Source organism: Blastocatellia bacterium (assembly GCA_016713405.1).
GTDB lineage: Bacteria > Acidobacteriota > Blastocatellia > Chloracidobacteriales > JADJPF01 > JADJPF01.
In genome coordinates, this window is record JADJPF010000001.1 from 576,712 (window position 1) to 692,054 (window position 115,343).

The 115,343-nt window shown below is 33.6% G+C and carries 100 protein-coding genes, 1 tRNA gene and 4 pseudogenes (2 of these 105 only partly in view); 64 read left to right on the top strand and 41 right to left on the bottom strand.

What is annotated here, in order from left to right; genetic code table 11:
• The 23 genes and pseudogenes from tssM to IPK14_02575 all read left to right on the top strand — a co-directional run.
• A protein-coding gene (gene tssM / locus IPK14_02465; protein ID MBK7992300.1) for a type VI secretion system membrane subunit TssM crosses the window boundary here: on the top strand, positions 1 to 3,343 show its 3' portion. The gene continues 74 nt to the left of window position 1, outside the view; only the last 3,343 of its 3,417 coding nucleotides appear in the window; the start codon falls outside the window, past its left edge; its stop codon occupies positions 3,341 to 3,343.
• A gap of 11 nt (positions 3,344 to 3,354) precedes the next feature.
• Positions 3,355 to 4,173 carry a hypothetical protein gene (locus IPK14_02470; GenBank protein ID MBK7992301.1) on the top strand — a complete coding sequence of 273 codons (819 nt, stop codon included), beginning with the start codon at positions 3,355 to 3,357 and terminating at the stop codon, positions 4,171 to 4,173.
• A gap of 17 nt (positions 4,174 to 4,190) precedes the next feature.
• Positions 4,191 to 4,964 (top strand): type VI secretion system protein TssA, encoded by a 774-nt coding sequence (gene tssA, locus IPK14_02475; protein ID MBK7992302.1) that lies wholly within the window; start codon positions 4,191 to 4,193, stop codon positions 4,962 to 4,964.
• A 74-nt stretch (positions 4,965 to 5,038) separates the two neighbouring features.
• The gene (locus IPK14_02480; GenBank protein MBK7992303.1) at positions 5,039 to 5,323 is read left to right on the top strand and encodes a hypothetical protein; all 285 of its coding nucleotides are present in this window, start codon (positions 5,039 to 5,041) and stop codon (positions 5,321 to 5,323) included.
• A gap of 149 nt (positions 5,324 to 5,472) precedes the next feature.
• The gene (tssB, locus tag IPK14_02485) at positions 5,473 to 5,991 is read left to right on the top strand and encodes a type VI secretion system contractile sheath small subunit (GenBank protein MBK7992304.1); all 519 of its coding nucleotides are present in this window, start codon (positions 5,473 to 5,475) and stop codon (positions 5,989 to 5,991) included.
• 12 nt (positions 5,992 to 6,003) lie between these two features.
• A pseudogene (gene tssC, locus IPK14_02490) lies at positions 6,004 to 7,498 on the top strand (type VI secretion system contractile sheath large subunit).
• Between the two features lie 77 nt (positions 7,499 to 7,575).
• Positions 7,576 to 8,187, top strand: coding sequence for a type VI secretion system tube protein Hcp (locus IPK14_02495; protein ID MBK7992305.1), 612 nt, complete (start codon positions 7,576 to 7,578; stop codon positions 8,185 to 8,187).
• 30 nt (positions 8,188 to 8,217) lie between these two features.
• A complete protein-coding gene (locus IPK14_02500; GenBank protein ID MBK7992306.1) occupies positions 8,218 to 8,706 on the top strand; it encodes a type VI secretion system tube protein Hcp in 489 nt (162 codons plus the stop codon).
• A 4-nt stretch (positions 8,707 to 8,710) separates the two neighbouring features.
• Entirely contained in the window at positions 8,711 to 9,193 is a 483-nt protein-coding gene (tssE, locus tag IPK14_02505; GenBank protein MBK7992307.1) for a type VI secretion system baseplate subunit TssE, read from the top strand.
• Positions 9,193 to 11,052 carry a type VI secretion system baseplate subunit TssF gene (gene tssF / locus IPK14_02510; protein ID MBK7992308.1) on the top strand — a complete coding sequence of 620 codons (1,860 nt, stop codon included), beginning with the start codon at positions 9,193 to 9,195 and terminating at the stop codon, positions 11,050 to 11,052. Before tssE ends, tssF begins: the two co-directional genes overlap by 1 nt.
• On the top strand, positions 11,016 to 11,936 hold the full coding sequence (gene tssG / locus IPK14_02515) for a type VI secretion system baseplate subunit TssG (protein MBK7992309.1): 921 nt from the start codon (positions 11,016 to 11,018) through the stop codon (positions 11,934 to 11,936). Before tssF ends, tssG begins: the two co-directional genes overlap by 37 nt.
• Positions 11,937 to 12,078: 142 nt before the next feature.
• Positions 12,079 to 14,732 (top strand): annotated as a pseudogene (gene tssH / locus IPK14_02520) (type VI secretion system ATPase TssH).
• A 32-nt stretch (positions 14,733 to 14,764) separates the two neighbouring features.
• Positions 14,765 to 15,784 (top strand): hypothetical protein, encoded by a 1,020-nt coding sequence (locus IPK14_02525; protein ID MBK7992310.1) that lies wholly within the window; start codon positions 14,765 to 14,767, stop codon positions 15,782 to 15,784.
• 25 nt (positions 15,785 to 15,809) lie between these two features.
• Positions 15,810 to 17,888, top strand: a complete 2,079-nt coding sequence (locus tag IPK14_02530; protein ID MBK7992311.1) for a type VI secretion system tip protein VgrG — start codon at positions 15,810 to 15,812, stop codon at positions 17,886 to 17,888.
• 8 nt (positions 17,889 to 17,896) lie between these two features.
• Positions 17,897 to 18,430, top strand: coding sequence for a DUF4123 domain-containing protein (locus IPK14_02535; GenBank protein ID MBK7992312.1), 534 nt, complete (start codon positions 17,897 to 17,899; stop codon positions 18,428 to 18,430).
• Between the two features lie 46 nt (positions 18,431 to 18,476).
• Entirely contained in the window at positions 18,477 to 19,028 is a 552-nt protein-coding gene (locus tag IPK14_02540) for an SMI1/KNR4 family protein (GenBank protein ID MBK7992313.1), read from the top strand.
• A 92-nt stretch (positions 19,029 to 19,120) separates the two neighbouring features.
• Positions 19,121 to 19,378 carry a PAAR domain-containing protein gene (locus tag IPK14_02545; protein ID MBK7992314.1) on the top strand — a complete coding sequence of 86 codons (258 nt, stop codon included), beginning with the start codon at positions 19,121 to 19,123 and terminating at the stop codon, positions 19,376 to 19,378.
• A 27-nt stretch (positions 19,379 to 19,405) separates the two neighbouring features.
• The gene (locus IPK14_02550; GenBank protein MBK7992315.1) at positions 19,406 to 19,837 is read left to right on the top strand and encodes a hypothetical protein; all 432 of its coding nucleotides are present in this window, start codon (positions 19,406 to 19,408) and stop codon (positions 19,835 to 19,837) included.
• The gene (locus IPK14_02555) at positions 19,834 to 20,466 is read left to right on the top strand and encodes a hypothetical protein (protein MBK7992316.1); all 633 of its coding nucleotides are present in this window, start codon (positions 19,834 to 19,836) and stop codon (positions 20,464 to 20,466) included. Before IPK14_02550 ends, IPK14_02555 begins: the two co-directional genes overlap by 4 nt.
• An 85-nt stretch (positions 20,467 to 20,551) precedes the next feature.
• Complete coding sequence (locus IPK14_02560; GenBank protein MBK7992317.1) at positions 20,552 to 21,496, top strand: hypothetical protein; 945 nt, start codon at positions 20,552 to 20,554, stop codon at positions 21,494 to 21,496.
• A gap of 274 nt (positions 21,497 to 21,770) precedes the next feature.
• The gene (locus IPK14_02565) at positions 21,771 to 23,996 is read left to right on the top strand and encodes an HYR domain-containing protein (protein MBK7992318.1); all 2,226 of its coding nucleotides are present in this window, start codon (positions 21,771 to 21,773) and stop codon (positions 23,994 to 23,996) included.
• Positions 23,997 to 24,040: 44 nt separating this feature from the next.
• Positions 24,041 to 25,027: a hypothetical protein gene (locus IPK14_02570; GenBank protein ID MBK7992319.1), complete on the top strand. Its 987-nt coding sequence runs from the start codon at positions 24,041 to 24,043 to the stop codon at positions 25,025 to 25,027.
• A 65-nt stretch (positions 25,028 to 25,092) separates the two neighbouring features.
• Entirely contained in the window at positions 25,093 to 27,471 is a 2,379-nt protein-coding gene (locus tag IPK14_02575) for a caspase family protein (protein MBK7992320.1), read from the top strand.
• Positions 27,472 to 27,739: 268 nt separating this feature from the next.
• On the opposite strand, the gene IPK14_02580 is transcribed toward IPK14_02575, so the two are convergent.
• From IPK14_02580 to IPK14_02630, 11 genes are all read right to left on the bottom strand, one after another.
• The gene (locus tag IPK14_02580) at positions 27,740 to 27,916 is read right to left on the bottom strand and encodes a hypothetical protein (GenBank protein MBK7992321.1); all 177 of its coding nucleotides are present in this window, start codon (positions 27,914 to 27,916) and stop codon (positions 27,740 to 27,742) included.
• A 66-nt stretch (positions 27,917 to 27,982) separates the two neighbouring features.
• Positions 27,983 to 29,935: a HAMP domain-containing protein gene (locus IPK14_02585; GenBank protein MBK7992322.1), complete on the bottom strand. Its 1,953-nt coding sequence runs from the start codon at positions 29,933 to 29,935 to the stop codon at positions 27,983 to 27,985.
• 328 nt (positions 29,936 to 30,263) lie between these two features.
• Entirely contained in the window at positions 30,264 to 33,053 is a 2,790-nt protein-coding gene (locus IPK14_02590) for an ankyrin repeat domain-containing protein (GenBank protein ID MBK7992323.1), read from the bottom strand.
• Positions 33,054 to 33,087: 34 nt separating this feature from the next.
• Complete coding sequence (locus IPK14_02595) at positions 33,088 to 34,245, bottom strand: hypothetical protein (protein ID MBK7992324.1); 1,158 nt, start codon at positions 34,243 to 34,245, stop codon at positions 33,088 to 33,090.
• Between the two features lie 20 nt (positions 34,246 to 34,265).
• Positions 34,266 to 34,367 (bottom strand): hypothetical protein, encoded by a 102-nt coding sequence (locus IPK14_02600; protein MBK7992325.1) that lies wholly within the window; start codon positions 34,365 to 34,367, stop codon positions 34,266 to 34,268.
• Positions 34,368 to 34,619: 252 nt separating this feature from the next.
• The gene (locus IPK14_02605; protein MBK7992326.1) at positions 34,620 to 35,015 is read right to left on the bottom strand and encodes a hypothetical protein; all 396 of its coding nucleotides are present in this window, start codon (positions 35,013 to 35,015) and stop codon (positions 34,620 to 34,622) included.
• A gap of 126 nt (positions 35,016 to 35,141) precedes the next feature.
• Positions 35,142 to 35,570 carry a DUF1801 domain-containing protein gene (locus IPK14_02610; protein ID MBK7992327.1) on the bottom strand — a complete coding sequence of 143 codons (429 nt, stop codon included), beginning with the start codon at positions 35,568 to 35,570 and terminating at the stop codon, positions 35,142 to 35,144.
• Positions 35,571 to 35,648: 78 nt separating this feature from the next.
• Positions 35,649 to 35,993: a hypothetical protein gene (locus IPK14_02615; GenBank protein MBK7992328.1), complete on the bottom strand. Its 345-nt coding sequence runs from the start codon at positions 35,991 to 35,993 to the stop codon at positions 35,649 to 35,651.
• 36 nt (positions 35,994 to 36,029) lie between these two features.
• Positions 36,030 to 37,169, bottom strand: a complete 1,140-nt coding sequence (locus IPK14_02620) for a patatin-like phospholipase family protein (protein ID MBK7992329.1) — start codon at positions 37,167 to 37,169, stop codon at positions 36,030 to 36,032.
• Positions 37,170 to 37,313: 144 nt separating this feature from the next.
• The gene (gene ettA, locus IPK14_02625; protein ID MBK7992330.1) at positions 37,314 to 38,999 is read right to left on the bottom strand and encodes an energy-dependent translational throttle protein EttA; all 1,686 of its coding nucleotides are present in this window, start codon (positions 38,997 to 38,999) and stop codon (positions 37,314 to 37,316) included.
• Between the two features lie 42 nt (positions 39,000 to 39,041).
• Positions 39,042 to 39,569 carry a hypothetical protein gene (locus tag IPK14_02630; protein ID MBK7992331.1) on the bottom strand — a complete coding sequence of 176 codons (528 nt, stop codon included), beginning with the start codon at positions 39,567 to 39,569 and terminating at the stop codon, positions 39,042 to 39,044.
• A 104-nt stretch (positions 39,570 to 39,673) separates the two neighbouring features.
• On the opposite strand from IPK14_02630, the gene IPK14_02635 reads away from it, so the two are divergent.
• Together IPK14_02635 and IPK14_02640 are read left to right on the top strand one after the other, a co-directional pair.
• A complete protein-coding gene (locus IPK14_02635; protein ID MBK7992332.1) occupies positions 39,674 to 40,330 on the top strand; it encodes a metallophosphoesterase family protein in 657 nt (218 codons plus the stop codon).
• Positions 40,330 to 40,884 (top strand): TlpA family protein disulfide reductase, encoded by a 555-nt coding sequence (locus tag IPK14_02640; protein MBK7992333.1) that lies wholly within the window; start codon positions 40,330 to 40,332, stop codon positions 40,882 to 40,884. The genes IPK14_02635 and IPK14_02640 overlap by 1 nt, the downstream gene beginning before the upstream one ends.
• On the opposite strand, the gene IPK14_02645 is transcribed toward IPK14_02640, so the two are convergent.
• Together IPK14_02645 and IPK14_02650 are read right to left on the bottom strand one after the other, a co-directional pair.
• Complete coding sequence (locus IPK14_02645; protein ID MBK7992334.1) at positions 40,867 to 41,286, bottom strand: DUF3995 domain-containing protein; 420 nt, start codon at positions 41,284 to 41,286, stop codon at positions 40,867 to 40,869. The two genes, IPK14_02640 and IPK14_02645, sit on opposite strands and share 18 nt — an antisense overlap.
• Before the next feature lie 11 nt (positions 41,287 to 41,297).
• Complete coding sequence (locus IPK14_02650) at positions 41,298 to 42,347, bottom strand: guanosine monophosphate reductase (protein ID MBK7992335.1); 1,050 nt, start codon at positions 42,345 to 42,347, stop codon at positions 41,298 to 41,300.
• 175 nt (positions 42,348 to 42,522) lie between these two features.
• On the opposite strand from IPK14_02650, the gene IPK14_02655 reads away from it, so the two are divergent.
• Together IPK14_02655 and IPK14_02660 are read left to right on the top strand one after the other, a co-directional pair.
• Positions 42,523 to 43,122 (top strand): TetR/AcrR family transcriptional regulator, encoded by a 600-nt coding sequence (locus tag IPK14_02655; GenBank protein ID MBK7992336.1) that lies wholly within the window; start codon positions 42,523 to 42,525, stop codon positions 43,120 to 43,122.
• Positions 43,123 to 43,219: 97 nt separating this feature from the next.
• Entirely contained in the window at positions 43,220 to 43,783 is a 564-nt protein-coding gene (locus IPK14_02660) for a sterol desaturase family protein (GenBank protein MBK7992337.1), read from the top strand.
• Positions 43,784 to 43,863: 80 nt separating this feature from the next.
• Here the strand turns inward: IPK14_02660 and IPK14_02665 are convergent, their stop codons facing one another.
• The 7 genes and pseudogenes from IPK14_02665 to IPK14_02695 all read right to left on the bottom strand — a co-directional run bounded on the left by IPK14_02665 (position 43,864) and on the right by IPK14_02695 (position 49,833).
• Positions 43,864 to 45,330 carry an MFS transporter gene (locus tag IPK14_02665; protein ID MBK7992338.1) on the bottom strand — a complete coding sequence of 489 codons (1,467 nt, stop codon included), beginning with the start codon at positions 45,328 to 45,330 and terminating at the stop codon, positions 43,864 to 43,866.
• Between the two features lie 11 nt (positions 45,331 to 45,341).
• Positions 45,342 to 45,677: a hypothetical protein gene (locus tag IPK14_02670; protein ID MBK7992339.1), complete on the bottom strand. Its 336-nt coding sequence runs from the start codon at positions 45,675 to 45,677 to the stop codon at positions 45,342 to 45,344.
• A gap of 41 nt (positions 45,678 to 45,718) precedes the next feature.
• Entirely contained in the window at positions 45,719 to 46,021 is a 303-nt protein-coding gene (locus IPK14_02675; GenBank protein ID MBK7992340.1) for a hypothetical protein, read from the bottom strand.
• Between the two features lie 6 nt (positions 46,022 to 46,027).
• Complete coding sequence (locus tag IPK14_02680) at positions 46,028 to 46,540, bottom strand: protein kinase (protein MBK7992341.1); 513 nt, start codon at positions 46,538 to 46,540, stop codon at positions 46,028 to 46,030.
• 193 nt (positions 46,541 to 46,733) lie between these two features.
• Positions 46,734 to 48,240, bottom strand: a pseudogene (locus tag IPK14_02685) (amino acid adenylation domain-containing protein).
• Between the two features lie 208 nt (positions 48,241 to 48,448).
• Positions 48,449 to 49,210, bottom strand: coding sequence for a 3-oxoacyl-ACP reductase FabG (locus IPK14_02690; GenBank protein ID MBK7992342.1), 762 nt, complete (start codon positions 49,208 to 49,210; stop codon positions 48,449 to 48,451).
• A 2-nt stretch (positions 49,211 to 49,212) separates the two neighbouring features.
• Positions 49,213 to 49,833, bottom strand: coding sequence for an enoyl-CoA hydratase/isomerase family protein (locus IPK14_02695; protein ID MBK7992343.1), 621 nt, complete (start codon positions 49,831 to 49,833; stop codon positions 49,213 to 49,215).
• Positions 49,834 to 49,890: 57 nt separating this feature from the next.
• On the opposite strand from IPK14_02695, the gene IPK14_02700 reads away from it, so the two are divergent.
• Positions 49,891 to 50,154 (top strand): hypothetical protein, encoded by a 264-nt coding sequence (locus IPK14_02700; GenBank protein MBK7992344.1) that lies wholly within the window; start codon positions 49,891 to 49,893, stop codon positions 50,152 to 50,154.
• 109 nt (positions 50,155 to 50,263) lie between these two features.
• On the opposite strand, the gene IPK14_02705 is transcribed toward IPK14_02700, so the two are convergent.
• The 6 genes from IPK14_02705 to IPK14_02730 all read right to left on the bottom strand — a co-directional run bounded on the left by IPK14_02705 (position 50,264) and on the right by IPK14_02730 (position 57,540).
• The gene (locus tag IPK14_02705; protein MBK7992345.1) at positions 50,264 to 50,857 is read right to left on the bottom strand and encodes a hypothetical protein; all 594 of its coding nucleotides are present in this window, start codon (positions 50,855 to 50,857) and stop codon (positions 50,264 to 50,266) included.
• Positions 50,802 to 51,449: an aldehyde dehydrogenase family protein gene (locus IPK14_02710; GenBank protein ID MBK7992346.1), complete on the bottom strand. Its 648-nt coding sequence runs from the start codon at positions 51,447 to 51,449 to the stop codon at positions 50,802 to 50,804. Before IPK14_02710 ends, IPK14_02705 begins: the two co-directional genes overlap by 56 nt.
• Positions 51,450 to 51,708: 259 nt before the next feature.
• Positions 51,709 to 52,770 carry a hypothetical protein gene (locus tag IPK14_02715; GenBank protein MBK7992347.1) on the bottom strand — a complete coding sequence of 354 codons (1,062 nt, stop codon included), beginning with the start codon at positions 52,768 to 52,770 and terminating at the stop codon, positions 51,709 to 51,711.
• Between the two features lie 150 nt (positions 52,771 to 52,920).
• Positions 52,921 to 54,447: an NAD(P)/FAD-dependent oxidoreductase gene (locus IPK14_02720; GenBank protein MBK7992348.1), complete on the bottom strand. Its 1,527-nt coding sequence runs from the start codon at positions 54,445 to 54,447 to the stop codon at positions 52,921 to 52,923.
• Between the two features lie 192 nt (positions 54,448 to 54,639).
• Positions 54,640 to 55,731, bottom strand: coding sequence for an alpha/beta fold hydrolase (locus tag IPK14_02725; GenBank protein MBK7992349.1), 1,092 nt, complete (start codon positions 55,729 to 55,731; stop codon positions 54,640 to 54,642).
• A 531-nt stretch (positions 55,732 to 56,262) separates the two neighbouring features.
• Complete coding sequence (locus IPK14_02730; GenBank protein ID MBK7992350.1) at positions 56,263 to 57,540, bottom strand: NAD(P)/FAD-dependent oxidoreductase; 1,278 nt, start codon at positions 57,538 to 57,540, stop codon at positions 56,263 to 56,265.
• A gap of 506 nt (positions 57,541 to 58,046) precedes the next feature.
• On the opposite strand from IPK14_02730, the gene IPK14_02735 reads away from it, so the two are divergent.
• Positions 58,047 to 58,220 carry a hypothetical protein gene (locus IPK14_02735; protein ID MBK7992351.1) on the top strand — a complete coding sequence of 58 codons (174 nt, stop codon included), beginning with the start codon at positions 58,047 to 58,049 and terminating at the stop codon, positions 58,218 to 58,220.
• A 483-nt stretch (positions 58,221 to 58,703) separates the two neighbouring features.
• Here the strand turns inward: IPK14_02735 and IPK14_02740 are convergent, their stop codons facing one another.
• Positions 58,704 to 59,207, bottom strand: coding sequence for a hypothetical protein (locus IPK14_02740; protein MBK7992352.1), 504 nt, complete (start codon positions 59,205 to 59,207; stop codon positions 58,704 to 58,706).
• A 708-nt stretch (positions 59,208 to 59,915) separates the two neighbouring features.
• On the opposite strand from IPK14_02740, the gene IPK14_02745 reads away from it, so the two are divergent.
• The 4 genes from IPK14_02745 (at position 59,916) to IPK14_02760 (ending at position 65,859) form a co-directional block, all read left to right on the top strand.
• The gene (locus IPK14_02745) at positions 59,916 to 61,175 is read left to right on the top strand and encodes a carboxypeptidase regulatory-like domain-containing protein (protein ID MBK7992353.1); all 1,260 of its coding nucleotides are present in this window, start codon (positions 59,916 to 59,918) and stop codon (positions 61,173 to 61,175) included.
• Positions 61,147 to 62,982 carry a TonB-dependent receptor gene (locus IPK14_02750; GenBank protein ID MBK7992354.1) on the top strand — a complete coding sequence of 612 codons (1,836 nt, stop codon included), beginning with the start codon at positions 61,147 to 61,149 and terminating at the stop codon, positions 62,980 to 62,982. Before IPK14_02745 ends, IPK14_02750 begins: the two co-directional genes overlap by 29 nt.
• 69 nt (positions 62,983 to 63,051) lie before the next feature.
• A complete protein-coding gene (locus tag IPK14_02755) occupies positions 63,052 to 64,200 on the top strand; it encodes an acyl-CoA dehydrogenase family protein (protein ID MBK7992355.1) in 1,149 nt (382 codons plus the stop codon).
• A 234-nt stretch (positions 64,201 to 64,434) separates the two neighbouring features.
• Positions 64,435 to 65,859, top strand: a complete 1,425-nt coding sequence (locus IPK14_02760) for an FAD-dependent oxidoreductase (protein ID MBK7992356.1) — start codon at positions 64,435 to 64,437, stop codon at positions 65,857 to 65,859.
• A 431-nt stretch (positions 65,860 to 66,290) separates the two neighbouring features.
• Here IPK14_02760 and IPK14_02765 read toward each other — a convergent pair whose 3' ends face one another.
• A complete protein-coding gene (locus IPK14_02765) occupies positions 66,291 to 66,806 on the bottom strand; it encodes a hypothetical protein (protein MBK7992357.1) in 516 nt (171 codons plus the stop codon).
• Between the two features lie 957 nt (positions 66,807 to 67,763).
• Here IPK14_02765 and IPK14_02770 point away from each other — a divergent pair.
• The 6 genes from IPK14_02770 (at position 67,764) to IPK14_02795 (ending at position 77,602) form a co-directional block, all read left to right on the top strand.
• Positions 67,764 to 68,681: a TonB-dependent receptor gene (locus IPK14_02770; protein ID MBK7992358.1), complete on the top strand. Its 918-nt coding sequence runs from the start codon at positions 67,764 to 67,766 to the stop codon at positions 68,679 to 68,681.
• Between the two features lie 74 nt (positions 68,682 to 68,755).
• Positions 68,756 to 70,795, top strand: a complete 2,040-nt coding sequence (locus IPK14_02775) for a TonB-dependent receptor (GenBank protein ID MBK7992359.1) — start codon at positions 68,756 to 68,758, stop codon at positions 70,793 to 70,795.
• Between the two features lie 123 nt (positions 70,796 to 70,918).
• Positions 70,919 to 71,362, top strand: coding sequence for an ester cyclase (locus IPK14_02780; protein MBK7992360.1), 444 nt, complete (start codon positions 70,919 to 70,921; stop codon positions 71,360 to 71,362).
• Between the two features lie 139 nt (positions 71,363 to 71,501).
• Positions 71,502 to 72,896: an aldehyde dehydrogenase gene (locus IPK14_02785; GenBank protein MBK7992361.1), complete on the top strand. Its 1,395-nt coding sequence runs from the start codon at positions 71,502 to 71,504 to the stop codon at positions 72,894 to 72,896.
• 30 nt (positions 72,897 to 72,926) lie between these two features.
• Complete coding sequence (locus tag IPK14_02790; protein ID MBK7992362.1) at positions 72,927 to 76,037, top strand: acyltransferase domain-containing protein; 3,111 nt, start codon at positions 72,927 to 72,929, stop codon at positions 76,035 to 76,037.
• A gap of 29 nt (positions 76,038 to 76,066) precedes the next feature.
• On the top strand, positions 76,067 to 77,602 hold the full coding sequence (locus tag IPK14_02795) for a hypothetical protein (GenBank protein ID MBK7992363.1): 1,536 nt from the start codon (positions 76,067 to 76,069) through the stop codon (positions 77,600 to 77,602).
• 300 nt (positions 77,603 to 77,902) lie between these two features.
• Here IPK14_02795 and IPK14_02800 read toward each other — a convergent pair whose 3' ends face one another.
• Both IPK14_02800 and IPK14_02805 read right to left on the bottom strand, forming a co-directional pair.
• Complete coding sequence (locus IPK14_02800) at positions 77,903 to 78,067, bottom strand: transposase (protein ID MBK7992364.1); 165 nt, start codon at positions 78,065 to 78,067, stop codon at positions 77,903 to 77,905.
• Complete coding sequence (locus tag IPK14_02805) at positions 78,048 to 78,266, bottom strand: hypothetical protein (GenBank protein MBK7992365.1); 219 nt, start codon at positions 78,264 to 78,266, stop codon at positions 78,048 to 78,050. Before IPK14_02805 ends, IPK14_02800 begins: the two co-directional genes overlap by 20 nt.
• Before the next feature lie 263 nt (positions 78,267 to 78,529).
• On the opposite strand from IPK14_02805, the gene IPK14_02810 reads away from it, so the two are divergent.
• Positions 78,530 to 79,507, top strand: coding sequence for a hypothetical protein (locus IPK14_02810; protein MBK7992366.1), 978 nt, complete (start codon positions 78,530 to 78,532; stop codon positions 79,505 to 79,507).
• Positions 79,508 to 79,704: 197 nt separating this feature from the next.
• Here the strand turns inward: IPK14_02810 and IPK14_02815 are convergent, their stop codons facing one another.
• The 3 genes from IPK14_02815 to IPK14_02825 form a co-directional block, all read right to left on the bottom strand.
• The gene (locus IPK14_02815) at positions 79,705 to 80,022 is read right to left on the bottom strand and encodes a PilZ domain-containing protein (GenBank protein ID MBK7992367.1); all 318 of its coding nucleotides are present in this window, start codon (positions 80,020 to 80,022) and stop codon (positions 79,705 to 79,707) included.
• A 67-nt stretch (positions 80,023 to 80,089) separates the two neighbouring features.
• On the bottom strand, positions 80,090 to 80,272 hold the full coding sequence (locus IPK14_02820) for a hypothetical protein (GenBank protein MBK7992368.1): 183 nt from the start codon (positions 80,270 to 80,272) through the stop codon (positions 80,090 to 80,092).
• Positions 80,272 to 80,514 (bottom strand): response regulator, encoded by a 243-nt coding sequence (locus IPK14_02825; protein ID MBK7992369.1) that lies wholly within the window; start codon positions 80,512 to 80,514, stop codon positions 80,272 to 80,274. Before IPK14_02825 ends, IPK14_02820 begins: the two co-directional genes overlap by 1 nt.
• Positions 80,515 to 81,027: 513 nt before the next feature.
• Between IPK14_02825 and IPK14_02830 the strand changes: the two genes are divergently transcribed.
• From IPK14_02830 to IPK14_02890, 13 genes and pseudogenes are all read left to right on the top strand, one after another.
• Entirely contained in the window at positions 81,028 to 81,309 is a 282-nt protein-coding gene (locus IPK14_02830; GenBank protein ID MBK7992370.1) for a PAS domain S-box protein, read from the top strand.
• Between the two features lie 2,050 nt (positions 81,310 to 83,359).
• A complete protein-coding gene (locus tag IPK14_02835) occupies positions 83,360 to 83,536 on the top strand; it encodes a hypothetical protein (protein MBK7992371.1) in 177 nt (58 codons plus the stop codon).
• Positions 83,537 to 83,632: 96 nt separating this feature from the next.
• On the top strand, positions 83,633 to 83,818 hold the full coding sequence (locus IPK14_02840) for a hypothetical protein (GenBank protein ID MBK7992372.1): 186 nt from the start codon (positions 83,633 to 83,635) through the stop codon (positions 83,816 to 83,818).
• A 148-nt stretch (positions 83,819 to 83,966) separates the two neighbouring features.
• The gene (locus IPK14_02845; GenBank protein ID MBK7992373.1) at positions 83,967 to 84,542 is read left to right on the top strand and encodes a sigma-54-dependent Fis family transcriptional regulator; all 576 of its coding nucleotides are present in this window, start codon (positions 83,967 to 83,969) and stop codon (positions 84,540 to 84,542) included.
• The gene (locus tag IPK14_02850; GenBank protein ID MBK7992374.1) at positions 84,494 to 85,213 is read left to right on the top strand and encodes a sigma-54-dependent Fis family transcriptional regulator; all 720 of its coding nucleotides are present in this window, start codon (positions 84,494 to 84,496) and stop codon (positions 85,211 to 85,213) included. Before IPK14_02845 ends, IPK14_02850 begins: the two co-directional genes overlap by 49 nt.
• A gap of 11 nt (positions 85,214 to 85,224) precedes the next feature.
• On the top strand, positions 85,225 to 85,350 hold the full coding sequence (locus IPK14_02855; GenBank protein ID MBK7992375.1) for a hypothetical protein: 126 nt from the start codon (positions 85,225 to 85,227) through the stop codon (positions 85,348 to 85,350).
• A gap of 129 nt (positions 85,351 to 85,479) precedes the next feature.
• A tRNA-His gene (locus IPK14_02860) sits at positions 85,480 to 85,552 on the top strand.
• A gap of 155 nt (positions 85,553 to 85,707) precedes the next feature.
• Positions 85,708 to 85,881, top strand: a complete 174-nt coding sequence (locus IPK14_02865; GenBank protein ID MBK7992376.1) for a hypothetical protein — start codon at positions 85,708 to 85,710, stop codon at positions 85,879 to 85,881.
• A 250-nt stretch (positions 85,882 to 86,131) separates the two neighbouring features.
• A complete protein-coding gene (locus IPK14_02870; protein MBK7992377.1) occupies positions 86,132 to 86,377 on the top strand; it encodes a hypothetical protein in 246 nt (81 codons plus the stop codon).
• 442 nt (positions 86,378 to 86,819) lie between these two features.
• Positions 86,820 to 87,404: a hypothetical protein gene (locus tag IPK14_02875; protein MBK7992378.1), complete on the top strand. Its 585-nt coding sequence runs from the start codon at positions 86,820 to 86,822 to the stop codon at positions 87,402 to 87,404.
• Between the two features lie 245 nt (positions 87,405 to 87,649).
• Positions 87,650 to 88,543: an aldo/keto reductase gene (locus tag IPK14_02880; GenBank protein ID MBK7992379.1), complete on the top strand. Its 894-nt coding sequence runs from the start codon at positions 87,650 to 87,652 to the stop codon at positions 88,541 to 88,543.
• Between the two features lie 118 nt (positions 88,544 to 88,661).
• A pseudogene (locus IPK14_02885) lies at positions 88,662 to 90,378 on the top strand (glutamine--tRNA ligase/YqeY domain fusion protein).
• Positions 90,379 to 90,474: 96 nt separating this feature from the next.
• A complete protein-coding gene (locus tag IPK14_02890; GenBank protein MBK7992380.1) occupies positions 90,475 to 91,314 on the top strand; it encodes a GNAT family N-acetyltransferase in 840 nt (279 codons plus the stop codon).
• Between the two features lie 12 nt (positions 91,315 to 91,326).
• Here IPK14_02890 and bcp read toward each other — a convergent pair whose 3' ends face one another.
• Positions 91,327 to 91,797, bottom strand: a complete 471-nt coding sequence (gene bcp, locus IPK14_02895; protein ID MBK7992381.1) for a thioredoxin-dependent thiol peroxidase — start codon at positions 91,795 to 91,797, stop codon at positions 91,327 to 91,329.
• 25 nt (positions 91,798 to 91,822) lie between these two features.
• On the bottom strand, positions 91,823 to 92,566 hold the full coding sequence (locus tag IPK14_02900) for a Uma2 family endonuclease (GenBank protein ID MBK7992382.1): 744 nt from the start codon (positions 92,564 to 92,566) through the stop codon (positions 91,823 to 91,825).
• A 240-nt stretch (positions 92,567 to 92,806) separates the two neighbouring features.
• Between IPK14_02900 and lptC the strand changes: the two genes are divergently transcribed.
• The 7 genes from lptC (at position 92,807) to IPK14_02935 (ending at position 100,338) form a co-directional block, all read left to right on the top strand.
• Positions 92,807 to 95,272 (top strand): LPS export ABC transporter periplasmic protein LptC, encoded by a 2,466-nt coding sequence (gene lptC, locus IPK14_02905; GenBank protein MBK7992383.1) that lies wholly within the window; start codon positions 92,807 to 92,809, stop codon positions 95,270 to 95,272.
• A gap of 15 nt (positions 95,273 to 95,287) precedes the next feature.
• Positions 95,288 to 96,202, top strand: a complete 915-nt coding sequence (lptB, locus tag IPK14_02910; GenBank protein MBK7992384.1) for an LPS export ABC transporter ATP-binding protein — start codon at positions 95,288 to 95,290, stop codon at positions 96,200 to 96,202.
• A 75-nt stretch (positions 96,203 to 96,277) separates the two neighbouring features.
• Positions 96,278 to 97,822, top strand: coding sequence for an RNA polymerase factor sigma-54 (rpoN, locus tag IPK14_02915; protein ID MBK7992385.1), 1,545 nt, complete (start codon positions 96,278 to 96,280; stop codon positions 97,820 to 97,822).
• 72 nt (positions 97,823 to 97,894) lie between these two features.
• The gene (gene raiA, locus IPK14_02920) at positions 97,895 to 98,437 is read left to right on the top strand and encodes a ribosome-associated translation inhibitor RaiA (protein MBK7992386.1); all 543 of its coding nucleotides are present in this window, start codon (positions 97,895 to 97,897) and stop codon (positions 98,435 to 98,437) included.
• 63 nt (positions 98,438 to 98,500) lie between these two features.
• Positions 98,501 to 99,466, top strand: coding sequence for an HPr(Ser) kinase/phosphatase (gene hprK, locus IPK14_02925; GenBank protein ID MBK7992387.1), 966 nt, complete (start codon positions 98,501 to 98,503; stop codon positions 99,464 to 99,466).
• Positions 99,467 to 99,469: 3 nt separating this feature from the next.
• A complete protein-coding gene (locus tag IPK14_02930) occupies positions 99,470 to 100,015 on the top strand; it encodes a hypothetical protein (protein ID MBK7992388.1) in 546 nt (181 codons plus the stop codon).
• The gene (locus IPK14_02935; GenBank protein MBK7992389.1) at positions 100,006 to 100,338 is read left to right on the top strand and encodes a hypothetical protein; all 333 of its coding nucleotides are present in this window, start codon (positions 100,006 to 100,008) and stop codon (positions 100,336 to 100,338) included. The genes IPK14_02930 and IPK14_02935 overlap by 10 nt, the downstream gene beginning before the upstream one ends.
• A gap of 157 nt (positions 100,339 to 100,495) precedes the next feature.
• Here IPK14_02935 and IPK14_02940 read toward each other — a convergent pair whose 3' ends face one another.
• Positions 100,496 to 101,632, bottom strand: a complete 1,137-nt coding sequence (locus IPK14_02940; GenBank protein MBK7992390.1) for a hypothetical protein — start codon at positions 101,630 to 101,632, stop codon at positions 100,496 to 100,498.
• A gap of 264 nt (positions 101,633 to 101,896) precedes the next feature.
• Between IPK14_02940 and IPK14_02945 the strand changes: the two genes are divergently transcribed.
• The 4 genes from IPK14_02945 to IPK14_02960 all read left to right on the top strand — a co-directional run bounded on the left by IPK14_02945 (position 101,897) and on the right by IPK14_02960 (position 106,332).
• The gene (locus IPK14_02945) at positions 101,897 to 102,406 is read left to right on the top strand and encodes a DinB family protein (protein ID MBK7992391.1); all 510 of its coding nucleotides are present in this window, start codon (positions 101,897 to 101,899) and stop codon (positions 102,404 to 102,406) included.
• A gap of 127 nt (positions 102,407 to 102,533) precedes the next feature.
• A complete protein-coding gene (locus IPK14_02950) occupies positions 102,534 to 103,334 on the top strand; it encodes a metallophosphoesterase (protein MBK7992392.1) in 801 nt (266 codons plus the stop codon).
• 129 nt (positions 103,335 to 103,463) lie between these two features.
• Positions 103,464 to 104,072 (top strand): hypothetical protein, encoded by a 609-nt coding sequence (locus IPK14_02955; GenBank protein MBK7992393.1) that lies wholly within the window; start codon positions 103,464 to 103,466, stop codon positions 104,070 to 104,072.
• 172 nt (positions 104,073 to 104,244) lie between these two features.
• Entirely contained in the window at positions 104,245 to 106,332 is a 2,088-nt protein-coding gene (locus tag IPK14_02960; GenBank protein ID MBK7992394.1) for a patatin-like phospholipase family protein, read from the top strand.
• Between the two features lie 85 nt (positions 106,333 to 106,417).
• Here IPK14_02960 and IPK14_02965 read toward each other — a convergent pair whose 3' ends face one another.
• The 5 genes from IPK14_02965 to IPK14_02985 all read right to left on the bottom strand — a co-directional run.
• The gene (locus IPK14_02965) at positions 106,418 to 108,793 is read right to left on the bottom strand and encodes a S9 family peptidase (protein MBK7992395.1); all 2,376 of its coding nucleotides are present in this window, start codon (positions 108,791 to 108,793) and stop codon (positions 106,418 to 106,420) included.
• A 153-nt stretch (positions 108,794 to 108,946) separates the two neighbouring features.
• Entirely contained in the window at positions 108,947 to 109,267 is a 321-nt protein-coding gene (locus IPK14_02970) for an RS21-C6 protein (protein MBK7992396.1), read from the bottom strand.
• 15 nt (positions 109,268 to 109,282) lie between these two features.
• Positions 109,283 to 110,158, bottom strand: coding sequence for an RNA polymerase sigma-70 factor (locus IPK14_02975; GenBank protein ID MBK7992397.1), 876 nt, complete (start codon positions 110,156 to 110,158; stop codon positions 109,283 to 109,285).
• Positions 110,159 to 110,161: 3 nt separating this feature from the next.
• Entirely contained in the window at positions 110,162 to 111,352 is a 1,191-nt protein-coding gene (locus tag IPK14_02980) for an FAD-dependent oxidoreductase (GenBank protein ID MBK7992398.1), read from the bottom strand.
• Positions 111,353 to 111,468: 116 nt separating this feature from the next.
• On the bottom strand, positions 111,469 to 115,343 hold the 3' end of the coding sequence (locus IPK14_02985; protein MBK7992399.1) for an amino acid adenylation domain-containing protein. 5,917 nt of this gene lie beyond the right edge of the window; the window shows 3,875 of its 9,792 coding nt (coding positions 5,918-9,792); the start codon falls outside the window, past its right edge; it ends in the stop codon at positions 111,469 to 111,471.

Sequence of the window (115,343 nt, forward strand, 5' to 3'; positions counted from 1 at the left end):
TTTAACAAGTGTCTTAGGCTGGTCGGTAATAGGCAATTTAGGTTTTGGTTTTAATAGTCAGGTTTTGTTAGTAATTTTAATTTTGTCAACTTTTCCTATTGTCTTACTTATTAAGCATTACTTCAAAAAGACAGAAAATCAAATTCCATTGTCAACTAATAATTCTTTTGTTGGTAAGGATTATCCAGATTTAACAAATCGTGCTGAAGAAGTAGTTCAATGGTTAAAAAATACAAAACTTGCTTCAAAATCTGCTGAAAAAGTTATTTATCAATTACCCTGGTTTTTTGTTTTAGGTGCTACATCAAGTGGGAAAACTTCTTTAATCTTAAATTCTGGTTTAGATATTCAAGCCTTACCTAGTCAACAAAATTTAGGCCAAAATCTATTTCGTCCAACTAACAGTTGTGAATGGTATGTTAGCAATTCAGCAATTTTTATTGACACAGCAGGACGTTATCTTAATGAAGGAACTGATCATGAAGAATGGTTATCTTTACTTAATACAATAAAAAGATACCGTCCAGAACGCCCAATAGATGGGTTAATCCTTACAGTTGAAACAACAAATATTACTAAAGCTACTGATAATGAAATTGAACAACAAGCAAAACAGCTAAGAACACGTATTGATGAGCTAAAAGTAGAATTTAATAGTCCTTTCCCTATTTATTTAGTTTTTACACATGCAGATGTTATTAGTGGTTTTGAAATCTTTTTTAGTAATTTTGATAAGAAAAACCGTAGCCAAATTTGGGGTGCAACTATACCTTTAGAACAACATGAACGAGCCTACACATTTGTTGATGAAGAGTTTAACTATCTTTGTGAAGCTTTAATGAGCAACCGTCTAATACAATTAGCATCATCAAATTTATCAAAAGAACAATTAGAAATTTTTGATTTTCCACTTCATTTTGCTTCTATTGGAAATAAAATTTCTCTTTTTATTTCTGCGTTATTTAGACCTAGCCCATTTACTGATAACCCTTGGTTAAGAGGCTTTTATTTTGCTGCAAGCTCAGTAGTAAAGAAACAAGCTTCTGAAAAACTCTTGATGACCACGCAGGAATATAAAGAAAAATATTTCCTGGATGACTTGATCCAAGAACAATTGCTTAATGATGCTAATTTAGCTGCATCAATGATGAAGAAAAAAGATACTCCTGGGCTAAAACGTAAAATCCTAGTTGGAGCCATAAGTTTAATTTCTGTTTTGCTAATTCTAGGTTTAACTGTTTCATTAGTTAGAAACCGAAGTTTAATTAATGAAAGTTTAGAAAAAGGGTTAAGAGTAGATGAAATTAGTCGGTTAGAGCTTAGAAAAAATGCTGACACTCAAGACACTGCTGCATTACGTGTAGAGCTAGAAGCAATGGAACAACTAAGACAGCAACTTGTAACTTTAGAAAATTACAAAAATTCTCGCCCATTGTCTTATAGCTATGGGCTATATTCAGGTAATGATATAAATCCTAATTTGCGGGCTATTTATTTTGATTTGCTTAATCAAAGGTTTTTTCAACAAACAGCAGAAAATTTGGAAGATGATTTAAGAAAATTCGCTGATAGCAAAGATAAATTTTCAGAAGAAGAATTAGGTCGATATTATGATTTATTGAAAACCTACTTAATGCTTTCAGACCCAAGCAAAAGCGAACCAACTTTTCTAGCTAATCGACTTAATGACTATTGGAGAAAATCTTATCCTCTGGAATTAGAACTTTTAGCACAACAACAACTTGATTTTTATGCTAAACAAGCTATTTATGATGATGCTCCTCATTTGAGAGCAGATGATAATATTGTTGCCGCATCACGTCAGCACCTTACTAATTATCCAGCCGTAAACCGCTTTTTTAAGAGAATAACTTCAGAAATTGACTTAAAAGTAAATCCTGTGACAGTTGAATCAATTACCCAAGGTCGCAACAAAGGTTGGTTAATAGGAAAATATAATGTTTCAGGTAGTTTTACTATAGAAGGTTATCAAAGCTATATGAAAGCTGCTTTAGCTTCAGCAGAAGCAGAAATGAGCAAAGAAGATTGGGTAATGGGAGCATCTAGCCTAACAACAAAAGATTTAAGCAGTGATGTTGGGAAGCTAGAAAGCATTTATTTTCATGAATATAGCAAACAATGGCAAAACTTCTTAAAAGCTTTAAGTGTTCCTGCCTTTAAGACAAAAGAAGATGCTATTGAAGCATTAAAAGTTTTATCTGCTAGCGATTCTCCACTAGCTTTAACATTAACTGAAGTAGCAAGACAAACTAATTTTACAGGTGCTAAAGAAAAACTTAGTTGGTGGAAAAAACTATTTTCTGACAATAAGATAACTGCTAGCCCACAAATTATTGAATTAGAAAAAGAATTTCTTGCCTTAAAACAATTTTTATCTCAACAAGAAGAAAGTTCTCCTATTTCGCAATATCGTGGTTCTTTACGTATAGTTCTTGATAACTTAGAAACTGTTACTGCTGATCAATTATCACAAACTACAAAAATGTTGCTTACTGGTAAAGATGATATTGGTTTACAAAAAGCAGAATTAACAATTAATAAGCTACTAGAAAATTTTACTAGCTCAGTAACTAGAGATGCTGCATCCGCTTGTAGACAGCCTTTAGGAAATTTAAGAGCCATGCTTTATGGTAGTAGTTATGCACAGCTTGAACAAAATTGGCAAGAGCAAATCTATACAAAAGCTCGCAACATAGAACAAGGGTTTCCTTTTACAGAAACAGGAAGCGCGTCTATAACAGACCTAACACGATATCTTAATCCAGTTAATGGAGTATTAGCACAATTTTTTAATGATAGATTAGCTTCTTCTTTTGAAGAGGTAGGAGGCAAATTACAGCTAAAAGAAAGTGGTGCTTTTAAGTTTTCTCAAGAATTTATTGACTATCTAAATAGTAGTAAACAGTTGCGTGAAGCTCTTTTTGCTCAAGGTGGTCAACAAATGGAAGTTAGTTATGAACTTTTATTACAGCCTGTTACAAATAGCGATATTGTAATAGAAATTGATGGAACTAGAGTAGAAACACGTGGAACAACTCCACAGTCAGCAAAATTTACTTGGCCTGCAAAATCTGGAGCATCTGGAGCAAAAATTACTGTAATACAAGGCAGCAAAATATCTGAAAAGGCGTTTCCTGGTGAATGGGGACTTTTCAAAATGGTGGCTGGAGCAACAACAACCCCAGAAGCAAACTTGCTTATATTAAGTTGGAATATAGAAGGAATTCCTGTCCGCGTAACATTAAGACCATCTAGCACTAACAATCCTTTTTCACGTCGTCTTTTTACACAATGGCATGCTCCAAGAAATTTACAAAAATAAAGGAGGGATTTATGTCTTCAACACAAGTTACTTTAAGCTCAAAAGCAAAAGTTTTATATCAAAATGGTCAGCTTATAGAAGCTATTAAAGAGTTAATTCAAGAAGTCAGAAATGACCCAAATAATAACTGGTTACGTACATTTCTTTTTGAATTACTTTGTTTTAATGGTGAATGGGAGCGTGCAGAACGCCAACTTAAAGGTTTATCAATAATAGGAGCAAAAGCTGAAATTGGTTTATTAGTTTATGGAAATAATATAAAAGCTGAAATCCAAAGAGATAAAGTTTTTTCTAATGCTATGACACCAAATTTTCTATTTACTCCACCAAATTATATTTCTTTACAATTAGCCGCAGTCAAAAAACTACAAGAGCAAAACTATCTTGAAACTCGTAGTTTGCTAGATGAGTTAGCTTTAAATCAACCAACTCTAAAAGGCAAACTAAATGGAAAGAAATTTAGTAATTTTGTAGATTACAATGACTTTTTAGCTAATTGCTTAGAGGTGTTTTTAGAGGATAAATATTATTGGCTACCATTTGAAAATATCCAACGTTTGCAAGTTCAACCACCAAAACTATTACGTGATTTGGTTTGGGCAAAAGCAATTGTTCAATTAACTAATGACACGTTAGTAGAAGTTTTCTTACCAACGCTTTATCCAAATTCCTATAAACATGAAAATGAGTTAGTACGTCTAGGCCGTATGACAGATTGGAAAGCTTTGCCTAATGAAATTTATCTTGGCTATGGATTACGCACATTTTTTAGTGATAAAAGGGAAAAAACTATTTTTGAAATTAGTGAGTTAGCCTTTGATCACTCTTAGAAAAAGGAGAAAAACTAATGTCAAGCATATCAACAGAAATAATAGAACCTTGTATTAGTTTTGAACAACTTTTAAGACCAATTGAAGGAGAAAATCCTTCAGGAGAAAATCTTCAATATACTGGGCTTTATGATGATATTCGTGAAGCTCGGCGTAGTGAAGATGTTGAAGAGTTAGGAGAATGGAAGCGAGAAATAAAAACTTCTGATTGGAATAAAGTAATAACTCTTTCAACTGATGCACTAGAGACAAAAACAAAAGATCTTCAAATAGCAGTTTGGTTTTCAGAAGCACTAGTAAAGCATTATGGTTTTTTAGGTTTACGTGATAGCTTACAACTTCTAAAAGGATTGTTAGAAAATTTTTGGGAATCAATTTATCCTGAAAATGAAGATGGGGATTTAGAAGCTCGCGCTAATGCTTTTTCTTGGTTTGACCGGCAAATTTCTATATCTATAAAACAAATTCCTCTTACCTCTTCTACGCTAACAGATAATTGCTCTTATTTGCAGTATGAAGAGTCTAAACTTTTTGATATTCCAGAAAAAATAGATGATTTAAGCTCTGAAGAAAAACGAAAAATAGAAGAATTAAAAGAACAAGCAGAAAAAGAGAAGAAAACCACATCAGAAAAATGGCGTAAAGCACAAAATACTTCACCACTTAGTTTTTATCAATCAACATTTAATCTACTTGATGAGTGTTGGAAGGCTTTTTTAGAACTTGATAAGTTAATGGATGAAAAATTTTTATCTCAAACACCTGGTTTAGGAACACTAAAAAATCTCTAGAAGATATCCATAACTTAGTAAGCAAAATTTACAAAGAAAAACAACCTGCAAAAACTGTCTCTGAAGCAGAACTATTGCCAAAAAGCGAAGGTATGGAAAAATCCTCAATAGTTGAGCAACCATCCACGAAAAGCTTTCCAATAAATACAGGAGTAATTAGTTGTCGAGAAGATGCCTTACATAGACTAAAAGATGTAGCAGAATATTTTCGTAAAACAGAACCTCATAGCCCAGTAGCTTTTCTTGTTCAACGAGCTATTAAATGGGGGGAAATGCCATTAGATCAATGGTTAGAAGAAGTTATCAAAAACAATGAAGCCCTAGACCAAGTGAGGGAAACCTTAGGCATAAAAAGCTAAGTTTGGCAGTAAATTTGCAAAAGAATATTGTAGATAATTTAAGCCTTTGTTATTTGAGAGTATTTTTTAAGAGTGAATTTTTACTAACTCGTAGTGATTGAATGTGGATTTAGCTAGTAATTAACGCTCTCTAAGAAAGGATAAAATTTATGCCTAAAAAAGAAAGTCTTCAGCATAAACTAGATCGAGTGCGTTCACCAAGAGTGCATATCACTTATGATGTTGAAATTGGTGGCGCAATTGAAATGAAAGAACTTCCTTTTGTTATTGGTGTTTTGGGTGATTTTTCAGGCAAGCCAGCACAAGCACTTCCAAAGTTAAAAGACCGCAAATTTGTTGAAATTGATCGAGATAACTTTAATCAAGTAATGTCTGGTATGAAACCACGAGTAGCTTTTTCTGTAGAAAATAAACTAACAGATGATGACTCTAAAATGAATGTAGAGTTGAACTTTAGAGAAATGGAAGACTTTAGTCCAGATAAAGTAGTTCAACAAGTTGCACCATTGAAAAAAATGATTGAAGCTCGACGTAAGCTTTCTGATTTGCTTTCTCAAATGGATGGAAATGATAAATTAGGTGAACTACTGCAAGATATTGTTCAAAACACTGATAAACAAGAGCAATTAAGCAAAGATCTTGGTTTGCAAATGAAAGATAATGTGTAAAGGAGACAAACCATGACTAAAGCAATAGAAAGCCAACAATCTTTACCAATTAGCTCTGAACAACAAACTGAAGTTAGTTTGTTGGATCAGATTATTTCTGAAGGTCATTTAGCTCGTAATGAATCACAAAAAGAAATAGCTAAAGATTTAGTTTCTGAATTTGTCCAACAAGTAATGCAAGGGGAAATGGTTTATTCTAAAGATGTTGAAGCTTATGATTAATAATCGTATTGCTCAATTTGATAAGTTAATTTCACTGCAAATGAATGAAATTATGCATGCAGAGGATTTCCAAAAACTAGAAGCATCATGGCGAGGATTGCATCACTTAGTATTTGAGAGCGAAACTAGCACTATGCTAAAGATCCGAGTTATGAATGTATCAAAGAAGGATTTAGTACGCGATTTAGAACGGGCTGTAGAATTTGATCAATCAGCACTTTTTAAGAAACTTTATGAAGAAGAATATGGAACATTTGGCGGCGCACCCTATGGTGCATTAATTGGTGATTATGAGTTTAGTAATCACCCACAAGATTTATTTTTGTTGGAAAAAATTTCAAATGTTGCTGCTGCTGCACATGCACAGTTTGTTGCTGCTGCTTCTGCTCAACTTTTTGGTTGGGATGATTTTACCCAATTAGCTGAAGTCAGAGATTTGGCTAAAATTTTTGACCGTGTTGAGTATGTAAAATGGCGATCATTTCGTGAATCTGAAGACTCGCGTTATGTTGGTCTTTGTTTACCTCATACTTTAATGCGCTTACCTTATGGAGCAGATACTGTTCCAACAGAAACTTTTAATTTTACAGAAACTGTTGATGGGACAGAGCATAAAAAATATCTTTGGGGGAATGCAGCTTATTCTTTTGGTACACGCCTTACAGAGGCTTTTGCTAAGTATTATTGGACTGTAGCAATTCGTGGTGTAGAAGGAGGCGGACTTGTCCAAGGACTTCCAACACATACTTTTCGTACAGATGAAGGCGAAGTAGCATTAAAATGCCCAACAGAAATTTCTATTACTGATAGACGTGAAAAAGAGTTTGCTGATCTAGGATTTATCCCATTAGTACACTGTAAAAATACAGACTATGCTGCTTTCTTTAGCGCACAATCTACAAATAAAGCAAAGAAATATGATACTGATGCTGCTAATGCTAATGCTCGTTTGTCAGCACAATTACAGTATATTTTTGCAGTATCAAGATTTGCTCATTACCTAAAATCAATGATGCGAGACAAAATAGGATCTTTTATGTCGCGCAAAAATTGTGAAGATTTTCTTAATCGCTGGGTTAGTAACTATGTATTACTTGATGACACTGCTGGACAAGAATTAAAGGCTCAATATCCACTTCGTGAAGCACATATTGATGTTGTAGAAGTAGCTGGAAAACCAGGAGTTTATAAAGCAGTTGCTTTCTTAAAACCACATTTCCAATTAGAAGAATTAACTGTTTCTCTAAGGCTTGTAGCTGAACTGCCCCAACCAGCACAAAAATAAGTAGTTTTTAATTGTGGCAGAAAGTCACAAGATAATTTCTGCCACAATTAAATAAGTTTATTGAAAAGGATAATCTTATGGCAGAGCTTAATCTTCCTAAACAAGCACCAACAAATGTAGGTAAATCGGACATAGGCGAATTGTTAAATCTTATCCGAACATTAATTTCTGGCCCGCCAAAAATGGAAGAGTACCGAGGTACAGCTTTTCTTTCTATTAATGGAATTAAAGGTGAAAGTACGCATGATAAACATGAAGGAGAAATAGAAGTTCTTGATTTTCATTGGAGTGTAGCCCAACCTCATGCTGGTGCAGCTAGTGGTGGTGGGGCAATGAGAGCAGAAAGAGCGCATTTTGGAGATCTTTCTATTTATAAAGCTATTGATACCTCATCACCAGCTTTAGCACATGCTTGCGCTAGTGGGCTGCATTTAAGTAACGCTGTATTGCAACTTTGTCGCGCTGGGGGTGAGGCACAAGTTTATATGAAATATAGTTTATCTGATGTTGTTATTACTAGTGTTAGAACAGGTGGTCGCGGTTATGGAGAAAAAATTCCACTAGAAGAAATTTCTTTAAGTTATAGCCAAATTGAATGGGAATATTTTCCTACAAAAGTTTCTTCTGGTCGTGTTGAAGGACGTAAGGTTAAGAATTGGAATTTAAAAACTAACCGTGAAAGCAGTTAATAATTTGCAAATTTACTAAGGAGTAAGGTTATGGACGCATTTCTAAAAATTGATGGAATTGAAGGTGAAAGTATGGATGATAAACATAAAGGTGAAATCGAAGTGCTTTCATTTAGTTGGGGTGTAATGCAAGCCGCAGCAGGAGTTGCTAGTACAGCCGGATCGCTTTCTGCTGGACGGGCCCAATTTCAAGATCTAAGCATAGTAAAACTTCTTGATAAAGCTTCTCCAAAACTAGCTTTAGCTTGTGCAACAGGGGAACACCTAAAATCTGCTTGTTTATCATTACATCGTGCTGGTGGAGAAAAAGAACTTTATATGGAATATAAGCTCACAGATGTATTGATAACTTCTGTTCGCCCTGGTGGTAGTAGCCAAGGAGAATCTATTCCAATGGAAGAAATTACTATGAATTATGGAAAAATAGAACTTAAGTATGTTCCAACAAAAGTTGAAGGGGGCAAAGGTTCAGGCAGTGTTGTAGCAGGCTGGGATCTAAAATTAAATAAGAAGGTGTAAGAGGATGAGTAGATTTGATAGCGAAATACATATTACTCCATCAGTGATAGATCGGTTGCTTGACGATGAGCCAGAGTTAACACAAGAAGCTCTGGCTTCACGTTCCCGCAGTTTGCAGCAGTTTAAGCAAGCTGTAAAACGTGATTTAGAATGGTTACTTAATACACGTCAAACATTGAAAATATCTGATGAATTAAAAGAGTTAAGTCATTCTATTGCTAATTATGGATTGCCTGATCTTTCTAATGTAAATGTTAAAAGTGTTAATGAACAACACAAATTAGAACAATTGTTGGAAAAAATAATTAAAATATTTGAGCCTAGGTTAGAAGATACTTTAGTAAAACTTGAACCTGTATTAGAAAATGAGCCAGCTTTACATTTTCGTATCGATGCAAAACTTAAAGTTGAACCTGCTCCAGAACTGGTAAGTTTTGATACTGTCCTACGCCTTGATAGTGGTCGTTATCTTGTTAAGGAGGGGTGATGAGAGATGAACTGTTAGGATATTATGAAAAAGAGTTAGCTTTTTTAAGACAAATGGGAGCAGAGTTTGCAGAAAAATATCCTAAAGTTGCTGGAAGACTAGTTTTAGAAAAAGATAAATGTGAAGATCCCCATGTAGAACGTCTTATTGAAGCTTTTTCCTTTCTAGCTGGACGTATACGGCTAAAATTAGATGATGAATTTCCTGAAGTAACAGAATCTTTACTTAACATCCTTTATCCTCATTACTTAAACCCTATACCATCAATGTCTATTGCTAAGTTTGCTCTTGACCCTGAACAAGGAAAACTAACTACAAGTTATCAAATTAATAAAGGCATTACACTTTATTCCAAACCAATTCATGGAACACCTTGTAGGTTTCGCACTTGTTACCCAACTACACTGTGGCCCATAGAAGTAACATCTGCTGAACTAAGTTCTAATGCCCCTGCTGACTCTTATGGTAGATATAGTCAAGCTTTTATTAAACTTTCTTTGCATTGTCTAAATAACACCCAACTATCTGAGCTAAAACAAAGTGAAGGTAAAGAACCAATTGACCGATTACGCTTTTTTCTTAATGGAGAATCACAACTTGTTTATCCTCTCTATGAACTTATTTTTAATAATGTTACCAAGATAGAACTGCGTTCTATTAAAGGAAAAAGAATTTTAGGTAGCACTCCAAATGTAGTTTCATTGCCAAAAGATAATATTCAAGCTGTAGGTTTTGGTGAAGATGAAGGATTACTACCATATACTACACGCTCATTTATTGGATATCGTTTATTAACAGAATATTTTGCTTTTCCAGAAAAATACCTTTTCTTTGATTTATTGGGCATTGATTTAGCTGCTAAAGCTGGATTTGGAGAAGAGTTTGAAATTTTTATTTATCTAAAAGATGTTAAACCTCCAACTGCTCGTATAGAATCTTCCACTTTTCAACTAGGCTGTACACCTATTATTAATCTTTTTCATAAAACTGCTGAACCTATTCAGCTTACACATCAACAATATGAATATCATGTTATAGCTGATATTCATCGCCAAATGGCAACAGAAATTTATTCTGTAGATGATGTGATAACTACAGACCCTTATTTACAGCAAGCACAGCATTATCAGCCTTTTTATTCTTTAAGACATAGTTATAAACAAGAGCAAATCAAAACATTTTGGTATACAACTAGGCGTGCCTCACAACGTAAAGACGACCCAGGAACAGAAATTTATATTTCATTAGTAGATCTTAATTTTAATCCTAATGTTCCAGCAGTAGAAACTTTAACTGTATCTGTAACTTGTACAAATCGAGATTTACCAGCCAAACTACCTTTTGGAGGTCAAGAAGGAGACTTTCAAATTGAGGGTAATGCACCTATTTCACAGATTGTTTGTTTAAAAAAACCTACTAATACTTTACGTCCACCGATGCGACGTTCAGCACATTGGCGACTGATTTCACATTTAAGCTTAAATTATTTATCAATTGTTGAGAGTAAAGAAAACTCTGCTGAAGCTTTACGAGAGATTTTGCTTCTTTATGATTTTGTGGATTCTCCAGCAACAAGAAAGCAAATTTATGGAATTGAAAAAGTAAGTAGTCGTCGAGTAGTTCGCCAAATTGGGCCACGTATTGGAACAGGTTTTGTTCGAGGAACTGAATGTTCTATAGAATTTGATGAAGATCAATTTGTTGGCAGTGGTGTTTTTCTTTTTGCTTGTGTGCTAGAACGTTTTTTAGCACTTTATACTTCTCTTAATTCTTTTAGCCAATTGAAAATCAGCACTAAACAACGGGAAGGATGGGTAAAAACATGGCTACCTCGTTTAGGCGATCAAATCCTTCTTTAAAACAACACCTGGCCCAAGAACCATATTGTTTTAATTTCTTTCAAGCAGTAAGGCTTTTAGAAAGAAGTTTTCCTAATCGCCTTGGTGTTGGTCGTGATAGTAGCCCTAAACAAGAAGTAACACGTTTTCATAACCATATTTCACTTAATTTTCCACCTAGTGAAATAAATAAAATTATATTTTCTCCAGAAGACTTATCAATAGAACATCCAAGTAAAATGTTTGTAAGATTTATGGGGATGGCTGGGATAAATGGGGTATTACCATTACCTTATACAGAACTTTTAATTGAACGCCGCCGCTACAAGGATCAAACCTTAGCAGATTTTTTAGATATCTTTAATCATCGAATGATTTCTTTATTTTATCGAGCATGGGAAAAATATAGATTTCCTGTAATTTATGAAAAAAATCATGATGATTACTTTACAAATTATCTTTTTGACACAATTGGAATGGGTACAAAAGGCTTACAAAAAAGACTTAGTTTTTCTGATAAAGCCTTACTTCTTTATGGAGGTCTTATTGGTCAAAAACCGCATTCTATAAGTGCAATAACTGCTATTTTAAGAGATTTTTTTCAAGTACCTGCTAAAGTAGAATCACTTACTGGACAATGGCTAAAACTTGATTCTGAAAGCATAACTCAGCTTGGAAAAGCTAATAGTACACTAGGACAAAGTACTATAGTAGGAAATAGAGTTTGGGATCAACAATCTAAATTTTGTTTAATTTTTGGGCCACTAAGATTTCAAGAATTTAAGGAATTTTTGCCTATTGGATCAGCTTATCAATCTGTTATTGATTTAACACGGTTTTTAGTTGGACAAGAGCTTGATTTTGATGAGCAGTTAGTTCTTAAGAAAACAGAAGTTCCTGCTTGAAAACTAACAAATAATCAACAACAAGGCATGCTATTAGGGTTGGACTACATGGCTTAAAACTAAAGAATTTAATCAGGATGATAGACAAGTAATGCTTAGAACGGATGGTTATTTTCTAATGTAGTCTGGAAAGGTGGTGGTTATGAATACTAGCCTTAAGTCACTAATTGAGAAACTAAATAATACTTGTCGAAATGCTTTAGAAACAGCAGCAGGACTATGTTTGTCAAAAACTAATTTTGATGTTGATTTAGAGCATTTTTTGATAAAACTTTTAGAACTTCAAAATACAGATTTTTTACGAATTATCCAACATTTTGAGATTAATATCTCACGGCTTAATCGGGATTTAACTGCTGCACTAGAAAGCTTAAAGACTGGTAATAACCGTAATCCAGCATTGTCTTCTAATATACCAAGATTATTAGAAAATGCTTGGTTGATTGCTTCAATTGATTTTGGTGAAGTACAAATTAGATCTGGTCATATTTTATTAGCAATGCTTACAGATGAACGCTTGCTAAAAATTGCTCGTGAAATTTCTAAAGAATTTGAATTAATTGTTCCAGATACTTTGAAAAAAAGATTTATAGAAATTGTCGCAGGATCAATAGAAGAAATTAAATCTTTTGGCAAATCTGCTTCAGAAGCAGCATCTAGCGGAGCAGTAAATCTTGCAGGAAAAACTCGTGCATTAGATCAATTTACTATTGACCTAACAGAACGAGCGCGTAAGGGAGATATTGACCCTGTTCTAGGACGGGATTTTGAAGTACGACAAATTATAGATATTCTAATTCGTCGCCGCCAAAATAATCCAATTCTTACAGGGGAAGCAGGAGTAGGTAAAACGGCAGTAGTAGAAGGTTTCGCGCTTCGTGTTGTTCAAGGTGAAGTTCCAGCACCACTAAAAAATGTTGCTATTCGTACACTTGATCTTGGTTTATTACAAGCTGGTGCAGGGATTAAAGGCGAATTTGAAAACCGCTTAAAATCAGTAATTGAAGAAGTAAAATCTTCGCCACAGCCAATAATTTTATTTATTGATGAAGCTCACACAATGATTGGAGCAGGTGGACAAGCAGGTCAAAGCGATGCTGCTAATTTGCTTAAACCAGCTTTAGCTCGTGGAGAGTTAAGAACAATTGCTGCTACTACTTGGGCGGAGTATAAAAAGTATTTTGAAAAGATGCTGCATTAGCTAGACGCTTTCAAGTTGTTAAAATTGAAGAACCAAACGAAGAACAAGCTATTGCTATGATGAGAGGTTTAGTTATTAAATTACAAAATCATCATAATGTACGTATTTTGGATGAAGCTGTTATTGGTGCTGTAAAACTTTCACATCGCTATATTACTGGTCGTCAATTGCCTGATAAATGTGTTAGCGTACTTGATACAGCTTGCGCCCGTGTAGCAATTAGCCAAGTAGCTATTCCATCCTCAGTAGAAGCCACACAACACAAGCTAGATCAACTCAATACAGAATTAGACAGCTTAAAACGAGAAACTTTAACAGGTACAAATCATCAAAAACGTATTAGTAAAATCTCTGAAGAACAATCTAATCTTGAAACTCGGTTAATACAGTTAAAAGCTCAATGGGAGACAGAGCTTAGGCTAATTAATCAAATTCGTACAATAAGATTAGAGTTAGAAAATCAAGCTACAACGCAAGCCAAAGATAACGAGCCAAAAGAACCTTTAGATAAATTACAAAACCAATTGACAAAGTTAAATCAAGAACTAGCCAACATTCAAGGCGAAACCCCATTAATGCAAGCGTGTGTAGATGCTCAAGCAGTAGCAGAAGTTATTTCTGGTTGGACAGGTATTCCTATTGGCAAAATGCTTACAGATGAGATTAATTTAATTCTCACAATGAAAGAAAGATTAGAACAACGTATCATTGGTCAATCACATGCACTAGAGGCTATCAGCCGTCGTATTCGCACTTCGCGGGCTACTCTTACAGATCCACGCCGTCCTATTGGAGTTTTTCTTTTAGTTGGCCCTAGTGGTGTAGGTAAAACTGAAACAGGTTTAGCATTAGCAGAATTACTATATGGTGGAGAACGTAATCTTATCTCTATTAATATGAGCGAATACCAAGAGGCTTATACTGTATCTTCCTTAAAAGGTTCGCCTCCTGGATATGTTGGTTATGGAGAAGGAGGCGTTTTAACAGAAGCCGTAAGACGTAAACCTTATTCTGTAATTCTTTTAGATGAGGTTGAGAAAGCTCATCCAGATGTAATGGAACTCTTTTATCAAGTCTTTGATAAAGGAATATTAGAAGATGCAGAAGGTCGAGAAATTGACTTTAAGAATACTGTAATTTTGCTTACTTCTAATGTAGGTACAGACATAATTATGAAGTTATGTGCTGATCCTGATACTACACCATTACCTGATAAATTAGTTGAAACTCTAAGACCAGAACTGATAAAAGCCTTCAAACCTGCTTTACTAGGACGTATGATCGTTATTCCTTATTTTCCTATCTCTGATCAAGTGATGAAATTAATTATCAAACTACAACTAGGCAGGATAGCTAAACAAATGAGAGAAAACCATAATGCTAGTTTTAGTTATGATGAGTCTGTTATTAATGAAATAGCTAGTCGTTGTAAAGAAGTAGAAAGCGGCGCACGTAATGTTGATCATATTTTGACAGGAACCTTACTTCCAGAAATTGCAGGAGAATTTTTATCTCGAATGGCAGCAAAACAAGCTGTGTCCCAAGTGATGGTTAAAGTAGGAACAGACAGTAATTTCATTTATGAAATTATTTAGCTAGTGAAAACTAATATGATAGTGAGGTAGAAATGAATAATAAAGTTTTTCCTCACCCTTTAGGATATGAAAATAATCCTCGCCTAATATCAATGGGTAAGCAGGCGGCAGAAATGGTAGCAAATTTTTTGCCTACTGCCCAACCAACTTTAGTAACAAGCAATTATGGTTTAGTAGAATTATCGCCTGGGTCAATTTGGCCAGGCGATAATCTATTAGTTTATGCTTCTCCTCAAGAAGTATTCTTTACTACTGGAGATATATTACATTCTTTATCAGCACAGAAATTTCTTGAAGAGCATTGGCCCAGTGCTAGCTTGCCAATTAACCAAGAAAATAGCCAAATCGTCTTAGCACAAGACGAAAGGGAAATTTTACAAAGTATATTTGTTCCCTGGTATATTACATTAGGCTTAAGTCCAGCAAAGATAGCATTATTTTATAGTCGTAATCGTGACACATTAGAACGCTCACTTTATCTTGCACCAGCATTATTGCAAATCTTAAACACGTGTCGTTATCGTTATCACAAGCTTTTTATGCCAATTCCATCATCAACTGATGCAGGCTTTGCAATAAATCATTTACCTCTAAAATGTAGTAGGGAAGATGTAGCCTATTTTATTGCTCGGTTATTAAAAAGGCGAACACTACCACCAAATAAAACTTTAGGTGCTGTAGAACATATTGTTTCTAATACTATTGTTATAGTCCTAAAAACTATTGATGCTTTGGAAAAACTTTTTTATATGGTTGTGTCTTATAATGTGACTAAGATTATTCTATCTTTATTTCCACCTGCTGGCGCGTTAATGCCCTGGGTTGATTATGATGAAGTAAAAGAAATAGCTATATCAGAATATTCTGAATATCTTGCTGCTAGAATGGGAGAAGAAGGTTATTTTTTATCTCAATCAGAAGCAACAGAGATTTTAAGAGAATTAGTTAATGATCCAGGAACAATCTTAAAACTAAGAGATTTAGAAACCTTGATAAGACGCTTTATACCTGTTATTAAACAGTTGCATATAGCACTTTATCAAAGCAGTTAATTTAGTAAAAGAAAGGGAACGACCTTTGGGAGAATACAAACAGCAAAACCGAAAATTCCAGTTATTTACACCTTTAGGAGAAGATGTTCTTTTATTGCAAGGTTTTACTGGACAAGAAGCTATTTCAAGAATGTTTCATTTTGATTTAAGGCTGCATTCAGAAGACCGTGCTATTACATTTGATTCTATTGTTGGTAAACAAGCGACTATTAAAATTATTTTGGCTGATAATAAAACAGAACAATATATAAATGGATTAATTAGTTCATTTTCTCAAGGTGGCTCATCTTCAACTTTTGCTTACTACCACGCTACATTAGTTCCTTGGGTTTGGATGCTAACACGAACTAGCAATTGTCGAATTTTTCAAAATATGACTGTCCCTGATATTATCCAGCAAATTTTAGATGAGCATATAAAAAGGATTTCACATAATGAATATGCTGATTTTAAGTTGCGGCTTCATCGTAAGTTTGAAGCTAGAGAATATTGTGTTCAATACCGAGAAACAGACTTTAATTTTATTTCTCGGCTGATGGAGGAAGAAGGGATTTTTTATTTTTTTGAGCATGAAGCAAAAAAACATACTTTAGTTTTAGCTGACCATTACAATGAATTTAAGGTATGTAAAAATCAGCCTACTATTAGATATGAACTATCTAGCGGTGAACGTCGAGCAGAAGAAGTTATTACTGAATGGAGTATTAGACAAGAAATTCGTCCAGGCCAATATGAAATAAATGATTTTGACTTTAAACAACCTGCATTAGACCTTACAGCTAATATAATTGGTAAGGATGAGAGAAAATTTGAGATTTATGACTACCCTGGTAAATATTATAAAAAAAGTGAAGGCGAAGAGCGCGTTAACATTCGCATGGAAGAAGAAGATGCTGCTCGAATTGTTGCTATTGGTTCAAGCACTAGTAAAGGGTTTTTTTCAGGTTCTCGTTTTAAGCTAGTAGAGCATTACCGAAAAGATCTTAATAATGATTATATTCTTACATCAATACATCATATTGCAGACCAAGGTAGCAATTATCGTAGCTCAGAAGCTAATGCTATAGAAAGTTTTGATTATAGAAACCATTTCCAAGCCATACCTTATCCTTCATCCTATCGACCTCCTAGAGTAACACCTACACCTATAATTTATGGTTCTCAAACAGCAATAGTAGTAGGGCCAAAAGGGGAAGAAATTCACGTTGATAATTATGGTAGAGTAAAAGTTCAATTTCATTGGGATCGTGAAGGAAAATATAATGAAAATAGTTCTTGTTGGGTACGTGTCTCACAAAATTGGGCTGGAAAACGTTGGGGAGCAATATTTTTACCTAGAATAGGACAAGAAGTAATAGTAGATTTTTTAGAAGGTGATCCAGATCGTCCAATTATTACAGGACGTGTTTATAATGGTAGTTCTATGCCACCTTATGAACTTCCAGCAGAGAAAACTAAAAGCACCACTAAAAGCTATTCTTCAAAAGGTGGAGAAGGTTTTAATGAAGTACGGTTTGAAGATAAAAAAGGACAGGAGCAAATTTTTATTCATGCACAAAGAAATAAAGATATCCGAATAAAAAATGATTTATTTGAGACTGTTGGCAGCAGTAGCCATCTAATTGTTGGCGGGGATCAATTAGAATCTATTGGTAATGATAAACACCTTACAATCAAAAATAACCATAATGAGAAAGAAGGAGGCTCATTTTCTCGCAGTGCTGGTGGGGATATTTGCCAAAAAGCTGGAGAAAATATCTTTTTAGAAGCAGGTAATGAAATAGACATTAAATCAGGAACATATATCGCGCTTAAAAGTGGAAGTATTAGTTTAGTAGGAGATGGAGGTTTTATTACTATAGATAGTAGTGGTATTTATATTAATGGTACAATGGTTTATATAAATAGTGGTGGAATGGCAATTCCTGCAATGGATGCTAAACCAACAACACCAAAGAAACCAAAAGAGGCAGATACTGCAATAGCTGGAGAAATGGCAGAATTACCATTGCCAAAACGAGCCAGAAAAGTTAGTAGTTATAGCCCAGGAGCTTTAGCAATGAAAAAAGCTGCTATTGATGGTGTGCCTTTTGTCGAAATTTAGGATTAATTATGCTAACAGAAAACATGTTAAATGAATTAGCTCAAAAACTATTTTCTAACGAAGATATACAAGCTTATGCTGTTCTTGATGGTGCATCAATTCCCAATCTTTTAGAAAAATTAGATGAACATCAAGTAGAATGTGAATGTCTTTTTGCTGGTGAGTTAGAAGATGATATGGCTGAAGTAGCACCATATTTAGTAAAATTAACTGCTGATTCAACATTTGCAGAATGGCTTTTATTAGAAGGTTGGGGAAAACATTGGGGTATTTTTGTTTTAACTAAAATGGAAAACTCTGCTTTACTCAACCATTTATGTAAATTTATAAGAGTGCGCAATGAAGAAGGTAAAGTGTTATATTTTCGTTTTTATGACCCTAGGGTATTAGCTAAATTTCTCCCAACTTGCACAACCAAAGAATTAACAAATTTTTTTGGTAAAATTGAAAACTTTATAATAGAAACAGAAAATAAAGAAATAGCTAGTTGTTTTTCTTTGAGTAATTCAAACTTACAAGAAGATAAGATTTCTTTAGTATAAACTCAAAATATTGACTTTATGTTTATAAATAACACTGGAGAATAAAATGAAGAAAGTTTGGAAAAAGATAGAGGAATGGTTAGAAAATAACGCAAAGCATGTTCTTGATAGCTTACAACCAGGAGCAACAGATGAAGAAATTGCTGAAACTGAAAGATATTTAGGTGTTAAATTCCCTGAAGAAGTAAAAAAATCATATAAAATTCATAATGGACAATATCCAAGTAAAATGATTGGGTTTATAGAAGGAAGAGATTTCTTATCTTTAGAAGAAATAAAATCGCAATGGACAATATGGAAAGAATTAGTAGAAGGTGGGGATTTTGAAGGAAATGAGGGAGAGCCAGAAGGCCCTGTAAAACCAGATTGGTATAACCTTAAATGGATACCAATTACGCATAATGGAGGTGGAGATCATCATTGTATAGATTTAGACCCAGCAGAAGAAGGTAATATAGGTCAGATAATAGAAATGTGGCATGATGATGGAGCAAGAACAGTTGTTGCTAAAAGTTTAAAAGATTGGTTAAAAGAATTTGCAAATGCTCTAGAAGAAGGCGAGTATATAGTTAATGATGAATATGGGCTGGAAAATTAAAGTAAAATATTATATAAATAATAAAATATATTTATATAAACAAGTATATTTTGGATAATACATTAAATTGCTATTAAAATAAGGAAAAATTTATGTTATCTGCACGTATTGGTGATTCTGAAATTTGTCCAATAACAGGCACGGCTGCAATTATTACGGGTATGCCAACAGTGATTGTTGGTTATATGCCTGCTGCTAGGGTTACAGATTCACTTAATTGTAGTGCAACTATAATAACAGGCTCATTTACTGTACAAATAGGCTTTCAACCAGCAGCACGAATTACTAGCACTACTTCGCACGCAGGAGTAATTTCAACAGGCTGTCCAACAGTAATAATTGGTGGGTAAAACTTTTTTCTAAAAATCTATAAAATTATGCTAAAAATTCGTAACCAACAAATACAAGCATTTCAGTCAGTAGCAGAAACAGCATTTTTACGTAAATTAGTTGAATATCTTTATGAAAACCACCCACAAATAGCTGTACAAATAGGAGAAAATCTAAGCGTAATTTGCCAAATTCCAGAAAAAGAACTAAAAATTTTAGTAGCAGGCGCAATAAATCATGCTCGCACTTATGGAATAACTAGCGAAAGCTCACTTGCTGCATTTGTGGTATTAATGTTTGTTACTGCACCAAACTTTGATGATCATCCATTACTTAAACGCTTACTTGAAGATGAAAAAATTGCTCCTAATGATCGTATTGATAGTTTTTGGCAACAAACTACAGAACAGAATTGGCAAGTGGTAAAACAAAACTATGATCCTAAAGCTTGGCAAAATCTTAAAAAGGAAAATAAATGAAAAACACTTCAATTAAACGTAATGCAAGAAATGCTGTTACTTCGGTAAAAAATTATTTTTCCTTCTACCCACCATCACCAATAATTTATTCTATTGCAGCAAAAAAAGTATTGGAATTAAACTTATTAGTTGTAAATAATAGTTATTGGCAAACTGCTGATTATAAAGAGCTATTAGCTTCTTATTTAGAAACAACTGAACGTATTTTGAATATAAAAATTAAAATTATTGAAGAAAAAATTTGTGATATAAATGATAAAATTTTTAATATAGGTAATTGGGATGGACTAAGAAACTACACAAAAGAAATAGTTGATATAATAAACAAATATGGGTCAAAAGATAGATTAACACTTTTACTTTGTAATGAAATTGAAAATGCTCAAGCTTTAGCAGTTCTAAAGAGTTGGTCAGGAGAAAAAGACGGTTTAGAAAAAGAAGCTATTATTTTATCTTCAAAATCAACAGACAATGCTCTTAGCCAACTTTTAGCTAGAATCTTTAGTAGTAAAATACCTTTTCCTACTAGCGATGATCCTAATAATTTGCTTTGCTTATTAAATAATGGCGGGGAAGAATACTTAGAAGTAGAACGCAAAATAGCACAAAATAGTAATTACTTAAAATAATTTTTAATAAATTTTTAGCTACTTGAAAAATATGAACTCTGATAATTATGAAAAACTATCGCACTTAGTAAATAAGCTGCATAGTATGGCAAGCAATAAACAATTTTATAATCCACAACTAACTAGAACTAAAATTTGTTGTTTAGTAGATGATAATTTGTCTATACACGCTTTACGATGTGGCAAAAATTCTCTTGAAGACCCTTTAGAAATGCAGACAATTGAATATGTTTGTTTTAACTCAGAAACTCAAACTTCACTTCAATGGCAAGCTTTAGCTCCAACAATATTTCATCCTGCTTTTCCTACATTAATATTAAGTAAAGATCAGATTTTTGCTTTAGTAGTGGGCTTATCAAAGAATGATAAAGATAGTGATCGTTATTCCCGCTATTATGCTCATTTTTGGTCAATTGGTAATGACTTCTTAGACACCTATCCACAACCGCTAAACGGCGCGATAAAAGCAGCCGTAACTAAAAGTGGAAAACTTTTATTAGTTTCAACTAGTTGGGTGCCGCCCGTAGCAATAAGTTTATCTCGACCATTAATTTTAGCTAGTTATGAAAATAATCAATTTTCTATACTTGCTAGTCCTCTTTTAGCAACAGATGTAGCCGGCAGTCTTCCATCTTTGATTGCTATTTATGCAACTAAAAAAGATGAAATACATTTAGTTTATGATGGTTATTATCAATCATTAAAAGAAGATGGTTTACATCTTTGGCATGTTAAACTTGATGATGATGGTAAAACTTTAGTTACAGAGGATCTTGGACTAGCACCAAAGTTTCCTCTACTTAGTGAAATACTAACGGCTCCTGATGGGTCAATTTACCTATTAATAGTTTATTTTGATGAATTTACTCGACAAACTTTAGAACACAAACTAATAAAAATTTCAGGCCAAGACATAGAAAATAGTAAAACTGAGCATTACTTTATTGATAACTGGCTCCAAATACATAGCGTTTGGTTTGATGACAATCAAATTTATTATTATGGCCCTGACAAAATTCCTTTTTCCTAATCTTCCTTAAAATAATTTGTTAAATTTTTCAGTAGACTGCTAATTTATTCGCAGTTTATTTTATTAAAATTCCTTGTCACTTAGGGCTATAAACTTAATACAGTAAATTCAAGATTTACTGTATTAACTATTATGCTAACCTATTTATTTTAGTAGGTTTATAATCACTTATAATAAAGTAAAATTCCCGGCAATTTATTTTTTTAGCTGCTTTATAAGGCATAGATATTGCGTCATTTAATAATGTTCCATTCTTGTACTTAAAGGAGGGGCTATGACGCAAATAAATTTTTTACCTAACTCTATTAATCAGAAGTCATCAAACATCATTCATTTTATTATAGGGTTAGTTTTATTATTGTTGCTGTTACTAGTTTTCTTTGCAAAAACCACTAATGGAGCAATAATACAACAACCTCAATGTCTTACTTGTCCAGAAAATATTAGTGTTGTGGTAGATCCTACTATGTGTGGTGCAAATGTTACTTTTCCACCTCCTAATATTAATGGGTGTCCTACAAGCGCAACTTTAACTTTTTCTCATCCTTCAGGAGGATTTTTTCCTGTAGGGCGAACAACTGTAACTGTTACAGCCTCTTTATCAGGGCAAACAGTTGGACAATGTAGCTTTACTATTACAGTAGTTGATAATGAAGCTCCTAGGATCAATTGCCCTACAGATATTACTGTTAATAATTCTCATGGCCAAGCTAGTGCGTTAGTAAATTTTCCTAGCCCAAGAATTACTGATAATTGTGGTATAGATAGGGTTGTTTTTGATCCTCCAACAGGTTCACTCTTTCCTATTGGTACTACAACAGTTTCATTAACAGCTTTTGATATTTCGGGAAATAGAGCAACTTGTTTTTTTAGAGTTATAGTTCTTGACCAAGAACCACCTAGAATAATTTGTCCAGCTAATTTTACAGTAAATACTTCACCGGGAAATTGTTTTGCTACAGTAGTTTATCCACCTGTACAAGTTACTGATAATTCACAATTTACCAGCATAACTTATTTACCACCATCAGGTTCCCTTTTACCATTAGGCACAACAGTAGTTCAAGTTATTGCAACTGATAGATCTGGTAATACGGCTACTTGTAGTTTTAATGTTACCGTAGGAAGTGGCGAGCCACTAAAAATTAATTGTCCAACAGATATATTGGTTACAGCTACTAATGGTCAATGTGGTATGGTGGTTAATTATCCAACACCAACAGTAAATAATTCCTGTGAAGGTGTAAAGGTGGTTAGTTCTCCTGCCTCAGGAACATTTTTCTCGTTAGGTACAACTTTAGTTACAGTTACTGCTACTGACCCAACAGGAGCAACTGCAAATTGTAGTTTTAATATAAGGGTTAATAGCTCTCAACCTCCACAACTAGCTTGTCCAGAAGATATAAAAGTTAATACCTTTGGAGAAGATTGTGCAATTAGAGTTGATTATCCTTCTGCAATACTTGTTAATAATTGTCCAGATACAAAAATTGAGTATTCCATCCCATCAGGTTCATTATTTGCAGTTGGTAAAACTCCTGTAACTGTTACTGCAACAGATCGTGCAGGAAATAAAACTACTTGTAGTTTTAATGTAGAAGTGGTTGGTATACCTATTTTAAGGTTAAGAGTAGAAAATGATAACTTACCACTTATTTTTGGCCCAACTTCTGCTCGCCGTAAACCTAAGAACCTACCATTATTTAGAATGTTTGAATTAGAAAATGTTGGTTGTGGTCAAGCACCAATGATCTTTGCTTCAATGTTACGTTTTGGAGATGATGTTGATAGCCAAAGAATTATTAACCCTGATGACCAAAGTCTTTTTCTTGTTCAAGCTGACCGTCCAGATCGCAGTGGGCAAAGAATAAATATGGGAAGTAATATATTGTTGGGAGCAAAAGAAAAAAGAACATTTTTTATTTTGTTTCAACCTTTAATTCCACCTGTTAGTAACTCAACAGAAAACTTAAGTGCTAGAGAAGTTTTACCACAAGCACTTATTTCACGTTTTACCATTACACAAGAAGCTAAAAATCCAATTGAAATTCCTTTAATTGGGAAAGTTTCAACAGAAGTAAAACTTATTGATCCTGTAGATACTAGACGCACTCCTAGAGTTTCATTTTCTCGTAATGGAAATGTCTTTACAGTTGAATTTTCTGTTTATGACTCAAATCTTGATGTTAATCGAGCAACTTTCCAGTTTTTCAATGCTAATGGTCAAGCTGTTGATCAAGCTATTACTGTTAACCTAATACAAGCTTTACAAGAAAATCGTCTTTTACGAGGTCAAAGTTTTACTGTAGAACAAAAATTTACTGGAGCTAATGACCATCCAGAATATAGCAAAGTACAAGTTACGGTTTTTGATAGCAGCACCAGTGCTACAACTCAATCTAATGGTTTGACCAGTATAACTTTAGCTAACCCATTAGTTAACTCTAGTGAAAATAAAATTATTTTGCCAGTAATTAATCTTGTAATACCTAATTACTAATGTAGTGATGAGCTAATTAAATTAACTGATGGAAAGGAGCTAGTATGATAAAAAATAAACTAACTTTAATGGTTTTGTTTCTAATTATCTCACTGTTAATAACCATTATCCCATCTCCTATTTATGCTACAGATAAAGAAGAGGTAAATAAATATTTGCCAAACCGCTTTCAAAAAAGTTATTTGCTAGGAAATATAGGTACTATAGAGGCTTTTGGCAAAATATCTATTAATGGACAAATAGTTAATCAAAAGAGTTTTTTTAATTCTGGTGATTACTTACAAACAGGAAGCGATGCTACTGCAACACTTTTTATTAATAGCTCAGGAAAAGTTATATTAGGCCAAAACACTTCTGTTTATTTTGCTGTTAGTAAAGTAGTTGAAGGTAATGGGGTAGAAAAATCTATATTGATTGCTGATTTAGTTGGAGGCTCATTAAGTGTAAAACTTAATGATAAATCACAGGCTTATGTAGAATCTGGAGGTTTAATTTTTACTGCTAATGCTGGATCTAGTTTTCGTGCTTCTAATTGTAATGGTCAGTTAGAAGTATTAGGAGATGTCATTTTTCAAAATAGCCGGCAGTATATTGTTAGACCGGTTGAAGTAGGAGCAACACTGAGTGTAAAAGCTCGTAGTACACGCCAAATTCAAATTCAAGTTACAGATGAAAATGACCGTCCTGTACCTGACTTACCAATTATTTTTACTTTAGGCAGCCAGTTAGGAAAATTTGGTGCTACTAATGCTATTGCTACTACAAATAGCCAAGGTATAGCTTCTATTAACTTTACGGCAGGCAATACATCTGGTACTACATCCATTACAGCTACAGTAAAAGATACAAATTACTCTTGGACTGGTGAAATATCTGTTTTCAAAGTTGGCTTCTGGTCAACACGAAATAAAATTTTAGTCACCACAGCAGCAATAGCAGCAGGTACTGTGACAGGTATTGTAATTAGTCAATCTGGTAATGATGTAAGACCTAATGTAGTAGCACAACCACCTATCATTACACCTAGATAACAATAAAAACAGTGACAACTAAAATTGTCACTGTTTTTATTTTATTTATAAGAAGGTAAAAGATTATGCTAAAACTTAATAAAATATATCAGTACTTCTTCTTTATCTTCTTTTTTATACTTGTAATAACTTTAACTATTAATGTTAGCGGTCAAGAAAAACGCACTAGAGGAATTAATGTCAAAGTTGGTGCAACAAGTGCTGAGGTAAAAGCAGGTAAAGAAGTAAATCTATGGGCAATAATAATTGGTATCTCGCATTATAAAAATGGTGATAAAAATCTAGATGGTTATCAAATCTCTAATCTAAAAAATGCTGCTGATGATGCTCAAGCCATTTATGACTTTTTACGTAGCGATGAAGGCGGAAACTTTCGTGATATAAGCGAAGGTGGGAAAATGATTCTGCTCAAGGATGAACAAGGAACTAAAGCTAATGTAGAAAAGGCATTAAGCCTCATTAAAGATGCTAAAACAGATGATTATTTTGTTGTTTATATTGCTGTTCATGGAGCTTTGATTCCTCAACGAATTGATAACCGCACAATAGATGTACCTTATTTTGTTCTCTATGATACAGATTTGCGAGATATGCCAAATACAGCACTAAAAATGGAAGAATTCCGCAATGCAGTTAGTAAAGTGTCTGCTCGAAAAGGACTAGTGCTTTCTGATACTTGTCATAGTGCTGGAGTTCAAATGGCTGGACGCGATCCATCTTCTAGTTCACTAAGGGCTAATATTCGTTATTTAGAAGAAATGCAACGTGTTAGTAGTGGTATTGGTTTTATTTCTGCTTCAGATCAATTAGAACAATCCTATGAATTAGATGAGTTAGGACATGGCGCATTTACTTATAGTTTTTTAGAAGCTCTTCGTGGTAATGCAGATGAAGACCAAAATGGAGTAGTAACATTTAATGAATTAGTAAAATATTTACGTGAAGAAGTACCACGCTTAACAGACCAAAAACAACATCCTCACTATAACACAACCTCAATAGAGGCTAATTATTTGCCTCTTTCAGTAGTTAATTATGCTGATACTAACTCAACTAATAATAGCAATTATGGAACTTTAGTAATTCGTACACCTGATATCGATGGTGTAGAAGTTGCCATAGATGGTGTATCATTAGGTAAAATTTCTGATAATGGAGAAAAGACTGTAAAAGTACAAACAGGAGAACGGTTAATTACTTTCTCTAAGAATGAATTAAAACAAAAACTATCAGAGACCGTTTTAGCTGGTCATTCAAAACTTATTGAAGTAAATCTTTCATTTTCTGAAAGTGATGAGGAAGCAATTGTGCAACCTACTAAAAGACAGCTAAATGTTTATTTACAAGAAGATAAACAACCTAATAAAGAGGCTAAAGAGCTTTTCTTAAAAGGTGTTGAATCCTTTAATCAGCAAAAATTTGAGGAAGCTCTAAAATTACTCAACCAAGCAGTAAAAAGCAATAATGGTGCTTATGTTGATGCTTTAGTTTATCGTGGGCGTACAGAACAATCTCTTAAACGCTTTGAAGCGGCTGTAAATAGCTTTTCTAGTGCTTTGTCAATAAGACCTTCAGATTTTGAAACACGTGTACTTTTAGCTGAAGCAAAATTTAATGCTAGTTATAATGTCAACGAAATTACCAACGACCTTCAAAAAATAATTAAAAACCATCCTAATTTTGATTATGCACGAGTTGTTTTAGGTGACATACTTTTGTGGCGACGAGATATAATTGGAGCAGAACGTCAATTGCGCCGTGCTATTTTGATAAATCCTCTATCACCTCCAGCACACCTAATCTTAGCTGATGTGTTAACTTATCAAAACAGTAACTTAAAACAAAAAGAAGCTATAAAAGAAGCTGAAACGGCATTAAATCTGTTTGAGGAAGTTTCTAAAAAACAAGTTTCTGCTTTAAGAGGAATAAAAAAACTTTCTATCTCTCATATAATTTTTGGTGGAGGCCGATACGTTAATCAATCAGTAATGGCAGAAGCACATCATATTTTAGCTAAAACGATAAATCGTTTTGTAGAAAGAGATGAAACAATTACTAACCAAACAGAACTCTTAGCACGCGCTCGTAATCATATTGAACAAGCAATGAAATATGCTCAAGCAAGTAATGATAAACATCGTTTGGCTTTATTATATGACCTTAGCGCACAAAATTACTTACTTAAAGCTGATCCAACGACTGCTATTAATGAAGCAGAAAAAGCACTTAAACTTAGTGAAAATATAGTAGATCTTAAAGATTTTCCAGATGCTCACTATACACTTTATTCAGCTTATAATAGCAAACAAAAATTTAAAAAAGCCTCTGAACATTTGGAAAAATTTATTCAAAGTTATGGTAATCAATTAAGTGCTGAAGAACGTAGTAATTTTGAGGCAGAATTAAATAAATTAAAACGTGCAGCCACAGCAAATCGCCAATAATTGCGATTTGAATCTATCCTGAGCTTGACAGTTGAAATCTGGTTAGTAGACAGATTTTTGAGGACGCTTTTTTTGAGGCAAGCGTGAACCTATGGAACCCAAAATCTACAAAAACATGGTAACTAGGAAGAAAGAGAAGAAGTTTTTAATGATAATTTGGTCGTGTTATATTCATACTGATAATCCTTTCTTTTTTCTCTCAATTTTGATTATCAGTATGAACCTCTACTTTTTCAATCTTTTACCTCGGCCCAGATTAATTGTAGAGCTACCTTTTTGCTATTTGCTCTTTCAAATATCGGTTTTCTTCTTCCAAATCCGTTACACGTTTCTTTAATTTTTCCAATTCATTGGTCAAATATCCCAATACCTGCTTTACGCTCTCTGGCGTTCTTGCCCATTCCTCTTCTGTTATTTTTGGTATTTTTTGCACCTCTTGGTTCATCTCTGCTTTATTAACATGCTATTCTGTTTTTTCAAAGATAACTTACCCCTCTGAACGCTTACGTTATTAGATTGTTTTATCAAACTTAAAAGCACTAATAGTAAACTCTAGTTCTTGTAATTGAGATAGCATTTTTTGACCGCTAGTAGAAAGATGTTCGGAAAGTTTAGCATTACGTTTAGCTGTAAAGTTAATGCGCTCAATAGTTCTGACAATTTCATTTGTTGAAATGGCTTGTTCTTGTGTGGCTGCTTGTATTTCTTGAGTAGTAAACATTAAGGCTTCTGTTGCTTGTGAAATTTGATTAGCTCCAACAGCATATTCTAAAATTACATTGTCAATTTCTTGTATAGTATTAACTACATTGCTAACTACATTATCAATATGATTAAAAGCTTCTACCACGCTAATAAATTGTTTAGAGCCTTCTTTTACTAAAGTGGTTGAGTTTTCCATATTTTTAATTACTTGGTTTACATCTTTTTGAATATCAATAACTAATTTTGTAATGTCACTAGCAGATTGAAATGAACGTTCTGAAAGTTTGCGGACTTCTTGAGCAACTACACTAAAACTAAGACCATAAGAACCAGCCCTTGCTGCTTCAATAGCTGCATTTAAGGCTAGTAAATTTGTTTGATCAGAAATACCATTTATTACTTCAATAATTTTCTCAATAGCTATTGCTTGTTCACCAAGTTTTGTAAGTGTGTAGGCAGTTTTATTAATAGAAATATCAATTTCCTGTATACCTTTAGATGCTTTTTCTCCAGCTATTTGACCATTTTTTACTATTTGTTGGGCATTTAAGGAAACATCAATTAAATTTTTTGTGTTTGTTGTGATGTTATTTATTTGCTTAGCCATTTGCTCTATAGATTGATGTGTTTGTGTCACACTAGCGGCTTGTGATTCTACATTCTTTGCAACAGCCTGAACATTTTTGGAAAGTTCTTCTACTACTGTTGCAGTATTTTCTACATCACCTGCTAGGCTTTCGCTATCAATTTCAAGCTGTTTTCCAGCCTTAACTAAGTTTATTGTGTTATTAATACTTTTAACTTGTTGAGAACTGCCATGTACTTTTTTTACAATAGTTTGTAAGGAAATCACCATTTTCTTAAGCGAATGACCAAAAATATCTTGTTCTGATCTAGGCTTAACTACTAGGGTTAAAACACCATTAGCTATAGAATCTGTAATGCCTGCCGTTTCTTTTAGGTAAAATACCATATTATTTATAGCAAAGGCTAATTTGCCTATTTCATCGTTACGATTATTTAATGTAATGCTCTCTAAACTACCTTTAGATATATTATTTACCAGGTTAACTAGTTGTTGAATAGGTAAAGTAATATTACGAATTAATAAAATAGCTATTACTAAACTAATAAAAAAATTAAATAGAAAGAATACCAAAGAAGTTTTTACAATATAATCATTAAATTGTAATGTTTTAGCCATAACATTTTTAATTTTGCTTCGTTGATTGACTTCTAAGACATAAAGGTTTTTTGTTAAACGTGAAAAAGCTTGATCCATAAACGCCATTTCTTTACTTGCTTGTTGGGCAGCTTGAATTGCACTCTTATTATCACCTGTTTTTTCAGCTATTTCTTTGTTTTTTACTTGTTCAAAAATTTTGCTGGCTTGTTCTAACATATCTTTTAATTCCAGTTCTGCTTTAGCATATGAGTCCAACATTTCTTTATCATTACTTATCATTGTTATTAATTTGTTTGTTTCCTGGTTAAATTCAGATGTGTAATTTTCTAGATTATTTTTTTCTATTTTGTAATCCCAGGTAGCTAAAACATCATTACCAGGAGCATTTAATTTTTGAGCAAGTTTTAATGTGTTGTTGATTTCTTGGGATATTTCTAACTCTTTAGCAATTTGTAAGTTATTGTTTTTATTATTGATAGTCATCCAATAAGTAGCAAGCCATAAAGTAAATAACAGTGTTATTGATAGCATTGCCCAAAGAAGTAATTTGGTTTTTATAGATATATTTTGCATATAGTAAATGTTTTTAAGGACTTAAAAAAGCCTGTTTAAAACTCATAAAATACTAAATATTTTACGAGTTTTAAGTTAAATAAATAAAATATTAATAAGGTTAAATAAAGAAGAAAATTCGTCTAAGGATAAATACTATTTATAGTAATATCAATAATATAGAGTAAATAATTTTAATTTTGATTGTTAAAATATTAGCTGATTTAATATAAAAAAAATATTGGAATTAGTTTGTAGTAAATAATACTTTTTAAACAAAAAACAAATATATTTAATTAGATTAAAAATTGTGGAAAATAAAAATGTAGCTTACAGGCAAGTAGATTTATTATTCTGGATTAGTTAATAAGTTGATAATTTCTTGGTCTTTTGCATAATCTAAAGCAATCTTATCATAATTATCTTTAGTTTCAAGCTTTGCATTTGCTTCAAGTAATTCTTTAATAGCTTCTTTTTGGCTGTTAATAGCAGCAAGAATTAAAGGCGTTTGTCCAACTTTATTTTGGTGATCAATAAAAGCATTTTTTTTAATCAACAACTTAACAATATAACTATCACCTCCTTGTGCTGCTAAACTTAAAGCGGTATTTCCTTGATCATCAGTAATATTAACTTGATCACAGTGATCTAAAAGTTTTTTTGTTATATAAGCATTTCCTGTTTCAATACTAATATGTAACGCTGTTTTTCCATTCTCAGTTAACATATTTGCATCAGCATTATTATTAAGTAAATATTTAACTATAGCTAAATTACTTTGTTTAATTGCCCACATTAACGGTGTCCAACCTTGATTAGTTGTAACATTAACATCAGCACCATGACTTATTAATACTTGTAATGTTTCAAAATCATCTTTTATTACCGCTTCCATTATCGGAGTCCAGCCATAATCATTAGCTGTATTGACATTAGCACCATTTTTTAGAAGCGTTGCTACTAACTCTTTTTGTTGCTTGGCATTAGAAACAGCATGAATTAATGGGGTTGTTGTAAACTCTCCATCAAAGTCAAAAAGAGAAGTGCTTATTTTAGCATTGGCATTAGCTCCAACTAAAATTAATGCTTCTACTACGCTAGTAAATCCTCCTGTTGTTGCTAATGTCAAAGCAATATTTTTAACCGATAACCAACTTATGAAGGTAAGGATTAAAATTAAAACTAATAAAGAAGAACGTTTTTCCCTTGCGTAATTCCTAGTATTAAGCTCTAAGTTATTAGCTTGATCTAATTGTGTTTCTTGATTTGGATTTTCTCCTAAAATTATCCTAGTTTTGAAATAAAACAAAACAAATGCAATGGCAACAACAGGATAAACAAGTATTAGTAATATTGCTGGAAGTAATATAAATCCGCTTGGAATAAAAATAAATGCAGCTAAAGATCCTTTTTCTAGTAATAATTTAGATTTTTCTTCATTAATAATAAAAAATATTAAATTTATGAATACAAAGGAAATAGGAGCTATTAGAAGTGAAAAAATAGATAAAAACAGACTACGTATTTCTAGTGCAGTTAAGGTTGGTTTTAAGAAGTTAACTAAAAAACTTGATCTTGCTAAAGCTTCTTTACTAGATTTTTGTTCTAGTAAGATTACTGGCACACATAGAGCGTAATTAAATAAAAGCTGGACATTAGCAAGTAAAGCGGTAGTAATAATTTTTGTAAAATTGGAAAAATAAATTCTTAAAAAAGGTAATAAAAAAATAGGTTTTTGAGGAAATTTTTGTACTTCTTTAACTACTAGGGCAAATATGCCTAAGCTAGTAGCATTAGCAAATAATAATATTAAAATAGCTATTAACCAATAACTATTGTTTAATAAATAAATTAAATAACTAAAATCACTTGGCAATGATTTTGCTACTGCAATAAGTAGAAAATAAAATACTAAATAAGGTAGATAAACAAAAAGAGAAGTCTTAAAAAAGGTATTAAAATTTCTGCGATATAGTGATAAGGCTTCGCGTAGTATTGGTAATTCTCCTTCACTACTTGCTTTTAACTCAGCAGCAAAAGCAATAGCACTAACTGGGCGTTTAACAGGATCTTTATCCAAAGCACTCATAATAATTTTGGCAATGCTTGATGGAATATTGTGATCTTTTTTGGTTAATAGAGGTGGTTGGTTTTGGATATGTTGAACTAATAATTGATTTAAGTTTCCCTGAAATGGAGTTTTACCTGCTAGCATTTGATAAACAACTATTCCTAAGCTATATATATCAGTACGAAAATCTAGTGTTTCTCCTTGGCATTGTTCTGGAGACATATAAAGTGGTGTTCCAACAATTGCCCCAATTTGAGTAATTTTTTCCATTTCTAAAGCAAGTGGACTTGTAGTTTTAGCTTTATTAGTATTTGGATTTAAATTAATAAGAGTTACTGCTTCTTCTTTATTTACTATTGTATTTATTTCTAATAAGTTAGCTTGATTTACTGCCTGAGATTGAGTTTCCTCTTTTATAAATGTATTTGCTTCTAAAGATTTATGAGACTTATTTGCAGCTTGTGTTTTTGCTTCTAAATCTATTGTAGGTATGGAATTAGTTGTCTCATTACCTAAAGAAACTATTAATTGTTGTGGTTTAACTACTAAGTCATGTATTTGTGCTAGACCAAAATCTAACACTTTTACATTATAGCCCCCACGTCCATTTGGTTCTAACCAAATATTATCAGGTTTTAAGTCTCGGTGAACAATTCCTAATTTATGGGCTTCACTAACAGCTAGACAAGTTTGTTCTAATATATCAATAGTTACATTTAGAGATAATTTTTTTTGTTTTCTTAACATATCTCCTAATGTAAAACCATTAAGATATTCCATTACAAGGTAAGCAATTTGTTCTAAATTTACTTGAGCAAAACCAAAATCAGTAACATTAACTACATTAGGATGTCGGAGCCGTCCTGCTGCTTTTGCTTCTAACTTAAAACGTTCAATAAAACGTTTTTCTTGCATAAACTCTGGCATTATAACTTTTAATGCTACAGGTCGTTCTGTTCCTAAATGAGTTGCTTTATAGACTGCGCCCATTCCACCTTGACCCAATTGATGATCAATTTGGTATTTTTGATCTAAGGTTTCTCCTACAAGATTTGCTAACTTGGACATATTTTTTAATGTGGGTTTGAAAGGGTAATTAAAATTAAGGTTGTTTCCAACCAATTTCAATTGCAGTTTTTTCTCCAACTCGGCTTAAATCTAAGTTTTCAGCATCTTTTTCTTTGCCTGGAGATAGAGGAAAAGCTAAAGACATAATTTCAGCAAATTCTTGAGGATAGCGTTTTGTTGGCTCAAAATAGCCATCAGGAAACAGGGTAAAATGATTTTCATCATATTTATCACTTGCTCCAACAGTATGCAAAATTTCATGTGCAATTAAACATAATGTGCGACCTGTTGATTGTTTACCAACAGGCAAAAAAACTACTCCAAAACGCCCTCTAGTTGTTCCTACAGAATGTTGTTTTTCATAATCTTCTCTTTTATCAGCAGGGTAAATATAAAGATAAAGTTTAATGTCATAATCATCAGGGTTAGAGCCAGTTTCAAGTAACTGATTATTAAAGTAGTTAATAAAAGTAGAAGTTTGTTTATATTTTGTCCAAATATTATCGTCTGTTAAAGGGAGTTCAGGAGCTAATTCTTGGCTAAAAACTGGCCCAAGTAACTTAAAACGAAAGGGTTTAATATTACTGTTATAAACTCTTTTTGCTTCTGATTCAAACCATTTTTCTAAGCTATGTTGTAGTAAATCTCTACCTGATATAGATAATGCTCGTGTTTTATCTTTTTTAGAATCATAAACTACTTCTACTAATGCAACATTATAAGTGCGATCCCAATCCAGTTTCCGATGATCAGTGTAATAAATCCTAGCTGATACTAACAGAACTACTAGTAAAATACCAAAAGCAGCTATTTGCCGGTAACGAGTCCAACGGCGTTTATTTTGTTGTTTAAGAAAGCATTTAGTGCAAAGATTTTTATTTTCTTGCTGGCAACGATTACAAGTAGTATCGCCACACTTAACACAACTTGAAGAAATAACTTGTTCTATATGTTGGGAGCAAAATTTTGTTGATGGCGAGTTTATTTGTATTTCCACACTTAATGCTATTAGCTCATTGGCAATAACATCTATTTTCTTTTTATCTTCTGATTGAAAAATAACACTTGGTAGATTATTTAGTATTGTTTGAGCATCTGTTTGGTTAAATACAAGTTTTTCTACTAAATGCTTTTTAACAAAATATTCTGTTCGTTTGTCTTTAATTGATAGTATTAAAAGTTGATATTGCATAAGTGATAGAACTTAAGATTTTAAGATTGCTTATGTTTTTTATTAAATCCATAAGGGCAATGACGACACCCCGATTCACAACAATAACCACGTTTAAGCAAATATTTATCAGTTAATACCATATAGCGACCTTCCCAATAAAAATCCTCCCCCTCAACTAATTTTGGAGGGTATGAGGCGGGTTTTTCTTGAGGTTTAACTATTGGTTTTAAGCTTTCTACCTTAACTTCTACTACTTCATCCCCTGGACTAACCACTTTACGTAATTTTTCGTAGAAATCGTCTAACAATTTACCCACAAAAATAAAACTCCAGTTTGGTTAAAAATTAACTTTTGCCAATAGTTTAGTGTATTTTTGAGAACATTAACTAGTTTATCTAGGATAATTTTTAATCCAACCATGAATTACTGCTTCAAAGTAACCAGAAAGTATAAAAGTAACTATTCCAATAAGTATTTGGAAAATAAGTTTTAAAAGTAAACTTGAATTATATTTCCACCAAAATAAAAAAATTGCTAAAGCTTGGCTAAATAAAATTATTGCCAGTGGAATCATCATCCCAAGTTTACCATCATCACACCAAGGACAAGTATGTTGTATGCAGACCATATCCATTGCTCCAATACACTTTTCTGCTGCCCCTGCCCATAACCAAGTACAGCCACAATGAAAAATTAGTCCACAAAATGGTGTAAGGAAAATCCAAGCAAATGCCCAAGCAAATGCTATAGTCACTAAAAGAATAAAGATTGATTTTTTATTCCACATATGTTGCAAACATTATTTATGTTGCAAAAGTAAATACATTGTAAACTCAGTAATCTGATATTTTATCTCTTAAAGCCCCAACGGGGCGGCATAGTTGTAGCGTAGGGTTTCAACCCTACGTATGATTTAATCTACTCGCTTATCAGCCATTGCTTCTACAGATTTATAGATAAGTTCTTTTAATACATCAAGATCTATGTTAGCTAGCTTTTTTATATATAAACAGGATCTTCCAGTCTTATATTTACCTAATTTTTTCATTAAGTCAGCAATAGCTTCAAAACCATACATTCCAGGCACTAGATAAAGAGTTAAATCATTTTTTCTAGGAGAAAAACCTATTATAGGCCATTCTCCTCCATTACCTGTTTTGTAAAGATAACGATAACGTCCAAATCCAACAATACTATCTCCCCACATTACTGGTTCTACTCCGCTAGCTTCTTTCATTAAACCAAGAATAGTAAGACAATCTTTATGTCTTTCTGGATCTGTAACCTTACTTAAAAAGTCTAAGACATTTATATCTGTTGGTTTAGTTTTTAATTCAGCCATAATTCCTCTTATATTTTGTTTATTGGTTAGAATTTGGCTATAATATCCCTATATTTTACTTTAGTCAATATTTCTACCTTAACTAGAGCAAAAACCACTGTTTATTTGGCTATTGGCATTTGCTAACAATCCTTCCATATGTTGTTTAGCCTTCCATGCTCCTGTTTGATTAGCTACTTCAATTCCTTTTTGCCAAATATCTCGTGCTTCAACTAGCTTTCCTTGATTTATTAGTGCTGAACCTAGCATTTGATAAGCTGCTGTATAGCTAGAGTTAAGCTTAATTACTTTTTCTAGTGCATCAGTTGCCGCAGTCCAATCAGATAATTTAGTATATTCACTAGCTAATCCATACCAGATCATTACATCATCAGGCTGTGTTTTTAATAATTCTTGAAAAACTTCAATCCTAGATTGTGTCATTTACTTACTCCAATAATTAACTACAAAGATTCTGTCTTACGCTAAAGCATCAAGATATTCTTTCATAGCCTGACGGCCACCATTAATTAATGCCTGCATTCTCTCTTTGCTCATATTAAATTCTGTTGTTCCATAACCTTTAGCAGGCAAGTGGCAAATCAATTTTTCATGGGCTTTAATTTCTGCCTTGTCACTTGCACTAGTTAAAGTGTCCACTAAATTGCTGATTCGTTGTAAGACTTTGATATTTGCTAATCGGCTAGCACCTTGATTAGAAATCTCAATTGGGCTTGTTTGACCAGCATTACTAACAGCTATTTTTTCATCAATTAATAGCCCTAAAGTACCTGCTTCATTAGCCTTAAAATCTCCCATTATATTTTCATGCCCAGTATCAACAATTAAACTAATAGGAAAATTTGAAAGCACACCTCCATCAACAATAGCATTTCCTGTTAAATCTCTTCCCTGATATAAACCCCAACTTTTTTGCCATATTACTTCTTGCCAAACAAAAGGTAAGCTAATGGACATTCTCACCGCATAAACAACAGGACAATCAGGCGCAGTTCTATGATTTAACACTAACATTTCGTTAGCAGTAATATCTGAAGCAACAACAGAAAGATCTTTTCCTGTAGATTTATAAAATTCTGATAAAGTAGCAGTTGCCCAACTTGGGTTTTTAGCTGTTAGCTTTTTTGCTAACCATTCTATAAATTTCTTACCTGAATATAACCCACCTTTTTCTAGTAAAGAAAAAATTTCTCGGTATCCAGATAACTTCATCAACTCATAAGTTACAGACTGATGAATGCGGTTTTCAACTATTTTAGGCAATAATGGAATATCTATTTCTGACAGCAATAAACAAAGTAAGCTAGTGTTAATGTCATTTTCAGAAAAGTCTGTTTTTTCTGGGGTATCTAAAAAAGAAAGAAAGATTGGTTTTTCTAGCCCTGTTTTTGGATCTATAAATTTTTCATTTACAGCTTCAAAAAGTTCTTGGGCATTATATCCAGCCGCTAATAAAACAGCAGTAATACTACCAGCAGATGTTCCAACATAACGACGAATATTTAATTTTCTAGCTTCAATTTCTTGAAATGCTCCAACAAAAACAATACCTTTTGCCCCGCCACCTTCCAAAACAATATCATAAGTATCTTGCATCATTACTCCTAACTAATTTATATGTATAGTTTAATGGTATTTTGTAATTTATTGGGGCAAGCTTTAGAGATAAATAATTAGTTTGTTACCCTTGAACTTAAAAGCAACAAACTAATTTTAACGCAAAGCTTAATACCTACGGAATTATCAATCGCGGGTTAATTGACGGTATTTAATGCGGTGTGGTTGATCTGCCGCGCTACCAAGTCTAGCTTTACGATCTGTTTCATAATCAGAATAATTTCCTTCAAACCAAACTACTTTGCTATCACCTTCAAAAGCTAAAATATGTGTAGCAATACGGTCTAAAAACCAACGGTCGTGACTAATTACTACAGCACAGCCAGCAAAATTTTCTAATGCTTCTTCTAATGCTCTCATTGTGTTTACATCTAAATCATTAGTAGGCTCATCTAGTAATAATACATTAGCTGATTGAATTAACATTTTAGCTAAATGGACACGATTTCTTTCACCACCTGAAAGCATACCAACTTTCTTTTGCTGGTCTGTACCAGAAAAATTAAACCTTGCAACATAGGCACGGGAATTAACTGCACGAGTGCCTAAATTTATATTGTCCATTCCGCCAGAAATTTCTTCCCAAATGCTTTTATCTGCATTTAATGAGTCTCGGCTTTGGTCAACATAGGCCATTTTTACTGTTTCACCAATTTTTATAGCTCCTTTGTCAGCTTGTTCTTGGTTTGTAATCATACGAAAAAGCGTAGTTTTACCAGCACCATTTGCCCCAATAATTCCTACAATACCGCCCGGAGGTAGTGAAAAAGACAGATTTTCAAATAGAAGTTTATCACCATAAGATTTCCCTATGTTGTCAGCTTCAATTACTAGTTTTCCAAGTCTTGGGCCAGGTGGGATAAAAATTTCTAACTCTTGGGCGCGTTTTTCAGTTTCTTGACTTAATAGATTTTCATAAGCTTTAATACGAGCTTTACCTTTAGCTTGACGGGCTTTAGGTGCCATTCTAATCCATTCTAATTCACGTTCTAAGGTTTTTTGACGTTGTGATTCAGTCTTTTCTTCCTGTTTTAATCTATTTTGTTTTTGTTCTAGCCAAGATGAATAATTACCCTTCCAAGGGATGCCATGACCGCGATCTAGTTCTAAAATCCAGCCAGCAACATTATCTAAAAAATAACGGTCGTGTGTTACTGCAATTACAGTTCCAGCATATTCTTGTAAATGATGCTCTAGCCATGCGACAGATTCAGCGTCTAAATGGTTAGTTGGTTCGTCTAAAAGTAAAATGTCAGGTTTTTGTAAGAGCAAGCGACATAAAGCAACCCGACGACGTTCACCGCCTGACAACACTTTTACAGGAGTATCACCAGCAGGGCAGCGTAGCGCGTCCATTGCCATTTCTAAGCGGCTGTCTAGCTCCCAAGCGTCTAGCGTGTCTAAGCGTTCTTGAACTTTACCTTGACGATCTAAAAGGTCTGTCATTTCGTCGTCTGTCATTGGTTCAGAAAATTTTTCATTAATTTCATCATATTCTTTTAGTAAGTCTACGGTTTCTTTAACAGCTTCTTGAACAATTTCTTTTACTGTTTTGCTATCGTCTAAAACAGGTTCTTGCTCTAAATAACCAACTGTGTAGCCAGCAGAAAGCACTGCCTCACCTAAAAAATTAGTGTCCACACCTGCCATAATTCTTAGCAAAGAGCTTTTTCCTGAACCATTTAAGCCAAGTACACCAATTTTTGCACCATAAAAATAGGAAAGATAGATGTCTTTAAGTACAGCTTTTTTATCATAATATTTACTTAGTCCAACCATAGAATAAATTATTTTATTAGGTATACTGCTCATAAGAAAAATTTGCCTCCAGTAGTTTTCTTTTAGTAATTAAATTTAATAGACAATATATTGTTGAGCTAAACGACTGCCTAAAGCCAAAGTAGACTCAATTTCACCTACCATAATTACAACAGCAATTTCTGGCACTTCTGCGGTGTTTAAGATTTCTCTAGCCATTGCTTCAGCTAACCACCAGCTATTTCCTGGATCAGACTTGTTTTTCCAAGCTTTATCATAAATAACAAATAACTCTTTTAAGTATTGCTCTATTTCCTCTTTATTACATTGTCCACTAGATACTTCTTCAATATGCTTAAAAAATTCGTCTTGCAACCCTTTACAAGCACGTTCGCGCACTTCAATACGAAAAATACTTTTTTGTGCTACATGCATTACTAGCCAAAGGCCAGAAGCTAGTAACCCAAGTGTTGCATCAGCAACATTTTCTTTATACTGAGCAAAACTAGCAGGTTTGGTTAATTCTTCTTGGGTTTTTGCAGCGGCTCCTAGAGCCAGTTGATAAAGTGCTTTGCTATAATTAGCAACAGAAATATTATTTTTATTAGTTTTTTTAGGTATCATAAATACTTGATTTTAATAAAATTAAAAATCTCCTGAAAATAAGTTGATGAAATAAGTTGTGGGTTAGACTTAATTTCAATTGGGCAAACTATTATAAACGAGTTATGGCAAATAAAGAAACCTTGCAGCGTGTTGGTACAATAGGCGATATTCATGGCGAAGCTAAAAACTTAAAAATTGCTTTAGAATTTTTAAGCCAAGCTAATGTAGATCAAATAATGTCTGTAGGTGATATTATTGACGGAAAAACGCCTCAAGATGTCATAGAATGTCTAGATTTACTTCAAACTTATAAAGTGCTTACTGTGTCAGGTAATCATGAACGCTGGATTATAAAAGGTCAAAATATGCTATTGCCTGATGCTACACATTGGCAAGAACTTAATGAAAAATCCCAAAAATTTATAAAAAAACTGCCTGCAACTAGGGAATTTGACACTGAGCGGGGTCGATTATTACTTTGTCATGGCTTGGGTAGTAATGATATGGTAGGCGTTTGGCCCGGAGATTATGGAGTAGCCCTAGAATATAATTTAGACCTTTTACGCCTTACTATGGAAGGTCTTTATAAATTTGTTATCAATGGACATACTCATGCAAGAATGGTAAGAGCTTTTGATAGTGTAACAATTATTAATGCAGGTACTTTAGTTGATAAACAAAGTCCTTGTTTTTTAGTTGCTGATTTTACAGTTGGTTATGTCCAATTCTATGACATTAGACAAGATGAAGTAATTGAAGCTAGAAAGGTTGCAATTTAATGAAAAAACTTATTTTATTAGCTATTTTAAGCCTATTTTTATTTACTAACTTAGCAATAAGTAAAACTAATAATAAAAATTTAATTGGCTCTAAGGCAATAGATTGGCAAGTTGGAGATTGGCTAAACTCACAACGTATGCAGTTAAAAGATTTACAGGGAAAAGTTGTTTTAGTGCGTTGGTGGACTACCATATGTCCTTTTTGCAAGGCTACAGCACCAGCATTAAATGAGTTTTACCAGAAATATAAGTCTCAAGGGCTAGAGGTAGTAGGCTTTTATCATCATAAATCATCTGAACCACTCAACAAGCAAGAAGTTTATCAATATTCTAAAAAGCTAGGCTTTCAATTTCCTATCGCAATTGATTATCGTTGGCAAACTTTAACTAAATGGTGGTTGGAAAATACTGATGAAAATTGGACTAGTGTTTCATTCTTAATAGATCGTCAAGGAACAATTCGTCATATTCATCCTGGTGGAGAATATGTTAAAGGTGATAAAGATTATAAAATAATGGAAGAAAAAATAGTTGAATTACTTAAAAAGAAGTAGGAAAGCGATAATAGAGATTAATAAACATAATGGAGAGAATAAAATAGTATCCCAGTAAGCAAATTTTGTATTTTTGATTTTCTTAAAGAATCCTACTAAACGAAATTCTCCTATTGATCTTAGAAAGAATACTAAAGAAATAAGTAGCGTTCCATAGTAAAAAATTACACTTGGGACAAATAAGCCTAAAAAGCCTATTTGTCCTAATATGATAAGTGCTGCAATAAATAGGGCTAAAGCAACTAAAAGTGTTAGAAAAGAGGAAGGGTTAAAGGCTAGTTTCCCGTCAACACTTGGTAAAACAGCTTCTGAAGCTCCTTTACTCCCAAATGCCCAATAAACATGCATTAACCCTAATATCAAAAATATAAATACCAAAAAAGTACCTAATACTATAAACATTTGATTTCTAGCTAATCTTTTTTACTAGCAACAGCAAATCTTTCTGTAGCATGAGGTGCGCTTTCTCTTGCACCAGCAGGAGTTATAGTCATAAATTGGGCTTTACGTTGCAAATCTTTAATAGTAACAGCCCCACAATAAGTCATTCCTGAACGAATTCCGCCCATTACATCACGAATTACTTCAACGGCAGAACCACGCAACGGTATTTCAACTGCAACACCTTCAGCAGTTTTCCATTCGCCCATTGACCCCATAAAATCTTCTTGTGCTTCACGAGATGCCATGCCACGAAAAACTTTAAATTTTGCTTCTTTTCCGTCTTGAAGCGCGGTTTTTACATCTCCTGGGGTTTCTAAAGTTGCAGCCAGCATTCCTCCTAGCATAACAAAATCTGCTCCTGCTGCTAGTGCTTTTACTGCGTCGCCTGGAGTACGAATTCCACCGTCAGCAATCAAAGCGCGATCAACTTGTCTACACATCATAATTGCCGTTAATTGAGGAACACCAAAGCCAGTTTTAATACGGGTTGTGCAAACAGATCCTCCGCCAATACCAACTTTAATAACATCTGCTCCGGCAGCAGCTAAATAATCTGCCCCAGCATAAGTAGCAACATTACCTGCAATAATTATAATATTTCCTTTATATTTTCTTCTTAGGTTTTTAATTGTTTGATTTACTAATTTTGCATGTCCATGAGCTACGTCAACACAAATTATTTCTGCACCTGCATCAATTAATGCTTCTGCACGCTCTAGCGCAGCATCCCCAACGCCTATTGAAACACCTACTAAAGACTTATTTTCCGCTTGAGAGAATTCTTCTATATTTTGCTCAATAGACATAAATCTATGTAAAATACCTAAGCCACACAAAGAAGCTAAACAATTTGCCATTTGAATACCTGTTATTGTGTCCATATTAGAGCTAATCACAGGAATATCTAGGCGTTTGTTTACCATATTTATTGCTGTTGTAACATCTTGACGAGAACGAATTCCATTGTAATTAGGGATTAACAACACATCATCAAAAGTCAACCCTTGAATAAAATGCATGAGAATTTTTCCTTAATACTTTATTTATTTCCGCATACGTAGTTTTTACGTGTTAGTGCGATTTTACCTAGCAAATAAGCTTTTTGTTACTCAATTTTCCTGATTGTTTTCCTGCTTAATTTTTCTCGGTTTTTAAGATTGCACTAAAAAGAAAAATTTATATACTTACTGGTATATGGCAAAAATTAGAAATCAAGATGCAGCACAAACCAAAGCCCATATCCTTGAAGTTGCACGACAACAATTTATGCGCAAAGGTTACGCAGGGTCTTCAATTAATGAAATAGTTGAAGCAACTGATGTCACCAAACCAACGGTTTATTATCATTTTGGTAACAAAGAAGGGTTATTTGCAGCTTTAGTAGCAGATGCTTATGAGCGTTGTTTTCAAGAACGTAGTCGATCAATTGACCCTAATGTTTCAGTAGCCGAGCAGATCTATCAAGTAATTGAAGCCGATTTTTCCTTTTGCTTACAAGAACCTGATCTAGTTCGTTTTGTGATCGCGCTTACTTTTGCATTACCAGAAGATAAACCCTTGGATGTTAGACCTTTTCATAATCGGGATTATGAATTTCTTCGAGAAATTATTGAACGGGGAATTAAAAGCAAAGAACTACGAAATGTTGATGTAGGTGAGGCCGCCCTTTCATTACAAGGGCTAATCACTATTAACATTATGTCTTTTTTGCAGATGGACAAACCAGCAGAATTTCTTTCTCCTGCTCGTGCAAGAACTTTAGCAGAAGTGCTTTTACAAGGTATTAAGGCATAGTCTTAATAGTTCTTTTTGTTTGCAACACCAAGCCATTGTGTTTACATCTCTCTACCTACTAGTAGAGAAAGAGTAAAAATAATTAGGAGTTTTAGTTATGAATTACTGGAAGGAATTTTTACCAGTTTATTTTTACACATTTGTTGCTATGACTTTAGGAGTGGCAGCAAGTTTAACAAGTGCTTATTCTGTAGCTATAACAGGCTTACTTATATTAGCAGGTTTAGTTAGTTGGTTTTTTGTAGAATATGCTTTGCATCGCAGCTTTTTCCATTATCATGCGCGTTCTGAATTTATGAAAAATTTAATTTATAGAATGCACTTGTCTCATCATGATAACCCCAAAGGCTTAGATACACTTCTTGCTAGCGGTTATACGAGTTTTCCCATAGCTACTATTTATTGCTTACTTATTTGGATGTTAACAAGTTGGCAAGTAATGAGTTATATGTTTGTAGGTCTGATAATTGGTTATTTTGCTTATGAGGCACTACATTATCAAGCTCATCATTACACTCCTAAATCATCTATTTTAAAATACTTAAAGAAATATCATATGCTACACCATCATCAAACACCTGAAATGCGTTATGGAGTAACAACACCATTTATTGACTATTTATTTGGGACTTATTTATCAATAAGCCGTAAAGTAAAGTAAGTTTTGGTAGTGCAGAAACAAAGAAACAAAAGAAAAAAAGACGATAAAGAAAGTTAGAAGAATAATACACTCTATTAATACTATTTTTGGTTGGCTTGTTTTTGACTTGGTAACAACAATGAAGAGCCAAAACCACATAATGCTATAAAAACACAAAATACAAAAACTAAATGTATTCCTTCTGCTAAAGAAACTCGGAAGTATTCTAATACATTACTAGATAAATTTACTTGAACTTTAGGATCTAAAGCTATATTCAGATTATTTATTATACTAACAATTTCTCCTGAGCTTTTACTTTGCATTAGCGAAGTTGGAGCAGCTTTTAATAAGTTTATTGTTCCTATACTCATTATTACGCCCATTAGTGTAGCTCCTAGTGATCCACCTATATTTCTTGAAAATATTGCTAGTGATGTTACTACTCCAAGTTGAGTTTTAGGTACAGAAGTTTGCACCGCTACTAACAAAGAAGTTAGTCCTAAGCCCATTCCCATCCCAACAACAGCCATTCCCACATATATATGTAATTTGCTTGAACTCATGTTTAGAAAACTTAATATTGTAAAGCCTACTAACATACTAGTCATTCCAGCCATTACAGCTTTGCGAAAACCTACTTTTAGCATTATCTTTGCCCCTACTATTGATAAAGCCACCCAGCCAAGAACCAAAGGAATTAAAGATGTTCCTGCTTGTGTTGCAGATGTATTTAAGACTCTTTGAGAAAATAAAGTTACAAATGGCATACTTCCTAATATTGCTGCTCCAGCAAATAGATTACCTAAAACTGTTGCCAAAAATACTTTTTCCCGAAATAACCAAAGTGGTAGTAATGGTTCAATAGCTTTTTTTTCTATATAAATAAATAAACCTATAAATATTAAAGCTCCCACTAGAGATCCTTTTATTACCCATGCTGGTATAGTTTGAGTCTGACCTTCTCTAACACAAGCTAACAGTAATAAAGATATAGCTATTGTTAGAGCTATTGTTCCAGCTACATCTATTTTAGGTTTTATGGTTTGTTTTCTTATAGGCATATTTAAGCTGATTATTACTAAGGATATTAAGCTTATTGGTACATTAATAAAAAATATCCATCTCCAGGTTGAATAATCTGTAATAATTCCTCCGATTAGAGGCCCTAGTATTGCTGCTGCTCCCCAAACACCGCTCATCACAGCTTGCATTTTTGGTCTTTCTTCTAAAGTATATAAATCTCCCACAACAGTTAGTGCTAAGGGAGCTAAAGCTCCTCCTCCTAATCCTTGTATTGCTCTATAAAATATTAAAGCTTGCATTGATTCTGCTAAACCACATAATATAGAACCCAATATAAAAATACCTAATCCAACTTGATAGCATATTCTTCTACCATATAAATCTGATAATTTTCCCCAAACAGGTACTCCTACTGTACTTGTTAGTAGATATATGGAGAATGTCCAACTATATATTGCAAAACCTCCTAAATCAGCTACTACTTTTGGCATTGCTGTTGATACAACAGTTACTTCCATTGCGGCTAGAAGCATTCCTATCATGCTACCTATGGTTATAAGCTTTCTTTTTGAGGTGTTATTTCTGTAGATGTTTCTATTACTTTTGCTGCTACTTGATAATTTTTTTCTTCTACTTCTAAATTATCATTGCTTAAATCTGGGTGTATGGAATCAAATGCTAGATCTAGTTCTGTCATATAATCTTCTAAATCTTGACTATATATTGCATTTGCAGACACTGCGGGCATATTCATTAATGTAAAACTTGACAAAGCTTGTATCTCAGCTTCTGATCTTGCCATTTGTAATACTAATAGATTCACCCTACGAAGAGCTTCTTGGACTGCTTCCGCAGAAGGTATTCTTTGCCTAGGTGATTTTGAGAGCATTAGTTGTATTATTTCTTCTACTTGTTCTGGTGTTTCTCTTCTTAATGCCCAGATACTTGTTGGAGTTGTAAAAGGTGTTGGTCTTTTAATTTTAAGTAGGTACTTGCTTGAAAAGGTAAAGTTCCTGTCACCATTTCATAGAATACAACTCCTAAAGAATAGATTTCGGCTGGTATCCTAATGGGTTCACCTTTAAAATATTCTGGTGATTGATAATAAGGTAACTCAAAAATCTCTTCTTTCATTGTTGGTTCTATTTTAAAAATTTCTTCTTTTATAGACCCAAGCCAGAAATCTCCTATCTTAATTTTTTCTTCCCCAACACTATTTATATATATATATATTTTTGTTTACTTTAGATCTTTATTTAATAAAGATCTTTTTTGCATATAGGATAGAGCTTCACAGATTTTTTTCATTAAATTAATAGCTCTATCTATTTCTAATTCTTCTTTTTCTATTAAACTTTTTAAAGTAATTTTGGGTGGTATTTCTGTTACTGCATATAGATAACCATACTCACTTTGACCATAATCATATACTTTTAGTATAAAATCATTTTGTATTGTTTTCATTGTTTCTGCTGTATTACTAAATATGATTGGAATTTTTGGTGAGTATTGTACTATGTCTTTTGGTATAATTTTTACTATAACTTCTGTATTTGTTTGTAATTTACTATGATTAATTACTTTCGCTTTATATATTATTTCTAAACCATTATCCAATAATCTTTCTTCTAATCTATAACAGCCTGCTATAATTAGATTTCCTTCTATTGTTTCTTTTAAAGGACTACTATCTATCTTACATTGTTCTTCTTTATCTTCATATATTTGTCTGCATAATAAACATTCTTTCAATGGAGTTCTCCTTATTTTATGAACTAACTATAACAAGAAGTAATTCAAAAGAATAGAGTAATCTCTTAGAGGAAATAATCTAATTTAACTATCAGGAAATAATTTATGTATATTAAAAAAAAGAGTATTAATTTGTTAGATTCTTAAGTAGTTTATTAGCTTTAAAAAATGTTATTTGTCAAGGATAATTTAATTAACTTTCTTCTAACATTCGTTTAAGTTCTTTTCGGTTAATTTTGCCAGTGCTTGTTCGTGGTTGAGAGTCACTAAAATGAATTTCATCAATAATCATATATCTAGGCAGACGTTTTGCACAATGTTGTTTAATTTCTAACAATGTTGGGTGTTTTGATTATCAACACAAGTTATACAAGCTGCTAAACGGGACTCAAGACCACTACCAATTACTACTACACCAACCTCTTTGATTTTTCATATTTCTAATAAAGCCGCTTCTATATCACCTAGCTCTATACGATGACCTCGTATTTTCACCATATGATCCCGTCGACCTATATAAATATAATTACCATCAGCTTGTAATCTAACAATATCACCAGTAGCATAAGGTTGGTTATCTTGAGGTGCAAGCCCCAATAACCTAACATAACGGTTGGGCCACTAACAATTAGTTCTCCTTCTTCTTCTATTTGTGCAATTTCTCCATTAATTTTCATAGGCCAAGCCTCATCACCACAGCAAAGGTTTGCCTATAGGCACAGGTACGTTACGATCTTTTCAATTTCAAAAACTTCATAAGAAGTACAAACATTAGTTTCTGTCGGGCCATACCAATTAAGTAATCTCAAAGTAGGCCAACTGTCTCTTAAACGCCGCAAATATTTGATTGCAAACGGTTCACCAGCAAAAATAATCGCTCTTAGTGATGGCAAGGATTGCTCTAAGAGCTTTGCATGTTCGATCATCAAAACCAAAGCTGAAGGAACACAATAACAAACTGTAATTTGATGTTCTTGCAAAAACTCTACTAATTTTGTAGGTAGGTAAGAAATTCCTTCAGGAATTAAATTTACAGATGCTCCACAAAGAAAAGCAGCATAAAGATCAAAAACAGACAAATCAAAATGAAAAGGTGCATGATTAGATAAACGATCAGAATTAACCAACTTCATTTCTTCAGTTGCCCATTCTATAAAAGCTAAAGCATTACGATGACTAATACATACTCCTTTTGGAATGCCTGTAGAGCCAGAAGTATAAAGAATATAAGCTAACTGATTTTCATCTCTATTAATGCTAGGTATAGGTTCATCAGAAAAACTATTTAACTCTTTCCAACCTATGCCATTTTGCCATTTTTCCGTTGTGCTTAAACTAGGCAAAGAGCAAAAATCATCTACAAGGACTTTTTCTGCTCTTTTATAATTAGTTACTAAAGCCTTTATTTGGCAATTTTTCATAATAGCCTGTACTCTCATAACAGGGCTTTGCGGATCTATAGGTACATAAGCTGCCCCTAACCTTAATATAGCTTGCATTGCTGCTACAGTGCGTACAGATTTATCTAACCAAAGTGCAACTCTGTCCCCCTCTAAAACTCCTAATTGAGTTAAAGCACGAGCAATGCGATTAGCCAGACCATTTAATTCACTGTAAGTTAGAGATCCGTCTTCAGCTTTAACAGCAATAGAATTAGGATAAAGTTTAGAAGAATTAATAACTAAGTCTTGCAATTGCATAGGTTGCTGTAAAAACTAAATAAAAAACTTTATTTAGTATATCCCTCCTCTAAATTATGACGACGAAAAGCAGGCATTTTTATAAAACCCATATAGAATTTTGGTATGTTTTATAGCCATTTCTATAACATTATTAAAATTATATATAAAAGGTTTTTACTGAAAAAGTATTAATTGTTGATTAATTACTTTTAGGAAAACTACAAAATTACATTATTAAACCACCACTTGCATGAAAGAAATTGCCAGTGCTATAAGTAGCTGAAGTAAGTATAAAAGCAACCATTTCTGCAATTTCTTCAGCTTTAGCCATACGTTTCATTGGTATACCAGAAAGTAACCTTTCTTTAGCAGCATCTGTTAAGCCTTTTATCATATCAGTATCTGTTATTCCAGGAGCTACACCATTAACTCGAATACCATAATCTGCTGTTTCTAGTGCTAAAACTTTAGTTAAACCAATTAATCCATATTTAGAAGCAACATAACTAGCTGCACCTTTATGCGCCATAAATCCAGAAGCTGAACCAATATTAACAATTTCACCAGAACGAGACTCAATCATTTTAGGGAGAACTGCACGGCAAAGATAAAACACCGAGCTTAGGTTTAATGCCATAACTTCTTCCCAATCAGCATCTTTCATTTTATGTACTAAAGTAGCACGTTGAATAGCAGCATTGTTGATTAAAATATCTACTTTTTGATGTTCTGATAACACTGTATCTATTAAATTTTTAGCCTCAGTTGGTTTAGACACATCAGCCTTAATAATTTGTACAGAACTAGCCGCGGTATTTTTTACTTCCTCTAATGCTTTGTTAGCTTCTTCTTCATTTGAACAATAATTTATTACTACTTTTGCTCCCATCTGACCAAGCCGTATTGCAATAGCTCGGCCAATACCCCGAGAAGAGCCTGTAACAACTGCAACTTTATTAAGCAATGCTAAATTTGTTTGTTCCTGCATATTTACCCTTTCTTAAGACGGTTTGACACAAATTCTTGCCAAGGAACTTGCACTAATCTATCAAAAGTTTCTATTTCAGAAATCCATGATAAAGTACCTTGATCCTTTTGAGAGTTATTTATAATTTCTTTCATAGCTTTAATGCCTTCAGCAGGTTGTTTAAGTATTTCCAAACAACGGTTGTTAACGGCTATTTCTAGTTCCTCAGCTTCAACAACTTTGCTAACAAGACCCATATCATAGGCTTCCTTAGCACTAAATTCTTTGCCAATCAACAAGGGTCTAGCTCTCATTAAACCTACAGCAGCAATTAAACGAGAAACCGCCCCTGCTGTAGTAACTATGCCAATACCAGTTTCTGGAAACTTAAATTTAGTGTCTTGGCTAGCAATTATTTCATCACAATGTAGTGCTAATTCAAAACCTCCACCCATACAAAAACCTTTTACCGCTGCAATTACAGGTACAGGTAATTTTTCAAAACGACGAAAAGCCCAAGTAGCTGAAATCATAAACTCTTTAGCTTGTTGCGAAGTAAAACTAGTCAAATCTTTAAGATCTGCTCCGCTACAAAAAGAACGTCCTTTTCCAGTAATTACAACACATCGTAAATTACTAGACATTTTTGTAGATTTTCTGTTACCTGGTTAAGAGAATCCTTAGTTTGTGCAGTGATAGCGTTGTGGCGTTCTGGTCTATTAAAAACTATTCTGGCAATAGCTTTAGAATCTATAGAAAACTCTAAACCTGTAAGAGTTTGGGATAAATTAATTTCATCATTAATAGAAGATATAGGTATTGTGGTAGAAACTGCTCTCGACTCTGTAAGAGGCTTTGTTTGGTTTTCTGATATTACACCACCTAATGAACTTAAAATATTCTGGATTTCCGTTTCTGATAATTTAGAAGAATCTATTTTTTGTAACTTACTAGTTTGTTCATAAATAGAAGCAATACTTTTGTTGTTTTCAAACAGCGAAGCACAAGAGTCTAATGGTGAATAATTATTAATACTGAATATATTTAAATCTATTGTTTGAGAAAAATCTTCTATTACATTAAGTGTTTTAGTCCATAAAGAAACATAAGATCCAAAAAGAATCTTTTTTTAGTAGAAAATAATATTTTTTCTAAAATTTCTTGGTCTGATCCTTTGAAACGTACTATGTAAGACACAGGAAATAAATCATCTTGAACACTAAAACAAAAAGATTCATCAGTCAGTGAATTTGACTCTAACTCTATTAATGTAGGGAAAACATAATTGTGAGAATCCCCAACAAGTTGTGAATCTATTTTAGAGCCACCAAAAACTATTTTACCAATATCTTCGGATTTTTTAAGTAGAGCTAAATAAAAATTTAGTTTAGTAGAAACTGACGTTAAACTATCTTCTTTGTTTGCTCTATAACTGCTAGCAATCTTACTTATCTCTTCCAACAACACTGTAATAAACTTGTCATATATTTCATCATGAACTAAAAAACACTTAGGAATATTTAAACTAGTAGAAGAACTTATATCTTTTAAAACATCTGATATAAGTATTTCAACATTACTATCTTTCCAAATTACTAAGTATTGCGTCAGGTTATTTTCTATAATAACTTTTTTTATTATTGCTTTGGAAAAGCCTAGCAATCTCATTATTATCAATATTACTACCCAAATATAAAACTGTATTTATATCTAGATTAGTTACAGATTCCTTTAAAAATTCTTGATAATTTTCTTTCAATAAAATTACTAAGTCAGGAGAAAAGGCATATTGTTTTAAGGTAGGTTGAATAATTTCTTCAATGATGTAATGTAAACACAAGTTTGTAGTAGTTTTATTTAAAATTAGCAACCCATTGCCAACTAAAAGAGTAGAAAAAAGTTTTACAAAACTAAAAGAGGGAATACCTGCTTGAATCAATGCTAAAACAACTCCATCAGCTTTTCTTACAAGTATTTCTGAGTTTGTTTGAGTTTTAACAAATTTTACTAAGTTATAAGCTTGTTGCTTAAGAAAAGATATATTTATAAATTGCAAAGATATATCAATAAAGCGTTTAGCAAGTTCATTATTTGTTAGGCTATTTTCTTCAAGAAATAATTCTTGAAGTTTATTTTTATTTGAAACTAATTTCTCTTCTATTGATTTTAAGACTTGTAGGCGTTTACTTATAGGAGATTTTCTCCAAAATAAAGAAGCTTGTTTTACTCTTGAAGCAACCATTTTATTTTGATTTATCATTTTATTAATTTTTACCTAAATATTTCCTCAAATAAGCTTTTTACTTTAATTTGAAAATATTAGTACAATGTAAACAAAGTAAATTGATATTTTTAATTCTGAAACCCAATAGAGCGACATAACTATAGTCTAGGGCTTAGGCCCTAGACTATTATAATTACATTTTTTTAGACCTATAGAGGCAGCATAGTTTTTCTTAAGATTAAAATCCCTTATTGTTTAAGTTAGAGTGTAGTAACACAGAATTAAAAACAGCAAACTAGCATTTTTCTACACCATCAATCAATAAAACAGCAGTGAATTTACCTGGGCCAAAAGCTATCAACCTAAAACATGGGGTAATAGTAGCATTTTCATCTAAGGCTTTCTTAAAAACTAACAAGACAGAAGGAGAACCTATATTTCCTGTATCTTCTAATTCAGCAACAGATATACTAGTTGAAGCCGCTAATTGAGGATATTTTTCTCTGACTAATCTCATTAGAGCAATACCACCAGGATGTAAAAAGACAGGGGAATTCAATATACTTTCATTTAGCATTATTTCTAGTTCGCCTAACAATCTAGTTTGTATATCTTTGCCTACAGATACATAAGGTTGGTTAGATTCATCAACTGAAAGAATGTTTAGGTGAGCAGATTCAGGCCAAAGTCTAGTAGATAAGTCACAGTTTTTATAACTAAGGATGGGTTTTGGGCCTGGTTTTTTGCTTAATACCATTGCTGCTGCTCCATCAGAAGCTAGACAATTAGCAACAATACGAGATATTGGAGGTGCAGCAGCAAATTCTCCTACTTGACCATAAGTTCCCATTGCATCAACACAAACAATACAAATATTATTACACCTACCACTTTGCAACAGCATATTAGCTAGGTAAATTCCTTGTGGTGCGCCAGCGCATCCTGATGCGTTTAAATCATAACAAACTGCTTCTAGTGGAAATTTAAATTTTTCTTGCAATTGGCGACTTAAACTAGGAAAACCAGAATAAGTGCTAGAAACTACTATAAGACCATCGCAATCTGAAGCATTAGTTCCATCTCCAAAAAGCTTTTCCAATACTCTTTTACCCATTGAGAAGGTTGCTTGATTAATTATGTTATACCAATCTCTTCTAGAGTTTTGTTCATCAAGAGAGATTTCAAAATGCCGATTGTTTATTTCTGAATGTTCATAAAGAAACTGTACCATTTGAGTTAATGATTTTGTAGTAGGGCTAGACAATGTTGCAGCTAAAGCCATTAAAGCAGATCTTTTTAAGTGACCTTGTTTTGCATCAATCTCAGGTAGTTCAAAACGTGATACTTTATCACACATATCTGCTGCTAATTTACTTTGAGAATAAGTATGTAACCCATGTAAGGTGACAAGTTGCTTTAAAAAATATTGATTTGATTTATTTTCCATCGAAAATTTAACACACAAAATAACACAAAGTTAATATATGCGTTATCCTCCTTAGCAAAGTTACTTGTTTAGCTGAGATTTAGCTAGATTTAAGATGTCATAAGCATTTTCAAAACTAGGTAAAGCATCAGTGGCTATAAAGCGATAAATAAGCAAATTATCCCTACCAAAATCAGCATAAAGAGTTTCTGTAAAATCACTGACAGCTTCTTGAAAGTTTGGATCATCATTGTTGAGAACAAGAGATAGTTTTAGCTTATTTTCAGATGTAAGTTCAATATAGGCTGCTTCTAATCCAGGTGTATAAGCATGTTTAATTCGCCCAGCAATAGATTGAGCATCTTCAGAAGGAAGATTAGCAGGTAGGAATTTTGCTAAAGTACTGTGCATTGCTGTCAAAACAGTTAGTTCGTTTTCTTCAAAAGAATAACCATCAAGTAAATGAATAATATCATTTCTTAGACCACTTCTAGCTTGGCGACCAAATGTAGTAAGAAAATTCCAGAAATAGCGAATTAAATCAGAGGCTATTGAATAGCCATGATTAGAAAAGGCAGCATACTCTTGCAAAGGCTTAATAAAATCTCCTGTATGGAATGCAGTTATAATAGCTTTACTTGCAAAAGTAGCTTCTGTAATAGCATTAGAAACGCCTAAGGATAAAACAGGGTCAAGAAAGCGGTGTGAATCTCCAACACATAACCAGCTTTCACCTACAAAAGGCTCTATACGGTAAGAATAATTATTGAGCAATCTTACTGGGCCTGTCATTTGAGCCTCAGATAAACGTCTGGCAAGATCTGTACTAATATTTTTGATACCCCATTGTAAAAAGTCCTCTGCTGTTTCTCCATACTTTTGGGCAACAACTTGTGGCACAACTACACCTACACTAACTTCTGTTGGAGAAGTAGGTATAAACCATGCCCAATGATTGGGTTCAGAATAAAAAACTATATTGTTATTTCCCATTTCGCCGTCATCACGAACGGCACCTTGAAATTGAGTAAAAACTGCTAGTTGCTGCCAAAGTGTATCGACTCTTCTACGTCCAGCAATACGATTTCTAGATAAAACTGCACCATGTCCGCTAGCATCAACAATAAATTTACATCTAATATGCTCTAGTAAATCAGTGTTACTAAAAGATGGTTTATATCCAACTCCAATAACTTTATGACCATCACGGAAAATCTTTTTTACACTTCCATGACGTAAATTAAGACCTTTACTGACAGCATAATCAAGTAACAACTGGTCAAACTCAGCCCGGCGAACTTGCCAAGTAGGGGACTCTGTTGCTATAAAAACATCTGATTTATTATTAGGCCCAATAAAACTCATTCCAGACTTAACAGGAAATTGGAGTTTTTCCATTTCTTCAGTAAGACCTATTTCACGAAGAAAATTTCCTACTAACCCCGTTAAAGACTCTCCTATATGATAGCGAGGAAAAGGATGTCTTTCTAGTAATAATACGACTAGCCCTGATTCTGCTAGTTTTGCTCCCAATACAGAACCAGCCGGGCCACCGCCTATTATTATTACATCAAAGTATTCACTTTTATTAGAAGGTTTCATTACCATATTCAGTTTTAACACCATTAATATTTAGTGTTAAATTCTGCCTCCATTAAAATTGTAAAAGATCGTTGAGGGCATATACTACTTATTAAATACTTAATATAGATAAATTGAAAGCCAAAGATATTAGATATGTTAAAGTTAATAAATATAAAGAGTTATATTTATTAGCTCAGTTATCATCTTTACTACTTTCTAAATATCTTTTAAGAATTTTTGTATTAAAACTAATGTTTCTTGTGTTCGTTCCACTTGTGGAAAGTGTCCACATCTAGCTAAAAACACAGCTTGAGATCCAGCAATTTTTGCAGCAGCAGCACTTACAGAAGCTTTAGAAATTAATTGGTCATCTTCTCCTGCAATTAATAAAGTTGGTACATCAATATTGTCAAAGGCTGTTTTCATTGGTATTTCTAAGTTTTGCAGAAAACTATTATAAGCAGGCTGCTTAAATGATTCTGTTAATAGCATTTGTAAGGGTGCTACTAACTTAGGGGCCTTATAATAAGTGCTATTTAAGTATTGTTCTAGGCTTTTAGAAATTTGCTTCATTTCTTGGCACCAAGCATTAGGATCTTCAACTAACCCAAAACCTAATATTATTAGGGCTTTAATCCTTTCTGGGTGTCTACGGGCTATTGCTGTACCAATTAGTGCTGTTACTGAACTACAAACTAGCACTATTGGGTTTTGGTCAATTTTTTGCAATACCTGTATTTCTTCTTCTAAATGTTCTTCATAACTATAAGGTTGAGAACGATAAGAAGCAGATAAACCAAAACCTACCAAATCTATTGATACTACCTCTTGTTCATTGATGAGCATACGAAGGAATTCGCCCCAGGATGTTGAAGGATTACCTAAAGCAGGCAATAATACCCAAGTAGGTTTCTTGCCAGAAGTTCTTAGTACATGATGGTCTGCTGTTGGTAATTCAATGATGTCAGATCTAACACCATAAGAAGTTAGTACTTGTACCATAGTACCAGTATGAGCCACAGGAGTAAGTTCTTGTTCTTTTTTTTCCTGCTGTTTTTCTTTTGATAGAACATCTAGTAGATTAGTAATAGCTTGTAAATTATCAAAATTTTCTGGCTTTACTTCTTTACTAGGAACTTGAATTCCTAGATTTTCTTCTATAAATGCTAGTAGTGATACCATAGATAAAGAATCTAATATACCCCACTCTAAAAGAGGTGTATCGACTTCTAAACCCATTTCTTCACCATCTAAAAGTTCATTAATAATAAAATCTTTTAAATTCTGTGTAATTTCTTGTATGTTCATCTCCATGGCCTATCCTTAATTGTAAATGCTTGTTTTATTAACCACATGAAAATAGTATTCTACTATACAATGTTTTTGTTATTACTAAAAAAATGAAATTAAAGATATTATTTTATATAGTTTGTTGTTAAGAGAATGATTTATAAGACAATTTATTTACTAAAAAGAATGAAGTTAATGAAGTTAAAGACATTATTTTTATGGGCATGTATTTTGATTTTAGTTAATTAATAAAATAAATTTTAAACATTTTACAGAAAACTAATAAAACAATATAAAATTAGTAGTTTAGTTAATTTAGGGAAATATAAACTAAACATCACTATTGTTTCATACTAGGTAGAAAATTTTTTCCAAAACCCACTTACTAAAGTAAGTATGGATTCAATATTTTTTAAGTTTTGGTCATAAACAAAGAAAAACTATACTGAAAAATTTACCACCTTATTATGTTTAAAGAAAAGTAAAATTTATTACTAGGTTTTAGTTTCTACTTATTTATGACCAAATTTTTATTAACTTTTGACTAAATCAATCAATAGGAATATCAGTGAGATATTGTTTAAACATATGACCTTCGGTATTTTCTATATTATTAATAAATTCTCTCATTTGTTTTAATACCAGCACTTCTCCACGGTCATAAACTTCGCCTTGTAAAAGGCGTAATACTTCAATTCTATATTCCTTTTTCTGAATAAAGTAAGTAAATAATGGTAGTACTTTGTAATAAAGACGTATAAATTCATACCATACACCTACACCACCTCTTACTTTAGTTTCATAAGGAGCCAATATTTCTTCGCTAAAATTATTTTGTTCAAAAGCTACTTTAATGCGTTCAGCAGCATATTTAGCTGTATAGAGTGCAACACTAACACCAGAAGAGAATATTGGGTCAACAAAACGTGCTGCATCACCAATTAAAACAAAACCATTACCAACAAACTTATCCATACAATAGCTATAATCACCTTCAGTGCTAAAATCTCTGATACGAACAGCATTTTCCATAGCTTTAGCTACATCAGGAGTAGACTTTACATGTTCATTAAACCAAGCTTCAGGATCAGATTTAGAATTCCTAAATACTTCTTTTTCAGCCACAACTCCCATAGAAGTAATTTCTTCTGTTATAGGAATTTGCCAAATCCATCCTCTTCTAACTTTATCTTGTGGCAAAAAGTAAATATGGATAAAGTCCTCTGTTTTTCCATGTCCCCGGTCAACATTCTTAAACCAAGAATGAACTGCATATTGGTCAAATATAGGATCATTTTTTTTCCACTTTAGCTTGCTACCTAATAAAGTTCTTCGTCCACTTGCATCTACTACAACTTTGCAAGGAATAAAAACTTGCTGTCCAGCAACTTCTGCTTGTACACCTTTAACAAAATTATTTTCATCAAAAACTACATCTTTAACTCGAACTCCCTGGCATATTTTGGAACCTTTTTTTTCTGCATGTTTAAGTAATAAGAGATCTAATTTTTCACGGCTTACATGGTAGGTATAGTCTTGGTTTATTCCAGGTTGTGGAAATTCTGCAAACTCAATTGCAAATTCTTTTGCTCTCATTGGTGGATGCCATGAAGCTCCATATTTTTTTACAAATCCTTCTTCTTCCATTACTTTTAAAAAATCTAATTCTTCAAAAACTCTAGTAGAAGAAGTTACCATTGACTCTCCTACGTGTGGACGTGGATGATTGGCTGCTTCTAAAATCACATTGTCAATACCTGCCATTGACAAAAAACAACCCGTAGCTGAACCAGCAGGGCCACCACCAATAATTATTACATCACTCATAAATTACTCAGCGTAAAACCCCATCTATTTGTATTTAGGGAGATAGGCTGCCTCCATCTTATTTAGAAAATTTTGATAAATAAAATTTAGCTAAAAAATTCTGGTAACTTTAACAAATGAATAGCGTTTAGTTACCATCTATTTTTAAGTTTAAAACTTAAACTGTAAAAAATTTCTACTTTTGTCAAAAGTAGTTAATTTAATATTTTTGATTATTTTTAACGTAATGGTTAATACTTTTAGTGAAAAGTATTAGTTTTTCAAAAAAACATATTAAAATATAAGGTTGCTCTTTTGAAGCTTTTAACCTACTTAATGAATAAAACTAATATATAGCACTAATAAAGCAATAACATTGTTGTCCTATATTTGAGCCATAGTTTTTAATTGGAGAGGAGGGATTCCAAGTTTTGAAACTATGCTTAAATCAAGTATTGGTATTTTGATAAACAATAAAGATTTATAAAAAGTTTTAAGAAATTTTTATTACTTTACAGGAAAAATATTTGAAAGAATTAAATAACCTGACTTTTGCAGTCAATATATCATATTTTTTGCTGATTAAACAATTTATTAATTTAACACCAACAATTCTTCCTCATCCAACCCATAAAGCTAAGAAAAGAGATAAAAAAGCAAAAATCAGTCATCTCCCAGAAATAAAGAGGAACAAAATATAAAATTGAGAGAGAGCATAAAATCCTACATTATCTGAAAGAAAAAACAATCAAGTTAAAAAAAAGCTAAAAATAGAAAGAAAAACTCACAAGATATGTAAATGGATAATAAGAGAAGTATCTGCTTAAAAGCAGGAATAAGGAAAATAAAATATTGTAAGAAAAATAAAAAAGCCAAATTAGGTGGCTAAAGGGAAAGAAAGATTGGTTGTGTTTCAATAAAGTTGCTTACTATGTTTAGTTACTTTACAAAAAAGCCAAATAAAAGCCTTATCAACTTTTTTTGTAACACAACCAGATTTTTCAATAACTTACAAAAAGTCTCCTCTTTGTATTTCACTATTTATTTGGGTCGTGCGTAATGTTAGTAATTAATATACCTTCGGTTTTTTTGACAAAATAATAGTAATGAAAGTATTGGGAAGAAGACTATTTCCCAATTGTTTGGCAAATTATAACTTGATAATTTTTTGTATGTATTAAATTCTAATCATCATCGTCGTTATTACCATTGCCAGGACAATCACAAACTGAGCCTGAAAGCATTGATGTTGCTGTTCCATTAACAAAATCTACCATGGCATTTGCAGATAGTTCACCACAAGAGTTTTTAAAGCGTTTTGTGCCAGATACAATAGTAAGAGTGGTTTGTAGTTGAAATAAACCGGGTGTTTGTGTAGGAATAAGTGTATTGGTGTCAGTTGTATTTATACTACCAATTAATTTTCTGTTTTGATAAAAATCAAATACATGTGAAGAAAGACCTGTTACATTGCCATTAGGTTGTGGTGTAAGAGTACCAATAGTTACAGTATATTTGACTTGATAACTGCGGCGACCAATTTGAAAGACACCTTCTCCATTTGCAGAATTAGGACTAGTAAGAACAACTGTAGGATTGGCTGTGAGTGGATCACAGTTTTTCTTGTTATCAGCAGATGCTACTGATGTTATTGGTATATAAAAAGTAATTGCAAAAAAACTATACAAGCTGACAAAACCAATAGTTTTTGCAGTTTTTCATAAACGTATTTCTCCTTTAATCATATTTAAGGTATTGAAAACGTGATTCGTAAAAGCAGTAAAGTATATTAGCTTTATCTTAGCTACGTGTGTCAAGAAAAAATTGTATTATTTTCATGACTTTGAAAGTTAATAAAGTAAGCGTAAGAAATAAAGCTTAAGCAGGGAATAAAAATTGTAAAACGTGATCAACATTTTGGCCTTGGGAAAAAAGATTATAAGCTAAAACAAGCTATTTAGGTAGTCTTCAGGAAACAAAAAATAATATAGACAAACAAACCCTAACATGATAAAAACGGGCTATAATAAATTATGCAACAACAATCAAAACCTGCTAATCAAAAACAGAAAAGCCTGTATAAGCAGACGGTAGAATAGCTTAAAGATACGATTTTGGCGCTGATAATTAGTTGAAAGTAGCAGAGTTAATAAAACAAGTACAAACTGGTTAAAGTTGCTTAAGATTTCATGTTTTTCAAGTTTTCTTTGTTCCTTATATATTGCAAGATTCCAAAATAGTAACTTCACCAGATATTTAGCCTAACAACTAGAATATGTACTTTTTTATAACCTAATTAAATGTAATTACTAAACTTAAACTGTTAAATTAAGATTTTCAAATGGAGGCGGCATAACCTCTCAAAGTAGAAACTTTTAGTTCACGTGCCGAAAATTATGAAAAGTAAACACTATATTTGGTTGATAACGTTAATTGCAATCATATTAATCATTCAAGCAAAACCTGTTTTAGCCCAAGAAGGTACTGCTACAGGCAATTTAATTATTAATGTCTCAGACGAACAAGGGCAAGTTATCCAAAATGCAGTTATAGTAGCAAAAAATCCTCTCAATGGTTTTACTTACCAAACACAAATTAACCAGCAAAATTTATATAATATAAATTCTTTGCCTCCAGGAATATACCAACTAAAAGTACAAGCAGAAGGTTTTGCTACACAAATAGCTCCTATTATCATTGAGCTTGGCACAAAACAAGAAACCATCATAATCTTAAAAACTGGGAATAAAGAAGAAAAACCTATTACTACAAAGCTCACCTTAGATAGCTATAAAAATAGAACTGAAGGTAGTGTCAATATGAGCTTAAATTTTTTTGGTAATTTGCCCATATTTAGACGTAATTTCTTAGATTTAGTGGTTCTTGCTCCTCGTGTAACACCTGATAGATATCCTATTCCACCAGTTATAGCTAATTCTCGATTATCATTTAATGGTCAATCTGCACGCTTTAATAATTTTAAGATTGATGGTTTAGAAAATAATGATAGAGCTACTGGAACCACTCGTTCTAACTTTATTCAAGGGACTATTCAAGAATTTCAGATTGTAACAAATAACTTTTCAGCCGAGCATGGACGCTCTTTAGGTGGATTTGTAAATGCAGTTACTAAAAGTGGTATTAATGAATATCATGGAGGACTATTTTCTTTTATTAGCAATGACAAGGTAAGTGCTAGGGATGCTTATGCTTTGCGTCTTTCATTTAGAGATTTTGAGCAATATCAATCAGGAGTTAATTTAACTGGGCCTCTAAAAAAAGATAAAGTATTCTTTCTAGTGTCTGCTGGTAGATTCTCTAGTAGACAAGAAAACGTTGTAAATATATCTGATGAGGATGTAGCTTCTGCTAATCGCCAAGGATTTCCATTACGCAATGGCCCAGTACCTTTCTCTATAGGTGCTACATCAGGTTTTCTAAGACTGGATACACAGATAACACCCAATAATAAGGCATGGGCTAGATACAATGGTAATTTCTTTTATAATGGAGCATTTCAAGGATTTGGCGATATTGCTGGGGAAACAACAGGAGTTAGACAATATCTTCAAGACCAAACTATTGCTTTAAGCAATACTTATAGCCGTCCAACTAATGGATTAGTTAATGAAACACGTGTCCCTTTTAGCTCCTAGAAAGTACGACACATTACCTATAAATGCGGTTGATAATCCACAAATAGTTGTTCAAGATATAGTTGCTGAAAACCCTAATGGACGAGTTTTAATTTATGATTTTGAAAAGACTATTGTTTTTAATAATGATGTGCTACTACCACAACCATTTAGCAATAGACTGACAGAATTTTCCTTTCAAATAGTTAACAATACAACAATTAATGTAGGCTCTAAACAAGAAGTTAAATTTGGTATAGACTTTGCACGTTATGCCCGTAAATCACGTTTTGAACTTTTTGATAAGGGGCAAGCTATATTTACTCCTTTGAATTTTTTTGGCCCTTCAGCACCTCCTATTAATGCAAGAGAAGCTTTTGACCCTAGCTTACGTACATCTGCACAAAGGGCTTTTTTAACTAACTTAGCACGCCAATATAGACAAACCCTTCCAGGATTTCCTCTTTTACCTCTAGCAGACCTATCTTTGCCTTTAGTTTTTAATCAAGGATTTGGTGATAAAACTGCTAAGGCTGATTTTAGACTTTTTGGGGTTTATCTCCAAGATAACATAAGAGTAAAACCTAATTTCTTACTTAAATTAGGTATTCGTTATGATAGAAATCAATTACGTGTAGCTCCTGCAAATAATGGAGAAATATCTCCACGTATTGCTTTTTCTTATAACCCAAGTAAATTTTCTAAGCTAAATATTAAGGCTGGTTATGGGTTGTTTTTTGCTACACCTATTCTAGGCCCTACTCAACCTTCTAGTTTATTAGGCACAAACAGGTTTCTACTTTACTCCATACCATTTCCTTTTTCTGTATTGCCTTTGACACTTCCAAGCCGCCATTTACCTATAACAGAAGGAACTTTTCCTCAAGATGTAACTTTTGTTCCACAGCTAACTACAACTGCTTTTTTTGATAAAAATTTTAAGGACAGTTACTCTCAACAAGCTAACTTATCTTTTACTTATGCGGCTGATCGTAATACAGTAATTTCATTAGAATATTCTTATGTTCGTGGTTTGAGGATTTTTTATACTCGTGATATTAACCCTGTTGTAAGAAATATTCCAGGCGATGAATTAACAAGTCAAATAGTTGGACGTGTTGATCCAACTCAAGGAGAATTACTAGAAATAGAATCTGCTTTTGATAGTTACTACAGTGGTCTTACAGTTGGAGTCAATAGAAAATTTGCTAATAAATTTTCTGTTCTAGCACATTATACTTGGTCTAAAACCATAGATAACTATACAGATTTTACGGCTGGAGCTAGAAATGACTCTATCCAAGATGGAGCAATTGAACCTAACTTAGCGGCCGAAAGAGCTTTATCTTCTCAAGATGTTCGTAGCCGTTTCTTATTCTCAGGTGTTTGGGATCTTAACTATACTAAAAATCCTATATTAACAGGATTTCAACTCTCTACTATTGTCACATTAGAATCAGGTAGACCTTACAATATAACTCGCAAAACTAGTGTTATAGTCTCACGTGGAGCTATATCTAGAACAAATTTTAGACCTAATGGATTAAGTCGAAATCTAGGCATTACACCTGGTTTTGCTACTGTAGACTTCCGATTAACACGCAATATAAAGATAACAGAAAAAGTATCTTCTCAATTACGTATCGATGTTTTTAACGCTTTTAATAGGGTTAACATACGTAATGTTAATAGTGAATTTCTGCCAGATGAAAATGGTGTTTTCCGTCTACCTCCTCAAAAAGATGGTAGATTTGTTGCTCTTCCAGAACAATTTCGAGGATCTTTTGCTCCTCGACAAGTTCAATTTGGTATAGCTATTACTTTTTAATATTAGCAATACCTTTGTTTGAATTAAGAAAAGTCATCCAAAGTAAATTGCTATAAAATAAGGCCATATATGGATTTTAGTTGGACTCTTGAGCAAGAAGACTTATATAAAAAGATTTACTCTTTTGCACGCACGCAACTGAATAATTCTTTACTAGAAAGAGAAAAGCAACATAGTTTTCCAAGAGATGAATGGAATTTATGTGGTAATTATGGGCTAACAGGGCTTTGCGTGCCTGAGCAATATGGAGGCATAGGTTTAGATGCAGTAACTACGGCTCGTGCTGTAGAAGCTTTTGGTCGTGGCTGTGAAGATGCAGGATTAGTTTTCTCTGTTTCTGCACATCTTTTTGCTTGTGTAATGCCCATTTTAGAAAATAGCAATGAAGAGTTAAAACAGGCTATTTTACCAAAATTAAGCACAGGCCAATGGATTGGTGCTAATGCAATAACTGAATCTGAATCAGGTTCAGATGTTTTTGCTATGTCCACAAAAGCTGTTCGTGATGGAGATTATTACTTGCTTTCTGGAGTAAAAACTTATGTTACTAATGGCCCGGAAGCAGATATTCTATTAGTCTACGCAACTACTAATCCTAGTCATGGGCATCTAGGTATTAGTGGTTTTGTTGTAGAAAAAAATACTCCAGGTCTAAGCATTGGAAAACCTTTTAGCAAAATGGGTTTAACAACTTCACCTATAAGCCCTATTTATTTAGAAGAATGCCGTGTTCCATTACGTAATTTAGTTGGTGCTGAGGGTGAAGGAGCTAAAATATTTAGAAATTCAATGCAATGGGAACGAGCTTGCTTATTTGCTGGTTATGTTGGAATGATGCACCGACAATTAGACCAAGCTATAGAATATGCACAACAGCGGCGGCAATTTCGTAAACCTATAGGTAAAAATCAAGCTATATCTCACCGAATTGTAGATATGAAATTACGTCTTGAAGCAGCAAGACTTCTACTCTACCAAGCTTGTTGGGCTATGGATCAAGCAAAAGAAGATGTAATAACAGATGTTTCTTTGGCAAAACTAGCTATTAGCGAAGCAGCTATTAAATCAAGTTTGGATATTATACAAATCTATGGTGGTAATGGATTTATGACAGAATTATCAATAGAGAGATATTTAAGAGATTCTATCCCTAGTACCATATTTTCTGGAACATCTGAAATTCAACGTGACTTAATAGCTAAAAGGTTAGGTTTATAATAGCTACTAAAAATTAAAATTCTAGCTAACGGACTTAAAAGTAAAAATGAAACAACTTTTTAAATACAATCAGGTGAGAAGTCAGAAAGCTTTTGAATTTTGTTTTATGCTTAAATTTTTTCTTGATGGAATCCCTCCTATACACTATTCCATCACAAAGTAATGCTTTTCAAAACTTATACAATCTTTTGGTTGTTTAACTTGAGTAAAACGAGAGGTTAATGAGGTATTAAAATGAATAGTCATGAAACGCCAGATTTTGATATTGGAATAATTGGGGGCGGGCCCGCTGGGGCTGCTATGGGAGCATACTTAGCTAAAGCGGGTGTTAAATGTGTAATATTTGAACGAGAAATCTTTCCACGTCCTCATGTTGGGGAATCTTTTGTCCCATCTTCAACAAGAGTATTTCAGGATTTAAACTTTATAGATAAAATAGAGCAAAATGGTTTTGTCCACAAAGTTGGAGCCGTTTGGACTACCGCAGCTAGTTCTATTTGGTCAAAAGTAAACAGTGAAGCAACTAAAAGTAAATCCTACTCTCACAGTTGGGGGGAAGAGTTTGCTGATAGCACAACCTTAGATCCAAATAGTGATGTTACGGCTGCCCCAATCAAATTTGACGAACGCCAGCAAGAAGGTATCTACCAACGTCATACCTATCATGTTGATAGAGGTAAGTTTGATTTATTGTTGCTCCAACATGCACATGAATTAGGAGCAACTGTTTATGAAGGACTTTCAGTTAAAGATGTAGATTTTACTAGTGTTTTACCAGAAGTAAAATTTGCTGTTGGTAATAAAAACTTTGGAGTTAAAGTAAAAATGGTAGTTGATTGTTCTGGCCGCAGAACAATTTTAGGTAATCGTCTAAAATTAAAAGTAACGGATCCTGTTTTTGATCAATATGCTGTACATACTTGGTTTGAAAACTATTCACGTGAAGCAGCAGATATTAGTCCAAATAAAGACAAAGGAGACTATATATTTGTTCATTTTCTACCTCTTTCTAACAGTTGGATTTGGCAAATCCCAGTTACTGAAACAATTACAAGCATTGGGGTTGTTACTCAAAAGAAAAACTTCTTAGCAGCAAAAGGAGTCCATGATCAGTTCTTTTGGGATTGTGTTAAATCTCGTCCAGAAATTTATAATGCTCTTAAACAAGCCAAACAAATACGTCCTTTTACTGAAGAAGGCGATTATAGCTATGCAATGAAACAAATTTGTGGTGATAGATTTGTTTTAATTGGGGATGCTGCAAGATTTGTTGACCCAATATTTTCTAGTGGCGTAAGTATAGCCCTTAATGGTGCGCGTTTTGCCAGTAAAGACATAATTAAAGCTCTTGAAACAAATAATTTTTCTAAAGAAAGTTTTGCTACTTATGAAACAACTTTAAGAAATGGTACTAGAAATTGGTATGACTTTATTCGTCTTTACTATCGTCTCAATGTGCTTTTTACAGTTTTTATCAATGATAAACGCTATAGATTAGACATTCTTAAACTATTACAAGGCGATGTTTATGATGAAATGGAACCAGATGTTCTTGTAAAAATGCGGGAGATTGTGTCAAAAGTAGAAAATGATCCTTCACATATTTGGCATAAATTACTTGGTTCACTTACTTCTAATACTTTTTGTCCAGAATTTTAAGATATAAAAGTATTTGTATCTAAAATATAAGAACCATCAAATTTTTTATCCTAAAAAAATTTGATGGTTCTTATATTTGTGTAATTTCTCAAACTTTGAGTCTTAAAACTTCCAGGTAGGTTATAATCTCTCACAACATAGTTTGTAAAATACCTTAGCGGTTTATCCTTGGTTCTGATAAGTAATACCAAATTGGAATTATATTAATCTGTTAGAAATAAATACTAAAAATGGAAAGAAATTAAGAAAAAATAGAAAGTAAAGAATCAGTAGATAGGAAATATTTTTAGGTAAAGAATTTTTGGTAGTGTGTAAAATGTAATGCTGAAAATGGGATTTGTTGCTTTTTAAAAAACTAGTTGGTTTTCTTATGACATTGTTCACCCAAGTTTTCAAACTTGAGTGAACAATAAATAGAAGACGTTATTTAGTTAGCAATCACAAATAACTGCTGTTATTGGTGTAGCTGTTGTGCCATTGACAAAATCAGCCGTACCAGTAAATTCAAAACCGCCTACAGCCCTTCTAAATTTTCCTGTACCATTTGAAATACGAGCATTATTATATAGCGTATATACTCCAGGAGTGCTTGTTGGTGTGAAAACAGCGTTATCGCTAGTAGTAATGGTGCCTTCAAATTTACCTGATGCGCTTCCACGATAGAACTTTAATGTATGAGTTGCCGTACCAACAAGAGAGCCATCTGCTTGAGGAATTAATGATAGTATAGTTACATTAGCTGTTACATAGTAGTCAGTTCTATCTATTCTAATATTTATTACACCTTCAGCAGTTGTTGGACTTGTAAATTGTCCAGTGCCAAAGCCTGAACCTCTATCACAGTGTCTTTCTTGGCTATTATTGTTGTTATAAGCTGATATTTGATTAGTTGGTACTAATATTCCAAAACATAATGTGAGTATTAAAACGTGTGCTAATTTTTTCATAAATTATTCTCCCTGATTTTTTAGTTGTAATCCAAAACTCATACTTAGAATGTACAGCAAAAAATACATAATGCTAAGAATTAAATGTATAATAAGTTTGCTTTTTATGAAAACTTATAAACAACAATTGAGCATTAATTAATACATTAAAAGAGACATTTATTTGTGGATTGGCCTGTGTCGAGAGAAGGTGCGGTTAACTACGAGATTCCCAGGGTATTGGCTTCCACTTCGGCATTTCTCTAACCTTATTTACTTACAAACTAAAAGGTTAAATAAACTTAGGTTGAGAACTTTGCGCCCCGTGCTTTTGCAATGGGTAGCTATTATCGGTGGACTACCTTTTTGTGTAGTCGATATATTTTAGTTTTTTTTTAGAACATTTATTTCTTTTTGTTAAGCAAATGAATAATAAAATGGGCATAAATAAAATGCAAGTCTTTTTTTAAAAAATATTTTTTAAAAAATATTTTTCCATGAACTTTCCATGAACTTTCCATGAACTTTTTATGAACTCAGCTTAATCGTACTTCTTTTATAGCGGCCCAATGGATATCTCTAATGAAAGAAATTCCATATATTTAAGATAGGAAACTTTAGAAAAAGAAATGAAACTTCGTTATTGACTAAAATCATATTACTTAATTGATCAACTATTAATTTATATAGTAAGATTAACATTTTAATTAATTAATTCTATTAATATCCTAGGAATAATATCCTAGTAGTAATAATATTTATTTAATTAATGTTCATAATTTGTTATTCTCTATGAGTTCATTATATTTTTCATTTCTCTTTTTGGTATTTATATTGTTATCATTAACAATATTTATTCCTCAACAGAGTTTCCATAAAGTTCTAAATTTTAATTTTCTTTCTTTTACACATTTATATTATTTCTTTGTATTACATAAGCAAAAAATCTGTTTATATCTTATGTAAGGAGAACACTTTATGTACCGAATTCTAAAATCCTTGGTGATGGCTGTTATATTAGCTATATGTTTAGGAACTATGACAACAGCTAAAGCACAATCTGGTGCAACCTCAGGCAGCATATCTGGTGTAGTTGCTGACCAACAAGATGCTAGAATAGCAGGCGCAGTAATAACTGTAGTAAATGTCAAAACTAATTTTCAACGTGAGGTAACTGCTGATGAAAATGGGAGTTACGTAGCTATTGAATTACCACCAGGTTTTTATGAAGTAAAGGTTGCAGTTGAGGGTTTTAAGACTCAAACGGCTCAATTTGAATTGTTATTAGGAACTATAGCTAAAATAAATTTTGCCCTTGCCTTGGCAAGCACTCCAGGGGAAGTGGTAGAGGTTACTGCTAGTGGTTCTTCTTTGGATACAAGTAGGACAGAGAGCAGCACTAACCAAGATTCTAGTAGAATTGCTAGTTTGCCTATAAATGTCCGCGATTTTCTAAATTTTGCTTTAACATCAGCAAGAGTTACAGCCGATAGATTACCTCAGCAAGGAACAACTTCTACATCAGGTTTATCTTTTAATGGACAATCCGCTAGATTAAATAATGTTACTTTAGATGGTAGTAGTAATAATGAAAATTTCACTAATGGTGTGAGATCTAGTGTAAGTCAGGAGGCTGTACAAGAATTTCAAGTAGTTTCTGATACTTTTGCGGCTGAATTTGGCCGTGCTGTTGGTGGGGTTGTTAATATTGTTACTAAGAGTGGCACCAATGAGTTTAGAGGCAGCCTTTTTGGTTTTTTCCGCAATGAGTCTTTAGCTGCAAGAGATGCGTTTGCTACTTTTAAGCCTGAATTTCGCCAATACCAATTTGGGACAACTTTAGGTGGCCCCATCAAGAAAGATAAAGCTTTCTTTTTGGTTCTTTTGAAAGATTAACGATAAAAGAAAATTTAGTTGTTACAATTCCAGACTCTGTTATTAATGCTGCAACACGTACAGGTTTTTTGGGTGTGAAAAATGGGCCTCTACCAAATTCTGTTGCAACTACAAATGTTTTAGCTCGTGCTGATTTCCAGCTAAGACCAGACGATCGATTAACTGTAAGATATAACGGAGGTTTTGCTTTTAATGGTAGATTTGACACAATAGGGCCATTTCCAGGTGGTTTAACTAGTACCACTAGCAGTGGTGTTCAACGTTTAGAGGATAATTCAATTAATGTTACTAACCTTTTTGTTAAGTCTAGTTTAGTTAATGAAACTAGGTTTCTTTACTCTAGAAGAGACCAAGATGTTGGTACTTCTGATCCAAATAATCCTTTAGTTCAATTAAATACTGCTCAAGGAACTATTGCTTTTGGTCAAAATTTTACTGTTCCACAAACGCGATTGCTTAATATTTTTCAAGTTGTTGATAATGTAACAGTTGTTAAAGGTAAACAAACTTTGAAATTTGGTGCAGATTTTAGTTATGTTGAAGCCCCTGACAAACGCTCTAGTTTGCCTATTGCCGCAGGGGGGTTTGGCATTTTCGTTCCAATAGATTTTGCTGCGGTTACAGGTATACCTACAGCACCTTTCTTAGATCCTCTCCAAGCTTTTGATCCAAGTCTACGTAGTCCAGACCAAATACAGTTTTTACAAGTATTTTCTACTCTATTACCTCAACTTATCCCTGGTTTTCCTGTACTACCTTTAGACAGATTACAGTTACCTATTGTTTTTGCTCAAAACTTTGGAGATCAAAGTGCTAATATTGATCAAAAGTTATTTTCTGCTTTTGTTCAGGATGATATAAAAGTAAAGTCTAACTTATTGGTTAAGTTAGGGTTAAGATATGATGTATTTCGTCAATCTGTTGTGCCAAGCAATGGTGGTAATTTTGCACCACGGATAGGTATATCTTATAATCCTGACAAGTCCCAAAGATTAAATTTACATGCATCTTATGGTATATTCTTTGGTGGCGCACCAAGTCTTCAAACCTCTTTGATTGCTAAGGTTTATGATAATAACAATGTTAATCGTCAAAGCAACATTGCTTTTTTCCCATTTCCTTTGTCAGTAATACCATTTAATCTACCAGGACATCGTTTTCCTGTTGGGCCTTCTGCCCCTCCAGGTGCGCCTATATTCCCTCAATTAATACAAACCTTCCAATATCAGAAGGATTTTAGAGCAAGTTATTCACATCAAGCTACTGTTGGATTTGAATATCTTATCAACAATAACACCAAACTATCAGTTGATTATAACTTGGTTCGAGGCTTAAAACTGTCTTCTGCACGCTTTATCAACCCAGTAGTTAGGCCTACAGGTAATCCTACTACCGGTGCTTTAACAGGTCGTCTAGATCCTACACGTGGCTTTGTGTTTGAATTTGAGTCAGCTTTTGATAGCTATTACAATGGTTTAACCTTTACATTAAACCGCCGTTTTTCTAATAAGTTTAGTGCTTTGGCTAGCTATACTTTCTCTAAATCATTGGATAATTACAATGATTTCCGCACTGACCAAGAAGCTGGTAACGACCCTCTAAATCCTGGTGCAGAAAGAGGATTTTCTTTGCAAGATGCAAGAAACCGTTTTGTTGCTTCAGGCAATTGGGAATTATCTTATACAAAAAATCCTATATTGCGTGATTTCAAAGTTTCTGTAATAACAGAGATAACATCTGGTCGTCCTTTTAACCTGCAAGCAGGCCAAGATTTAAATATGAATTTTGAAACTATTCCACAAGATCGCCCAAGAATGGGTGGAGTAGCTGTTGCTCGTAATTCGGGCATTACACCTGTTTTTGCTAATGTTGACTTACGAGTTGCTAGATCTATTACATTCAAAGACAAATATACATTTCTAGGTACTATAGAGTTTTTTAATCTCTTTAATAGGGTTAATATTAGCGGTTTTAATAATGTTTATCCTCCTGGAGCCGATGGAAATTCTTTGTTACCTCGTCAAGACAATGGTCGTTTCATATTGACTCCTGACCGTTTTACAAATGCTTTTGCTCCTAGACAAATACAATTAGGATTTAAGTTTATTTTCTAGGTAAAACTAACCCAAGTACATAATTAAAATTCTAAAATAAACTAAAAGATTTCAATAGTCTTTTAGTTTATTTTCTTACTGCTATTTAACCGCAAGTTATCTAATAAAGGAGACAAATTAAAAATGACTACAATTAATGCTGAACGATTAGCCCAACGCCGTAAAATTGTACATGCACATATAGAAGCTGAAAATGAACATAATCTAGAGGCAGTTTTAGCAACATGGGGAGATTCTATTATTTTTGATGATGCTTCTGGTGGGCAAAAGTACGTTGGTGCAGAAGATGTTAAAAATAATTACGAAAGTTTATTTAGCGGTTTTCCTGATATGAAAATAGATATAAAAAAAGAACACATCTTAGATAATATCATTATTTTAGAAGTAGATATGATGGGAACACACAAGGGTAGTTGGATAGGTATCCCTCCAACAAATAAATATGCCAAGTTTTCTGTTTGTGCTTTGTTTGAATTTGATGACAATGATAAGTTGTCAGTTGAAAGAGTTTACTATGATAGAGCAGGTATTCTTATGCAGTTAGGTGTTATTCCTATGCCAAATTAATTCTAATTCTTAGCCATTTAACCTTAAATAGTATTAATAGTTTAAAACCATGTTATTAATACTATTTTCAACAATTCTTAACCTAAAGGAGACGGCGATTGTGGCTTAAAAAAAGCAGTATTATTTCGCCTAAGATAGAATGGAAAAAATTATAGAATCCGTTGGGAAAGCTGGGGAAAAATGGGAAGAAGCTGGTTTAGAAAAACGTCTTGCTGTACTTAAAGAAGCGGGTCAACTTTTAGCTGATAAGAGAACAAAGTTATGTGAGTGTCTTCAAAATGAAGGTCTTTCTAACAATTTAGCAAGAGATTATAGTCAATGGGTTATTCAAGCTGCTGACCCAAATTTGTTAGAAAAATATGCCCAAAACATGGTGCAATGGGTAAATCTAGTTCAAGGTGGAGAACTTTTAATTCGTAGGGCTGATGGAATTGTTTTAGTTTTTGGACAAGCTGGCTCTCCTACATTTAATGCAGCAACTATATTTTCCTTATTACTTCCTGGAAATGGAATAATTTTTGTTCGCGCCCCTTTTGTTGATGGTGGTGTGCGCTTTATATTTGAACAAATTTTACATCCTATTTTATTAAAACATGGTTTTGATATTGAACTAGTTCAATTAGTAACTGATAAATATCGTGAAGCAGTAGAATTTTTTGTTGCTCATAAAGAGCTTAAAACAATTCTTTCTATAGGTAGTGCTACGGATAATGCCAATATTGCTAAAAAAGCACACGAAAATAATAAAAAAGTGATTCTGGAGCATTATGGCAGAGGCAGCATGGTTATTTGGAAGGATGCTAATATTGATGAAGTGACTAGCAGCGCACAAAGGGTTTTTGACTTTTCATCTAGACCCTGTTTTATCCCTAAACTCTTTTTAGTACATGATCATGTATATGATGAATTTATTAATGCTTTTATTGATCGCATTGCAAATAGTAAAACAGTAGAAAACGATAAAGACACTGGTGTAATAGTACCTATAGGTAAACCAGACGCTTATTTGGCTATGATAGCTGATGCTCAGGAAAAAGGCCGTATTCGCTATGGAGGCTATCAAACCAATGCTCAAGGAAAAATTGATAAGAAAGGTATTTATGTTGCTCCTACTATTGTAACTTTTGATGCTAAGGACTGCCTTAAAACAAAAATTCGCTGTGTAGATGAAGAAATATTTTTTCCAATAGCTCCTGTAGTCCGTTTTAGAGGTAGTGATGAAGAAATATTAACAAATATGCACAGTATAATAACTAGACATCCTGTTGGATTACGTACTTCTATTTGGACAAATAAAATTGATGTTAGACAATTTTTCTTAAAAAAAGTTAAAAATAGCAGTTTAATAAGATTTAATTCTGATCATTCCCAATCGCCTAAATATGCTTCTTTTTGGGGAAGTGGTGAGGGAGATAACCATTTGTTTTGGGAGCGAAGCAGCCATATTCAAGCCATTGATTGTAGCCAAATGAGTAGGGAAGAAACCAAAAATATATTAACAAGTTTAGGCTGCTCAAGTTTTCTACAACTCTAAGAAATTAAAGAGCTTAAGGATAGGTCTACTATGTCTAATAATGCCTCAAAAGTGGGTTATTCTGAAAATCTCAATGATCATTTTTTTTTAGAACCAATAGCAGTTATTGGTATAAGTTGTCGTTTTCCTGGTTCTAAAAACGTGGATAGTTTTTGGCAAATGCTTAAGGATGGGGTAGACGCTGTTACAAAAATTCCTAGTGATAGATGGAATATAGAGGATTACTATAGCCCAGATATTTCTGTAGCTGGAAAAGTAAATAGTTGTTGGGGAGGCTTTTTACAAAATATTGACCAGTTTGATCCTAGTTTCTTCAAAGTTTCACCAAGAGAAGCAGCCCGCCTAGATCCTCAACAGCGACTATTATTAGAAGTATGTTGGGAAGCTCTAGAAGATAGTGGTTTGGCTATTGATAAATTGGCTGGTAGTTTTACAGGGGTATTTATTGGTGCAATGAATGCAGACTATGGCCGATTACAAATACAAGGCGATGGCGTAAATGATCCTTATGTTGCAACTGGTAGTGCTTTATGTGTTTTAGCCAATCGTGTATCTCATTTCTTTGATTTTAGAGGCCCAAGTTTAATTGTTGATACAGCTTGCTCTTCATCTTTAGTTTCAACACATTTAGCTTGTCAAAGTCTTTGGTCAGGTGAATCTAATTTAGCTTTAGCTGGAGGTGTAAACCTAATTTTATGGCCCGATTGGATGGTAGCAACAGGGAAAATAGGCTTATTTTCACCAGATGGAAAGTGCAAAGCTTTTGATGCAAGTGCTAATGGATATGTCAGGGGTGAAGGTGCCGGTGTAGTTGTTCTTAAGCGATTGTCTAGTGCTTTAGAAGATAAAGATCCCATTCATGCAATAATCCGAGCAAGTGCTGTAGGACAAGACGGAAGTAGTAGCACTTTTAAGACACCTAGCCAAATAACTCAAGAAATGGTTATTAAAGAAGCTTATAGACGTGCTAACTTAAATCCAAATCTTGTTGGTTATATTGAAGCTCATGGAACAGGTACTCTTGTTGGTGATCCCATAGAAACAAGGGCTTTAGGCAATATTATTTCTCTTAATCGAGACCCACAAAATTTCTGCTCAATAGGATCTGTAAAAACTAATATTGGTCATTTAGAGCCAGCAGCGGGAATTGCTGGTTTAATAAAAGCTATTTTAATAGTAAAAAACCGAGAAATCCCAAAAAGCTTACACTTCAATGCTCCAAATCCTAATATTCCCTTTGATCAATTAAAACTTAGAGTACAAAATACTACTGAAAAATGGCCTGAAAATAATATTCCTGCTATTGCTGGAGTTAATTCTTTTGGTCTTAGTGGAACAAATGCTCACATAATTGTACAAGAAGCCCCTAAAACTAAAGATTTTGATAAAATTCCAGAAGATGATTACGCACAATTATTAGCGATATCAGCCCATAACAAAGAATCATTAATCTCCCTAGTAGGAGTTTACAAAGAATTTTTTAACAAAAATAAAAATTCATCTATTAGAAATATTGCTTATAGCTCTAATCTTAAGCGAACACATCATGCTCAAAGGCTTGCCTTAGCCATAAAATCTTCTGAAGACGCAATAGATAAGCTAGAGGCATACTTAAAAAAAGAATCTAGACTAAATCTAGTTTATGGACGCAAAGAATCGGATAAAAAGAAAGTAGTATTTGTTTTTCCTGGGCAAGGTTCTCAATGGTATGGAATGGGTAAAGAACTTTATAAACAAGAACCTGCTTTTAAAAATTATTTAGATAAAGTTGATCAAGCAATACTAGAAGAGGCTGGATTTTCTGTAATTCAAGAACTTATGGGTAGTCAAGAACAAGCCAGGTTTTTGAAAGAAATAAGTATAATCCAACCCACTTTATTTGCTATTCAAGTATCTTTAGCTGAACTTTGGCGTAGTTTAGGAGTTACACCTGATGTTGTTTTAGGCCAAAGTATGGGTGAAGTTGCAGCAACTCATATAGCTGGAGCATTATCTCTTAATGATGCTGTTAAGGTAATTTGCCGACGAAGCCAATTATTAAAAAGAGTTAGTGGTAAAGGTGCTATGGCTGTACTAGAACTATCTCTTGAGGAAACAGAAAAAGCTATCTTCCAATATAAAGAAAAAATATCTGTTGCTGTAAGCACTAGCCCAACTTCTACAGTAATAGCAGGAGATGTAGCATCTATAAACAGTGTTATTAATGAATTACAAAATAAAAATGTCTTTTGTCGTTTGATTAAGGTTGATGTAGCCTCTCATAGTTTTCATGTTGATGTTCTTTTGGAGGATATAAAAAATATCTTAGGTGATATAACTCCCATAAAAGAAACTATCGCTATTTATTCCACTGTAAAGGGTAATTTTATTGATGGGCAACAGTTAAATGCAGATTACTGGGTTGATAATTTACGCAATCCTGTTTTATTTGCCAAAGCTATTGATGATTTATCAAAAGAAGGTTGTAATATTTTTATTGAAGTTGGGCCACATCCATTAGTTTTATCAGCTATAGAACAGTCCTTGCAATTTGTTAAACGTAAAGGCTTAACATTAGCATCTATGCGTCGGGAAGAAAATGAACGTAGTATAATATTAGGATCATTAGGTGGTCTATATACAGTAGGTTATCCTGTAGATTTTCAAAAACTATATAATGCTCCAGCTAAATTTGTGCCTCTACCCCAGTATCAATGGCAACGTGAATCATTATGGGCAAATATGCCAAAACCCTCTCCTAATAATGTAAATTATTCTTCTAATAGAGCTATATCAAACACAGAAGGATCTTTTGAAGGTGACATAAGGATAGTTAATAAAAATGGAGATGTTGTATTTAACTTACAAGGTCTTAGATTACAGTATAACGGCCATTTTGATAATGGTTTTGCAGTAGAAAATAAATCTACTAATTTAGATTCTGTTATATCTACAAACCAACAGCCTACCCAACTTGCTAAAGAGATATTAATTAAGGAATCTTCTTTAGAAGAAAATTACACACAAAAATCTATTGAAGAACTTATATCTCAAGAGATAGCCAAAGTATTAGGTTATTCTGCTAGCAAATTAGATGTTGACCATCCTATTAATAGCATGGGGTTAGATTCTTTGTTGGCTTTGGAAGTAAAAAACGTATAGAGGGTAAACTAAATACTCCTGTTCCTGTAATGGCAATTTTACAAGGTTCTAGCATTGCTGAACTAGCAAATCTTCTTTTAGAGCCACTTAAGGAAAAGCAAAATGCGATTTCTGGCAAAGAAAATATAGTTATTAAAGAAAATTCTCTACCATTTAGTTTTGTTACTTATACTTACGCAATGGTAGAAGATATATTAAAAGGAAAAATAGCTGATTTGTTAGGCTATTCTCCAAGTAAATTAGATATAGAGCAACCTATCAACACTTTGGGACTAGATTCCTTAATGGCTATAAAAATAAAAAATAGTCTAGAAGAAGTGTTAAAAATACAAGTACCTATAAGAGAAATTTTGCAAGGCTGTAGTATCGCTGAATTATCTAATAGCTTATTAGACTTACTTAATACTTCTTCTAGCAATCTTATTGTTAATGAACTTAACGATAAGTTAATTTTAGATAAACCACCTATAGTTAAAAAAGAAGATAATTTAGAAATGTATGAAGAAGAAGGTAGTTTAAATGTAATAGAAAAAGTGATTATAGAAGAATTAGCCAAAGAGTTAGGATATTCATCTAAGAGAATGGATATACAACAGCCTATAAATATGATGGGCTTAGATTCTTCTGTAGATATAAAAGTAAAAGAAAATATTGCAAAAAGTTTGAGTGTAGATTTATCTAATGTAGATATTCTTCAAGGACAAAATATATTAGAACTATCTTCCCAAATAAATCAACTATCTCCAAATCTTAAAGAAACATTTTTGGCTAAAAAAACTGCACCATTTTTATCAAACAAAGAATTAGCCAAATGGGTAACAATTAATAATTTAGATTCTAAAGCTAAATTAAGACTCTTTTGTTTTCCATTTGCAGGAACTGGAGCATCTATATTCAAGACATGGGAAGATTATTTACCTAAAAATGTTAACATTTGCCCTATACATCTTCCTGGACGTGAAAAACGTTGGAAAGAGTCTCCATATACAAATTTAATGGCTTTGGTAAATGATGCTTTGGAAGTTTTAAAAGATTGTTTAGATATACCTTTTGCTTTTTTTGGTCATAGTATGGGGGCATTAATTAGTTTTGAATTGACTAGGGCATTAAGGAAAAATCAGCTTTCCTCACCTGAGCATTTGTTTGTTTCAGCATATCGTGCGCCACAAATACCTGTTACAGAGGCACCAATACATACACTTGCTGATATACCCCTTATTGAAGAAATGCGAAAATATGGTGGAACTCCTAAAGCTGTTTTAGAAAATACTGAATTAATGGCTATGTATTTGCCTGTATTGCGAGCAGATTTTTCTATTTTTGAAACATATGTTTACAAACATGAGCCTCCTTTTGATTGTCCAATATTTGCTTTTGGGGGATGGCAAGATCCAAAAATGGATCAAAATAGTATGTTGTTATGGAAAACACAAACTACAAAATCTTTTGATTTAGAAATGGTTACAGGCGGCCATTTCTTTATTCAAGATTTAGAAGCAAGAAAAATTGTTTTGCAAAAAATCTCCGAAACTATAGTTGATTCCTACGTTAAGTCACCAGTATAGTGGATACGTAAAACTAGGCACCAAAAAGATGGCAAAAGAGATATAACCACAGGTATGAAAAAACGGTAGGTCTATGAATGTTTTGGTTGAGTCGAAAATGGACTTAGAGTAGCGAACAAAAGACAAAGTTAAAAGTTAGCTTAAGCAAAAGCATTAAGCAGAAGCTATAGGAGTTCTAAGTTTACGAGCAAAGAGAAGTTTATCTCTGCGCTGGGCAAAAATAGATTCAGCATTACCAAGCAATTTGTCAAAAGGAGAAATATAGCCAATAGCAGAGTATAAACGCTCGCAATTAAGTGGTTAAGTAAAAGAGATCTTATATTTTGAGCCAAAATTACTAAGTATTTCATCTAAAGAAGAAGACAGATGAGAAAAAGAAAGATAAGCAGAAAAAGGCAACCAAAGATACTTAATACGTTGCCAAAGAATCTCAATAGCATTGAGTTCAGGAGAGTAAGGAGGCAAAAAGTAAAGAAATAAACCCTGTTGCTCCCAAAAGGAATGTTATCATCAAACCGTCAGAAGTATGAATAGGAGCATTATCTAAAACAACAATAGTCTTTCTTTGCAAAGAGGAAGCAAATAAATTAAAACACTCTATGACTATATCGCTAGTAATACTGCCTGTAAAAACAAAAGACTCTAAATGGTTTTCTTTGTTCATAAAAGCTAGTACATTTAACGGTAGCTCTCCACTTAATCGGGGCCGAGGTAAAGATTGAAAAAGTAGAGGAAAATACTGATAATCAAAATTAACAAAAAAAAGGTAGGATTATCAGTATGAACCCAACAGAAGTATTTTGCCCGAATATGGAATGCTTGGCTAGAGGAGAAGTAGGAAAAGGGAACATAAAAATACATAGCCAGAAAGAGAAAAGATACAAGTGCAAGGAATGTAAAAAGACATTTGCAGAAAGCAAAGGGACGATGTACTACAGAATCCATAAAATCAAGCAAGAAATAGACTTAGTGGAAGTAGTAATAACATTACTAGGAAATGGATGTCCGCTGCAAGCAATAGTAAAAGCACTTAAATTAGACGAAAGAACGGTAAGTAACTGGCAAAACAAAGCAGGGCAGCACTGCGAAAAAGTACATAAAGAGATAGTAGAAAAACCAAGAGAATTAGGACAAGTACAATGTGACGAAATAAGAGTGAAACAACAAGGAGCAATAGTATGGATGGCAATGGGGATAATGGTTCAAACGAGGCTATGGTTGGCAGGAGTAATAAGTAAAAATAGGGATATGGGATTGATAAGTGAATTGATGAGAAAAATAAGAAGTTGTGCAAAGACAGGAGAAATTTTGATATGTGTGGATGGATTAGTTTCTTATATAAGAGCAAGTTACAGAGCATTTAGAGATAAAGAAAAAGATGATGGGCAAGCAACAACAAAGTTCAAAGTGTGGTCAGGTCTAATGATTGCTCAAGTAGTCAAACAATATAGTGGAAAACTTCTAGTTGGAGTCCAACATAGAATAGTCAAAGGTAGCCTTGAGTCTGTAGAAAAGCTTATTACTCTTTCTCAAGGTAATGGTTGGATTAATACTTCTTTTATTGAAAGATTAAATGCTACTTTTCGCCAACGCCTTTCTTTCTTGGTTCGCAGAGGTCGTGCCTTATCTAAACAATCTCTCTCTTTACATTATTCTATGTTCTTAGTTGGCACTCTTTACAATTTCTGTACCTACCATAAAAGCTTACGTATTAAAATTAATGGTAAATATTATCCTCGTACCCCTGCTATGGCTTCTTCTATTACCGATCATTGCTGGTCTGTTCGTTCTTTGCTTTTATTTCGTATTCCTCCCCCTCCTTTTTCTCCTCCTCCCCTTCCTAAATCTCTTGGTCGTCCCAGATCTCTACTTGGCTTTTTCTCTCTTTCCTCTGGCCCCGATTAATTGGAGAGCTACCGGTTTTTTTTTTATTTTTCTTGAATACTATAGAATTGGTAAAAATATTTGTAACCAATTTTGATTAAAAAATATGCAAATGCCTCATTTAGAGGCATTTGCTAGTAGCGTAGTTATAAAACTTTGGAGCTACTATGATTATTGGTTCTTAAAAAAACTTACAAATGCTAATAAGGGAAAGTTTTTTAGCAAGGTTTTGAAAGACTATAAACTGCATCATCGATTTTATCTATAAGTGTGTCGGTTCGATAACGGTATTCAAGCTCAAACACTTTTTCGATTTTGGCAATGTTGGAAACAATATCATTTATAAGCTCTCTATCTTTTGGATCTAAATCACTAAACTGTATACCTGTATTTGATTTAGATATTGAATAACGTACCTCCACATACTCTAAAGTATAGTAAGGTAGTAAAGCTATTTGCATAGTTATTACTGAGCCAACAGGTATTGCTAAAGGACTTTCTATACTACACCCACCACAACTTAAACTTGTTATCATAGTAGGTGTAGTGGCATTAAAAAAAATCTTTGTCTATAATAGTTGCTTCACAAAAATATGGCACTCTTTATGCGCGGCGGTTTTCAAATTTATTTTCAAACTCTATAGAACGAATTCTTTCTACTTGACAACTTAAACTAGAGTTAATCATCATACGTAAAAGATCTGGATTAACTGGTTTAGCCAAGAAACCATTTATTCCAAGTTCGCTAATAATATTTTGAGTTGAAGAAATATCTTTAGTTGACATCACATTATAGGAATTTGATTAAAAGGACTAGTTTTACGGCAACGTTCTACAAACTCAAATCCACCCATTTTAGGCATCATTAAATCAGTAATAATTAATGAAACTTGAGTTAATTCAAGTAGTTCTAAAGCCTCTACTCCATTAGAAGTTGTCAAAACTTCATATCCTTCTTCCATTAAAAAATCTGATAAACTATTAAGGATTTCTACGGAATCGTCAACAACCAATAATCTTATATTCATAGTATTCTCCCAGTTATAGAAGTTATGGATTATGCCTACTTACGTTAAACTACCTTATGTAAATATTTTATAAAAATTTAGCAGTTTATTGTTAGTGGCTAATCTCTTGCTAGGCATATTGCATCTTTTTGTACCAAAGTAGATATATAAACTAAAATAACTAAAATCTTGATATATAAGGTTTTATCTCTACTAAATTTTATGAAGTTATTTAATATTAAGATTAGCTGAGGAAAAACGCCTCACCTAATTTACACATATGGCAAATATACCCAAGAAAAGTAGAAAATAATGAAGATTATATTAATAAAAATTTGAAAAATGTGTTAAAAAGCAAAATACTAGATAAACTTTAGTATATTTATTTCCTTATGTAATTTACTGTCATAAGGAGTGTTTGTTATATAGGTTTAGTTTTCTTGGATAAGAGGTTATGGATTATATATTATATTGTAGGGGTTACTTGAATGGAGCTAAAAAAATAATAAACCTGTCAGTTCACTTTCTAAACAAATATTATCCCAAACTTTAGATTTAGTTGCTGATGGGATTGTTGTCATTGATGAAAAACAACAAATTTCTATTTTTAACCATAGTGCTAGGGAAATATTTGGTTATTCTGAGGATGAAATATTAGGCAAATCAGTAAAACTTTTAATACCAAGTAGATTTTATGATGTTTATAATTCCTATATTGAACAGGTTTCTAACCAAACAGTTGTTTCTAATACAAAGCAAAAATTTTGGGGCTGCACAAAACTGGTAATGAGTTTTAATAGAGATTGCAATTTCTAAATCTTTGCAGATGGACAATTATTTTTTATAGCAACAATTCGAGATATATCTGAGCTTAAAATAGTAAATAAATTACTTCAACAACAAACTAAAATATTAACAAGTATATCTGAATCAATGACAATTTTTTGCAAGAACATGATGTAAAAAGGCTGTTTATCCAATATTAGAAGCTGTTTCTAATGAAACTAAAAGCCAATTTACAGGGCTAGGTTTTTATAGATAATGCAAAACTAGAAATTATTACTAATGTTAAACAAGTTATAAATGCTGAAATTAATAATCTTATGTGTGAAGAAATAGAAAAAAAAAAACATCTTTTGAAAAATATTTCATTACATAATCAACTTGCTTATTTAGCTAAAAAACTCTTTTAACTTCTTCAAACCAAATAGAAAATTTAACTAATGATAATCTTGCTGTAAAAAAATTTAAGCTAAGGAAATTTCTAAGTATTCCAATAAAATGCCAAAAACAAACAACTAGTGTTTTAATCTTAGCTAATGATACATTTGCTTATAATGAAAAAAATATAGAATTAGTAGAACCAGCAGTAGAAGCATTAGGTATAATTGTTGACAGCTATCAACATATTCAACAAAAACAAAGTTAGAAACCAACAAAAAGTTACTCAAAGAGAGCTTATTAACTAAAGCCATCAACAATCCGTGTTAGTTAGATTAGGTAGACAAGCCTTACTAGAATCAGATATCTCTAAGTTAATGGAATATTTTATAAATTCTATTAAAGAAATCTTAAACATAGATTGTTGTTTTATACTTGAATTTGACACAGATAACACTTTATTTTTTAAGAACAGAAAGTTTTGGACTTATAAAAAATGACTTAAAATTTAACCCTAATAGCTCAAGCTTTGCGTCTGTAAACTCTAACTCATTGGTAAATATATTATTGGGTTCTACAGGCCGCTTATTATTGATGACCTAGAAACAGATCTTAGGTTTAATGTACCTGAATTTTTTAGAATACAAAAATTTACTAGTGGAGTTAGTGTAGTTTTATACCTAGACAATGAAGTTTTTGGTTTTCTAGGGGCTTTTACTCGTAGCAAACGGCTTTTTACAAGCAATGAAGCTAATTTTTTACAAACAATTGCTCATACATTAGTTACAGCTATTAAGCGTAAACAAGATGAAGATAGACTGGGGAACACCTAAAACTTATAGATGCTTCTTATGAAGCTATAATCGCTTGTGACCTAAAAACAAAAAGTAATTTTTTGGAGCAGAAGCAGCTAATCTCTATGCAATAGAAAGGGAAAAAAGCCATAGGTGCAAAAATTTCTAATTTAATAATAAACCAGCAATCTAACCTAGTTAATAATATTATTGAAACTACCCTAAAATCTAATGAATGGGTAGGAGAAATTGCTAGTCAAGACTCTAAAGGAAATGATATGGTTGTTCTTAGCCATTGGTCGCTAGTTTATGATAATTCAGGAAACCCAAAAAAAATTTTTACTTGTTAATACTAATATTACAGAAAAAAGAAACTAGAAGCCCAGTTTTTAAGGACACAAAGAATGGAAAACTTGGGTTCTCTAGCTAGTGGTATAGCTCATGATCTAAATAATCTTTTTAACACCCATTACACTTTCTCTTGATCTACTTAAAAGGCGGGCAGATGAACGGAGCTTACGACTTATTGAGAGAGTAGAAACATCTACTAAACGGGATCGGAAATGGTTAAACAGATACTTTCTTTTGCTAAAGGTATAGAAAGTAGTCAAACTACCATAGATCTTCAAATATGTTCTTGAAGAATTACTTAACATGTTAAAAGTTAGTTTTCCTCAAAATATTAGAATATTTACAGACTATTCATCTAAAATATGGTTGGTGCTAGCAAATGCTACGCAGATCTTTCAAGTGCTTATGAATCTATGTGTTAATGCACGAGATGCTATGACTGAAGGTGGTATGCTTAGTATAAAAGTTAAAAATGTAATACTTGAAAATCTAGAGGATTTAAAGAATTAAAAAGTGCTGCTGCATTTGTACAAATTTCTGTTTCAGATACAGGAATTGGTATGAGCCAAGAACAAGTTAAAAAAATATTTGAGCCTTTTTTTACTACTAAAGGAGCTAAAGGTACAGGTTTAGGACTAGCAATGGTTGCTAGCATAGTGGAAAAACATAAAGGTATCATTAGAGTCCATAGCGAGTTAAATAAAGGAACTACTTTTCTATATATTTGCCTGCAATAAATGATGAAGAAATTAAAGAATCTTTGGGTGGAAAAAAAGAATCTCTTGTTGGTAATAATCAAACTGTGTTATTAGTTGACTCTGAAATATCTACTCTTGAGATCTAAAACAGCTTTAGAAGCTTATAATTATAAAATTTTATCAACTAATAGTGGTGCTGAAGCAATTGCAATTTATTTTGAAAAACAGCAAAACATTGATGTTGTTATAGTTGATATGTTGACAGCAGAAGTTGAAGGGGCTATTGTAATTTCTTCATTAAAAAAGCTAATCCCAAAATAAAAATAATTGCTACTAGTAATGATCTAAATGCTTACTCTAAACTGGATTCTTTGTCTAACTTAGTAAAAAAAGTTACTAAACCTTATACAGCAGAAACATTATTAAAATCTCTAAAAGAAATATTAAGTAATATAGATAGGTAATTACGATGAGTCAATTTTCTTATACAGGTAAAATACTATTAGTTGATGATGATGAAGCTTGTTTGTCTTTAATAGATTTAGTTCTTCAAGAAGAGGGATTTGATACAGTTGCAGTTAACAATGGTAAAGAAGCACTAAGAAGATTAGAAGAAGGTGATATAGATTTAGTTATCTCTGATGTACAAATGCCATATATTGATGGAGATACATTACTTAAGGAAATAAAAAAGCGAGATCCTAAAGTAGAAGTTATTCTAATTACTGCACATGCTAGCCTTATGGGTGCAGCTAATGCTATAAATAATGGTGCGCAAGATTATCTAACAAAACCTTTTAGTGCAACACAGCTAACAGATATAGTTAGGAAAGTTTTAGATAGAGTAAACAGTTCAGCAAAAACCGAAGATAAACAAGCAATCATCTCAGAAATAGAAAGCGATAAATTAGTTGGCAATAGTCCTATAATGCTAGAGTTGTTTAAGCAAGTAGGTAAGGTAGCAAAAACTGATTCTACTGTCCTTATTTTAGGTGAATCAGGGGTTGGAAAAGAAGTAATTGCAAAAAGGAAATTCATAAATTAAGCCACCGCTCTAAAGAAAACTTTGTTGCTGTAAATTGTGGTGCTTTAACAGAATCTTTACTTGAAACTGAACTTTTTGGACATATCAAAGGTGCCTTTACTGGCGCACAGTCTGATAAAACAGGACTTTTTGTTGAAGCAAACAAAGGAACTATATTTTTAGATGAAATTACTGAAACTAGCCTAGCTTTTCAATCAAAATTACTGCGTGTTTTACAGGAAGGAGAAGTTTTGGCTGTAGGAGCATCAAAACCTAAAAAAATTGATGTTAGAGTTATTGCTGCTAGTAATCAAAATATAGATCTTCTGGTTGAAGAAAAACTATTTAGACTAGATCTTCTTTATCGCCTTAGGGTTGTAGAACTAGTAGTTGCTCCTTTAAGAGAACGAAAAGGGGATATTTCTTTACTAATAGAGTATTTTCTTAATAAGCAAAAAAGTAAAAATCAAAGACAAATTGAAATATCAGAAGAAGCTATTGAATGCTTATCTAATTATCATTGGCCCGGAAATGTTCGTCAATTAGGACATGTTATTGAAAAACTTGTTGTTTTAGCAAAACATTCCAAAATTTTACTCGATGATCTACCTAAAGAAATTAAAGAGATGCCTATCTCATCTGTATCCAATAAAGATGAAAAAGAGAATCACTTAGTGCAAATAGTCTACTAAGTTTAGCAGAAGTGGAATATAAACATGTTGTTAATACCTTAAGTCAGTTGGGTGGAAATAAGTCTCAAACAGCCAGAATCTTAGGTATAGACAGAAAAACTTTAGATAGAATACTAAAACGTAACCTTGTAAATTAAGTAGGCTAATTGTAGAATTTGATTAAGCACAGTAAGTTTTTCTAGAAAAAGGCTTGTAAGACTTGCAATGAACTTAGAAATCTCTATAATAGTTGTTTCCAACAAAATCTTTCTCAATTTTATCTTATGGCGGGCATAGTTCAGTGGTTAGAACGCTTGACTGTGGATCAAGAGGTCGTGGGTTCAAGTCCCATTGCCCGCCCTTTTAGCTACCTACTAAATAATTCCATTCATTATATTTAAGCCTAAAATATTCTTTTTGCTCATTGTCTCCTTTTCGCGTACTTCCACCTATATTTCTATCTCAAATTTATATCAAAATGGGGATGAAAATAGGGATGACCAAAAGGAGGCTAAATGCCTAGAAATAAGGAAGGTTCTACCCGCATTAAAGATGGCAAGTTGTACGCAAGAGTTACTTATCAAGACGACAATGGCAAAACAAAAGAAATTTGCCGTAAGGCTGAAAACCGCACTCATCCTAAAGAATTAATAAAACAAATATTACGTACTTTGGACGATCATAAGTAAGCCTTTACAAGCTGAACAAATGACATTCCAAGAACTAGCTAATTTCTATATGAGAACTACTTACAAAAGGCTGAATATATAAACGGTCGAAAGTTTTTGGGCTACGTTCCTATGATACAGCACGATATAACTTTAAGCCTGTAGTAGAATACTTTTCAATAAACCATTAAAAATATCACTTATAGCGATATTAAAAAGTATCGGCTTGCAAGGCTAAAAACGCCTACTAAAACAGGAAAGCAACGTAGCATTGCTACAGTCAACCAGTAAGCTTACTTATCTTAGACGGGCATTAGAAATAGCTAAACAACAAGGTTGGATAATTCGTAACCCATTTAACCAAGGCGACGCACTTATTTCTATAGCTTGTGAACAAAAACGAGAAAGAATTTTAACTAAAGAAGAAGAAACCCGCTTGCTAGAAGCTTGTCTAGGTACTAGGTTGCATCTACGCCCAAAAGACTACCTGTTTTTTGTGTTTGCTGAGTTTGTGTAGTTTGTTGTTGAAGAGAAATATTTTGACTTTGATTTGATGAGCCTATACGCATTTTGATGATATCTCCTTGAATGTGTTTATTAAATGAATGGCTAAATTATTTCTGATGAATCATTATTGAACTTATCGCTATCAGTATAGAAAAGTTGCTCAAAAAGTCCAGAAATTCTTTTATTTTTTGCAATCACTTATAGATTTATTGGTAAATAACAATTGCTATATAATTAACTATTATATTTTGCAACGAGTTAATATTAATTATTATATTTTTCGGAAAAACATAAAAGTTTCTGCAAAAACCAGGAAAAATTTTTATGAAGTTTTTTTCCTTTTGGGTATTAAGCAAGTGAACCAAGAAAAATTATATATCAAAAATCATAATATTCAAAAATTCTAAATTAGTTAAAAATCAATATTTTAAGGGAGCATATTTTATGAAAGCATGAATATTGGATCTATTAGTAATGTTGGCCTTAATCAACTAAATAATAACCAAGCTGTTAACAAATTAGCAGATGCTCAACAAGGAAATTTAGCAGGAATAACTGCTAGAAAACTAGAATCTCCCACAGAATCACCTAATATGGCTAAAACTGCTGCTAGCAATGGCACTCAAGGCTTGGAGCAATCTATTCAAGAAATAAAGCAATTGTTAGGTGAATTAACAAAAATGTTGAAAAAAATGATTCAAGAACTCCAAAAAAATGGTGAAGCTGGTAGTGGTCAACAAGCTGAAAAAGCTGCCCCTAAAGGTCAAGAAGGCGTAGAAGCTGCTAAGGAAGCTAACCAAGCTGCAAAGCCTATGAATCAAGCAAATGGAGCAAGTGAAGCAGAAAAAGCAGCCGAGGCAGAAAAAGCTGCTCAAGCTCCTGGTAAAAAAGAAGGAATGAATAAACAACTTGAAATGATTTCACAAATGATTGAAATGCTAGGAAAAATGCTAGAAATGCTCAAACAACTATTAGGGCAAATGCAAGGAGCCGGTCAAGGCAATAATATGGCTGCTCAAGCCGTGTCAGCACAGTAAATTTAGTTTTTACCTCTTAATTTCCAAAATCCTATCAATGGCGATACTGACAAGGGGAGAAGCAATTCTTCCCTTAATTTTTTTCTAGGAACGCAGACATCTATCTTGGCTGCCTGCGAGCAGGATGCTCGCGCTCCCAGAAAATTTTATTAAAATCTATAGCTTTGGTCAGTTGACGCACCGCTACTAAAACATACAAACTTATCCGAAGTTAAAAAACTTAAAAATAATTAAAGGATAGGGCTATGGAAAAACGGCAATTTGGCAAAACAGATATGCAAGTTAGTGTGCTTGGTTATGGTGGTGCGGAAATAGGTTTTGAAGGAGCTAGTTTAGAAAATGTTACAACCCTTCTTAATGAAGCCTTAGATTCTGGGCTTAATGTAATTGATACTGCTGCCGCATATTTAGCTAGCGAAGAATTAATAGGACAAGCAGTTAGTAATAGACGCAAGGATTTTTACTTATTTAGCAAATGTGGTGCAGCAGAAGGTTTTACTAAATTTGATTGGAGTAAAACAGGCTTACTTAAGCATATTGAAACTAGCTTAAAAGCCTTAAAAACTGACTTTTTAGACTTAATCCAACTGCATTCTTGTAACTCAGAAACACTCAAGCAAGGCGAGGCTATAGAGGCTTTAGAAACAGCACGTCAAAAAGGGTATACTCGCTATATTGGCTATAGCGGCGATGGTCAAGACGCTGTTTTTGCTATTAAAACAGGTGCTTTTGATAGTCTTCAAACTTCTATAAGTATTGCTGATCAAGAAGCAATAGATTTACTTTTACCTTTAGCACAAAGCTATAACTTAGGTGTAATTGCTAAACGTCCGATTGCTAATGCTGTTTGGAGAAACTCCCAGAAACCAGAAAATGCTTATCATCATCCTTACTGGGAAAGAATCCAAAAGCTAAAATATGATTTTCTTAGCAGTGCAGAATCTTTTTCCATCGCCTTGCGCTTTACTTTAAGTCAACCTGGAGTTTGTACAGCAATAGTTGGCACCAAACAGCCAGGACGCTGGCAGGCAAATGCTAAAATGTTGGAGGCTGATGGCCCACTTTCAGCCAAAGAAATTGCAGCAATTTGCTCACGTTGGCAAGAAGTTGGCGGAGAAAATTGGCATGGACAAGTTTAATAAGGTTTAAGTTAAATTAATCAAGTCCGTAGCTTTTCTTTGAAAATTTTCCTTGAATGGCTTAATTTAGCTCAAATAAACGTTTTATAAAAATTTTGTAATTTTGTAGGTATAAGTTATGACAGCAACAGAAAAAGCAGTAAATGAAACTCCTAGCACTCCAGCTAGTAATTTTATCCGTGAAATTATCGCAGAAGATCTTAAAAATAATAAACATAATGGACGTGTGGCTACACGCTTTCCACCAGAACCAAACGGCTATTTGCATATAGGACATGCAAAATCAATTTGCTTAAATTTTGGCATTGCTAAAGAAAATCAGATGGGAGTTTGTCACTTAAGATTTGATGATACAAACCCAAGCAAAGAAGAAGTTGAATATGTAGATTCTATTCAAGAAGATGTTAAATGGTTAGGTTTTGACTGGCAAACACATCTTTATTATGCGTCTGATTATTTTGAGCAGATGTATCAATATGCAGTAGAACTAATTAAATTGGGGAAAGCTTTTGTTTGTGACCTTAACCAACAGCAAATGCGTGAGTATAGAGGCACTTTAACCGAGCCAGGAAAAATAGTCCTTATCGAGATCGATCTGTTGAGGAAAACTTAGACCTTTTTGAGCGTATGAGAGCAGGCGAATTTGAGGAAGGCCAAAAAGTATTAAGGGCAAAAATTGATATGTCTTCACCAAACCTTAATATGAGAGATCCAGTTATCTACCGTATCTTAAAAGCACATCATCATAGAACAGGCGATAAATGGTGCATTTATCCAATGTATGATTATGCTCATTGTCTATCAGATTCTATTGAGAAAATTACACATTCTATTTGTACACTAGAATTTGAAGATCATCGCCCATTGTATGATTGGGTTTTAGATGAATTAAATGTTGAATGTCACCCACAACAAATTGAATTTGCTCGTCTTAATATCAGCCATACAGTACTAAGTAAAAGAAAATTACTAGAATTAGTTAAGCAAGGATATGTTAGCGGTTGGACAGATCCACGAATGCCAACTATTTCTGGGCTACGTCGTCGAGGCTATACACCCGCAGCACTTAGAAATTTCTGTGAAAAAATAGGCGTTGCTAAACGTGAAAGTATGGTAGAAATCGCCCTCCTAGAACATACTTTAAGAGAAGACTTAAATCTAAATGCACTACGTGTTATGGGTGTATTAAATCCACTTAAGGTAATAATTGATAACTATCCAGATGATCAAGAAGAAGAGTTAGACGCAGTTAATAATCCAGAAAATGCTGAGGCTGGGAATAGAAAAGTTCCTTTCTCACAAGTAATTTATATTGAACAAGATGATTTTAAGGAAGAACCACCCAAAAGGGTTTTTTCCGTCTCTCACCTGGTAAAGAAGTTAGGTTAAAACACGCTTACTACATAACTTGTGTAGGAGTAGAAAAAAATGATCAAGGTGAAGTGGTTGCAGTACATTGCACTTATGACCCAGAAACTAAAGGTGGGTGGTCAAAAGATCAAAGAATGGTAAAAGGCACGCTTCATTGGGTTTCTGCTAAACATGCTGTAGATGCTGAAGTCCGACTTTATGACCATTTGTTTAGCAAAACTAATCCTAATGAAGAAAAAGAAGGTGTAGATTATAAAAGCTACTTAAACCCAAATTCTTTGCAGGTTTTAACAGGCTGTAAACTTGAACCTAGTTTAGCTCAGGCTCCTTTAGGGCAACCTTATCAATTTTTAAGACAAGGCTATTTTTGCTTAGATCCAGATTCTACTGCTGAAAAGTTGGTGTTTAACCGCACAGTTGCACTTAAAGACACTTGGGCAAAGGTAGAGAAAAAAGGTAAGTGAACTAATTAAAGTGGTTAGCAAAACAATATAGGGCGATTTTTCGCCCTATTGCTATTTCTTAATAAGTAAACTACGTTAGGAATCTAAGATAGAATTATGACTGTGCAAATTAATAATTTTCCTTTTGCTGATTTAGCACTCTCACAACGTTTAGAAAAAGTGGAAGCTATTAGTAATGTTGAATTTGTTGAAACTAGAGCAAAGCTTTTTCCTGAAAGCGGAGCTTGTTGGAAAAATATTGCTGGTGCTTACGCAATGTATGACGGTGTTAAATCCCCACTAACGCAAACTTTTGGATTAGGTATTTTTCAGCCAATTACAGAAAGCGAACTTATAGAAATAGAAGATTTTTATAAGCAATTTCAAGCCCATGTTTTTCATGAAGTTAGCCCACTTGTTGATGCTGAAACTACTAAATTGCTTAATCAAAGAAATTATCAGCCTATAGAATTTACTAATGTGATGTTTCGACCTTTGCAAATAAATGAAAATAGTAAACATAGTGAAAAAATTAATGTAAGAATCGTCCAAGAAAATGAGCATGACTTATGGGTCAGCACAGCAGCAAAAGGATGGAGCGAGTTTTTAGAGTACGCAGATTTTATGCTAGAAATCTCACAAATTAGTGCTAAACGAAAAAATGTGCTTTCATTTTTAGCTGAAATTGATAACAAGGCTGTTGCTACAGGTGCTTTAAGTATTTGCGATGGTGTAGCACTACTAGCAGGAGCTAGCACTATTCCTGATGCACGTAAGCAAGGAGCGCAGCTAGCATTATTAAATGCACGGCTAAATTATGCAGTTAAAGCAGGTTGTAACCTTGCTATGATGTGTGCTTTAGCTGGTAGTGCTTCACAAAAAAATGCTGAACGTCAAGGTTTTCGTATTGCTTATACTCGTATCAAATGGCAACTAGTTGATAAAAATAGTGGTTAAACCATAAACTTTTTATTTACTAGGGCTTAATAATTTTAATATTTCTTCAGCATGAATTTCAGGTTTTACTTTAGGAAATACTGCTGAGATAACCCCTTGTTCATTTATTAAATAAGTTACTCGATTTATTCCAAAGTATTTCTTTCCATACATTGTTTTTTCTCCCCAAACACCATAGCTTGTAACTATGTCTTTGTCTGTGTCAGATAACAAAGTAAATGGAAGCTGATATTTATCACTAAAAGATTTATGGGATTTAATGCTATCAATGCTAACACCAATTACTACAACATTTAGATCTTGAAATTGAGTAATTTGGTCACGAAAGGCACAAGCTTCTTTTGTGCAACCTGGAGTGTTATCTTTAGGATAAAAATAAAAAATGATTTTTTTGCCTTCAAAGTCTGATAATGAAACTCGCTTGCCATTTTGGTCAAAAGTGCTAAATGTTGGTGCTTTGGCTCCTACTTCAAGTAGTGACATGAAAACTCCTAAATTTATAAATTAACTATAACTTACTGGGATCTATTCCTAGTTCGCGTAATTTAGCTGCTAATTTTTCAGCGCGTTGATGCTCCTTTTCAGCACGTTGATGTTCCTTTTCAGCGCGTTGATGTTCTTTTTTGACGCGTTTTTGTTCCTGTAATAATTTCTCTTCGGCTATTTGAGCAGTTTTAGTTGCTTGTTGCTGTTGTTCGCTCATTTCTATTGGGTCAAGGAACCGTTCACCATTTACATGGTAAATAGTGAAATCTTTACTGGTAAGCTCAAAACGAATACCTAAAAGCGGACTAGTCCAATTTTGAATAGGAACAATGGCTAATAACTTATCACCTGCACGCAACCACCCTTTTAAGTTATTATGTTGTGGGTCATAAACATAATATTCCGAAACGCCATGACGCTGATAAAAAAGCAATTTTTCAGCCATTTCTTCTTTAGTGTTTGTGTAGGAAAGAATTTCAAAAACAACTTGAGGGGCAATATTATCTTCTTCCCATTGTTTGTAAGAACGACGTGGCCCTTTTGGACGGCCCAATGCTACTAACACATCTGGAGCAACACGCGTGTAAGGGTCACCTTTTACTGGATACCAAAATAAATCTCCAGCTACAAAATCATTTTTTAATTCTTTATCTAATCCCCATTTGATGATACTAATCCAATCAAATTGCAGGGTACTGTCAGCCATTGGTTTACCATCGCTTTCTGGGTAAAGTGGGTCAAAATCAAAATTAAGTGGACTACTCATAAGCTTTTCCTTTTAGCGAATAGATGGATTTTTTACTAAAAACCAACGAATTTTTAGATTAGAATTTATGGGAATTATAGGCAAAACATAACTAGTTTGCTAGCAGACTTAGCTTTTTAGGCTCTCTTTTCTTGCTACTATTGCTGGAGTAAGCCAAAATAGCTTAATAGTCATCTATAGTTATAATGTAGCCAAATTTTACTTAATTTTAAGAAAAGCTTTTAGTTAGGAGCAAGTAAGATGTTAAGAGGGCGATTGCCTTTAATTGCTAAAGCAATAGCAATAGTAGTTTTTTTAGGTGTAACTACATTGCTTGGTATTCAGCTAGTAAAAAGAATGAATACCGTTACTCCTTCACGAGACAAAAAAATCAAACTAACCCAAAAAATCACCGCAGAATTTAATAATTTTAAGTATGATTACCATGAAGGTCGTACTCGCTATCGTCTTACTGCTGCTAAAGATAAAGTTTTTAGTGATTCTCGTCATGAACTAGAGCAAGTTAAATTAGAGCTTTTTGATGAAGATGGAACGGTTTCAGGCCAAGTAACTTCAGATCTCTGTGATTATGATCAAACAAAAGCTGTTCTTAGATTTCAACAAAATGTAATCATCACTAGTAAAGATGGCTTAGAAGTAAAAACTGAAATACTAGATTATGATCAAACTACTGGTAATGCAGAGTCACCAGAAAAGGTAGAATTTAGTCGGGATCGCATTAGTGGTAATTGTGTAGGAATGATACTAGAGTCAAAGCCTAGTCGATTGGAAATGAAAGAAGCTGTTTATATAAAAGTTTTGCCTGCTAATGACAATGCTCAATCTGTTAGTAAAGCAGTGGAAATAACAGGAGATTGGGCAGAATATACTAGCGATGATAGAGTAATTAATTTAGAAGGAAATGCCAAATTAGCTGAGCCAGACCGATTTTTAAGCGCAGATTTAATAACAGCTTATTTAACAGAAGATAAGAAAATTGAATTAGTAGAAACATTTGGCGGAAGTCAGCTAAAAAGTGCGCGTGGGGACGATTTTAGTTTAAGCGCAGTTAATATGAATTTCTTTTTTGACGCAGCAGGTAAACTTGCTCAAGCAGAAGCTAGAGGAAATAGCCAATTAGAAAACCGTCAAAAAGACTCTACCTTAAAAATAAATGCTACTGATATGGATTTTGCCTTTAATACAGCAGGAAAACTTTCTCAAGCAGAAACTCAGGGAGAAAGTCATTTTGAAAATCAATCAAAAACTGCCGATTTAAAAATTGATTCCGAAAATATGTACTTTTTCTTTGACGATCTAGGCAATTTATCCCGCGCCCAAGCAGTAAAAAATGTCCAAGCAGAAACTACTAATAAAGGGCCAGCTAGAACACTAACAGCTCATGAACTAATAGTTTCTACTATAACTAGCCCAGCAGGTAGCCAAGTAGATAAAATTAAAGCTATAGGAAATGTTTACTTAAAAGTTGATGCAGTTGAACCAACTAAAGAAGTCCCTAACCCTACTAAAAAAGAACTAAAATCCAATGAAGCCGAAGTCTTTTATTATCCTGGAGGACAATTTTTACGCCTAGCCCAAGCCTTAGGACAAGCTAGCGTTACTATCACACCAATAAAAGAAATTCCTGGTGCTGAAAAACGTTTGATGACAGCAGAACAAATGGAATTAGCTTTTTTTGAGTCAGATAATGCTGTACGTGAACTAAATGCTCAAGGGAAAGTTAAATTGGAAATAGAGACTATTTCTAAAGAACCGCTACCAAAACGTATTAGCGAGAGCGACAAGGCTAAAGCTAATTTTGAGAGAACTAGCGGCGAACTTCTTCAAGCACTACAAGAAGGTAACTTTAAGTATCAAGAAGGTAGTCGCAATGCTTTAGCAGAAAAAGCTAAGTATGATAGTATAAAAAAAGTAATAGAGCTTAGAGAAGGTAAAGTAATGGTTTGGGATGAACAAGCACGAACACAAGCAGATGAAATAGACCTTTGGACAGAAAAGCAGGAAAGTTTTGCTCGTGGAAAGGTTCGCTCAACTTATTACAGTCCATCAACAACAGGACAAGCAACACCTTTTCGTAATATGAAAGCACCAGTATTTATTACATCAAAAGATTTACATATTTTTAATGCACGTGGAGAAGCAATTTATACAGGGGATGCAAGAGCCTGGCAGGATGATAATTTTGTTAGAGCAGAAAAATTAGAACTTTTTCGAGATGAGCGCAAGATGTTAGCTACAGGTAAAGTTTCTTCTGCTTTATATCAAACAAGAAAAAGTGCTGTTGAGGGGAAAAATAACCAGCAAATTGTGCCAATTTTCGCTACTTCTGATGCAATGAACTATTTAGACAAAGAGCGTTTTGCAATGTATCAGGGTTCAGTAAAAATTAAACAGGGCAATGAAATGTTAGAAGCAGCACAAGTAAAAATTTTCCTAGAATCAGAAATAAATGAGCTAAAACGTTTAGAAGCTTTTGAAAAAGTTGTTCTAACACAACCTGGTAGACGTGGTGAAGGGGATGAAGCGGAATATACTGCTCAAGACCAAAAAACTATCTTAACCGGAAATATGGCAAGGGTGGTATCAGATTTGCAAGGGACAATAACAGGTCGTAGATTGACTTTGATGGGGGGCGATGATAGAATCTTCGTCGATGACCAACGAGGCACACGACGAGTCAGATCAACCCACGAAGTTCAACGTTGAAGCACAAAAGTTCTAATGAGGAGTAAAGAAGCTGCTGTGGGAAAAAAAACTAAAAAACTTAACGTTGAGATAGAAACGCTGGGAAACAAAGCTAGTGAAATTAGCCTAGAACAAGTATCTGCCGTCAACAACCTAATAGAGGTTGAGTCTTTAACAATTCCTCGTCAACTGCCGAGAGAAATTACCAGTAAAACCCCAGATAAAGGGCCAGAATTTTTGCGTGCGGAAGGATTAAAAAAGTCCTATCGGGGCAGATGTGTTGTTAATGACGTTGCAATAGAGGTAAAACGCGGGGAAATAGTAGGACTACTAGGCCCAAATGGTGCTGGCAAAACTACTAGTTTTTATATGATTGTTGGTTTAGAAAAGCCTGATGCTGGACATATTGACTTAGGTGGTGGAGATATAACTAATTTGCCAATGTATTTAAGGGCAAGACGCGGTATTTCATATCTACCACAAGAGGCTTCAATATTTCGTAAACTAACTGTAGAAAAAAATATTTTAGCTATTTTAGAAACATTAGAACTTTCTTGGCGAGAACGCCAAGAACAACTAGAAAAGTTACTTGAAGAATTAGATATTGCTCATGTACGCCATACAAAAGGATATGCGTTATCTGGTGGAGAGCGACGACGTACAGAAATAGCTCGTTGTTTAACCTTAAAACCTTATTTTATTCTTTTAGACGAGCCTTTTGCAGGTATTGATCCAATTGCAGTACTGGATATTCAGAAAATTGTTAATCGCTTAAAAGCTAGTGGTATAGGTGTTTTAATTACAGATCATAATGTACGTGAAACATTAGCAATCACTGATAGAGCTTATATTATTAACAATGGGTCAATCTTTCGAGCAGGTACACCTGAGGAACTTACTTCAGATAAAGAGGTAAGACGGGTTTACCTAGGAGAGAACTTTAGGATGTAGTTAAGTTGCTAACAGTAGTTTCTGTTAGTTAAGGTAAAAATAGATTTAAGTTCTAAACTCCAAGAGTATTCTACTATGTCAATTAAGCCAAATTTAAGCACAAGTCTTAGACAACAATTAGTATTAACGCCGCAAATGAGGCAACGAATAGAATTGTTAGGAATGACAACTCTAGAAATGCAAGATCTTGTTCAAACGGAAATACTAGAAAACCCTGTACTTGAAATAGATGAAACTGGCCCTGGAGAAACTGTAGAGTCAATCTCTACTATGGATGAATCATTATATGCAGCAGAAAATAATGCTGCTCCAGAAATAGTTCCTAGCGAACGTTCAACAATGACTGAGTCAATGACTGAATCCATAGAAAGTAAAACAACTAACCAAGAAAATAACTATGAAGAGGTAGACACAGACACAGATGTTAATCCAGATTCTTTTCAAGAAATAGATTTTGGTAGCACTTTTGAAGAATATTTAGACCCTGGCTATAAGACTTATGAACATGAGGAGCGAGAGCGTCCGTCTTTTGAGAATATGCTTACTCGCCCAATGACTTTATCTGAACATTTGCTTTGGCAGTTAAATATGTCTGGACTTTCTGGACAAAGCCGAGAAGCTGCTGAAGCTATAATTGGTAATCTTAATGATGATGGTTATTTAGACGCAACATTACCAGAAATTATGGAAATGGGCGATTGGTCTTTAGATATTGTAGAAAAAGCACGTCGTACTGTACAAACTTTTGAGCCTGTAGGCGTTGGATCATTAGATAGGAAAGAATGTTTATTAGTACAATTAGAACAAATGGGTTGTGCTAGCCGACTAGCAACAAAGCTTGTTACTGGTTATTTAGACCGTTTACAACCTTATCGCTTGCTTGATTTAGCTAAAGAGTTAAATATTACCTTAGACCAATTAAAAGCTGAGTTAGAAGTAATTCGCAAGCTAGATCCATATCCTGGACGTAAGTATGCAATAAAAAATACTCAATATATTGAGCCAGAAGTTTATATTGAAAAAATAGATGATGAATACTATATACATTTTAATGATGATGGAATGCCTCAACTACGGATAAATTCAACTTATCGACGGATGTTAGAGGCTGGTGAAACTAGCAAAGAGACAAGAGATTATATAAAAAATCGGTTTCGTTCCGCAGTAGATTTACTAAAAAACATTGAACATCGCCGGCAAACCATTTATAAAGTATGTGAGTCAATTGTAAGAAGACAACGAGAGTTTTTAGATTATGGTACTCAACATATTAGGCCAATGATGCTAAAAGATGTTGCTGAAGATATAGAAATGCACCTTTCCACAGTTTCACGTGTTGTTAATGGTAAATATGCTCATACCCCTCAAGGAGTAATTGAGCTAAGAAGATTTTTTACCGAAGGAATGACTAACGATGATGGAGAGGAAGTTTCTACTAGAGTAATTAAATTACAGATTAAAAAAATGATAGAAATGGAAGATGCACGTAACCCTTTAACAGATGAAGAGATTGCAGAACGCTTGGCTAAAGAGGGGATGAAGATGTCCCGGCGCACAGTTGCTAAGTATAGGGATCAGATGAATATTGCGGGTTCACGTGAAAGGCGTATTGTTGGATAAGTATTTAGGTCTTTAATTTTATTTTTAGGAGGCAGTTATATAACTTATTTTAGGTTATATGCTGAAAAAACTATGAGAGTTGAGTTCACAGGGCGACATGTAGATATTACAGAAGCAATAAAAAAACATACCAAAGAGCAATTAGAGAAAATCGAGAAAGTTTTTGATTTTGAAAAAGCAGGAAAAGCACATATTATCCTAGAAGTAGAAAAACATCGTCATCAAGCAGAAATTATCTTTCGTTGGCGCGATCAAGAGCTAACTGTACAGGCAGAAACTGAGGATATGTATACAGCTATTTCTCAAGCTGCTGATAAATTAGAAAGACAAGCTTTAAGATTAAAAGAGAAAAAAACCGATCAAAAACGCCACTCACCAAGTACTGTAGCAGTAATTGGTGTTCCAGAGCTTGCAGCAGAAGAAGCAACAAACACCAATGAACCAAGGATTGTGCGCTCTGAACGCTATGCTACTAAGCCTATGAGAGCAGAAGAAGCAATGCAAGAATTAAGGATTTCAGAGGACTATTTTTTAGTTTTTAGAAATGCAGAAACAGATGGCGTTGCTGTAATTTATAAACGTAATGATGGAAATTTTGGATTAATTGAGCCTTAGTTTTTTTGGCCCTGAGATTTATTAAATCTTAGGGCCAACCCTACTTATTATCTTTTTATCTTTATGAACACACCAATAAAACCAAGTATTAGCGTTTATCAAATTCTAAAAGAAGCCATTAATTATCTTGACTTACGCATACTTGCTGGTGATTCTGGATTAAATCGAGAAATAAATGTCTGCTACCTTCAACGCCTAGGACTTGCTCTTGCTCAGAGAGGTAATTCCCTAGACTATGGGCGAATTCAAGTTTTAGGTAAAAGTGAACATACATTTTTAACGCAACTTACTTCAGAAGAACGATTTAAGATATTTTCTAATCTACCATTAAAAAATCTATCAGTTATTCTATTAACTAGGGACTTGGATGCTCCAAAAGAGTTAATTATCCTAGCAGAAGAAGCCAAACTTCCAGTTTTAGTCACCTCAGAAATTAGCTCTATTGCTACAGCTAAACTAACAGAATTTCTACAGGAAAAACTTTCTCCCTTAGTTATATTACATGGTGTAATGATAGATATGTTTGGAATGGGAATACTTCTGCAAGGTGAAAGTGGTGTAGGTAAAAGTGAATGTGCTTTAGATTTAATTACTCGAGGACATCGCCTTGTATCAGATGATGTTGTAGAAGTACGTAGAATAGGGTCGGATAAACTTGTTTGTAATGCACCTACTATGGTTCAAGACCATATGGAAATAAGAGGGTTAGGAATATTAAATATTAAAAACTTATTTGGTTTTTCTTCCATCTCCTTAAGTCAAAGGCTAAGCTTAATTATTAAGCTAGAGCGTTGGGAACAACATAAATTTTATGACCGAATAGGTTTAGAAGAAGAATTTAATGAAATTTTAGAGTTACATATCCCTCTAATTAGACTGCCAGTAACTTTTGGGCGTAATGTTTCTACCTTAGTAGAAGTGGCAGTACGAAATCATTTACTAAAACTTCGAGGGATAAATGCAGTGCAAGAGTTTACTAATCGTCATGCTGCTGCTTTAGGAATAAAACCTAGTAGACAAGAAAAATAGCTTATGAGTTTGCAAATAATTATTATTACTGGTTTAAGTGGCTCAGGTAAACATACTACAATAAAAGCTTTTGAAGATTTAGGGTATTTTTGTGTTGATAATTTGCCTGTTGCTTTAATACCTACTTTTATTGAACTATGCCGACGTACTAAAGAAAATATTACTCAAGCCGCTTTAGTAATAGATAGCCGAGAGCGACATTTCTTAACAGAATTTCCTCCAATATATGAACAGTTACAACATAAAACAGATTTAGAAATTAGTATGGTTTTTTTAGAAGCAAGTGATGAAACCTTGCAACGCCGCTTTTCAGAAACTCGCCGACCACATCCTTTAGTAGAAAGTTTTGATAACCTATTAGAATCAATTCGTACAGAAAAAAAATTACTTGCCCCCATTCGGGATCTAGCCGATATTATTGTTGATACCTCTGAGCATACTGTTCATACTTTACGGCAATATTTTGTAGATGAATTTGCTACAAATACAGGTTCATTAAATATGAACTTAACTATAATGAGTTTTGGGTTTAAGATGGTATGCCTTTAGCGTTAGACTTACTTTTTGATGTAAGATTTTTACCTAATCCACATTTTGTGCCAGATCTAAGACCATTAACCGGGCGCAATACAGAAGTCATTGATTATATGCTAACTTTCCCAGAAGTTACTGAAACAATAGATCGTTTTAGTGATTTGCTAGAATTTCTTGTTCCACGTTATCAACGGGAAGGACGTAGCTATTTAACTATTGGCATTGGTTGCACTGGAGGCCAACACCGTTCTGTAATGATTGCAGAAACTCTTTGTGAACGCCTACGCAAAAGCGGCTATAAAGCACGTGCTACACATAGAGATGTAGGTAAACGCTAATGTGTCAATGCTTATAAGACAGTTTTTTGGAGGCAGCCAAAAAATAGTCCCAAGTGTTTCTAAAAAGTGGAAGAAATAGTATTAAGAACTTTAGCTAAAAATCCTAAAGATCCCCCAAAGCTAACCAATTAGCTAATTAGCTATAAATACTTAGTTTTTAGCGTCTTAGGCGTTTGCTAGCAAGGCCAACATGAACATGTGGGCCTGTAGAATGACCTGACATAGCTGAACGAAAAGCAATAAAAGGAATACCTTGATCCTTAAGATAAGCAACTAGCCATTGACCTTCAGTAGTACCAGGATGAAGTGCTACATCTGCGGCATTAGTATGATCCCAGCCCATACGATCATGTGTCTTACTTTGCCCTAAAGCACTAACAGGTAAATCACGCTGAAAACGGACGCGATAAGCAGTTTTAAGCTCTTGCAACATACCTAGATTCCAAAAACCATTTCCTATAAATCTTAGTAAAGGCAGGGTTTTGATTCCAGAACTAGCATATTCATAAGTGGTTGCTAGAATTTTTGCGTCACGTGAGTAGAGTTTTTCTAAACGCTGACTTAAATTATTAGCTTCAATTTCTATCTGTGGTAAAGCTTGTTCATTAGCGGTTTTACGGCGTTCTGTTGAAGCAACAACTTGTTCTAAGACAGCTAATTTTTTTCGTGCCGCAGTTAAACGTACCCTAACATCATCATAACGCCGCTGCATTTCATCATGAAAAGAATTACTAGAAAGTTGTGGTAGATCTAAGGCTGCACTAGTTCGCTGATATTCTTTTTCTAGTTGAGCTATCTCTTTTTTGGTTGGTTCAATTAAATAAGCATTTTCTTCTAAGTATTTTTTATCTTTTTCTATCGAAATAGTAATATCTTTTACTCGACGTTTAAGCTCTTGTACTTGTGGATAAAGCCAATCATTACTGATACGAAACATTTCTTGTTCAGAAATTTCACGTTTTGTTACTATGATTGTGTCATCATCATCAAAAGCGTCTGCTGCAATTGCTTGTTCTGTTGAATCAATAACAAGGGTCTGTTTTTCTATGTTAGGTTTAGTTTCTTCTATAGTTTTTTTTGTGGATATTAAGGCATGAGATAGATCAACTACTTCAACAGGTGTTTGTTTTAATTGATATTGTAAAACAAATATAAATCCGATCATTATTAATAAAAATGTAGCACTTGCAGAAAGTAAAACTCTAATTCTTGGCGGAAAACTAAACCACCCTTGTACAATAGCATTGATAAGCAATGGAATTGTTTCTTTTATTTTGATAATTAATTTAGGCATGAAACTACCATTAAATAACAATTTTGGGCTGGATTATTTTAGCAAAATTTTTAATGTTTTGGATAGTTCTTAACTTACACAATTTCTTCTTAAAAACTTAAATTATTCCATAAATAAAAATATATTATAGAAACTCATTAACTTTTATCTATTATTACCAAAAAATAGGCAAAACCGCTTTATTTTTATTAGCAACTTCGCCTATTATTCACCCCACTAGAAAATCAACTTACAATAATTTTAATTAATTTCTTGGAGGAACTAATGAAAATCAGCGATACATTATTACCAGAATTTGATCATGAAATGGCGGGGACAAGAAAATCCTTAGAACGCATACCAGCAGATAAATTTGATTGGAAACCACACGAAAAGTCTATGTCTATGATAGATTTAGCCTCACATTTAGCTAATCTTCCTAGCTGGATGGGAATAAGTGTTAATCAAGATAGTTTTGATATTGCCCCAAAAGATGGCGAAGGCTTTCAAACTCCAAAAGCTGGCTCTGTAGCTGAACTTTTGGAAATGTTTGATAAAAATGTTGCTGATGCTCGGGAAGCCTTAGCTTCAGCTAGCAATGAAACCTTGATGGGAACATGGACTTTATTAAGTGGTGGTCAAACAGTTTTTGCTATGCCTAAAGTGGCTGTAGTTCGTAGCTTTATCCTAAATCATAATGTTCATCATCGCGCTCAATTAGGCGTTTATCTACGTCTTAATGATGTAGCCGTTCCATCTATTTATGGCCCTTCAGCCGATGAAACTGGTATGTAGAAACTTCTAAACCTATTTTTGATCAAAAATATAAAGCAAAAATTAAAAGCTTTATGTTTTTGATCAACTCTAAAAATATGCTTTAATTAATAAGTTTGTTTAATTTTTAATTTTTTAGGAAAAATTTATGAATAGGTTAGCTTGGGTTACAGATATACACTTGAATTTTTTACGTAAGGAAGCAATAAAGCTTTTTTGTAATGAAATATTAAAACCTGAACCTCAAGCACTTATTATTAGCGGAGATATTTCAGAAACTCCCCATCTAAAAAAACACTTAGAATTACTTGCAGAAAACTTACAAATTCCTATATATTTTGTTTTAGGCAATCATGATTTTTACTTCGGGGAAATTGCTCAAGTTAGGCAGGAGGTAACTCAACTAAGTCAAGAAACTTCATTTCTTAAATGGCTTCCAGCCGTAGAAATTGTGGAACTAACATCAAAAACCTGCTTGCTTGGTCATGATGGTTGGGGCGATGGTCGTTTTGGAGATTTTCATAACTCTCCAGTAATACTTAATGATTTTCTTTTAATTAGTGATTTAGTTGTGCCAGATAATAGAGAACTTTTTAAGGTGTTAAACCGCCTTGGTGATGAAGCTGCAAGCTTTTTAGAAAGTATTTTACCTAAAGCACTTTCTAGGTATGAAAAAGTTGTTTTAGTTACTCATGTTCCACCTTTTCAAGAAACTTGTTGGCATCGTGGAAAAGTTTCTGACAATAATTATCTACCATTTTTTAGCTGTAAAGCTGTTGGAGATGTGCTTTATAAAATAATGAGCGATCATCCTGAAAAAGAAATGCTGGTTTTATGTGGACATACTCATGGCGAAGGTCAAGCAAAAATTCTACCAAATTTGTTAGTAAAAACTGGTGCTGCAATCTATGGTAAACCTCATTTGCAGGAGCTAATTATTATAGACTAATTACTTTGACTAGGGATAATTCTTAGATTTGTAAATTTAGACTTTTCGTTTTGCACTAAATAGCAATAATGTCGTACAATTAAGCCAACCTTTAACTCTTTATTTATTTATCAAAAAATACCAAAAGTTATGAAAACTAAGAATTTATTGTTTGTAATATTTTTAATAGCTGTTTTGGTTGCTGAGAGTTTTTTCTTAGTCAATCAAACACAAGCAACACAACAACCAACCAACAATAACCCTACTGCAACGCAAGCTAAAAAAACAAAAACTAAAAATATCTCAAAGAAAAAAACTGCGGCTAAAGAAGAAGTTTTAGAAGAAATGCCTAATCTAGGTGATCGTCTTAATGAACAACGTTTAGCTATAAGACGAGGTGAAGCGCGTGAAACCTCTCAACCGTATTTGATTGATGAGATTTCTGTTAATGGTATTTACAAGTCTGTTGAAGGCTATGGTGCATTTCTAAAGGCTGTTAATGGTCGTTTATTTTTTGGTTATAGCGGCATGCTTTTTTATGATGGGGAGATACTTCAAATTGATGCAGATCAAGTAATTTTTGAGCAAACTTTAGCTAATGGAAAGAAAAAGCAAATTATTAAAGCTTATGACCCTAGTGCCTTACGTAATACTTCATTAGAAAAAGAGGAAAAAGATAAAAAGGAACCCAAAAAGCCTAAGAAAAAAGTAGTTGAAGAAGACGAAGAATCAGAAGATGCAGGAACAAAAGATGAATAAAACAAAAAGCCTAGTCTAATAGCTAGGCTTAGTTGTTTCTACTAGTAATAGCTCTGTTTTGTAACCAGCCTAAAAAATTTTTTCCAATGCAACTTATTAGTAAATTTTGCCGATGATAGAGCCTAGCCCACAACTTTTGCTAATTCTCTGAGAAAGGCCCTAAAAAAAACAAATGAAAATTAATAATGATGTGCGTTTGCCACAACAATTAGATAATACTACTAAAATTGAACCTACTAAAATTGAACCTGCTAAAATTGAATCTGCTAAAACTGAATCTGCTAAAACCCAAACAGTTGATATAGACTTAAAATCCCGTTTAGAAGAACAAACTACGGCATCTAGACAATCTTTTGACTCTCAAAATACACAAAATAGAATTAGTCAATCCTTAAATAAAATTACTGCATCTCACTCAATAGCTTCTCGTCAAGAAGCACAATTTGCTAAACAAATAGCTAAAAGTTTTCCTCCAAAACAAACTTTAGCTGATGCCATTCAAATAGGGATTAATCGTAGTCGCAGCAGTGCAGAAGCTAGCAGAGCTAATCTAACGGATACAGCAAACATAGATTTTTTAGGCCCTCGTGCAATTAGCAATAAAGATTTTCTTAATGGCACAAAAGATTTTCGTACTTCTATTCAACAAGTTAAACAGCTAGAAACTCAACTTCGCCAACTAGAGCAACAAGGCACAAATCCAGCAGAAATTGCCCGTGTACGTAGCCAATTTTTAACAGCGGAAAGCCAATTACGTTCTAAATATGGTTATACCGCTCAAACTGCACCAAAACCCGGCACAGTTTGGGTTGACCCACAATTTATGTCTTCTCAGCTAAATAACGGTCAAATTAATGCTAGTAAATTCCCTACAAAAGTGCCTGTAACACAACCACCTGACCCAAATAAATTACTTTTTAGCAATGGTAAACCTATTACTTTTAAGGGTGAAAATGGAAGTAATATTACTGTTAACAATTTAGGAGAATATAAACAACTTGTAGCTAGCAACCGTGCGGCACAAGGAATGCCTGTTACAGATGGCGAACCTGTAGGAGTTCACTTAGCTTTAGAAGGTGGTGGAGGAAAGGGAAAACGCTATAATCCTGCATTTTCCTCAATGTATGAGCTAGGAATAATTCCAACTAGCGTTAGTGGAACATCTGCCGGCTCAATTGCTGCGGATTTAATTGCTGCTGGGGGAGATCCTAAAACAGCAGACGATTTTGCTAAAGATGAACGGTTGCAAAAGCTTTTTGATTTTGGTTTTGATGTGGATGGAGGATTGTTTAATGGAAGTGCTGCTTATGACCTATTTGATCAAAAGTTAAGAGAAATTACTGGAATTAAAGATCGCCCAGTTACATTTGCAGATTTGCCAATTCCTTGCCAAATTATTACAACTAAGTATAACGATAGCCAACTGCCTGCCGGTAAAGAAGATTTATCAAAAGTAGAAAACCGTATTTTTGTTTTTAGCCAAGAAACAACTCCTAACACCCCAGTTGCTCTAGCTGTTCGTGCTTCAATGTCAATACCTGGACTTTATGATAGTGTCCAAATGATTGATCCTGCTACAGGTCGTGAAGTAGAGCTTGTTGATGGTGGAGTGCTAGACAATTTACCTATTGGTTATAACAAAAATAATTTGCCTACAGTAGCCCTTAACCTAACTGAGCCAAATGGAAATAACCCTAAAAATAACCAGGGTCAACCTAAACCGCTTGCATCAGGCCAGTTAAGACCATCAAATGCAATTTCTAGTGGATTAACGGCTCTTAATATGATGAGGGCTGCTGCTGGTGGAGCAAAAGATTTTCGCGAAGCTTCTAAGCCTGCTGCTAATGTTTTTGCATTGTCTATTTTAACTTGGAATTTAGAAAATTATAAACAAGCTAACTCAACTTTGGGCTTTGGCTATGACACAAAGCTTGATCCTACACTAGATAGACAAACTCGGTCAGTTACTCAATCCTTTTTCCGTAACTTTTTAGATGATTTAAGAACACCTGGCGCACGAGGAACAAATCTTAAAACTCCACCAGCAAATATTTCTTTTGACCGCAATATTCAACTTAATGGAACTAATTACCGTGCAGTTTATACGGGTGGCGATAGAGTTAATTTTGTTTCTAACACAGGAAAACAACATTCAGTTTCTATTGGTAAAGATCAATTGGAAAATTGGGTTATTGATGATTTAGCATTTAATGACCTAAACGCTAGACTCCGTGTAGCACTAAATGATTTTCTAAACTAGAAATTTTCTAAATCAAAATAAAATCAGGCGACATAATAAAATGATTGTGTCGCCTGATTTATTTATTTCGCATTTTTAACAAAAATTACTTTTCTGCTTGTTGTGTTTTCGCATTTTTAACATATTTATCTAGCCACTCAATCATCTCCCATTGCATATGCAGAATAGATTCACGTGCTTGATAGCCATGGCTTTCATTTGGCAACATCACTAAGCGAACTGTTCCACCTAAACCTTTGACTGCTTGATAGAGTCGCTCGCTTTGGATTGGAAAAGTACCGGGGTTATTATCTGCTTCACCATGAATAATTAACAAAGCATCTTTAATTTTATCTGCATAAACAAAAGGAGACATTTTTACATAAGTTTCAGGTGCTTGCCAAAATGTACGTTCCTCAGCCTGAAATCCAAAGGGCGTTAAAGTTCGGTTATAAGCACCGCTTCGAGCAATTCCAGCACGAAATAAGCGTGAATGAGCAAGTAAGTTTGCTGTCATAAAGGCACCATAAGAATGACCACCAATAGCAATTTTATCTCGGTCAGCTACTCCACGTCGGACGACTTCTTCAACAGCAGCTTCGGCACTAGTTACAAGTTGTTGTAAATAAGTATCATTAGGCTCTTTGTCACCCTCTCCAATAATTGGCATTGTTGGGTCATCAAGAACCGCATAGCCTTGAGCAAGTAAAAATTGAGGGCCAAAATAGCTAATTCTTACAAATCTATAGGGTGAATCAGTAACTTGACTTGCTGCTGCCGCGCTCTTAAATTCTTGAGGATACGCCCACATTACTAGTGGGAGTCTTCCATCTTTAGTTGAATATCCTGGAGGTAGATAAAGTGTAGCTGTTAAATCCACTCCATCAGCACGTTTATAGCGGATTTGCTCTTTTTGTACATTGGCAAATTGTGGGCTAGGGTGTGGAAAACTAGTTACTGCTTGTAATTTATTTTTTGATAAATCTCTAAGAAAAAAGTTTGGTGGCTCAGTTTTTGACTCACGACGAGTTAAAACAAGTTGAGCATTTTCATCAATTAGCGAGAGTGGAAATTCATAATAAGGTGCTTCAGAACGCCAAAGCCTTTCTGTTTTACCTGTTTCTAAGTTTAGCTTGTCTAAAAATGGACGATCTCCTTCAGTAGAAGCACCAGCACCTATTAAATAAATGCTTTTGCCATCATTAGCAGTCATCATTATATTTGTGCCTAAATCGCTACGCTTAAAAACAGGGTTGCCAGGGTCAGCATATCGATCTTCTGAAGAATAATCAAAAAGTAACTTAGGGCTACCAGTTTGATTAGTATTGACTAACCAAGTACGAGTAGCACGGGTTTTATTCCAGCTTTCTGAAACTAGCGCAAAGCCTTTATCGCTCCAACTCATCCCATCATAACGATAAGCTAAAGAAGCTATGCTGCTTGGCTCAGCGTTAAAAGGTGCAGCTAAAGTAAAAACCTTGTCCCTAACATCTGCTTTTTGTAATGGGTCGCCATTATCTTGAGCTTCAACCCAATAAATTGTAGCAGGTGCATCACTTCTCCAAGAGTAAAATCTTGGGCCCGGTAAAACAGCATCAAAATTAATTGGTACACGTTCCCTTAAAGGTAAATCTACCAGTTGTTTAACTAGATTTCCTGTTTTATCCCATAGTTCAACGCGAGTAGGGAAGTAACTATAAGGCACACTATAGGAATAAGGACGATGCGTTATTTGTACTAGCAAAGTGCTAGCGTCGGGTGAAGCTTGAACAGAGCGAATAACAGCCGGACTACCTACTTTGTTAAAAGTCCCATCTATTGAAACCAAGCCAAGTTGGGCAGTTGTATAATGCTCAAAAAGTTGTTCATCAAAGGAATTTTTCAGTAAATCTTGAAATGTTCGAGTAGGGGCAGTTTTTCCAATGCTTTCTTGGATAATTGGCCCGTTTGGAATAACTTGAACAATTGGAGCTTCTGTGCGGCCTTCAGGAATAAATAAGCTAACTAAAGTTTTGCTATCTGATAGCCAAGTTAAAGTTGGAGCTAATGCCCAATTTAGCTTTGGAGTGTTTAACTTACGTGCTTTAGCAGTTGCTACTTCAACCAGCCAAAGTTCTATACCTGTATCAGTAGTATTTGTTAGAGCAATATGCTTTTCATCAGGCGACCAGACACTAAAACTTAACTGAGCATTTGCTGGCAAGCCTACAACCTCTTTTTGCTCTTGTGTTGATAAATTTAATAAAGTGATTTTGTAATAAAAAACTAGCTGTTTTGGCCCATTCGTATTTGGATTAATACGTACTCCAGCTAGTCGTAGCTCTGGTTGAGCTACGGCTGAAATAGCCGGTAAATTTGTTGCTTGTAGTAGTGCTAGCCATTGACGTTTAGAGCTAATGCTAACAACTGGCGTAGGAGGTATATCAACCAAATCTGCTACAGCTTTTGGAGGTGTTTGATATTTTGTATTTGATTGAGCCAAAATCATATTAGTACACAGAAGCGATAAAACAACTACCAAAAAGAACTGAAAAAAAGTTCTTAAAGTAAAATGATTTACTCGCAACATAGTTAAGTTTCTCCCTATAGATGTTAAATTTTGATATTTCGATAGCCTAGCCATTAATGATGGGTGTTAATCCCAAACACGGCTAGCATTAATTTTGTCTTTTTGGCGGAAAGCTTTTTCTAAGTCTACATTAAAGTAATTAGCTAAATCTAACAGGTAACTAAAAACATCTGCAAATTCTTCTTCCAAATGAGATTGATTGTTTTTAGCCTTTTCATCATATAAACCTTGATGTTTACGGATGGCTTTTGCTAGCTCTCCAACTTCCTCGGAAAATAACAAAAATAACTCTAAATGGGTGTTTTTATCCCAATTCCTTTCTTTACATATATCTTTTATATATTCTTGTAAATCGGCTAAAGTTGGGTTTTCTTTTAATGTTGCCATTTTTTAACCTGGTTATTAATTTTGTTGTGCTTTTAATTGGTTTTGTAAGTATACCAGCTTATCAGGATTTACAATTGTATAAATATTTTTGATTTGCCCATCAGCTACTTGAAAACAAGTAACATTAATCAAACTCTCTTCTAACCAAGAAAACACGGCTGGACTAAAGTTCACTTGTCCATATGTGAAGTAGACAGCCGGATTTTTGCTCATTAATCCAAATAGTAACTTTAAGACATTGTTTTGGCCTATAACAGGTCTACGAGCAGCATTAGTTTTGCCTCCACCGTCTGACCACGCAGTTATGTCTGTTGCTAGAATATTTGTTAAAGTTGCAAAATCTCCCTCTTGGCAAGCTGTAACAAAGCTTGACACAAGCTTTTCTTGAGCCTCGCGCGAAGGCTCAAAACGGGGTCTTTCTTTAACAATATGTTCTTTAGCACGGTGGAAGACTTGACGACAATTAGCTACGCTTAAATCCAGGGTTTCAGCAATTTCTTGATGTGAATAATCAAAAACTTCGTGTAGCAAAAATATAGCTCTTTCCTGCGGGCTTAAGCGTTCTAGCATAGTCAAAAAAGCAATAGAAATAGATTCAAAAAGCTCTAGCTTATTATTCATTGGTAAATCGCTTTCATTTGTTAGCAATGGCTCAGGTAGCCATAGACCAATATATTTTTCCCTCTCAACTCGTGCAGATTTCAAATGATCTAGTGATAGTCTAGTAACAATTTGGCTTAGGTAAGCTTTTAAGGAATGAATTTGGGATTTATCTGTAGCTAAATAACGTAAATACGCATCTTGAACAATATCTTCTGCATCTGTCGCACTGCCTAACATTCGATAAGCAATAGAAAACAGCAGGGGTCTATATTCTTGAAAGTCTTCCATCTTTTAAGCTTTAGCCTCCAAGAGTTGAAGATTAGATTTGGGCCAAGTATAAGCAAATAGTTCTTTTTGTTCTAATTTAATTGACCAAACAGTATAACGACAAATGACTTCTTTTATTAATGCTGCTAAACGACCTGTGATAATGCTTTCTTTGGGTACATCATCCGCGCCAGCTACTTGAATTAAACCATGTTTGCGACCAAGACTTATAGAACGACCAGCAAAAGCAAAAGAAAATGGCTCTAAACCTTTGTTTTGCAACTCATTACAAATATTGTCTACAGCATATGCGCCTAAGGGCATAGCACTAGCGCAAGACATCCTTAGCTCTATTCCATTAATAGTTGCTGCATCACCCACAGCATAAACTTCTGAATGAGACAAAGATCTTAAGGTAATATCGGTAAGAACTTGACCAAGGCTGTTTACCATTAAACCAGCTTGCCTAGCTATTTTTGGAACTGTAAAAGCTCCTGCCCAAAGGCACAAGTCAAACTCCAGTTGTTTGCCAGAACTTAAATGTAAGCTATTTTTGCTAACTTGCAAAACACGAGTTTTATCTTTAACCGTGATAGCAAATTTAGCAAAGACTTGATTTAAGTAATTTTGACCTTTTTGCGAGAGTTGCGAGCCAAAAACATCGTTAGTCACCAGAGTAATTTTAATTGTAGGGAAAATTTCAGCAATTTCTGTTGCTGATTCAATTCCAGTTAAACCACCACCACAAATTACAAGTTTACCTTTATTTTTAGCTAGCTGTGTCAGCTTGTCTTTAATTTCCAACGACTTAGCTAAAGAATTTAAGCTATAAGTATATTTTTCTAATCCATCAATTACGCTAGTATCTGTAAGACTTCCCAAAGCATAAATAAGTCGGTCATAGGGAATTTGTTTGTCTTTGCTAGCTTGGTTAACTTTTACTAAACGATTATTTAAGTCTATATCTATAATTTGTGCAGCTAGAAAGTCAACATTTTTTCCAGTAAATAAGTCTTTATAAAACAGTTGTTTGTAGGGTTGACCAGTTAAAAATTGATGTAAGCGGATTCGTTCAACAAAAGTTTCTTGGGCATTGATTAAAGTAATTTTTATGCTCTTATTTTTTCTTGCTAAACGCATTGCTGCAAGTGTTCCAGCATAACCACCACCTAAAATAACTACTTTTTCTATTTGGTTAATTTTGCTACTAGTCATAAATTCTTACCTCTAACTTGTTTAAGTTTAGCTTTCGCCCCCTAAGACGAGTTAGAAGTAAAAAATGTGACAAGTTTTCTAAATTAATATCTTAACTTCCATGACTACATTCCTGGTTACATTTTTTGCATTACAGAAATAAAACCACAACGCTCAAAAAATGCTAGACATTTATGTAATAACTCTGTGTCAATCTTAGGACAAATTATTTGTAATGGTAATAAGGCTTCTTCTGTTTGATGTACATCAAAAGTAAAGAACTCATCTTCTTGATCTAGGCGTAACTCTTTAATAAAAGGTATTAACGTATATAGTGCATTCTCTGGTTTTAATGTATTTTGAGAAGTTATTTCCGTTTGCCATTCTCTAAATGGTTTTGCCTCTAAGTCATAACCAAAGCTACGAACCCAGTCAAATAACCCACTAGCACTTGGAGGATAGGGATTAAGAAGATGAAAATTCTTTCCTATTTGATTTGTTTGCTTAGATAAAGTAACTATAGCATTACAAGCAAAATCAACAGGAGTAAGATCAAAGACTGAGTTTAACAATGGTGCGCTACCGTATTGTATACAACCTTTAATTAGTAAAGCGATAAAGTCACTGGTATTTGCAACACCAGTTTTGCTATGCCCACCTACTAAGTCAAGTCGATAGATTGATACTGGTAAGCCTCTTTGTCTTGCAATTTCAATGATTTTTTCACTAACAACCTTTGTTTGTGTATAGCCTGTGCTAAAACTTGCTTCTAAGTTGATCTCATCATATTCAAATACTGTTTTTCCACCATTGAAACCTTCAAAAACACTGCTAGTAGAAGTGAAATGAACAGGTTTTACTTTTGTTTTACTAGCTAGCCTTAAAACCTCTTGTGTCCCAAAAACATTTGCTGGTTTAAGCACTTGATAGGAGTAAATAAAGTTAACCGTTGCACCAACATGATAAATAACATCAATATTAGCAGCTAACTTATCAAAAGTTTCTTCACTTAAACCAAATCTTGGTTGTGATAAATCTCCAACTAAAACGCTAATACGTGAAGAAAACGCTTCATTCCAAAGCTCATAGAACTTCATTCGTTCTATTAGTCTTTCTTGTGCTAATTCAAGATTTGCAGCCCGTACAAGACAATATATTTGTGCATTAGTTTGGTTTATTAATTCAACAAGTAAAAAAGCTCCTAAAAAACCTGTTGCTCCTGTAAGGAAGATATTATTAGGCTCAGTTACTATTGAATAGTTAGAGGTTGGTGGTTTGATTGATTCATCTAAAACTATTTCTGCTGCTAAATCTAATTTTTCTACCATTGGGCTAGCATTATCAATAATTTCTGCTACTTTTCTGGCTGTAGGGGTATTGTCAAACAGAGTTCGTAAAGGGATTTCTACCTTGAAGGTTTCACGTAATTTAACTACTAGTTGAACACTAAGAATAGAATTTCCACCTAATTCAAAGAAATTATCTTCTATCCCTATTTGATCAATTTCTAACAATTGAGAAAAAATACTTATGATTTTTGCTTCTGTTTCAGTAGTTGGGCTTAGATAAGAGTCTTTTAGAAGTGGTCTTTCAGTAGTTGGAATTGGCAAGGCACGACGATTAATCTTACCATTTGGTGTAAGGGGCCAACTTTCCATTGGAACAAATGTTGATGGAATCATATATTCAGGCAATTTTTCTGATAGATATTGCCTTAATTTGTTTATTGAAGGTGAGTTTTTAAGTTGAGGGATAAAATAGGCTATTATTTTCTTATTTTCAGGCTGATCCGCTTGGATTATTGCTAGACACTCTTTTATCTCAGGATGTTGTGCTAATAAAACTTCTATTTCGCCAAGCTCAATTCTAAAACCTCTTAACTTAACTTGGTGATCTATGCGTCCAAGAAAATCAATATTACCATCAGGTAAATAACGGGCTAAGTCGCCTGTTCTATAAAGTCTTGCATTATTCTTAAACGGGTTTGGTACAAATCTTTCATTTGTTAATTCTGGTCTTTGATAATAACCTCTTGCTAGCCCATCACCACCAATATATAACTCACCTGATACAGCAACAGGAAGTGGTTGATTAAACTGGTCAAGGATATATATTTCTGTATTGGCAATAGGGCGACCAATAGAAATAAAGCTATTAGCTTCTTCAACATTGTAAACTGTAGACCAAATAGTTGTTTCTGTTGGCCCATACATATTAAGTAGTTTGCTAGGCAGTGTTTGAGTAATTTCATAAGCAAAATTGCTAGGTAATGCTTCACCTCCTAGCAACAAATAATCCAGTTTACTCATAGCACTACGCGCACCTTGATCATTCATAATTAATCTACCCAAAGATGGAGTGCATTGCATATGTGTAACATTATGGCGATGTATTTGTGCAGCAATTGAATAGTCATAAGTTAGAGCATTACTTTGCTTCATTAATTTGTTTAAGTAATCTAAAGCGTTTAACACTGCATCGGCATCAATCCCAAAATCAATTAAACAAGCTATCTCATCAACCCCAATAGCTTTTAATTGGTTGACTATCTTAAAACAAGTTTCTGGTGTGCCAAATAAACCACTAGTTTCAAAATAACGATCAAAGCGATGTGAAACAACGGTTTCTTTATCTTCGTCTGTTAGAGAATCAAAATTTAGTCCAATACTTTGTGCTAAAGGTTTTAATAGATCTACAGAACTACGTAAATAATTAGAAAAGGGAATAGTTACTTTCTCTTTAACATACTCTAAATTTTTTTCTACAAAAGTATGTAACATCAAAGTTACATATCCTTCACCTTTATGGCCGCTACTTTTCCAAGCTTGACGATAAATTACAATTTTTTCAGATAGGCTTTCAATTGATTGTCCAAGTAAATGGGTAAGTAAATTAATTCCCATTTGACCAGCTATTTTAAAAGTTTCTGGACTACCTCCAGCAGTTAACCAAACAGGTAAATCTTTTTGTACTGGTTGAGGTAGGGTTTTAATCTCTACATCATTTCCAAAACCATTACGTGCTGTTACAGACTCACCACGCCAAAGCTTCTTTACTGTTTCTATTTCACGAAGCATTATTTCACGGCGGTTATGGTAATTATCAGGAGCAAACACAAAATCATTAGCATGCCATCCAGATGCAAAAGATAGACCTACTCTACCTTTTGAAATGTTGTCAACAAAAGACCATTCTTCAGCAACTCTAATTGGGTTATGTAACGGTAAAACAACACTGCCAGCACGGATATTAATTTTATTTGTAATCATAGCAACAGCACTAGCAGCAAGTGAAGGATTGGGATAGAGACCACCAAAAGCATGAAAATGTCTTTCTGGAACCCATAGAGATGAAAAACCATTTTGGTCAGCAAATTTTGCCCCTTCTAAAAACAGTTTATATCTATCTTCTGCTTTTGTACTTTCATCACTTGCAAAATAAAAAAGACTAAAATCTATTGTTTTATTTTCATTACTATAATTATCTGAACTGCTTACTAAAATAGCCTCTTCAGATTGCACTATAACCTTAAAGCCTCTTGTAAGTGTCCATAAAAGTTCTAAAACAGAAATATCAAAAGAAATACTTGTTAAAGCTAGCCAAACGCTATCATTATCAAAACTAATTTTGTCATCCATTGCTCCAAAGAAGTTAACAACATTGCGATGTTCAAGCATTACACCTTTTGGGTTGCCTGTTGAACCAGAAGTATAAATTACATAGGCTAAATTATTAGCAGAAACATTAGTTTTGGGATTTTCGCTTTTTTCACTTACTCCCCATTTGCCATCCAAACAAATAATATTTTGTTCTTGAGGGAAAGTTGATAAAAGTTTTTCTTGGGTAAGTAATACCTTGATATTAGCGTCAGAAAGAATAAAAGAAATTCTATCTTTTGGATAAGACGGATCTAACGGAACATAAGCCGCACCAGCTTTAAGTATGGCTAATAAACCTATTATCATTTCAAGTGAACGCTCAACACATATGCCTACTAAATGATCAGGTTCTA

Coding starts and splice junctions, on each gene's coding strand:
- IPK14_02890 (MBK7992380.1), top strand. CDS start 90,475: ATGACTGTGCAAATTAATAATTTTCCTTTTGCTGATTTAGCACTCTCA.
- IPK14_02645 (MBK7992334.1), bottom strand. CDS start 41,286: ATGTTTATAGTATTAGGTACTTTTTTGGTATTTATATTTTTGATATTA.
- IPK14_02865 (MBK7992376.1), top strand. CDS start 85,708: ATGCCTAGAAATAAGGAAGGTTCTACCCGCATTAAAGATGGCAAGTTG.
- tssF (MBK7992308.1), top strand. CDS start 9,193: ATGAGAGATGAACTGTTAGGATATTATGAAAAAGAGTTAGCTTTTTTA.
- raiA (MBK7992386.1), top strand. CDS start 97,895: ATGAGAGTTGAGTTCACAGGGCGACATGTAGATATTACAGAAGCAATA.
- IPK14_02900 (MBK7992382.1), bottom strand. CDS start 92,566: ATGAGTAGTCCACTTAATTTTGATTTTGACCCACTTTACCCAGAAAGC.
- IPK14_02765 (MBK7992357.1), bottom strand. CDS start 66,806: ATGAAAAAATTAGCACACGTTTTAATACTCACATTATGTTTTGGAATA.
- IPK14_02710 (MBK7992346.1), bottom strand. CDS start 51,449: ATGATAAATCAAAATAAAATGGTTGCTTCAAGAGTAAAACAAGCTTCT.
- bcp (MBK7992381.1), bottom strand. CDS start 91,797: ATGTCACTACTTGAAGTAGGAGCCAAAGCACCAACATTTAGCACTTTT.
- IPK14_02585 (MBK7992322.1), bottom strand. CDS start 29,935: ATGCAAAATATATCTATAAAAACCAAATTACTTCTTTGGGCAATGCTA.
- IPK14_02630 (MBK7992331.1), bottom strand. CDS start 39,569: ATGATACCTAAAAAAACTAATAAAAATAATATTTCTGTTGCTAATTAT.
- IPK14_02810 (MBK7992366.1), top strand. CDS start 78,530: ATGTACTACAGAATCCATAAAATCAAGCAAGAAATAGACTTAGTGGAA.
- IPK14_02835 (MBK7992371.1), top strand. CDS start 83,360: ATGAGCCAAGAACAAGTTAAAAAAATATTTGAGCCTTTTTTTACTACT.
- IPK14_02620 (MBK7992329.1), bottom strand. CDS start 37,169: ATGATGCAAGATACTTATGATATTGTTTTGGAAGGTGGCGGGGCAAAA.
- IPK14_02610 (MBK7992327.1), bottom strand. CDS start 35,570: ATGGCTGAATTAAAAACTAAACCAACAGATATAAATGTCTTAGACTTT.
- IPK14_02820 (MBK7992368.1), bottom strand. CDS start 80,272: ATGTCAACTAAAGATATTTCTTCAACTCAAAATATTATTAGCGAACTT.
- hprK (MBK7992387.1), top strand. CDS start 98,501: ATGAACACACCAATAAAACCAAGTATTAGCGTTTATCAAATTCTAAAA.
- IPK14_02595 (MBK7992324.1), bottom strand. CDS start 34,245: ATGCAATATCAACTTTTAATACTATCAATTAAAGACAAACGAACAGAA.
- IPK14_02780 (MBK7992360.1), top strand. CDS start 70,919: ATGACTACAATTAATGCTGAACGATTAGCCCAACGCCGTAAAATTGTA.
- IPK14_02500 (MBK7992306.1), top strand. CDS start 8,218: ATGGACGCATTTCTAAAAATTGATGGAATTGAAGGTGAAAGTATGGAT.
- IPK14_02660 (MBK7992337.1), top strand. CDS start 43,220: ATGAATTACTGGAAGGAATTTTTACCAGTTTATTTTTACACATTTGTT.
- IPK14_02640 (MBK7992333.1), top strand. CDS start 40,330: ATGAAAAAACTTATTTTATTAGCTATTTTAAGCCTATTTTTATTTACT.
- IPK14_02690 (MBK7992342.1), bottom strand. CDS start 49,210: ATGCAGGAACAAACAAATTTAGCATTGCTTAATAAAGTTGCAGTTGTT.
- IPK14_02880 (MBK7992379.1), top strand. CDS start 87,650: ATGGAAAAACGGCAATTTGGCAAAACAGATATGCAAGTTAGTGTGCTT.
- IPK14_02670 (MBK7992339.1), bottom strand. CDS start 45,677: ATGCTCTCAAAATCACCTAGGCAAAGAATACCTTCTGCGGAAGCAGTC.
- IPK14_02540 (MBK7992313.1), top strand. CDS start 18,477: ATGAAGAAAGTTTGGAAAAAGATAGAGGAATGGTTAGAAAATAACGCA.
- IPK14_02560 (MBK7992317.1), top strand. CDS start 20,552: ATGGCAAGCAATAAACAATTTTATAATCCACAACTAACTAGAACTAAA.
- IPK14_02725 (MBK7992349.1), bottom strand. CDS start 55,731: ATGAACATACAAGAAATTACACAGAATTTAAAAGATTTTATTATTAAT.
- IPK14_02565 (MBK7992318.1), top strand. CDS start 21,771: ATGACGCAAATAAATTTTTTACCTAACTCTATTAATCAGAAGTCATCA.
- IPK14_02755 (MBK7992355.1), top strand. CDS start 63,052: ATGGATTTTAGTTGGACTCTTGAGCAAGAAGACTTATATAAAAAGATT.
- lptB (MBK7992384.1), top strand. CDS start 95,288: ATGAGGAGTAAAGAAGCTGCTGTGGGAAAAAAAACTAAAAAACTTAAC.
- IPK14_02785 (MBK7992361.1), top strand. CDS start 71,502: ATGGAAAAAATTATAGAATCCGTTGGGAAAGCTGGGGAAAAATGGGAA.
- IPK14_02545 (MBK7992314.1), top strand. CDS start 19,121: ATGTTATCTGCACGTATTGGTGATTCTGAAATTTGTCCAATAACAGGC.
- IPK14_02790 (MBK7992362.1), top strand. CDS start 72,927: ATGTCTAATAATGCCTCAAAAGTGGGTTATTCTGAAAATCTCAATGAT.
- IPK14_02795 (MBK7992363.1), top strand. CDS start 76,067: ATGGCAATTTTACAAGGTTCTAGCATTGCTGAACTAGCAAATCTTCTT.
- IPK14_02575 (MBK7992320.1), top strand. CDS start 25,093: ATGCTAAAACTTAATAAAATATATCAGTACTTCTTCTTTATCTTCTTT.
- IPK14_02470 (MBK7992301.1), top strand. CDS start 3,355: ATGTCTTCAACACAAGTTACTTTAAGCTCAAAAGCAAAAGTTTTATAT.
- IPK14_02650 (MBK7992335.1), bottom strand. CDS start 42,347: ATGCATTTTATTCAAGGGTTGACTTTTGATGATGTGTTGTTAATCCCT.
- lptC (MBK7992383.1), top strand. CDS start 92,807: ATGTTAAGAGGGCGATTGCCTTTAATTGCTAAAGCAATAGCAATAGTA.
- IPK14_02695 (MBK7992343.1), bottom strand. CDS start 49,833: ATGTCTAGTAATTTACGATGTGTTGTAATTACTGGAAAAGGACGTTCT.
- IPK14_02845 (MBK7992373.1), top strand. CDS start 83,967: ATGAGTCAATTTTCTTATACAGGTAAAATACTATTAGTTGATGATGAT.
- IPK14_02980 (MBK7992398.1), bottom strand. CDS start 111,352: ATGACTAGTAGCAAAATTAACCAAATAGAAAAAGTAGTTATTTTAGGT.
- IPK14_02600 (MBK7992325.1), bottom strand. CDS start 34,367: ATGGTATTAACTGATAAATATTTGCTTAAACGTGGTTATTGTTGTGAA.
- IPK14_02815 (MBK7992367.1), bottom strand. CDS start 80,022: ATGATAACAAGTTTAAGTTGTGGTGGGTGTAGTATAGAAAGTCCTTTA.
- IPK14_02495 (MBK7992305.1), top strand. CDS start 7,576: ATGGCAGAGCTTAATCTTCCTAAACAAGCACCAACAAATGTAGGTAAA.
- IPK14_02935 (MBK7992389.1), top strand. CDS start 100,006: ATGCCTTTAGCGTTAGACTTACTTTTTGATGTAAGATTTTTACCTAAT.
- IPK14_02940 (MBK7992390.1), bottom strand. CDS start 101,632: ATGCCTAAATTAATTATCAAAATAAAAGAAACAATTCCATTGCTTATC.
- tssA (MBK7992302.1), top strand. CDS start 4,191: ATGTCAAGCATATCAACAGAAATAATAGAACCTTGTATTAGTTTTGAA.
- rpoN (MBK7992385.1), top strand. CDS start 96,278: ATGTCAATTAAGCCAAATTTAAGCACAAGTCTTAGACAACAATTAGTA.
- IPK14_02930 (MBK7992388.1), top strand. CDS start 99,470: ATGAGTTTGCAAATAATTATTATTACTGGTTTAAGTGGCTCAGGTAAA.
- IPK14_02570 (MBK7992319.1), top strand. CDS start 24,041: ATGATAAAAAATAAACTAACTTTAATGGTTTTGTTTCTAATTATCTCA.
- IPK14_02535 (MBK7992312.1), top strand. CDS start 17,897: ATGCTAACAGAAAACATGTTAAATGAATTAGCTCAAAAACTATTTTCT.
- IPK14_02550 (MBK7992315.1), top strand. CDS start 19,406: ATGCTAAAAATTCGTAACCAACAAATACAAGCATTTCAGTCAGTAGCA.
- IPK14_02715 (MBK7992347.1), bottom strand. CDS start 52,770: ATGTGTGATAAAGTATCACGTTTTGAACTACCTGAGATTGATGCAAAA.
- IPK14_02970 (MBK7992396.1), bottom strand. CDS start 109,267: ATGGCAACATTAAAAGAAAACCCAACTTTAGCCGATTTACAAGAATAT.
- IPK14_02745 (MBK7992353.1), top strand. CDS start 59,916: ATGAAAAGTAAACACTATATTTGGTTGATAACGTTAATTGCAATCATA.
- IPK14_02720 (MBK7992348.1), bottom strand. CDS start 54,447: ATGGTAATGAAACCTTCTAATAAAAGTGAATACTTTGATGTAATAATA.
- IPK14_02875 (MBK7992378.1), top strand. CDS start 86,820: ATGAATATTGGATCTATTAGTAATGTTGGCCTTAATCAACTAAATAAT.
- IPK14_02730 (MBK7992350.1), bottom strand. CDS start 57,540: ATGAGTGATGTAATAATTATTGGTGGTGGCCCTGCTGGTTCAGCTACG.
- IPK14_02635 (MBK7992332.1), top strand. CDS start 39,674: ATGGCAAATAAAGAAACCTTGCAGCGTGTTGGTACAATAGGCGATATT.
- IPK14_02950 (MBK7992392.1), top strand. CDS start 102,534: ATGAATAGGTTAGCTTGGGTTACAGATATACACTTGAATTTTTTACGT.
- tssB (MBK7992304.1), top strand. CDS start 5,473: ATGCCTAAAAAAGAAAGTCTTCAGCATAAACTAGATCGAGTGCGTTCA.
- IPK14_02960 (MBK7992394.1), top strand. CDS start 104,245: ATGAAAATTAATAATGATGTGCGTTTGCCACAACAATTAGATAATACT.
- IPK14_02770 (MBK7992358.1), top strand. CDS start 67,764: ATGTACCGAATTCTAAAATCCTTGGTGATGGCTGTTATATTAGCTATA.
- IPK14_02975 (MBK7992397.1), bottom strand. CDS start 110,158: ATGGAAGACTTTCAAGAATATAGACCCCTGCTGTTTTCTATTGCTTAT.
- IPK14_02655 (MBK7992336.1), top strand. CDS start 42,523: ATGGCAAAAATTAGAAATCAAGATGCAGCACAAACCAAAGCCCATATC.
- IPK14_02590 (MBK7992323.1), bottom strand. CDS start 33,053: ATGTCCAAGTTAGCAAATCTTGTAGGAGAAACCTTAGATCAAAAATAC.
- tssE (MBK7992307.1), top strand. CDS start 8,711: ATGAGTAGATTTGATAGCGAAATACATATTACTCCATCAGTGATAGAT.
- IPK14_02825 (MBK7992369.1), bottom strand. CDS start 80,514: ATGAATATAAGATTATTGGTTGTTGACGATTCCGTAGAAATCCTTAAT.
- IPK14_02805 (MBK7992365.1), bottom strand. CDS start 78,266: ATGAACAAAGAAAACCATTTAGAGTCTTTTGTTTTTACAGGCAGTATT.
- IPK14_02705 (MBK7992345.1), bottom strand. CDS start 50,857: ATGAGATTGCTAGGCTTTTCCAAAGCAATAATAAAAAAAGTTATTATA.
- IPK14_02750 (MBK7992354.1), top strand. CDS start 61,147: ATGAAACACGTGTCCCTTTTAGCTCCTAGAAAGTACGACACATTACCT.
- IPK14_02525 (MBK7992310.1), top strand. CDS start 14,765: ATGAATAATAAAGTTTTTCCTCACCCTTTAGGATATGAAAATAATCCT.
- IPK14_02945 (MBK7992391.1), top strand. CDS start 101,897: ATGAAAATCAGCGATACATTATTACCAGAATTTGATCATGAAATGGCG.
- IPK14_02615 (MBK7992328.1), bottom strand. CDS start 35,993: ATGACACAATCTAGGATTGAAGTTTTTCAAGAATTATTAAAAACACAG.
- tssG (MBK7992309.1), top strand. CDS start 11,016: ATGGCTACCTCGTTTAGGCGATCAAATCCTTCTTTAAAACAACACCTG.
- IPK14_02665 (MBK7992338.1), bottom strand. CDS start 45,330: ATGATAGGAATGCTTCTAGCCGCAATGGAAGTAACTGTTGTATCAACA.
- IPK14_02580 (MBK7992321.1), bottom strand. CDS start 27,916: ATGAACCAAGAGGTGCAAAAAATACCAAAAATAACAGAAGAGGAATGG.
- IPK14_02555 (MBK7992316.1), top strand. CDS start 19,834: ATGAAAAACACTTCAATTAAACGTAATGCAAGAAATGCTGTTACTTCG.
- ettA (MBK7992330.1), bottom strand. CDS start 38,999: ATGAGCAGTATACCTAATAAAATAATTTATTCTATGGTTGGACTAAGT.
- IPK14_02955 (MBK7992393.1), top strand. CDS start 103,464: ATGAAAACTAAGAATTTATTGTTTGTAATATTTTTAATAGCTGTTTTG.
- IPK14_02760 (MBK7992356.1), top strand. CDS start 64,435: ATGAATAGTCATGAAACGCCAGATTTTGATATTGGAATAATTGGGGGC.
- IPK14_02605 (MBK7992326.1), bottom strand. CDS start 35,015: ATGTGGAATAAAAAATCAATCTTTATTCTTTTAGTGACTATAGCATTT.